Source organism: Nocardia sp. CDC519 (genome assembly GCF_059509835.1).
Window position 1 is genome coordinate 4,247,619 of the sequence record NZ_CM183377.1, and the last position, 115,343, is coordinate 4,362,961.

Consider the following 115,343-nt stretch of genomic DNA (forward strand, 5'->3'; position numbering starts at 1 on the left):
ACAATCCGCTACCTGAAGTTGCCCGGGGACACCTAGCTGTCGCTTTGTCTACGCTGCTAATTCATCCTCCGACCCAAGGTCGAAAACTCCTCGAGGACTTCACCAACTATATTTGCGATCCGTTCTTTGTCCCTGCCCTTCCGCATATACAGGCCGCGTTCTTCGATCGCGTTCGTTCAGCGACCAAACGCAACGTTGTCAGGCTCGCGGCCAAACACGCGGTGCTCCAACTTGATCCCGGTGGAAGAATGGATCCCGAGAAGCATGCAGATCGCATGGCGATAGCACTTAATGCCTTCGCGCAGCGGGACCGAGAATTGGTGACGTCGGCAGTGGCAGAACAACGCGAACGATTCGCATTGTCCGGAAGTACGGTGATGCTCGCGGCGCTTGACCGGCTGGGCGACCAAGAGTACTTCTGGAACTTGATCGACGATTCGCTTGCTGTGCGTTTGCAGGGACTTCTCGGGCATCAAGTCCCCGGTGCAGCTCCCCCTGGAACTCACGGGGCATTTTTTCACCTCGCAGTTGTGCGGTTCGCTCTCGCGCGGCAGCGTTTACCTGAGCTTGAGTCGCTATTCGATAGTTTGAATCTGAACGACCAGATAGCGATTTGCGGCGCGTGGCCCTGCCGCTACTTTGTTCCGACGGTAGTGGATGCGCTCCGCGTAGCAAGTGGCTGGAGGGTAGGTGAAAAGGTAGGTGCAACTCTGCTAAAGCACGCACCCTATCTCGATGCGAATGACTTGCGAACTGCGCTTTCACACTGGGCGGACAACTCTAATTGTCGCGAAGCTTCAGGGATGCCCGAGACCGCAGTAGCGCTATTTCATGAAACAAATCATCTGGGAGGGGCGAGAGTGGAAGCCTTCCGAGATTTTCTTCAGAATGTAAGGGCAAAGATGGCTGATGATGGAGGAGATCGGAGCTACCAAGAGTACTACAGCTATCCCGCCCTTGAAGCAGCGTTAACTGAACTTTGAAATGCCGTCGACCCGAGCTGCTGAGAACCTCTCTCCTTGCCCGACGATCGGATCTACAGCACTCGGGCGGCCAGCTCAGTGATCGTCTCGACCACTGCGCTGGCCCCACCCTTTTCGGCGAAGTAGGGCGACGCTGATCCTGATGAAGCAACTGCACCAGCAGCAGCCCGAGATGAGCCGGCGGGCGGTATGCATCGAGGTCGCGCGTCAGATGGACCCGGCGCCCGCGCTGGATACCCTGTTGTGGTTGGCGCGAGCTCACGCAGTTTTCCCAAGGCCACCCCGGCTGCAGGCAGCCCGCCATTCCGATCAAGCCGATGCCGCTGACGAACCTCGACGCTACAGCCAGCCGACGTCGACGCCCTAGCTGCCATTGCGGCGGCTCCGTCGGCGGCCGACAACAACGTCTCCTCCCTTCAGGAAATGACACTCAATCTGCGCATGGAGCTGCGGAACTTCCTCGAGCAGTTGTCCGCTGACGACGTTGATAGCCTTCGCTCCGCCGACGAGCACCTTCTCACGGTCGAGACCCTGCTCCGCTCATTCAAGGAACGGATTCCCGAAACGCCCCAGATCCCCGGGGCGGTCGGTCCCTAGCCCGCTGCCGCCGTACCCGCACCCACACGAGACATCGAAGCCTCTAGTGCTGGCGGTAATCCAGTGCGAAGAACGAGAGTGATTGTGCCAGTGATTTCCGACACCGTTTATCGACGGATTGTCACATCACCGAAGTCCACCTCCGCTTCCTCACCGGGGCGATGGGTCTGGCGGATGAACACCTCAGCCGACCCTCGCCCGGCCTCGGCCCTGGCCTGAGATTTGCGTTCGGCGACGTAGTCACGGGCCGTCTGATGCGAGACCCCGTCCATGCCGTGCTCGTCGCTCAACCGGCATCCAGGCGCTTGACCGTATGTTTCTGCTTCTTCGGTGCTGCCCAGGTCTTCCCGCAGCACCGCATCGATGAACGCCTTGAACGGATCCAGCTTCGACCCGCCCTTCGGATGCTGGCGGCGCTCGGCCGGCCACACCGACGACATGGCCGCCTGCACCGTGCGCCAACCCACCCCGTGCTTAGCCTGCAACGCCCGCCCCGACAACCCCGCCCGCGCGTCTCGCCGGATCGCGGCATACAGCTCGACCTTCGACTGACAGGGCAACGGTGACCTTCTTCCACGCGAGAAACGGGATGAAGCACACGCATCCTCGCACCGCAACCAAGATCACGGCGTCAAAATTCGCCGATACGAACATCTCCCACCCGCACCGACGCTAACATCCACCGACAGATGACGTCATAGATCACCGATAGAACCAGATACCGGATAGATCGAGCAGAAGTGGTCCTGCAGCATCACCCACCGCTTCTGGCCCCGGAGATGGCCCGCGCGCATCCGGCCGAGTACCAGATCCTGACCCCGCAAACCGGTTTCATCGCCTACCGGCTCACCGGCACTCTACGGCCGACGCCCGAACTGATAATGAGTGACCTGCCACAATGCCGTATGCCCACCTCCGCGCAGCACCCGGTGATCACCGTCGTGAGCGGCCCTCCCGGATCGGGGAAATCCACTCTCGCCCGCACTATCGCCGAGTTTGTTGGCTTTCCGCGATCCTGCGTGACGAGTTAAAACAGGGCATGGTCGCAGCCACCACACCCGCGCGGGACAGCGACTACGACGACCTCAACATCCCGGCCCTTTCGCACCTTCTTCGACGTACTGACCGTGCTCGCTCGCAACGGTGTCAGCGCCGTCGCCGAGGCCGCATTCCAGGACAAACTCTGGCGCCCGAACCTAGAGCGTGTGGCCGAATTCGCCGAAATCCGGATCATCCACTGCACTGCACCCCAACATGTCCTCCACGACCGCATCGCCCACCGCGCCGAGCACGACACCCACCGGCGCGCCCACAACGACACGGACCTGCTCGCCGAAATCGCCTCCGGAACCCGCACGGCCGCGTCCTTCGTACGGGTGACCATGGACGCCGCGCAAATGACCGTGGACACCACCGACGGCTACGAGCCTGGTCTCGACGCCGTCGCACGGTTCGTCACCGCGCCGGGCAAGCGACTCGGTCGGTGAGGTGATCGAGTGACCGTTCGCGCGCCGACCAGCGAATTCGAGTACAGATTGCTGCTATGGATCCACCTGCCAGGACGCCATCGACGGTGCCCGCTCGCCCGGGTGACCGCGACCGCGCGCACACAGCGGGTCCGGCCAAGATCACTACCTTGCGCGTATCGCACGACTGGTAGTCGATCACCATCTCGTGAAGCCACATAAACTTTCGGTGGGTCGGCTTCAGCCGGAACACCGGTTTCGGTCCCGCACGGCGGGATCGTCGATGATCTTGCTGGCCATTGATACAACGCACCGTGTCCACGCAGCCCCGGGGAAGGGTGTCGCAGGTGGTCATGCCGTCCACGGCTTTTGCGTGTCCCCTCGCTGCAGCAGCGGCTCGATTGCGCTCGCGACCCCCCCTGTAGGTCTCGGCCTGGCGGGCTACTACTTTGGGTCACCCCCGCTGCCTGACTCAGCACTCGCTCCCCCGGGCATCCGAGCCCAAGCGGCCACGAACTGAATTCAGGGCATTCTCAGCCAGGTCGATCTACCCCCATGACGCCGAACCTGAAACCGCACAATGCGCCCGGATTGCCGCGTCGCTCAAGGTCGGCACGTGTGACGGGTCTTGGGTGATGTATCGTGCCCTCTCCTGTCACCTGCGGCCACAGTGCGCGTGCGCGCCGATCGCATAAATGTCAGTGCATTGGCATTCCGTCACTCACCCAGCCATACGCGTCCGTCATGGACAGGGAGGTAGTATCGAAGATGTTGGCGATGGTCGTCTCCGAAATTGGAAACTCCAATTCCGCGCGTCTGGCCGCCCACAAGGATGCAAAAAGGTGCGCCTCACCGAGACTATTCTTCAGCTGGGTGCTGATCTTCGCGGAAACATCGGCAATCAACCGCTGTACCAGGTCCTGCCCATCTTCGTCGTAGAGGTCGATAACGGCATCCATATCGTTGAAATCCGCCTCGTCCCCTTCCCAGGTGAGCTGGCACTCGTTGGTGAGCCTTCTAAGCAGCCAGGAAGGATCGATCATCGGCTTGTCCCCGATGATAAGAGGTAGGGCATAGCGCCAGTCGTTCGCGCGGCCCTCATCGAACGCTTTGGCGAAGAATGTATTGGTGATAGCCCAAAGAGCTGCCGCGTAAATCGCTGCTTCGTAGTGCATCGAGTCGGCCTCCACGGCGACCTCCGTCTCGGCGGGGTTCAATAGGCTCCAGGCATACCGGTACCAACCACGCTCGCCACGATCATCAGCCCAGACCCATCCGAGCTCGTCGAGGACTGGTTCGATCTGCTCGTAAGGCACAATCTTGTTCACGGAACCCTCCCAATTGGATGACTCGTATCTGGCATGGTTGACAGCAGCCGCGTGCGCCCGGCCATGCACTCGGTGTTCGAAGGTGGCGAAGGGCAGGAACTGTGATGTGCTCGCATATCACAGTTGCCGTTCACCTAGGAAATCTTTGCACAAGCGGAAGCGATCGTCTCCATACGATTTTCCATCGGGCGAAAACCTGCTAATACTTCGCTGTAGTTCTCCCCCTGACGATTCCCCATTGACGCACCTACACTCATCGCGCCACCTCCTGCGGTTTTGGTTATTCGATGCATTTGAGGTACTCGTCCGCGAGGCGCGCAAGGTGGAGCGGCAGTGGCATTTGCGTAGTGATTGTGGTGTGCAGGTGGGCTCGTCGCAAGTGATTGACGTATGCAGCCAGTTCTGCGGGATCGTCGTGTTCCTGTGTAAACGCTGGGATGATCTCAAGCGGATTCGGATTCCACCCGAGCACTCGTGCTGCCCCCGGCCGGTCGGGGTCTAGTTTGGTGGCTGCAAGTGGAGTCTGCTGCTGGTCGGCTCGGGGTGCAATGCCGTAGTAGACGTTATCGTTGAGCGGGTAAAGCCCGCTTGCGCGTGCGTACTTTTCGGTTTCAGTGCCGGTGTCATCGAGCTCGGTGTACGAAACGAATGCGCGTGGAACTTCTCCGGCCGAGCTCCGTTCCCGCAGCCGCACCACTCGCAACCCTGGGAGGTCTGTGGGTTTGAGGGCAGTAGACTCTTCGTCGGCGGGATCGACGCCGGGTAGGTGAAGTCTCTGGGGCGTGATGTGCTGATCTTGCAGCCACGCCCAGCCACGATTTCGGAGGTTTCCAGCGCGGACCAGTAGTACGCGATCATGCGTCGCGCCAGGATCGATGGCGCCGACGAGGACGTCGATGAGTTGTTGTCTTGCTTCGGGGTGGGTACGCGATAGACGCCCTTCGCCCGCGACCAGTGCAGCGGGGAGCTCGGGGTAGGCCAGTGTGCGCAGGCTCCCCGAGCCGAAGAGTTGTGCCTGGACCTGGCCGTCCGTCGTGTGTCGGATGATGATCGGAATCTGTGTTCCGCCGTGTTTTTCTAGCCACACACCGATGATTTCGCACGACCCTGGGATGCCAGGTGGTTCAGGCAGCAAGGTGGTTCGTCCGGCTTGGCGGAGGCTGTCGAGGACGGCTGCCGCGGCACGTTTGATATCGCCAGCACGGAACAGCGTGCCATCCGCCCGTTGTGCTCGCTTCTTCGCCTTCACACTCTGGTTGGCGTTCGCAGCCTCCTCGTCGGCGTGCTGACGAGTCTCGATCGGGTTCAGGCAGTTCGGGGTTCGCCGGGCGGTGGCGAATCCGGCCTTGATCTGGTTCTTCGGGTCGAGTTTGTCGAGCCTGCTGAATAGGTCTGGGGTGTCGATCTCCACGACTGCTGCCGTGGGTATTGCCCGCGGAGGTAACGTTTCTACGATCTCGGTGATGCGTTGGTCTCGGGCGCGGCGTCGTTCGGCTTCTTTTGCTGTGGTCTCGGCATCGTCGGTCGCGGTGGGGACGTCGATCCCTGATGCCAGCCTGCCAATAGATTGCGTCGAAACTGTCAGTGTGTAGTGGCCTCCGAATTGGAAAGTTGCCGGGTCTGGGTTGTCGACCGGCGTCAGACCCAGTCCGGATTCATGCGAGATCGCTGTTAGGACTGCCTCGCGTGTATCGCTGTTCTGGGTCCAAAGCTCGAGTTCGTAATGTGCGTCCTGCGGTTGCCGCCGCGGTAGCCGTCGGTCGACGTGTTTGGCCTTGTAGGGGGTCAGCGACGGTACGGTCGTTAGGCCGGCCTGTACGACCAGGTGCTCGAGTTCCTGGTGTACCTGCACGTGATCGACCGGTTGGAAGCCTGTCGCGACAAGGTGGCGTATTGATTTGGATCGCTGCCGATTGTCATTCGGCTTGGTCGGCTCCTCAGGTCGTTGCATCATCATGCCGTTCTGATATACGGCGAGGGCGACGATTCCGTCGTCAGTGCTTCGCGAAGTGGCCATGCCGGGCTCCATGATCACCTGGTGAGGGTCAGGGACGCGGCGAGTGGTGAGTCTCGCAAGAGCGCGGGAGAGCCCGGCATCCCAATGCCAACGCCACTCGCCATCAATCTTGCGGCGTTTCGCAGTGGCCTCGACGATCGTCGGTCGTTCGGGCGAGCGCAGGAAACCTTTCGACGCATACATCCAAATACTGATCGATTTCCCTCGTCGTGGAGCTTTGGGGACGTACCGCATCGGCAGGTACGCGTATCGGACGACGCTGAGATCGGCGAGAACGACAGGGGTGGGTCGAGTGGGGATCGTCTCTAGTTGGAATGTGATCTGGTAAGACCACAAGGCGTCGCCGGTCGGACCAGCCATGCTTTCGGGTGGCCACGAAACCGCACTGCGCACTCCGTCCGAGCGCAGGGGACCGAGGATGAAGGTGCGCTTTTTGTCTTGGATGGTTATTCCGTGGCTGACGACGAGGCCGGCGAGGTATCCGGGGAGTACCTGGTAGCAGTGGCTGGCGACGTCAGAGGTTCCGTTAGGTCGAGTGCCCCACTCAGCGAGGTTCACCGTTTCGGGGTGCCACTCGAACTCGTCGCCCGCCAGCATCGCTTCCCAGTCGAGCTCGGGTTGCCGTGGTGTGATTTCCGTACTTGCCCACGCGGCGACGGCAACTTTGAGTACCTCGGAGTCGACCTCGCGGTGCGCACGCAGCCAGTGCGGATCGTCGAGGTCACGCGCGACTGCGACGATGTGCGCATCGAGACTGGCGATCAACTCGATGAGTGCGTAGGTCGGCAGATTCCTGCCCCTGTGTGCCGGATCGATGTACCACTGCTCGCGCAGGATACGAGCCCAGCGGGTGGGAAATGCCGCGGAGTGCAGGCTCAGGGTCAGGTCCGTGCTGGTGAACTCGAAGGCAGTGAAGGTGATCGTTTCCTTCGGAAGCGCGGGGCGCTGGATCGCGGTTGTGGTGGTCACGCGTCAGTTCCTGTCGTCGGTCCAACGGATACCGGTAAACAACTGGTGGGCAAGCTGATAGAGCGTGGTGTCGATGACATGATCGCGTCGAGTGTCGAGGTCTGCGTCCGCCGCGACAGGGCGCAACATCTTGTCCAGATGCTGCGCGATGGCGACAAGTAGGCTTGTATGCACCGTATCTCGTATGTCGTTGTCTCGCACGGCATTACGCGGTGCAAACGCGGCGTCGCACAGAAACACCTGCGTGGTAGTGCCTCCGCGGATGGTGCGGCCAATGGTCTGATACATCGGCACGAAGGCGTTCGCGACGAATGCAGCATGAGCCTCGCCGCGCAGCCATCGAAATATCACTAGCTCGCCGAGGAGTCGATGCCACAGCTTGCGCTCGACGTGGCGTAACACGGCCCCGGTGTCGGCGACCGAGTCGGCGGTGTGTGCGGGGTTGAGCAGCCTGGTCATTGCGTCACGGTTCACCAGCGACACTGGAAAAGACAGGTCCGAAGAGGGTGGGTGTGGTCGCGTCAGGTAGAACAGTGCCCCCAAAGCTGCGGCTGCGCGACGGTTGAGCACGTTGTGACCTCGTTGGATCGCGAGTTCAGCCGCTACAAGTACATCCTCGTCACGCGCTCCGAAGGTGGGCAGTTGGCGTTTGTGCAGACCATACTCACCGGGCTCGAGATCATCGGGTATGACATGGCACGCGGCGAAGGTGGTGTGCAGGTTGGCGTGTGTGGCGGCTGTTTCGGCGTCATCGCCGCTGAGGGTGACGAACAGTACCTGCTGACGATCGGAGTCGAGAGTGCGGCGGACTCGCTCGAGTAGTGGCGGACGCCCCGGCCTCTGGCGCAGTATGTGGGCGGTAACCGTTCGGAGTGCGTCGTCGCGCTCGGTTCCGGTGCGACCGGACACGAAGACTGGGACACCATGGGCCATCGCAGGTGTGTAGGTCATCTGCGACTTTGCCAGAGCTTGTTTGTCCTCGTCCGGCGACAGCAGGATGCTGCTGGGGCGAATGTCGATATGGTACAGGGACGAATTTTTCATCCAGCTTGTCGCGGAGGTCAACAGGACGTTTGGGCCCTCGATACCTTCGGGTTCGAGAAGATCGTGAAGGTGGTGGATCAGCCAGCGGCCGACGCCGCGAACCCACATCAGTCGCAGATCGCCTGTGCGGCCAGTTCCCTTGCGGGTCCACTGCAGTGCCATCAGGTTGCCCATCAACGCTTCCGGCACGAGGGGGTCGTAATCTGCGGGCGGCTTGTCGCGCCAGATACTGGCGCCGCGCCCGGGCTCTCCGAGCAACTCGTCGACCGCTGGGAACAAGTTGGACATCTGTAGAAATAGGGTGGTGATACGGCTTGACCACAGCGCCGCCTGAAACAACAGCCGGAGGTGGTCGAGATCGTGCTCAACGGCCTCGCGGCTACCGTCTGGAGCGTGACGGATCAGCCAGTCGTCGAGAATCTCCAGGTCGTCTTCCGTACGGTACCGGCCAAGGACGGATTCGGTGACGCCTCGCAGCTCCCCGATAGGTTCGTCGAGCGGGTTGAGCGCAAGGTCTTCCAGCTGATCCCGGAAGAAGTCCTCGGCCGGCTGCTCGCGAGCGATCTCGACGACCTCGCCGTACGGCAATCCGAACAATGCCCACGTGAGACGACGCAGCAACGAGTATCCGGTGAACGGGTTGCGGTGCAGGATCTTGCGTAAGCGTTCGTTTTCCGGCGTAACGAGGAGGATGTAGAGCTCGTCGACCGCTTCGAGCAATTCTCGGCCGAGCCGGGCAAACCGTTGCACCTTCTCGTGCTCCATCGGTATCCGATCGAGTCGGCTGACACCGCGCAGCCAGCGGATCAATGTCGTGTCCGCCCACCCGTCGTCACCGGCAACGAGGACCTCTGATTGAACGAAGGAGTCGTCGAATACTTTCTGCACACGATCGGCCTCGTCAACGATGATCAAGTCGCTGTGGTGTTGGACAGCCTCCAACCACCGCATGTTCTTTTCCGCCGGCATCGCCTTCGAACGAAGAAGACCTTGTGGTGTCGTCACCCATACTTGCGCCTTCGACGTGCGTTGCTCTGCCAGTTGGAAGGGGCAGACCGATAGCAGCGGACAGTCGAGCGCGCCACCTGATTCACCGGTGTGGGGTCGTAGCTGACCTCGGCAAGGGAAGTCGTTCGGAGTCAATGGCACGGAGTGTGGATCGACTCTACGTCGATGCGGGTCGAGCAGGCAGATCGCGCTGGCGAACGCGGCGGCGGGGTCCTGATGCGTCGGGAATGTCGATTCCGAGGTATCGAGAGTCGATTGCCAGTACGTGGCGGCATGTTGTTCGCGGCTCGACACTCCGACCAGCGGTACAGCGTCGATGTCGAGGTGGCGGAGGCGCGCGACCAGCTCAAGTGCTTTCATGACCGATTCCACGATCACCGTGACGTGCCACCCTGCGTGGACTCGATTAACGGTCAGCAGGAAAGCCTTCACCGATTTGCCGCTGTTCATCAAGCCGACTTCGTGCGTGACGCCATTCAATCGGATCTTGGATGGTTTACAGGTCAATTCGTCGCTGCCGTCTTTGAAGACACAGTCGGTTATGCGTTCTTCCCATATCCGTTGATAGTCCCCGGCCGGGACATCCGGGATTCCCGCAAGTTTCGCATCGATCCACTGGGCGGTGGCGCGCATCTCGCTGCGGTTTATCACATCGGTCTTGCGGGTGCGGGTCTCGAGCACGGGCATCATCGCCGGGGGCGGCGGAAGCTCGATGTCGGGGATGTCGACGATCTCGACGAATTCGTCGCGACCGTCCGCGCGAACGAACGTGTACGCGTGGCCTGGTTGTGCAGGTTCGCCCACAGGATTGGAGGCGTACGGCACCGGCGACGCCAGCGCTCGCTGATACTCCTCCCAGCGGTCCTCGAGGTGCGTGAGGTCGCGCCGGGCGAAGGTGCTGCGATCGGTGACGCGGCGATCAGTGGCGTCGGTGCGGCGGAAGCCGCGGATATTCTCGGGCGCCTTCATGTATTTGTCCATGCAGAGCGGAAAGTATTTGCTTCGGCCTACTTCTCCCATCAGGAGGCGCAGCCGGCGCAGCTCGGGCACCAAGCCTGGTTGGCATGCAACGTAGCCGGACATCAGCGGCCACAAGCCTCCGATAGGCTCGTCTGGATAGTGTTCGGACAGGAAAAACAACCCGAGCTCGGCGGAAAAGAACTCTTTCGGGCTCAAGTCTGCGGGCAGTGCTTCGGTAGCGGTCAGGTCCGGTGTTAGCTTGCCGTACCAACCGGATGCGTCCCTCATGCGAGTTCTATCTCCGCCGCTCGCGCCCGCACCATTGCCACGAACTTTTGCTCTTCGACTACCTCGATTCCGACGTCCCGACCTTCCAACTCAGTCGTCAAGGTCGGCACATACCCTGGCTGTTCGGCGCGGTGGGTCGGTAGCACGATGAATCTGCGATGGCACGGCACCGCGTACTTCCAATGGAACCCGATCGCGAGCAGGGTCGGACTCGCATGGTCCTTCCCGTCCACTCCCCATACCTCGACTGGTTGCCCAGGATCAGGATCACGAGGGTCGAGGAAAGCGATCAGCAGGTCGAACGCATCGCGTTCGGGCCATGGACGAAGAAATACCGCGGTCTCGGGCAGATCCGCGCGCAGGGTGTCGTGCAGTCGAACCTCGAGCAGACCGGCGTCGTGTATGTATCGCCGGACACCGCGGTGCTGGACGAAGTACGCCTCGAACACACTCAGTTGCTTCTCCGACGGCGCACCGACACAGCCCGGTGTACCACATTTGTTCGCCCTCTCGGCGAGGGGGTTGCCGCAGTCACTGCAACACGTCACTTGAACCGTCGGCGAGTCGGAGGTTCGGCGTTCGAAAGCAATCTCAATGAGCGTTTGAACCAACGGCTGGCCATTCGTCCCTGGCGAAGGAAACTCACGCATGACTGTGCGAACTTGCTTGTCGGAAAGCACGGTGTTGTCGATCAGAAATCGACGCAGCCGCTCGTAGTTGTGCTGGACACCTTCCGGCGTTGTGCCATTCAATTCGGCGACCGCCTTGATCATGGCGAACGTGCGCTCCTCAATGAAGTCAGCTTCAACGTCGGGCACCCCGACCCGGGCTGCCTCATGAGCCAGTTCTGTCAGCTCATCGCCGTCGAGAAGCGCCATTTCACTGTCGATCTCCGAGAGGTTCAAGTGGACATCCCAATCACAGAACGGGACACGGCACAACTGCATCAACGCCAGATCGTCCGCGGGTGGCGCCACACCTGCACCCTGGAAGCGCCACCATAGCCGCGCCGCTGCAGCGCGCCATGGCCCCGGAAGCAACTGCGGCTCGAAATTTCGCGGAATCCGACCATGGGCGAACCCGGCCTGCCGTCGCCTCCTCCGCTCGGCGATCTCAGCTAAGCCGGTAGCGAGGAGAGCAACGACCAGGTAGTCCGATGTCGCATCACCGAAGATCAGAGATCTCTTGGCCCCGCTTGGCACCCCCTGCGTTGTGCTCATCGGCACCTTGCCGGGGACTTCGATACCCTCGGGCCGATATAGCGGGTACAGCACCTGCACCTGGAACCACGCGGTACAAGCTCGGGACTAGTGTGCGCGATACTCGTCACAGAGGGCTCCTCACGGCTCTCAAAGGTTCGGGGTTGTGGCGGGCGCGACAGTACCGCGTGACACCGACATGTACGGCGCTTCGATTCCGGCTCCGCCGCATCCGGACGTCTCAGGGCACCATCACTCCACCCGAACAGCCGCCGATCACCGAATGCGCTCCGCCGCTGCGACATCGACAAGGCAGAGAGCAACCGTCGCACCAGCCCGCCTCATCGACGTCAGCGGATTCCGGGCCACTGCCGCCCAGCGCAGTCACCTCGCCAGACACATCGCGTTGTCCAGGGACAACTCGAATCGACCGTGAACTGGAGTCAGATTCTCACCGTCCGCGGATCGCAAACGATCCCACGGCTGCGGACCGCTCCCCCGCACACTGACCCACCGGCGTCGGCCCACCAGTTCTGGGTTGCACTTGCCGCAACCATCCAGGAAGTCACCTCTGAAAGGGCCAGCGAGCGTTACCCACAGGCGGCCCGCTTGTCGTTGCGCAGGGTACTCCAAGTGGCCACTGACAGCCCTCGATGACTTGTGTCGACGGCGCGCCCGTCAACGGGCGCGGACGCCCGATACAGGCTACAAAGCATGAATGTCTGAGGTCCGTCTGCCGCAATGGCTTCGAGCTGCGACTACCGCACACCGGGGGCCGGTGCTAGCAGCCGGCGCGGATTCGCGATCGTCATTTGTCCGATGTCGGCTTGCGTGATGCCTACCTTCGATAGCCATGGGAGTATCCGCGTGAACAGGTGGCGGTATCCGTGGCCGCCGCCGTGACGGGTCAGCATCGGCAGGAATACGTCGGTGCCCAGGACAATTTGTGAGGAGTAGCCTTCACCGACGAGTGCGGTGACGGCGGCGAGTCGCTGCCAGTCGTTCTCGATGACGATTCCGAGGTCTGGCTCTGCCCAGTTTTGTCCGAAGCAGTCGAACGAGAGGGTCACGCCGAGGTCGAGTAGTTCGTGGTGGTAGTCGAGAGTGATCACCCAGGATGCTGGGTCGGTGACCAGTCGGTGCAGGTTGCTCTCGACGATGTATGCGTCGGCGTGGGCGAGCACGATCCGCCCTGGGTCGAGTCCGGCGTCGAGCAGTATGCGTGCGATCTGTCGTCCGGTCCCGGAGCCGGGATGCACCGTCACGGGTGCACCGGTTTCGTGTGATGCTTCGACAGCGGCGAGGAGCATCCGGTGCTCGCGGTCGTCCAGTGATTTGACTCCGCATTTGATGTGGCCGGCGCGGATGTCGGTGTCTCCGATCCCTTCGGTGAGCTCGCGTACCAGTAACGCGGTGAGTTCATCGACGGTGGCGTCTCGGTATGGGGCTGGCCAGAAGTCTGTGCAGTAGAAACCGGTCGACATGATGACTTGGATGCCCGCCTCGGCTGCCACGGCTGCGATCCGGCGGGGGTCGGCGCGCATCCCGATACCACTGGCTTCGACCACCGTGTGACCGCCTGCTTGTGCCAGTTCGCGCAGCTCTTTGGCGGCGATTTCATCGTTGTCGAGGTTGAGGTTGGCGCGTTGGGCTGTGAATTCGTAGTGGAGCCGGCCTCGATCAGCGAGGGTGAGCGGCTCGTCCCAGATGTCGTCTGGTGTGTGCGGCAGCCTGTGGAGGTAGCGGTGGCGAAAGGTTTCACCGCCGACGGTCAAGATGTGCTCGTGCATCGTGGTTGGACCGAGCGCGCTCGGAGCCAGCGGGCCAGCGACCGTGTTTACGGCAGCGTTCAAGTTCGGCTCACGATTTCCGGTCACCATCTCGGGTGTTCTTGGTCTGGCGGCTGGCTTCGCTTGTGCATTTTTTGGAGTTCTATCGGCGTCAACGGACCGCCATCGGTAGGCATTCTCGCAGGTGGCTCCATCTCACAGCCCGAGTTGCATGTCGATCCTGCGTTGTCCAGCGTGGTACTTCTCGACTTCGAGGTAGTCGGCGATGAGGGGGTCGGTTTCGTCGCTGAGGACGTCGGAAATGACTTCGAGCCGGTGGTTGAGGCGGCGGTCGCGGACCAGGTCCCATTGGGAGCAGACGGCGCCGTGATAGGGGTCCCATGAGCCGATGACCAGGCGCTGGACTCGGGCGAGGACCAGTGCTCCCGCGGCCATCACGCCGGGCTCGAGGGTGGTGACGACGGTGCAGCCGTCCAGGCGCCATCCGCCGACGGCGTCGGCGGCTTGCCGGACGGCGATGAGTTCGGCGTAGGCGGTGGGGTCGCCGGTGCCGGGTCGGTCGTGATATCCGCGACCGAGCAGGCGGCCGTCGTGGTCGTAGACGAGGGCGCCGACGGGAGGGTCGTCACTGGGGGGTATTCGGGTTCTGGCGAGTTCGATGGCCTGGCGCATCCAGGGGTGGTACTGGTGGGTGGGAACTCGTCGCTGCACGCCGCTATTGTTCGGTCGGAGGGGTGGCCCGTCAAACCTCAACGACTGGTTGCGTACGCTGAGCGGCGGTCGTGTGTGCAGGTAGACGGGTGGAAGGTTCCAGGAGTGACTCAAGTGCAGGGTTCGGTGCGGTCCCTGGCGGTTGCGGTGGCTGATGCGGTATCGGAGGCGATGGCTGCCGCGTTGCCAGAGGCTGTCGCGGGGGCCGATCCGCTGGTCCGTCGTTCCGACCATGCCGATTTCCAGTCCAATGTGGCCTTGTCGTTGGCCAAGAGGCTGGGCCGGGCCCCGCGTGAGGTGGCTGCCACGATCACCGAGAAACTGCACGATGACGTGATCGCCGCTACCGAGCTGTCGGGCCCCGGCTTCGTGAACATCACGGTCCCCGATTCCTCGATCTGGTCGCAACTGGCCGCACGCCGGGAGGCAGACCGGCTTGGTGTTGGTCGCCCGCTCGAGGGTGAGCGGGTGGTAATCGACTACTCGTCGCCGAATATTGCCAAGCAGATGCATGTGGGCCACCTGCGGACCACCATCATCGGTGACGCGCTCGCGCGCTCGCTGTCGTTCTTGGGTGCGGAGGTGATCCGTCAGAACCACCTCGGGGACTGGGGCACCCAGTTCGGGATGCTGATCCAGTACATCGACGAACACCCGGAAGCGAAGTGGCATCACGACGATCTCGCCGATAATGCGGACGCCCCGATCGCGGCGTTGGACCGGTTGTATCGGCAGTCTCGGGAGAAGTTCGATGCCGATGCCGGGTTCGCCGATCGGGCGCGTGCCCGGGTGGTGGCCCTGCAGGCCGGTGACACGGACACCCTGCGGGTGTGGAGGGATCTGGTCGCCGAGTCGCAGCTGTCGTTTCAGGCATTGTATGACCGGCTGGGGGTATTGCTGACGCCGGAGGATTCGGCGGGCGAGTCCACCTACAACCAGTACCTGGACGAGGTAACCGACGAGCTGGTCCGGCTCGGGATCGCTGTCGAGAGCAACGGCGCGCTGTGCGTGTTCTTCGACGAGTTCACCGGACCGGACGGCAACCCGGTGCCGCTGATCGTGCGCAAGAGCGACGGCGGTTACGGCTATGCGGCCACCGACCTGGCGACGATCCGATATAGGGTTCGTAACCTCGAGGCGACCAAGATCCTCTATGTCGTCGATGCCCGGCAAGCCCAGCACTTCGAGATGGTGTTCGCCACCGCCCGTCGAGCGGGTTGGCTGACCGATGACGTGCAGGCCGTCCATGTGCCGTTCGGCACTGTCCTGGGCCCGGACGGCAAACCATTCAAGACCCGTTCCGGGTCCACGATCCCACTGACCGAGCTGCTGGATTCCGCTGTCGATCGCGCGCGAGAGATCGTGGCGGAGAAGGCGAACGACCTGGACACCCAAGCGCTGGATCAGGTGGCCGAGGCGGCCGGGATCGGGTCAGTGAAGTACGCGGACCTCTCCGGTTCGAGGATCAAGGACTACGTCTTCGACGTGGACCGCATGGTCAACTTCACCGGCAACACCGGCGTGTACCTGCAATACGCACACGCCCGGATACGGTCCATCCTGAGCAACGTCCCGGCCGCCGAAGCCCCGCCCGTGGTGGATCCCAGCTTGGCGCTCGCGCCGGCGGAGCGTGCGCTGGGGTTGCAGTTGGATGAGTTCGGCAAGGCCGTCGCCGATGTCGCCGACACCCTCGAGCCACACCGGCTGGCTGGGTACTTGTACGCTCTCGCGCAAACGTTCACCTCGTTTTATGAGGCGTGTCCGGTCCTAAAGGCTGAAGATCCCCGGGTGCGCGGCAACCGGATCGCGCTGTGCCAGCTGACTGGCGACACCCTGGCCAAGGGGCTCGGCTTGATGGGAATCGCTGCGCCAGAGCGTATTTGACGGCGCGTATTGGGCTGCGCCGACAAGGGGTGTGCTGCTAGCGTTTTCGAGCATGGACGCCCCGGTGCCGTTATCGACTGCCCCGCATGCCCGGATGACTCAGCTGGCCGAGGCGGTGCGGGCCCGGCGGCCGGAACTGACGACAGCGCTGCTGGAAGTAGAAACGCATGCAACTGCCGTCACCGAATTGGACTGGGTGCTGGAGGCATTGACTCCCCGCCCCGCGACCGGGTGGCTGTCGCAGCGACGAGGTATCGGCACAGTCTTCGCCGCCACTCCGGCCACGTTGCCTCTGTATTCGACGCTGCTGTTCGCGCTTGCCCCCGCGCTGGCCGGCAACCGCGTAGTCGCTCGTCCGGCAAGCTCCTCTCGTGGCTGTGCGCGCCTGCTGTATGAGCTGGCCACCGAGGCCGGACTGGCGGTGGAGCTGGTCGACCAGCCCTGGGCTGAGTTCGCAGCCTCAGCAGTAGACCATGCCGACGGCATGGTCTACTGCGGCAGCGCCGAGCACGCGACCCGGCTCGATCAGGTTCTCCCCGATCGGGTCCGCCTGATCTGCCAAGGTCCCGGTGTGTGCGCCGCGGTCATCACCGACACCGCCGATATCCATGCTGCGGCGGAATCGGTGATCGCGACCCGAATCTTCAACAGCTCCCAGGACTGCATGGCGACCGAGCGCGTCTACGTCCACCACACCGTCTATCCCGAATTCATCGACGCCCTCGTGACCGCGGCGGGGCGGGTGCGGATCGGCGCTAACACTGATCCGGCCACCCAGCTCGGACCGATGCTGCTCACCGGTCTCACCGATCGCTGGCTCACCGACCTGACCAGTCACGGCACCGTCCTGCGCGAACCCGAATACCATGAGCAGGTCGTTGGTCTGGCGATCGTCGAGGCGGCGGCCGATGCGTCGATCGTGCTGGAGGAGAAGTACTGCCCGATCCTGCCGGTGGTCAGCTACCGCACTGACGGCGACCTCGCCGAAATGCTGGCGCTGGGTGACTACGCGTTGGGGATGACCGTATTCGGGGCCGGATTGCCGGTTTTCGGGACACTCGACTTCGGTCATGTCGCGGTCAACAGCACCCTGTACGAGCACGAAGACGCCTGGTCGGCCTTCGGTGGGCACCGCCGCACCACCGTTGTCCGCGGTCCCGGGCGGCGCCGCACTGGGCCGGTCCTGGTCCCCTACGCCCTGACCGACCCGCTATGACCCGGCCGCACGTGCGCTTGCTCACCCGCGACCACCCTGGCCTCAACCCCTACCTGCATGGCCTCGACATCCCGAGAGGATCGCCGGTCTACTGGTACCCGGACGGTCGACTACTCCGGTTCACCGGATCCGGTTCCGCGCAACGCATTCCGGTCCGCACATCCTCGCTACTGGAGTGGATGGTCCAGCACGAACCGGAGCAGCTCTGGCACCGGTGGCGGACCCACCTGCGCGACCAGCGAGTCCTCGTGGAGCACACCAGTATCAATCCGGTGCACCCGCTACACGTGGGGTCGATGCGGGGAACCGTCATCGGATCGACACTGGCGGAGTTGTTCCGCAGCGGCGGCGCGGACGTGCAAACCCGCTATTTCGTCAACGATCTCGGCCGCCAGCTACACATCCTGCAACGCGCCCTCACCGCAGCGCGACAAGATAACATCCCAACCGAGCTGCGATTCGACGACACCATCGGTGTCCTATACGCCTACGCCAACATGGCCCTCGCCGCCCGGATCGCCGATCTGGACCGCCTCATCAGGGCACACCCGTGGCTGCCGACCGTGGTCGACGTCCACCGGCCACTCCCCGAAGCCACATCCGCATCCGACGTGGTCGAAGCGATGGTCGCCGCGGCGGTATCAGATATGGGGCTGCTCGGCGCGAAGATCGACATCTTCGACCGCGAAACCGACCTCTCCATCGACCCAGCCACCCTGGTAGCCGCCCTCACCGACCACTGCGATGTCGTCCGGATCAACGGCACCACCTGCCTGCGCCTACCAGGTGGACTGGTACCCGTCCAACGCCGTGACGGCACCCTGCTCTACCTCAGCCGCGACATCGCCAACACCCACCGACGACAGCCGCCCGCCTGGTCGGCGATGCTGCACGTCATCGGCGCCGAACAAACCCTCCTCCAAACCGCGCTCCGTACGGCGGTCCCGGACGCACCACTGGAACACATCGCCGTCGGCAAAGTGAGCCACGCAGGACGACACTACTCCGCAAGACAGAACCGACTCACCACGATGGGCGATCTCCTGCGCGACGGCGGACCCCGCCGAATCCACGAACTCGCCCTCGCAATGGCCTTGCGCCGCCGCACCCACCCCATCGATATCGCCCACCTCGACACAGCCAAGCCATTACAGGCTGTCCTCACCGCCGCCCACACTGTTCACCGGGCCGGCCAATCTCCCACCCAGAGACTGCTCCGCCACCTCATAATCGCGATCCTGGCCACCCCCGCAGTCCTCGCCCGCGACGTCGAGCACCGCACTATCCACCGCACGGCACAGCACCTCACGCGGTTGTCTCAGCGCTACACGATCGCCGTCCGTTCGGGGACCGTGCCCGACGACATATCCGAATGGTTCCACCACACCCAGACCAGACTCGCCACACTCCTCGGCATCCCACTCGACACCCTCGGGTGAACACCAAGACGATCAGTACACAGAAAGGGCATGGCCATGGCTGAGCCGTTCAACGTCGGCTACGCGGACGCCGACGTGTACGAGGCGATGCTGCCTCCCCACTACTACGCCGGACTCGAAGACACCGATCTCATCCGCGACCATCTCCGCTACCTCTACGGAGCTCCGGATCAACATGAGGGGTTACGCGTCCTCGACCTCGGTTGTGGCCCCGGCCGCGTCACCACCGTTCTGGCGCCCTACGCGGCCACCCTGATCGGCACCGACAAGAGCGCCGGAATGATCGACCAGTTCGCCGCACGGTTCCCCGATGCCGACGCAGTGTGCGCAGACACCGAAACGGTCCTCGCCCAGTTCGTCGAGCAACAACGCCGCCTCGACCTGATCGGCTCCTTCTGGTCGATGAGCTACCCGCTACTCGAATGCTTCGAAACCACCACCGCACAAGGCGTCGTCTCCAGCGGCACTCTCGATGAAGGTATCGCACGAGCACGCACACTCATCGACCACCTCGTCGAACTCCTCGCCCCCGATGGCCGACTGCTGATGCTGTTCTTCGATGCCGCCACCGCAGAACAGCGCCTAGTCACCCGCCTGTGGGAACGCGTCCAGCCCTTCCCCGGAACCGGCCGCGACTTCACTTGGAATCTCCTGCAGCGGGGACTCCAGGACTCCGAAGCCGCCGGCCGGGGCCAACTCACCACCCGCCGTCTCCCCGGCGTCGCAGTCGCCGAGAACCTCGAAGCCGCCATCCAATGGTTCCGCATCGGCCACCTCAATACCTACCCACCACTAGTCGACGACCCCGACGTCATCGCCGAGATCACCGACTTCGCGCGAACCCACCAGCGCCGTGACGGCCGCGTCCTGATCCCCAGCGGCGTCCACGTCCTCGACTTCCACGCCAACCCCGACCTGGCAACCCATCTACCCAGGGACCGGTAGCGCGCGTGCCCTCCACCGTCCTGATCGTCGCCGCCACCGCCGCCATCGACGACGCATTCGGCGACACACCCCTCTTTTCCTGCCTCGCTGGCAGCACCGCCACCGACTCCGATACCTCCGACAGCGACATCGATCTTCTCGTCGTCCTGCCGAACCAACTATCGGTAGCAGAGGCCAGGCAACAGCGAGCAAATTTCACTCGCAACTACATCCGTCTCCACACCGCGTTCGGGCGCGCCCCGGACCTGCAATGGCCCGGAGAAGTCTGCTACGCCTCAGACCTCGACGATGCCATCAGTGGTGGGGCTTTCGATCTGACAACGGTCCCGCAACTACGCCTAGGACCCGAGGACCAACCGTATCGATACTGGGCAAGCATGTGCGCGGCCGGAATTCCACTCACTGGCTCCGCGGCATTCACCGACTACTCGACCCGGTGCCTGGCTATGCTGATCAACCACATCGAATACAACAGGCGCTACACGAGCAAACCGACATCCGGGCAGCAGCCCGGTTTCGACCCGCCGGAATTCGCCGAATGGGCGATAAGCTCCGCCGCCGCTGATCACCGCGCCCGTACTGGTGCGCCTGAGAGCCTTCGTGCATGGCGTAGATCTCTGCGCGAACCAAAGATGCAACCCCGCCTCGACCGCTGGATCGAGCACTGGCGCGACATCGCCGCTGAGGGGTAACGATGCCGTACCGCGAACGGCAATCGGTCGGTTCCGGGTCGAAGATCGCCTGAAACAGGTTCGTTGACCACTCGGCGAACGTGTTGGTGTGAGGCACATTACGCCCGGACGACATCCCCAGCATAAGATCACCAACCTCCAGTCTCACCACCCGCAACCGGCTTGTCTGCATTGTCGCGGCCCGCGCCTACAGATCCGACCGGATGCAGTCGTTCCCATCCACTGGTCAGTGACCGTTGTTGGGTCACCCGTGGGTCCGGTGCCGAGGTCGTCTTAAGGTACTGATACGCCGACGCCAGTCATCCAGCTGAGCAGGCACGTCGATGTATGTACTGTTGTGGAGGGGATGGCGGGCGTGGCGTCGGCGGGTGCGGCCGGTTCGGCAAGCCGGTTTGGTCGGCTCCTCGCAGAGATACGTTCAACTCGATTCACGCGATCCGGGGTGCGCCGGGCATTCGATCTCGGTCATCGGGCAAGAATGCAGCGCGAACAGCGGCCCTCGCCACCATATTTCGCATTCAGCAGCCCCGCAAGGCCGCGCCAACAGAGTGACTGCTGATACGCCCGACGTTGTCGACCTCGTGTCACGCGAGGCACCGCGATACGCGATGATGGTTCGTGACGCGCCGGTCGCTGGGCCCCGCGCGCCGCGTACCCAGACGGCGCACAGGGCCCGAGGCGGGCGTTCCGACACCTCTTGGTCGAGTGAGCCTGTAAGGAGCCGTGTGAGCACCCTCGGTAGTTTCATCTGGTCGATAGCCGATCAGCTTCGGGGCCCCTACCGCCCCAACCAGTACGGCAACGTTATCCTCCCGCTCACCATCCTGCGTCGCCTCGACTGCATCCTCGAACCCGACCGGGAGACGGTGCGTACGCTGGCGGCGAAGTACGACAACCCCCACCGGCTGAAGGTCGAGGTCAGGAAGGCCACTGGCAGGCCGTTCTACAACACATCGAACTACTCTTTCGCCAACCTGCTCCAAGACGCCGACGGCCTGGCCGACAACCTGGCCGACTACATCGACCGGTTCTCCCCCGACGTCGACGTGTTCGAGTACTTCGACTTCAAGAAGGAGATCCTCGCGCTGGAGAAGGCGGGGCTCCTACGGGAAGTCGTCGCGTCCTTCAAAGCCGTCGACCTGCACCCGGATGTCGTCTCCAACTCCGACATGGGCGATGCGTTCGAGTACATCATCCGCAGGTTTAATGAGGCTGCGAACGAGACCTCCGGTGACCACTACACTCCACGAGACGCGATCCGGCTGCTGGTCGACCTACTCTTCGCCGACAAGGACGCCGACCTGACCGACGCCGGCATCGTCCGCACGCTGTACGACCCAACAGCAGGCACCGGTGGCATGCTCGCCCTGGCAGAGGAGCATCTGCTCGCGCAGAACCCCAATGCGAAGCTGAGTTTGTACGGCCAGGAGTACAACCCCCAGTCGTACGCGATCTGCAAGTCTGACCTGCTCGCCAAAGGCCACGACGCGACCAACATCGCCTTCGGCAACACCCTGACCGACGACGCATTCAAGGGCCGCCAGTTCGACTTCTGCATGTCCAATCCGCCCTACGGCGTCGACTGGAAACAGTACGCCAAGGCGGTGACGAAAGAGCGAGAGGAAGCGGGCCCCTACGGCCGGTTCGCTCCTGGTCTCCCGCCAACCACCGACGGACAAATGCTCTTCCTGCTTCACCTAGCCCACAAGATGCGCGCCCGCGAGGACGGCGGAGGCCGGGTCGGGATCGTCATGAACGGCTCGCCGCTATTCAGCGGCGCCGCCGAGTCCGGCCCCTCCAACATCCGTAAATGGCTGCTGGAGAACGACCTGGTCGAGGCCATCGTTGCCCTACCGACCAATATGTTCTTCAACACCGGCATCGCCACCTACATCTGGATCCTCGACAACACCAAGCACCCTGACCGCAAAGGCCTCGTCCAGCTCATCGACGGCACGTCGTTCTGGACCAAGATGCGCAAAAACCTCGGCTCGAAGGGCCGCGAGATCAGCGACACCGATCGCGCCGAGGTGGTGAGGCTGTACGCCGACTTCACCGACGCCGACCCCGACTACTCCAAGGTGCTGCGCAACGACGAGTTCGGCTACTGGACCGTCACCGTCGAGCGCCCGCTGCTCGACGAGTTCGGCAATCCAATCGTCGACCGTAAAGGCAAGCCCAAATCGGACCCAAGAAAGCGCGACACCGAGAACGTTCCTTTCACATACGGCGACTCCACTGCCGGTGCCGCAGGCAAGGCCGAAGTCATTCAGGCCTATTTCGATGCCGAAGTGCTGCCGCACGTCCCCGATGCCTGGATCGACTGGGCCAAGGTCAAGACCGGCTATGAGATCCCCTTCACCCGCCACTTCTACAAATACGTCCCGCCTCGCCCCCTCGCCGAGATCGACGCAGACTTGGAGAAGCAGGTCGCCAAGATTCTCGACCTGCTTCGTGAGGTTGAGGGATGAGCAAGACATACACCCAGTACGTCGACTCGGGCGTTTCATGGCTTGGCCGTATTCCAGCAAGCTGGACGACCAAGCCACTCTGGTCAATGTTCGAACGCATCAAGGATGTCGGGCACCCCGACGAACAAATGCTCTCGGTCTTCCGTGACTACGGTGTCGTTGCGAAGGACTCTCGGGACAACCTAAACAAGACTGCCGAGAACCGAAATATTTATCAGCTCGTCCACCCTGGGTGGCTAGTCACCAACCGGATGAAGGCATGGCAAGGATCAGTCGGCATCTCCGGCCTCCGAGGAATCGTTTCGGGACACTACATCTGCTTTGCACCTCGACACGATGCGGACTCGCGCTACCTGAACTGGCTCTTCCGAAGCGCTGCATATACTGCGGGCTACGCGTTGCAGTCTCGGGGCGTAAGGATCGGCCAAGCGGAGATCGACAACGATCTTTACCGAGCGATGCCGGTTCTCCTTCCGCCGATCGATGAGCAGCGCAATATTGCCGACTACCTCGACCGTGAAACCACCCGCGTCGACACGCTCATCGAAGAGCAGCAGCGGCTAATCGAGATGCTTCGTGAACGCCGTGACTCCGTATGGGCCGCATGTGTTGAGGAGGCCCGACACCTCGGGCGTCCGGCTGCTGTTCGTCGCGTCATCGAGTCGATCGTCGATGGTCCCTTTGGATCTTCACTTACGTCAGCCCATTACTCCGACGAGGGGGCCCGCGTGATCCGACTTGGCAATATCGGTGTGAACGAATTCAAGAACGGTGACGCCGCGTTTATCCCGCTTGACTACGCTAAGAAACTCGAAGCGCACACCGTCGCGCAGGGTGATGTAGTTGTCGCTGGGCTTGGCGATGACAAAATGCCGCTCGGTAGGGCGGCGGTGGTACCTGCTGCTCTGGGACCGGCAATTGTGAAAGCCGATTGCTATCGGCTCCGGCCGAACGAACGAGTGGGTGCGGCGTACCTTGCTTGGGTGATGTCTGCTCCACAGACGCGCTCACAGATCATGATGCTTGCACGCGGCTCGACCCGCGCACGTCTCAACACGAGGGTTGTGCAGCAGGTCGAGATTCCTCTTCCGGGCAGGGACACGCAAGATGCGCTTGTGGCCCGGTCGAACGCCGAGACCGCGAATATCGACAGACTGATTGCCGAGTCGGAGCGATTCGTGGAGCTCGCTCGTGAGCGGCGGGCTGCGTTGATCACGGCGGCGGTGACAGGGCAGATCGACGTACGGGATATCTCCTGATGGCCGACTTCCACGAGATCGTCTTCGAAACCGAGATCTGCGATTATCTGGCCGCGCACGGGTGGCTCGTCTCCGACGATGACACTGGGTACGACCGCGAGCGGGCGCTCTTTCCCAAGGACGTGTTCACATGGCTGGAACAGACCCAGAAGGTGGCCTACGAGAAAGCCTTGAAAGCGGCGGGGTCGCAAGCGAAGTTCCTCGACGTGCTGACCACGGCGCTCGACAAACCTCTCGAACACGGTGGCGGGACGCTAAACATCCTGCGCAACGGAGTGCAGTACATCGGCGGAGGGCGGCTGAAGATGGCACAGTTCCGCCCCGAGACCAGCCTGAACGCGACAACCAACAAGCAGTACGCGGCGATGCGGGTGCGGGTGATGCGGCAGGTGTACTTCTCCACCGCCGACACACGCAGCATAGACCTGGTCTTCTTCGTCAACGGGCTCCCGGTGGCCACTGCAGAGCTGAAGACCGAATTCGCTCAGTCGCTGAATGACGCGATCAACCAATACCGCAAGAATCGGCATCCGTTGACCAACGGTCGGCCGGAGCCGCTGCTGTCGTTCGGGCATCGGGCGCTGGTCCACTTCGCGGTATCCAATGACCTTGCCGCGATGACTACCCGGCTCGAGGGCGAGAAGACGCACTTTCTGCCATTCAACATGGGGTATCACGGCGGTGCAGGCAACCCCCCAGGCAGCAAGGAAATGTCGGCGACGGCCTACCTGTGGGAACGGGTCTGGGAGAAGCACGCCTGGCTCGACATCATCGGTCGGCTGATGATCGTGGAGACCAAGGAGGAGTGGGATGTCGCGACCGGTACGTCGGTGCGGCGTACGAGCATGCTCTTCCCTCGGTTTCACCAGTGGGAGGCAGTGACGAAGATCGTGACCGCGGTGAGCGAGGAAGGGGTGGGGCAGCGCTATCTGATCGAGCACTCGGCAGGGTCGGGTAAGACGAACACCATCGCCTGGACCGCGCACCGGTTGGCGCGGCTGCACGTGCATGACGAGAAGGTCTTCGACTCGGTGATCGTGGTCGTGGATCGCACAGTTCTCGACGGGCAGCTGCAGGATGCGATCCGTCAGATTGATGGATCGGGCAAGATTGTTGCCACGATCAGCCCGGAGGATGTCCGCAAGGCGGGGGCGAAGTCGAAATCCGGGCTGCTAGCTACCGCTTTGAAGAACGGGGAACTGATCATCGCGGTGACGGTGCAGACCTTCCCCTTCGCCCTCGACGAGATCCGTGCCGAGTCGTCATTGAAGGGGCGGCGATTCGCGGTGATTGCCGACGAGGCGCACTCCTCGCAGTCGGGCCAGATCTCCTCCAAGCTCAAGGCTGTGCTTACAGCGGAGGAAATCAAGGAGATCGAGGAGGGCGGGATGGTCGACATCGAGTCCATCCTGGCCTCGGAGATGACCGAGCGGGCCGAGTCGCAGAACATCTCCTACTTCGCGTTCACCGCCACGCCAAAAAACAAGACCTTGGAACTGTTCGGCCGCAAGGGTGTTGACGGGAAGCCGGTCGAGTTCCACCTCTACTCGATGCGGCAAGCGATCGACGAGGGCTACATCCTCGACGTGCTCAGAGGATACCAGACCTACGACACCGCGCTGAAGATCGCCGGCAAGGCCGAGAGCGGCGACGGCGGTGAGGTGGAAGAGGCCGCCGCGCGCAAAGGTCTGATGCGGTGGGTGACACTGCATCCGACCAACATCAGCCAGAAGGTCCAAATCATCGTCGAGCACTTCCACGCTAACGTCGCCCATCTGTTGGAGGGCAAGGCGAAAGCGATGGTCGTGACCGGCTCACGCAAGGCTGCGGTGAAATACAAGAAGGCGATTGACGCCTACATCGCCAAGCGGGCTGCCTTGGATGATTCCTACAGCTACCGCACCCTAGTCGCCTTCTCCGGCTCGGTGACCATGGCTGAGGACGAGGAGTGGATGACGGAGTGGGGGCCGCATCCGAGCACGGACGTCGAGTTCAGCGAAGCCCACCTGAATCCCGGTGCTGGGGCGGATCTGGCCGCCGCGTTCAAGGGCACGACATACTCGATCATGTTGGTCGCCAACAAGTTCCAGACAGGGTTCGACCAACCTCTGCTATCGGCGATGTACATCGACAAGAAGCTGTCCGGGGTCACGGCCGTGCAGACCCTGTCCCGGCTCAACCGCACCCACCGCACTGCAGGCGGAGAGCAGAAGCGCAAAACGTTCGTCATCGACTTCGTCAACAAGCCCGAGGACATTCGGGCTGCGTTCGAGCCATACTTCACCAACGCAACGCTGGAGAGCGAGACCGACCCTTACATTGTCATCCACCTCGCCACCAAACTCGACCAGGCCGGGATCTACACGCCGGAACAGGTTCGCAAGGTCGCCGAACTATGGGTCACTCGAAAAGGAAACAACGCGCTCTCGGCCGCAATCAGCCCGCCCAAGCACGAATTCGCCCGCCGCTACGCGGCCGCGATCGCAGCCGACGACAAGGTCACACTCAATAGCCTCGATCTGTTCCGTAAGGATGTTTCCACCTACGTTCGGCTCTACGATTTCATGAGCCAGATCGTCGACTACGGCGACCCATACATGGAGAAGTTGTCGATCTTCTTGCGTCTCCTAGAGAAGGTCATCGCAGACTCTTCCTGGACAGCCGAGGTCGACCTCTCCGATGTCGTTCTAGTCGGGGTCAAACACACCAAAAGCGCTACGGTTGACATCTCGCTGAGCGGTGCCGGCGAGCTCAAGGGCATCAACGCCGCGGGCACCGGCACCCGCAAAGAGCCGAAGTACGTCGCCCTCCAGGTCGTCATCGACAAGATGAACGATCTCTTCGGCGCCGAGTCATTCACCCAGGCCCAGATCCGTGAGTTCGTTCAGGGACTGGTGCAGCGGCTTCTCGAATACCCCGGTCTGGTCAACCAGACCAAGGTGAACTCGAAGAAGCAGTTCATGGAGTCGCAGGACTTCCAAGCAGCGGTCACTGAGGCGGTCCTCGACAACCAGCAGGCCCACAACACCATGGCCGACTACTTCTTCAGCGACGGACCCAGCATAGATGCTGTCATCATGGCGCTCGCAGACGCATTCTATGAGGCAGCGGTCGAACAGCCGATGGTGGAGTGAGCAACCGGCCCGACCCGACCGTGGCGTGTGCTGGGTCAACAGCGGCCAGCGTCAATTCGCTCGGAGACAACGCGGGCAGCACAACCGTTTAGGGGCGGCAGGTCGCCGCAGCACGTCGGCGACCAGAGGCGGGACCGTCGACGCCGCGGTCTGGGACCAAAGTCGGGTTCCACCCTGCGAGCTAGGACCTCGCAGGGACTTTCGACTTCAGCTACACCGCCGCCAATTCGTCGCCAGCTGCAATTCTTTGTGAACCCATCTCGACGAACAGCACGACGGGCAACTGTGACGGGAAAGCCGAAGCCACCGCGGACGATCGGCTTTCCCCGCCAGCGAGTCAGTAGATGGGGTAGCTCGGCTCCAGCCCGGCCAGGATGCGTCCGTATTGTTCTTCGGCGCTGGTGGCGAGCAGGAATGAGTGGACGGTCAGGGCGCGGATGTCGTCGAGGATGGTGGTTAGTCGGGTGCCGTGTTGGTGGGCGGTGGCGCCGGAGGCTTTGTCGATGATGTCGCAGACCTGCCGGCAGAGGGCGACGGCGCGGGCTGCGTCGTAGCGGCTGCGCACTCGGGTTGCGGTGTCCCAGGTCAGGTCACCGGCGATGTGTTCATCCACGGTGGAGGCGAGGCGGCGACCGAAGTAGTCGGCTGTGTCCAGCAGAGCTTGCGCTTCGGCGAGCTGGAATGCGGTGATCGGGGCTTCGGATTGTTTGGTGTGCGGTGAGTAGGTGATGCCGCGCCTGCTGATCAGGTCGGTGAAGTCGGTGAGAGCCGTGGTGGCCATGCCGATGGCCGGTCCGGCCGACAGCCCACTGATGATCGGCACCAGCGGCTGGCGCCAGTAGGGGTCGGGGATGTAGTCGCGGCCGATGCCGTCAAGGATGTAGTGGAACGGGATCGTATGCCGTTGCGGGATGAAAGTGTCGGTGAGTGAGAGGGCGTTCGACCCGGTGCCGACTAGTCCGCTCATCGTCCACTCGCCCGCGAGATCGAACGCGGTGCGCGGCACCAGCAGGGCCAGCGGGTAGCCGTCGTGGTCGGAGTGGGCGGGCACGATCATCCATCCGGAGTGGTGTTGGCCGGAGCAGAACGGCCACCGTCCGGTGACGGTGTAGCCGCCGATGGTTGGGGTGGCGGTGCCGGTGATCGAGAAGACCCCGCCGGCGCGGGTGTTGTCGCTGGTGAGGTATTCGTCGAATACCGCCTCGCCGAAAAGGCGGATCATCCATGGGGTGGCGGCCCAGACGGCGGTGAGCCAGGCGGTGGAACCGTCGTGGCGGCCGATTTCGGTGAGGATCGTGTGCTGGTCGAGCAGGCTCAGCTGGTCTCCTCCCCGCTCCCGCGGCCAGGTCATGCGGGTCACGCCGGTGGTCTCGAGGGCGTCGACGACCTGGTCGGTGGCTCGACGGAGGCGCAGGGCCTCGGGTTGGGAGCTGGTGATGCGTTCGCCGATGTTGTCGATGCGGTTCAGCAGGTTCGATGCGGGGGTTGTGTGGGTGTCGGTGGTGATGGTCATGGCTGTTCCGTTTCTGTGAAGGGGTTGTGCAGAGGTTGGTTGGTTCTGCTCGTGGTGCGGCTGATTGCGCGGTCGTGGGTGGTTAGGTGGGTTGCCAGGTTCTGGTGCCGGTGGGTGTGGTGGTGACGTGGCCGAGTTGGGTGTCGGCGAAGTGGGTTCCGAAGCCGAGGGTGCCGGGGGTGCTGAGGTCGTCGACGAGTCGGCGGGCGGTGGTGCGGGAGGCGTCGGGGTCGTCGTCGAGGGCGGCGGTGAGTTCGGGGTGGCGGATTTGCACCGGTGTTTGGAGTGCGTCGCCGAAGGCGATGAGTCGGTGTTTGGCGGTGGTGAGGGTGTAGGTGAGGTGGCCGAGGCTGTGGCCGGGGGTGGTGGTGGCGTGGATGCCGGGGGCGACCTGTTGGTGGTTGGTGATGGTGCGGACGCGGTCGGCGAAGGTGTCGAGGATTTCGCCGCTGACGCCGTCGGTGGCGGCGAGGTGGCGGTGGCGCCATTCGGTGTCGCCGACCAGGACCGGGGTGTCGGTGAACGGGCTGCTGGGTTGCCAGAGCCAGCCGATGTGGTCGAGGTGCAGGTGGGTCAGGGCGATCGCGTCGATGTCGTCGGGGTGTTTGCCGGCGGCGTCGAGGCTGCGCAGGAGTTCGCCGCCGCGGATCAGCCCGAACGGGGTAGGCAGGGCCAGGGGCCCGAATCCGGCGTCGATGAGCAGGGCGTGGCCGCGGTATTCGACCAGGAGGGCGCCGACGCTGGCGACGAGCCATCCATCGGGGTTGATCAGATGTGCGTGCGCGTCCCATATCTCGTCGGTGGCGTCGGGTAGCCAGGCGCGGGGGTCGAGGTAGGCGACGCCGTCGGGCAGGTAGGTGAGGCGATGTTCCCCGAACCGGTGCTGGTGCAGGGCAGCGGGGCGGGTGTAGCGGTCCAGGGCAAGGGTCATCGTCGAATCTCCAAGTCGGGTAGGCGGGTTGGGTCCGGTTGGCCGGTATGTGTCGGGGCGGTGTGCGTGCTCACGGGGACGGGCCGTGGTTGTGGTCGGCCGACGTGACCGCATGGGGTGTTTCCTCGCCCGGTGCCGTAGCCAGGTCGGGGTCCGGTGCTGTCGATGGGGCTTCGACGGTGCCGATGGCGGCGGTGATCGCGTTCTCCATGACCTGGCCGTCGGAGTCGTCTCCGGATGCCACCAGGAGGGTGTGGGCGCGGGCGATCAGCTGTGAGGGTCGATCGATCGCTGAGTCGTCGAGGCGCAGGTTGGGGTGGTGGCGGCGCAGGCTGCGTAGGGAGTTGCGGACGTCGGCGGCGATGGTGTCTCGGGTGTGGGTGTGCCAGAGGGCGTCGAGGTCGGTGTCGCTGGCGGCGAGCAGCTGGGTGCAGGTGTGGGCGAGCTGGGTGTCGGTGATGGTGAGGTGCTCGCGGTCCAGCCCGATCGCGGCGGCAGTGGCGAGAGCTCGCGTCCGGAGTGCGGACATGTTGCGGCGCAGTTGTTCCCCGTCCACGGTGGTCGCTTCGACGATGGCCTGTGTGGCGGGGGGCGGTGTTCGCGGACGGCGGCCAGGGCGGCCATCTCGTGTAGTCGTGTGAGGTCGTGGTTGACGCGTGCTCGGGTGCGGCGCTGTGGGCGTCGGTCTGGTGCCGGTGGTAGGTGGTGGTCGGGGCGCCAGGGTGTGCCGGTGGCGGCGAGGCGGCGGATGTGTTCGACCCAGATCTGGGGCAGCCCGGTGCTGCGGGCTGCGATCTCGGCCAGTGCCTGTTCGCGTTCGGCGGCCTCCAGCTGTGGATGAACGCCTACGGCGCGTGTGGGTGTGGTTGTGCGGAGCCGGGTCACGGTTGCCGTGTGGTCGTAGAGCACACGAAGGGCGTCTGTCTGGGCGGTGGGCAGGTCCCGCAGGCGCGGTCCGCGCCGGTGCGCGCTCACGGCGCCATCTCCTGACCTGCATCCGGGTGTGGTTTTGGGAGGTGTGTCGGGTCGTCGGCGTGGCTGAACCACAGCGCCGCCTCGGCGTCCGGGGCGGCTGCGGTGACCGCCGCGTCGATCGCCGTCCCCCGGTGAGCGCTGGGGGCGTCGCTGAACGGCGGAACACCCGCGGGGCCTGAGGAACTCGGCGAGGCGAGCTCGGTGGTGTCGCTGTGGATGGCGGCCCGGAAGATCGGCGACTCCGGCCGGCGTTCTGGCGGGCCGGCGGTGTTGCCGAGGTCGGCTGTCGGGGTGGTGTGTGGTGCGGGTTGTGGTGCGTCGGTGCCGAGGGCGGTGAGGATGTCGGTGCCGAGTTGGAGTGGTGGCGGCAGGCCGGGGGCGGTGTTGGTGGGGATGCGGGTGACCTCGAGGACTTGGGCTTGCAGCAGGTAGGTGCTGGTGTCCGAACTGGCGGCGACGTGGAGGCGGCGTTGCAGTTCGGTGGCGTCGATTCCGGTGAGTTGCCGGGCGCCGGTGTCGACGAGGTCGGCGTGGGTGCCCCACAAGTCCGCAGCGATGGTGTCGTCGATGCCGAGAAGGTTGACCACGCCCGCAGTCCTGGTAACCAGCGCGTTCAGGTTGCGGGCCAGGCGAGTACGCGGGTCCGCTTCGGCCGTGTCGGGTGTGTGGGGGTGCAGGGCGGCCAGTGCCGACCAGTCCCGGATGCGGGCGACATCTGCGACGAGGTCACCGAGGACGGTGTCCCAGTCGGGTTGTTCGGGTTCGCGCAGCGACAGATCGGCGCGCCAGCGCACGCCGCGGTCGCCGCGTTCGCGGACGTGGTCGAGCCATGCTTGCGGGATGCCGGCCGCGTGCGCGGCGCCTTCGAGCGCGTGCCGCAACAGCATCCGCTGTTCATGGTCGTCGAACCAGGCCTGTCCGGGTCGGGCGCCGGTGCGGCGGTAGTGCTCGTCGGCGGTCCGGAGCGCCTCGGTGGCGGCGACGGTTTCGTTTTGCAGCACCTGCAACAGCCGCGCCTGGATCCGGGTGGGTGCGATCGTCACGACTCCCCCTCGGCGTCGGCGGGTTGGCGCAGTTCGCGGTAGTCGGGGCCGAATCCCAGGTGTTCGATTGGTGTGGTGGCTCCGGGAACGCCGAACCAGTTGTCTGGCACCCTGGCGGTGGGTAGGCCGGGGGTGTCGAGGTGGTCGTCGGGGGTGCAGCGGTAGAGCGGGCCGTTGGCGGCGTCGAGGATGTATCGCATGTGTGGGTCGATGTGGCGGACGAACAGGGTGCTCATCGCGGTCTTGTCGTCGGCGCGCAGCGCGGCCTCGAAGACCCGGTGCACCGCCGCGAACCGCACCACCACCGCCTGATGCCGCCACCATTGCCGGCACCACGTGTATTGGCCCTCGCGCTGGTTGGCCGCGATCCGCACCGAGGTGACCGGCAGCAGCCACTTCTGTACGAACTGCGAATAGTGCGCGAACCGCGGCGGCGCCTTCTTCTTCGTCGCGCCGTCACCGCCGTCCCCCTCGGTCTGATCAGGTGGTGGGGGTTTGAGTGGGCCGAACCATCCGGGTGGGACCGGGTCGAAAGGTAGGGATGCGGTGCTGATGTGCTCGCGGCGGGTGCAGCGGTGCAGGGGCCCGTTTGCGGCGTCGAGGATCACCTTCATATGGGCGTCGACGTGGGAGAGCAGGAAGGTGCTCAGGCTGCTGCCGGTGCTGGAGCGGCGTTGGGCTTCGAACGCGGCGTGTAGGTGCGCGAACCGCACCGCGACCGCACGATGGGCCCACCACCGCTCACACCAGGTGTAGGTGTTCTCCCTATTGGCCTCGGCCAGACGCACATTGATCGTCGGCAACAACCACGTAGTGACAAAGTCGGTGAAATGCGCGTATTGCGGCGGTTTCGGCGCGGCCTTCGACTTCGCCCCGCCGGCACCCGAACCCGACACTGACGCGGCGGTCATGACAGCTCCCCCTGCCCGTCAGCCGGATCGCTGTCGTGGCCGGTGAGCGGTTGTGCGCCCTTCTCGAACCGCGCCAAGGATGCGCGAACCAAGGGTGCGTGCTCGGTGTCGGTCCACCACAGTTTTTCGACCACGACGGGGCCGTGGTTCGGAAGCCGTACCAGTGCACGGCTTTTCGGTAGTGCGGCGAGGATGGCGACGTCGAGGATGGGTTCGGTGCGCCAGGTCAGGGTGCGGTTGGTGCCGCCGGCGCCGCGGCTGCGGGAGCGGTCGGTGACCTCGTGCGCGCCGGCCATCGCCACCCAATGCTCGAGATAGCCGGTGGCGGCGATCCCGCCGCCGTACACCTCGATCGACTGCGCCCGCATGGTCGCCAAACCGTTGGCACCCCACAGGTCTTCGCCTTGCTCGAGGACCTGCAAGATCGTCATCAACACGATCCCGCAGCCGCCCGCGTAGGTGTAGTAGGAGGGCAGCTCCCCGATGCGGGCACAGTTGGCGGCCTCATCAAGCACCCCCAACAACGGCACCGCCAACCGGCCATCCGGCCGCGCCCGCGCCACCGCCAACCCCGCCTCCAAAATCTGGCCGACCAACGCGGAGGTGAGCGGGGTGGCGCCGTCCGGGCCAGCCATCGACAGCGCATACAGGGTGTCCGAGGAGGTGACGAACTCGCTGGGCACGAATTCCGGCAGCGAGTGCGTCTGCTCTTGTTCGGCGGTGTCGACGACGATCTTCTTCGCCCCCAGCGCGCGTTCGGCCTCGCTCGCCTCACGAACCTTGATCTGCACCCGGCGCGGCGGGGTGACCATCCGCGCGTATCCAGGGTCGGAGAGCACGTTGAGGAAACGCCGGGCCATGTCGTAGAGGCCGTCGCGTTGGCGGGCATACAAGCCCTGACATTCCAGGATCCGCTCGGCCGGACGGGTGTGCCCGTGCGCGCGCAGGATCAACGCCGGGGTTTCGTCCTGGTCGCGGCCGAGCCATTCGGCCACATGCAGCAAATCCCCACCCGCACACGCGGCCGCAAACACATACAACGCCAACAACTCTTGCGCGCCGCCATCGAAATACGAGTCAACCTTCGCATTTGCCGCCTGCGACGCCGAACCCGTCGACCCGGACACGAAGAAACCGGCCAGCTTGCGGGCTGCCGGTAAGCCGGTCACTTGTGTGAGGAGGTTGACCCAGAACCCGCACTCCGGTTGCCCGGTCACCGCCTGCAGATCACACAACCACACCCGGCCGCGGCGTTCGCGACCGTAGACGGTGTGCCGGTAGAGGTCGGGTTTGTTCGAGGTCGCCAGGCACGCCCCCCACGCGCCCAGCACCGCCGCAACCGCCCACGCCATCGTCTTGCCCGTGCGGGTGCCGGCCGCGATCGTCACCCCCAACTCCGCAGGCACGAACAACTCGATCCCCCCGATCACCGTGCGCCCCAACGGCGGCCCCGGCATCGCCCGCACCGCCGCGGGCGCATCGCGCAGCAACCGCTCGTTGGCGGCGAGGTTGTCGCGGGCCCGCGCCATGGTGATCAGGTGCGGGGGCTGCATGGTCCGTGCCGCCGCGTCGATCTCGCTGCCAGCCCGATACCGCTGCCACACCGCGACACTCGCGGCGCACCCGGTCGCGAGCAGGCCGGTGAACACGACGGTCGCCGCCGCCGGCCACGGATGCCGCCCGGCGGTGAGGGCCAGCAGCGCTCGCACCGGGTGCCCGATGACCGTTTGACCGCTGACCCAGTTCCCGACCGCCAGCGCCAGCCACGCCGCGCCGGCGATGAGCATCAGCATCAGCACGGCCGCCAGCAGCGCGGTCTCTTCCCCGAGCCCGCGACGGGTGCGTCGCCGCGACTCGCGCCCGGCCATCACGGCCGCTCTCCTGCTGCGCACGAATCCGGTTCCAGTGCTGGCTGGTTCATAGCGTCGCTCCCACCTCGCGGGTGGTCGAGGTCGTCTCGGGCGCGGTGCCGGGGCCATCATCACCCGCCCAGACCTCCGGCTCGGTGTCACTGCTTACAGCGGCGGTGACGAGGGCGTGGATCGTGGCGCCGTCCTCGACGGCGGCCGATGGCCCGGGTGGGGCGTCGGCACCGTGGGCGGCGGGCGCATGCTGGTCGGGCTGCCAGTAGTGGCCGTCGCGGCCGGTGTGGTAGGCGGCTTCGATGTCGGTGGCGCTGGCCCCGGCCTCGGCGGCGTCACGGCGGGCGGTGCGGGCGGCCTCCAGCAGCGAGTCCAGGCGGGTGACGAGGGTGTCGACCGCCTCCGCAGGCCCGTCCCACTCCCCTACCAGCCGCTGATGCTCGGCGGTGAAATTCTGCAATTGCCCCAGCGCCGCGCTCCTACGACCCTCGACGTCGACGGCCGGGGCGGCCTGCAGTTGCGGCGGCAGCAGTGAAGCGTGCTCGTCGGCGCCGGTGTCGCGGTCGCCGAGGTCGTGTTCGAGTTCCAGCAGACGATTCGTCTCGGCGATCACCGCATCGACCTCATCCAGGCTGACCGGTTCGGGTGCGCGTCCTCCGAGGGCTCGATCGAGCACACTGGCTCTGCTGCTGTCGAGTTCGGCGTTCGGTATTGGCTGCCAGCGGGCGCTGTCCTGGCCGGAGCCGGCGATAGTGGGGTCGTGGTGGCCGGTGAGTTCGGCCGCCTGGGCGAGGGTTCGCCACTGCCGGTCGTCGATCGGGAGGTCGCCGGCGGCGTGGGTTTGGGACAGGCGCCGGAATGCGATCCCGGTTGTTTCCGGGCGCGCTTCCCACGCGCCTACCGCGGCCTCCAGCTCGTGCCACAGCCCGCGGAATTCGGGATCGCCGGTCCAGTGCGCGGCCAGCGCGGCCGCTTGATCGAGGAACACGCGCGCCTGTTCGGGGCTTTCCGCGTGCGGGGCGATCATCCGCAGGTTGTGCGCCCGGGTGAAATCGTCCCGGAGCGCGGCCTCGGTCGCGGCGAGATCGGCCGCAGAAGTCGATGTGGTAGTGGACATCTTCGCCTCCAAAAAGGTGGGAGGGCGGCTGCCGCGACCGTCAAGAAACGGCTGCGGACGGTGGATGTCCCCGGCAGGTCAGGTTCGGCGGATCCGGTCAGTACCCGTGACCGACGCGCCGACAACAGAATGGCAACTATTGGTGCAGAGAATCTTTCGCTTCACGATGCGATGAGCTCACGGTCCGGGCCCGCTGTCGTGGTTGACCGGATCTGGATCGACGTCGGTGCTGGTGTCCCAGTTCTCGGCGCCCGCTTCGGGTGCGATCGCGGCATGGTCGTGCGTGGCGGCGGTGATGGCGTTGTCGATGAAGGTCGATCGCAGCGCTGCCGATGCTGCGGCGATCATCTCCTGCGGTGTCGGTGCGGTCGGAGTGCTCGCCTGCCCGCCCGCATCGTGGTCGGCGAGGACGTAGGGTGGGATCGCCAGGTCCGGTGTGCTGTGGGCGTAGTCGCCCCAGGATTGGGCCAGGGTGGCTTCGGTCGAGGTGTTCAGTGTGCTGGCGTGGAAGCGGCGTACGCCGTCTGCGCCCGCGCCCCACAAAGATTCGGCCTCGCTGTCGGTGAGCTCGGCGACGCGGGCCAGGACGTTTGCCCGTTCCCAGCGACGGGTCATCGCCTCGGCGAACCGGCCTTCGGCGTCCGGATCAGTGGTGATACTCCATCGGCCGGTGGCGATGCGGTCTGCGCGGGCGGCAGCCAAGCTGGCCATCCGCTCCAGATGCCACAGATCCACACTCAGCATCTCGACGTAGAACTGTTGGCTCACCGCGTCACGAACTGGCACCACGCTCACCGGCGTCTGCGAGCCAGGCTCCGGTGCCGGTGCGGGCCGGGCACCGCGGGCGCCGAGTTCACGCATGTCCGCGATCCACCATGCCGGGACTCCCGCCGACAACGCTGTCTGCTCGGTCTGCTCGAGCAATCCTTCCACCGCATTCACAGCATCGGTGTGTGCCCTCTGCTGCTCCACATCTGGTTCCTGATCACCGACCGGCCGCACGGATGTAGTGATGAGCCGCGTGTGCTGCGCCGACAGGATATGGATGTTCCGCAGGAGCTGCCCGTGCCAATCCTCGACCGACTGCCAGGGTTCCGACATCTGGTCTTCACCACCCCAGGTCGGGGTCGATCTGCTGCTCCGGCGGCGCCCCGGCGTCGAACTCTGCCGCGATCCCGGAATCCGTCTCGGTCCCCGAATCCGCGTCGATGACCGTTGCCGCGTCGGATGCGCTACCGTGCTCGACCGCAGTCCCGGTCGCGGTCCGGTCGTGGTAGCGGGCGACGGCGGCGCTGGCGCGGGCGCGGAGCGTGTCGGGATCGGGCGGCCACAATTGTGGCGGGGTCGTCAGCCCGTACATGTCGGTCAACGTGTGAATGTCGGCGGTCAGGGTGGCTTCGATGTGTCCCCAGGACGCGGCGCGCCATCCTTCGACGAAGGCGAAATCGTCGACGTGCTCCATCAAGGAGCCGATCAAGCGATCCCACGTCGGCTCATCGCGGTCCCAGATCGCGGCGGCCTCGACCTCACTGAGGTCAGCGATCTGGGCGAACACCGCTGCCCGGTGTGCGGTGGCGATCATGTTGCGCCGGGTTTGTTCGGGCAGCCCCGTCTCGCCCGGGTGGGGGCGCAGGGGGCCGTGCATCGTCGCGCGGCGGGCGTGCATGGCTGCCATCTGTTCGAGGCGGTAGGCGTCGAAGGTCAAGTGATCGATGATGTGGTCGAGTTCTGGATGTTCGGACGATGGTGGGGCGTGCGGGCTGTCGGCCCAGCGCATGCCGTAGGCGCCGGCCTCGGCCGCCGCGTCCACGGTCGCGCGCGGGATCCCGCCGTCGATGGCCCGCAGCCGTGCCTGCATGCGTTGGGAATGAACGTCGGTGAGCTGGCCCCGCCAAATCTGCATCGGCAGGTGCCCGGCCTCCGAACCAGGGAAATAGGTCGGGAACTCGTAATTCAGTACCCGCGCATGCTCACAGGACAGATCTTGCACACCTTGCAGCAGCCGCCGCTGCCACCCGGGTAACCGGTCCACACCGGCCAGCGGATCAGTCATCGCCAAGTACTCCCTTTCTGGTAGTCGAGATTTCGCGTGTATGGGGTGAGGGCCGCGTTACAGCTCGTGCCCCGGCGGCTCTGAGCGCGGTGTGGGATCGATGGGTTCGCCGACGAAACCTGGGTCGGCGGCCCAATGGGTGGCCAGGTCTTCCCCGACGGAGGCGGCGATGGCTTCGCCGAACAGTGGTGGTGGTGGTGCGTAGCTGGCGTTGGCGTCGGCGATCGCTTGGCTGGCGTGGATGATCAGCTGTTCGCGGGTCGGCGGCGGATGACCGAGGGTGGTAGCGGTGAGCGTGTCGAGGTCACGGCGGGCTTCGAAGGCCAGGCCGGGCCAGGCCATCGTGCGCCACCGCTCGTGCAATTCGGTGTCGCTGTAGATGAGCACGGTGGTCTCGGCCAGGCGCTGCCAACCGTCTCGGGTGCGGTTCCAGATCTCGGCGCGGTCGCGCTCGGGCAGCTCGACGGCGTCGGCGGTCACCGTCGCCCGTGCCCGCAGGGACTCCATGTTGACGTCGAAGCGGCCGATCTCCCGTGCGGTGACGCGGGCGTCGAGCCCGCGAGCGGTGTGCTCCACACGAAGGACCGCCATGTGTTCGAGCTGCCAGATATCGGAGGCGACACCGTCGACCATATGCGCCGAGACCACGCTCTCCCCGTGCCCCAACGCCGGTGGCGTATGCACCGAATCGCCCCACAACTCACCCCGCGCACCGGCCGCGAGAGCTTCACCGATGGCCCGGCTCGGGATATCTGCTGCGGCGGCGTGCGCCGTCATCTCGCCCAGGTCGGCAGCGATGGCACGCAGATGGGTGCGCCAGGTCTGGATCGGGATGTCACCGGCACCGTGGTGGCGCTGATATTCCGGGTATCCGCTGCGCAGCACCCGGGCATGATCGGCCGAGGTCTTCTGGATGCGCGCCAGCAGCCGCAGCTTCCACGTCGATAACCCGTCGTAAGGTGTCGGACTCGTCATCGTTTCTCTCACTTTCGGTGTGGGACAAGGTCTTGGTCGGGCATGGTCACGGCGCCGGATCGACGCCGTAATCGACTGCCGTGTTTGCGGGTTCGGGTAGATAGTCCGGTTCCGGCACCGGATGCTGCTGGTCACCGGTCAGGCCGGTGGCGGCGAGGGTGGCGGTGATGGCGTGGCCGGGCTGGGTTGCGCGGGTGGGGTCGGTGATCAATGCCGGTTCCGTCCTCTCCTGCTGGTCGAGGGCGGTGGCGGCGAGTTCGACCATCCGGTCCGGGGAGACCGGCATCTGGGCGCCGATGTCGTCGGCGGTGATTCCGGCGGCTTGCAGGACGATGGTGGGCATCGCGACGGCGGTGAAGTCGGCGCCGCTGACGTGGTCGAAGCGTGCCTCTAGCTGCGGCACGGTCATTTCGGCGGCCTCGGCGGCGGCTTCGGTGGCCCAATACCGGGAACCGCGCTGCCACAGCTGGTGGCGTTCGTCCTCAGACAACGCCAGTGCGTGTCCGATGGCGCCGAGGCGTTGCCAGGCCATGCCCATGATCCGGCGATGCCGCGCGGTGCGGTCGGTATCGACGTCGACGGTGCGGGTGTAGGCGGCCGCGACCGCGGCCATGTCCTGCAAGGACCGCACGTCCCGCGCCAACGCGCTGACCAGGGTCGAGCGCTCGATCGTGTTCGGGGCGAGCATCACCGTGCCCGGATCCCAGGCCGCGCCGCGGTCGCCGGCGGCTTGGACGTAATCGATCCACGCCTTCGGTACACCCACCGCCAGCGCGGTGCGTTCGATCTGCTCACGGGACCGCTCCCCGATCGCGACGTGGTCGGCCACCGCTGCTGGCGGGGTGGTGTGGCCGTCGCGGCGGGCGGCTTCGAGGCGAGTGTGGTTGTCGTAGCTGATGTTTTGGATCGCACGCAGCAGATGCGCCTGGATCCGGGTCGGCGTGTTCACCATGACCGGCCACCACCACGTTCGCGGTGCGCCGACAGGAAAGCTGATGCGGCCGGTTTCATGGTTCCGGCTCTAGCATCGAGACCGGGCTGGCGGCCGCCTCCGCCGCTAGATCCAGGTCGGGATCGGCGACCGGGTCGGGGTCGGGGTCGACGCTGTCCTGGTCGGCGCCAGCAGCAGCGATGACGGCATCGATGACCTGCCCCGGCGCGGTGGGGACTGGGTTGGTGGCGGCTGCGCCCTGGTCGAGGTGGGCGGCCATCGACAACTCCTCGGTGAGCCCGGTCAGGTTGTCGAGCAACTCCGCGCCCGCGGCATTGGGCTCCCAGTGCGGCGAGTCGCTGGCAGTGTCGTCGATGAGGGCACCGGGATCGAGGCCGGTGTCCTCGGCGAAGCGTTCGGTGAAGGCAGCGGCTGCGTCGCGGTGGGTGTCGGACAGGTCGCTGGCAGCTTGGGCGGTGGCGAACGCCGCCGCCGACGCCATCGCCTCCCCCGCTGGCCCTGCGGAGGTGAGGGTGTCGCTGAACCCGGCGGCGCGGCGCCGGATTTTGATCAACAGATTCTTGTGCTCGACATCGAGCTTGTGAAGCTCTGCCGCGCGTTCTTCACGGGCCTTGTAGCCAGCGATCTGTTTGTTGTGCACGGCGTTGCGGCGGCCGCGTTCGAGGAACGAGTCGGTGTTGCGGCGATCGAGATCCTCGCGGCCTCGCTCGATCTGGTCCTTCCTGTATTCCAGGTCCTTTTTGTGCAGTTCCCCGCCGCGCTTGATCCGCTCCCGGACCTCCTCAACCTTCGCAGAATGCAGTTCCCGGCCCTGGTAAGCCTTTTCGATGGCATCAAAGACCCGCATCTGATATTCGGTCAGTGAGCGCTTTTCGCGGGCGGCGTCGTTACTCATGCGCTGGTTGTGTTCGGCGAGGCTGCGTGTTTCCCCGCCACGCCGCTGCATCAACGCGGCGGTGGTGTGCGCGGTCTGCAGGGCCTGCACGAAACCCTGCCGGACGGCGACGCTGGATTCCTCGACCGGATCGCCGCTCACGACCGGACCCCCAGATCCGCCAGCAGCCAGCCTTTTTCGTGATCGGTGCGGGTGGCGTGGCCGTAGACGGCGAACCCGATCCCGGGTTGTCCAGCTGGCTGGAGTTCGACGGCCAGCACCCGCTGGACGCTGGTCGGGATGTCGGGAGGGTGGTCATCGCCGGTCAGGCGGACGGTGGTGGTGATCGGGGTGGCGTATGTGGCCCAGTGCTGCCAGTCGCTAGTGGTGATCGGCGCCCACGCCAGAGCGGCCTGTTCGGCCCGGGTGGCGAACTCTCCGGTCATCAGCGGGCGGGCACTGCGGAATGCCGCGCGCTGATCGCGTTGCTCGGACGGCCGGTAGTCGAAGATCGCCGTCACAGCGGCGACCAGCACCGCTTCCGCCGAACACGCCTCCACCGCATCGAACGGTGGATCGAACTTCACTGCGGCACAACTCGTTCCACCCGGTCCATTCGGGGGGCTGGTGGTGCAGGCGGTGCCGGTGAGTGCGGCGGCTAGGAGGGTGGCGGGCATGAGGAGTGCGGGGATTTTCATTGGGGTTCTCCAGTGGGGTCGATGAGGGAGGCCAGGTCGGCGGTCGACCAGAACACCGGTGCGCTGGTGCCGGGTTCGGTGGCGGGGTGGTCGACCGGTTGCACGGCCAGCTCCAGCACCAGCGCGCTGGTCATCGCTGTCGCGTGCAGTACGAGCCGGTTCACCCCACCGGCGTCGGCGAGTACGAGGCGTAGCCGTGCGGCGTCGGCGCCCCAGTGGGTGCGCGCCAGCCCAGCGAGCCAGATCGCGTGCCGTGCCGCAGCTTCCGCCGGCGCCGTGTCGGTGTCGGTGTCGGGTGTGTGGCGATCGCGCCAGATGATGTGGCCGTTGCCGGCGCAGATGGTGAACTGTTCGGTGGTGGCGGCCGAATACAGCAGCATCCGGGGCCCGCGATCGGCGGCCGACCCGAGCCGCCGGTGGGTGGTGGTGTTGAGGGCTTCGGCTTGGCGCATGCCTTCGTAGTCGATGCCGGCGATGTCGAGCAGCGCGGTCCAGAACCGCTCGGCGGTGCGGGGGTCGGTGAAACCGTGTTGGGCGGCGATGCGGTCCAGCTGCCGGGCGGTGGTGCAGCGGCGCAGCTCGACCGCGCGCACGCGCACGACCATCTCCGGGGTGACCTCGCCGCGGCCCTCGTTCTCGGAAGGTATTGGTGGGTTCATCGGGTTCTCCAGCAAGAGAAACAGTTGAGCGGTGTCTGTCAGGCGCGTGGGTCGCTGCGCCCGTCGGGGGTGGGTTTGGGGTAGCGGCGCACGTCCATGCGTTCGCCGTCGAAATCCGATAAGAAGCCGATGGTGACGGTTTGGCCGCTGGTGGGGGCGTGTAGCAGCAGGTCGCGTCCCTGTTCGTCGCGACCGGCGTAGATGCCGACATGATGGGAATCCGCCGCGCCCGGGGTGGTGAAGAAGATCAGATCGCCGGGCGAGCGGGCCGCGAACGGCACCACTTCGGCGGTTGGGTGGTCTTGTTGGGCTTGGGTGTAGTGCGGCAACCGGATCCGGCCCTGGGAGGCGTGGTAGATCGCATACAACGTCAGCCCGGAGCAGTCGAAACCGCCACCGGTCGGGCCGTGCACGTCGCCACCGCCCCACACATACGGGGTCCCGATCCACCGCGACGCCGCCTCGATCACCGCCGTACCAAAGTCGCTCGTCGGCGGCAGCTGCCCGGACGGTGTATTGCCGGTCGGACATCCCGAGGCGGGGGCGCCGGGTGGGGTGCGCGGCATCGACCCTGGGTCGAGGTCGGCGAACATCGCATACAACTGGCGGGCCAGCTCGATGTGGCGGCCGTAGGCATTGGGTGCCGAGCGTTCGATCTCCTGCGCCAGCTCGGCCGGCGTCAACGCCCCCGCCGCCGCACCGAGTGCTTCGGCTTTGTCGTAGAACCAGTTGATCTGATAGACGGGATCCATCAGGACGGCGATGCCGGGCTGGCCGAGCAGGCTGAACCGCAGCTGATGCGGGCCGACCGAGTCGTGGTCGGTGCCGATCCCGTCGTTGGGGTAGTTCAGTGATTCCGGCACGTTCGGGTTGGCGAGGTTGCGCAGCGACGATTCGGTGATCTGGGCTGCCAGCTCGGCGATGATCACCGCCTCCGGCATGCCGCGCTGCAACCCAATCGCCACACCTTGGCGGGCCAGCTGCAATTGGCGCTCGGAGAGCCCGGCCACCGTCTGCCCGGTCGGGCCCGCCACCCCCGGCGCATGCCCCGTGACCGGGTCCGCACACGACACCGGCCGCTGCGCGCCACCCACCACCAACAGCAACAGGGTCACCAGCAACACCACCGGCAGCAGCAACGCTGTCGCGGCAACGGTTTTCGGTGACGAGTTCATGGCACGGTTCCGGGTTGGCGGCAATGTGAGTTCGGTGCCCGCTTGGGGCGAACACGGTGAGGTGGTGCTTGGTTTCTCGGCGCGGTAGCGGCAGCAGACCGTCGAACGGCGCCGCGCCGGCGGCGCCGGCCGGCGCGGTCATGGCCCGCACTCCATGTGCAAGGGCGACGACGATGCCGACGAGGCGGGGTCGGACTCGGTTTCCGGGACCCATGTCGGTGTCTCGTCGGCTACGGCGTGCGCCACCGCGGACTCGATGCCAGCGTCCGGCGTGGAAGCGGGGTCGGGTTCTTGGCCCTGGCTGTCGGCCGACGGGGCGCCGACATGCTGTCCAAAGATGCGTGGGGCGTGGTAGGAAGCGTCGCGGGTCATGGTGGCGGGAGTGAGCCAGGTGCGGTGTCCAGTCAGCTCACCCGCCTGATACAGATTGCGTATCTCGGCCTCCGGCAGCAGGCTTTCGTGTCCGTGTCGGGCGTCATGTTCGAGGTTGTTCAGCAGCCGGGCCATGGTGGCGGGAGCGTGCCGCCACCCCAGCACCGCGTCGTCGAGGCCCTCCCACACCGCGGCGAGATCGTCGTCGCGGCTGCGCCAGCGGTCAGCGAGCCGGTCAGCATCGGCCAGCATCACCGCCATCTCGTCGTTATCGGCGCGGTAGGCGGCCTCGCGCACCCGGTGAGCGCGGGCGAAATCCGCACGTAACAACTGCTCGTCCCAGCAGGCGCCGGTGTTGGCGAAGTAGAACGGATCCGTGCTGTCGCTTGCTCCGGCCGCGGTCATGGCTCGTGCTCCATTTCCGGTTCCCCTGTCGGCAGCGTGGGCGGGTCGGCTTCGGATTCCGGCCGCCACGCCGGGTCATCGCCGGCTACGGCGGCCTCATCGATTCCGAACCTGTCGAGCCCAGCCGCCGGGGACACCGCATCGGAGATAACCGAGCCCACGCTGGGTTTGGTGTATTGCGGGACCGCGTCTGGGTGCGCGTTTATCCACGGTGTGTGGGTGTAGGCGAGGGTTGCGGTGGTTTCCCGGGTTGCGGTGTTGACCTTGATGACCGGGCGGCCAGGGCAGTACCGGCGCAGCGCGGATACCGTGCCGCCGGCCCGAATCCGCGGATCGTGCACGGCGATGATCGCGTCGGCATCGTCGATCATCAACGCGTTGCGTAGGTCGTAGTGTGCGACAGCGAACTCGTCTCCGGCGACGACGATCCGGTCGGCGTGCGCTCGCAGTCGCGCGTGCTCGTCCTGCTGGGCCGGTGTCCATCGGGCCGCTTGTTCAGGAAATGGCTGGTACGCCCACACGCTCAGGCCGGCATTCGTGGCGGCTTGCGCCCACCAGGTGTCGGCTCCAGTGGCCAGTCCGGTGAGGGCGACGCCGGTGCCATGTTCGGCGCGGAGTTTGTCGGCAAGGCGTTCCAGCTCGCCACGCACCCAGATGCGTGTGTCGGGGTCGAAGGCATGTTCGCGGTGGCCGGTGACGGCCACGCGATACCACCGAGTGCCTGGTTCTGCGCGCAGCTCGTGGCGCACCCGCATCAGCGTGCGGCCGAGCACATTACGCCCGACCAAGGTGCTCGCACCGCGACGACGGCTTCTGCCCCAGTAGTCATCACCCCAGGTGTTGCCCTCGACCAAGAGAGCGTCGCCGGTGGCCGTCAGTCGTGTGGCCGGGTCGCTCCCAGGACTGAATTTGCCCCGCACGATGTCGACCATGACCTGCTGTTTGATCTGTTCCCAGTCCTCGCGCAGCGGTGCGTGGCGGCCGAGCCGCTTGGCTTCGCCGGCCGTCGCCGCGCTGGCGATCCGGCGCACCCAGGCCGTGTCGGTGGTCTTGGTTGCTTGGAAGGCGTGCTCGGCGCTGGGGAACCACGCCCCGTGGTAAATAGCGGGGTCTGGGCTGAAGTTCGACAGGAACCGGTACTGGCCCTCGAAGGCGTCGATGACAAGGTCAGCCATCTCGTCCCCCCTCGGGCACGGCGACATACACGTGCGCTCCTCGTGCGCCGGGCAGGTTGGTGAAGCGGCGGTTGGTGTTGTGGATGTCGCTGCGCAGTTCGGTGGGAGTGAAAACCATGCGGAAGGGGATGCCCGGTTCGTGGGCTTCGCCGGTCTTGAGCAGGAAGCACCCGGTGCCGGGTGGCGTTTCGCGCCTACCGGGGTCGAGGTCGTCGTCGCTGGGTGGCCGGGGTGCGGCCCAGGAGGTGACGAGCAGTTTCTCGGTTTCGGTGACTCCAGCAGCGGCACGGATGCGTTCGATCTCCTCCGGCCCGACCGGGCCGATGAGTTTGGCGCGGGCGCGTTCGAAGAATCCCAACGCTTTTGCTTGGGCGGCGGGTGAGTCGAACGCCGACAGGTCTTTGATGGTGTGGCTGCACATGATCAACCCGGTCCCCAGCCCGCGGTTGAGGCGGGTCAGGGCGTCGACACGGTCGACCATGAAATCCCCGGCGCCGAGCACCCGCCAGATCTCATCCATCACGACCTCGAACGTCCGTTTCGGTGCCAGGCCGGCGTCGGCGAGGGTGTGGGCGGCCGCGACCGCGCCGAACCCGTTCGACCAACACACCATCAACACCGCGGCCAGCAGCTTGGTGTCGCCCTCGGGGATCCGGGAGACGTCGACGCAGACGGCGGGGCTGTTGATGTCGATGCCGGTGCTGGTGTGGCCGTTGAAGATCGCCCCGAACGGGCCCTCCACCAACGCCCGCAGCGACCGGCGCAACGCTTTGGTCGCGGCCCGGTAGGAGGATTCGTCGTCTTCTTCGGCGAACTCCCGCAGCCGATCCCCGCCGCCGGAGATGACCGTCAGCAGATCCGACAGCAACGGTGGGTGCGTGTGGTCGAAACCGCCGGTCGGCGAATACAGTTCGCGCAGCCCTGCGGCGAGGAGTACTTCTTCGTAGTCGGCCACGCGGGCACCGCGCACGAGTTCGATGAGTCCGGCGACGATGTTGACCTGTCCGGCTTCCACGCGGGCGGTGACCTGGCGGCGTTGGTCAGGGTCGGTGAGCCGGTCGACCACCGTGCCGAGGGCGCCGAGGTCGAGGGGGTTGAGGGTGCCGTGCCCGTAGCCGACGTCGACGACCTGCCCGCCGAGTGCGATGACGAGGTCGCGGTAGTCGGGTTTGGTGTCGCCCATGCACAGCACCGTTTCCCCGGCCGCGACCGCCCCGGTCACCATCCGCCGAATCAACGACGACTTCCCAAAACCATTGAGCGCTAATACGAAAGCGATCGGCGCGGTGATGAACCCTTTCAGGAACCAGGACATGGGGTCGAAATGCACGGGGGCGCCGGTGATGTAGTGGGTGCCCAGGGGTGTGCCCACGACGGGAGCGCTGGCCCCGACAGCGAACGGCCACAGCCCGGCGACCTGCACGGTGGTGGCGCGCCACTCCGGAGTCGCAGCCACCACAGCCGCGCGCCCGCCGCCGACACCGCGGTAGCCGCGGTCGGTCAGGGCCGGCGATCGGTCGAAGCCATCCACACCCACACCACCACTGCCGCTACGGCGGGCGGCGGTAGCGCGTCGATGATCATCGCTCGACATCGCCGCCCTGGCCCGCCACCCCCGCCACCCCGGACCCTGCGCCTCCGCCTCCACAGCGGCGCGGGCAGCCGGGGTGAGCACTCGCACGCCGGCCACCTGCTCGGTGCGCACCGACCTGCGACGACGTCGCTCCTTCGTGGATGGTGTCTTCATGCGGAGACTCGTTTCGAGATGGAGGTGTGTTCGGGCAGGATCAGTCCGATGCCGAGGGAGGCGGCGAAGGCGGCGGCTTGGGTGCCGTAACAGCGGCGCACCCCGAGCCGGGAGGCCGCGCTCATACCCTGGACCGAGGCTTCGATACCGGGGATGTCGGCGCCGAGGTGGTCGGTGACGGTCACCAGCAGCCCGAACCGGGTCAGACCCGCACCCCGGGCTTGCTCGATACGGGTGGCTTCGGTGTTACCGACCCGGATCCGCGCCCCCGCCGTCGCCACACCACGCTGGGTTTGCTCCGCCGCCAGGGCATCCTTGTAATCGGAATCGACCAAGCTGGTGGCCTCGGCCGCCGAATGCAGCCGGTACACGATCGCCACCCGCTTGCGCGGCACATCCGCACGCGGCCGCAACAACTCCTCCAGCACCGTCTCCGGCACCGCCCCCTGCGGGGCAAGGTTCATCTCCCAGGTAATCGAGCGGCCACCATCGTGCACGTAGTGGTCCCAGCGGTCACGATGCGCCAACGGCCCCACACTGTCCCACGACTGGGTGGAAAGCAGATCAGGGCCGGCGGCCTCGATATCACGTTGGGCAGCCAGGTCGTAGCGAGACCGCACCAACCCCATGACCTCCCACGCCTGCAACGGAGTCGCCGGGAGCCCGGCCCGGGCGAGTTGGGACAGCACGCCTTGCAGACGGCGCCCGATCTCACGGGCCTGCTCGCCGGTGTCACGCCGCAACCGGGTCTTGCCGATAGCGCGGTAGGTGATCGCGATCCGCGCCTCGATCCGCACCGCCACCCCACCAACATCAGCACCCGCCTCGGCCATCACCTGCTTCGCGAACACCGGGGCGTCCGGGCGCACCAAGCGCGTGACTTCGCGGGTTTGTTTGAGGCGGGTCTCGACCACGTTGTCCAGGACCGCGGTCACCGCGACGACTTCCCCGCCGCGGCTCTGAGTGGCCAGAAACCGGCCGTATTCCTCGACCCAGGAATCGATTTGGACCTGGTCGACGAGCTCCTTGCCGCGCGGGATCACCCGCATCACCACCGTGTAGTGATCGGTACGCGGGATATGGATCAACGCAAACCGCCGCCCGCCCGGAGTCTCATACTCCGACAACCGCGAATCCGCCAACAAACCCGGCAATTTCGCGATCCCGGGGATGCGGGAGAACCGGCCCTGCTGCAACACATGCTCACCCCGCGCCCGCGCCACCGCGAACTGCACACGCAACAGCACCAGCTCCCACCCAGTGCGCCCGTCCACGGTCACCGCCAACGGGGTGAACACCAAAGCCGACACCAGAAGCAACGCACCACTGACCTGGACGGAACGGGTGACCATGAACGACACCATCACCGCGATCACCAACCCGAGCCCGAGCATGGACACGCCCCAGGTGAGGCCGAAGAACCCTGCGCTGCGCGGTTTCTCCCACCGCCCATACATCCGCGAGGTCATCGCCGCACCTCCCCCGGACCCAACGCACCCGGCACCCCCGCACCCCCGGAATCAGCCGCCGATTCCAGCGCCTCAGCCCCCTGCTGCACCTTGGCCTTCACCGCCTCCCCCGCCGCCACCGCCGCCCCGACCGGGCCCGCCGCGCTGGCCCCGCTGGCCGTGGCGGCCTCGCCCCCACTCGATCCGGTACCGGCCTTCGCCGCCGACGACTTCGCCGCGTTCCCGCCGCCACTAGCACCGCTGGCGCCGGCACCGGCAGCTTCGCCGGTCGGACCTGCGCTGATGACCGCGCCCGAGCCCCCGCCGCCGGAACCACTGGAGGGCATCGCGCGCCCGCCCCCACCGGCAGCGGGCCCCGACGGGCCGCCCCCTCCGCCGCCACCAGCACCGCCACCGCCACCCCCGCCAGCGGCGTTGTCGCCCTCGCTGAGCTTGCGGCCACCACCAGAGCCGCCCTTCGAACCGCCCGCGGCGCCCATCGCGACACCGGCCAGCCCGCCCGCCAGCACCGAGGCCGCTCCCCCGCCGCCACCCAGCGTCGACACCGCCGGAGCGACCAACCGGATCAGCGCCGGTAGCACGACCACGCTCATCACCAGCAAGATCAGCCCGAGCAGCACCATGTGCGGGTCACGCGAGGCGACGTTGCCGATCACCGTGAACGCGACCGCATACACCAAGCTGCCGACCGGCTTCCACAACACGAACGCCAACGTCCACGCCAGCAACTTCTTGTACGACTGCGAACCCGGCCCCGTCCCCGACGCCGCCGCGGCTATCGGGAGCACCGCCACCACGAGAATCAGCAACGCCTGCCGCACCACCAGCATCACCAACTGCACCAGCATGCTGATCGCACCCAATAACCCGATCAGCAGCAGTACCCCGGACCCGAACTCCACGTTCGTCTGCTCGTCGAGTCTGACGAGGCGCGCGACAGTCCCGGCACGATCGGCGCCCGCGGTGTCATCGAGTACCCAGACTGCGAACGCATCTCCTGACCGGGTACCGGCCGTGACCACCGCGGCGAAAGCCATTGCCCCGAACACGGCTCGTGCCAGCATGAGAAAGCTCTCCTGGGCTTCCCCGGCAAGGCCGCCACGCTTGGCCAGGGCCAGTCGCGCCGCGGCAAACATGATGCCGGTGGTCAGCATGATCACCTGCAAGCCGCCGGTATAGGCGCGCACCTCATTCAACGCCGACCCAGGCTCACCGCCGGGCCCCACAAGTTCCGGCGATGGGACGGTCGTCCACCACGACATGACAATCAGCAGCAGGTTTGCGAAGCCGGGGAACAATTGGTCCACCAGCTCGTCGACGGCCGATCCAGCTGCGCCCTTGACAGTGGCACCTAACGCATCGCACGCCAACTGCGGGGCACCCGGGATGTCGCACAGGCCAGGCACCGAGGGAGGCGGTAGTTGCTCCCGCGCTGGCTGGACGAGCCTCTCGAGAGCTGCTGGGACGACTGTCATTTCACCGTCCGCCATGCTCCGAACCCAGCCAAAGTCGGCGTGGATGTGCCGCGCTGCCAGAGGGTTTCGATGTTGTCGGGGACTCGCACGCGCCAGTCGCCGTCGACCCAGACCATCGGCCACACCGACACGCCGTAACCGCCGTCGGAGCGCACGGCGAATTCGACGACAGCGAGGTCATCGCGGTAGCCGGGCTGAATCCGCACCCCATCCGGCACGACGACGTAGCGGGCGGCGTCCGGGGTTCGGGCGCGCGCCAGCGCGAACCGGGCAACCAACGCCTCGCCGCCGCCGTAGAAACGGGTGCGGACCGCGGATTGCCAGATACCCTCCGGCGCCGCGAGAGCCCTAGCGAGGGCGTCGTGGGCGGCCAGCGCCGCACCCTGCGGCGTCCGCGCGAACCCCGATGCCAGGCCGTTGCGGATCTGGGTGGGGCCATCGCTGGCCGAGACCGGCAAGGCGGCCCCTCCCCAGCCGCGTTGCCATTGCAGCCGAGCAGGTGCCGTGCGCAGATAGTCCGGCCCGGCCGGGTCGGGTCGCGCACCGGGGCCCTGCGCCAACGGAGTTCCGGCCTCGTCGGCGGGGATTTCGAGGCGGTTGCCGAACGCGTCAATGGTCGGGGGCCGCTGCTGTTCGCCGGAGGGTTCGCTCGGCGCCGTCTGGAGGGCCGACCCACGCTCCGCGCCGTCGCGTGAAGGGTCCGGTGTGTCGGATCGGTCGGTGCCGGTGATCGTCACGACGAATACCGCGGCCACGACGGCGGCGATGCTGACGAGCAGAATGATCAGCAAGCGATGGGTTTTCATCGAATTTCGGTGTCCTTCTTCAGCGGGGCGGCGTGAACGCGATCAAGTCCGCCGGCGGTACCGCGACGGCGGCAACGGGGTTGGTGCCCGCGGTGGCGGGTAGCTCGAGGCGCCAGTCGTCGTGGTGCCAGGTGAGCTGGGTGTGGTTGCGGGTGAGCGAGTTGTCCGGGTGCAGGCTGTAGATGTCGATCTCGGCGACATCCGGGCTGTAGCCGGCGACGGTGTAGCCGAGGATCTTCGGCGCGCCGTCGGTGACCGGGGCGGTGATCGAGATCTGCGCGCGGGCCAGCGCCCAGGCATCGCGACCGGCGCCGGGGGCGAGCATCTGGTGCCCGATCACCGCCCAGTCGCTGTCGGGCGCGACGGAGATCCGGACGGTGGCGTGGATCGCGGCCAGCGCCGCACCCGCCGGTGACCGGTCGAACCCACCTGCGACCGGTCCGTCCGTCCGCGCAGGCCCCTGGTCGGCGCTCGGCAGGGCGACCCCCTGATAGCTGGTCCATCTCAGGCCCGTGGGGGCGACCGCCACCGCGCTCACCGTGGCGTCCGGTGCTGACCCTCCCGTGTCGGGCGCACCGCAGCTGGCGCACACACCGGCAATGAGGGCAACAGACACTGTGGTGGCCAGCTGGTGGATGCGTTGTCTTGCAATGGCATTCATGAGATCGCCTCTAGGTCGTGGAGGTTCAGGTGGACAGGACGGCGGCGGCGATGCCGCTGGCGGATCCGAGGAGCGCGGCGCCCGACAGTGCGCCGATGAGGCCTTCGATGCTTTCCTCGCGGTAGATGCGGATGCCGAGGAGTCCGGCGACGAAGATGGCGCGGCCGACACACAGCAGCAGCACGAACCAGGCCAGATAGCCGAGCAGTTGCCCCAGCGGGGCGAACACTTGCGGCGGCAGATTCATGGCGCGCCTCCGGTGACGACGGCACCCATGATCATTCCGGCGGTGGTGGCGATGATTCCGCCGACGAGCGCGGCCAGGATGATCTTCGGCGACTCGACCGCACCGCCATGAAAGCGTTCCCACCCGAATTTCCCGCCCGCATAGATCAGGGCGGCGACGCCGGCGAGCATGACCAGCCAGGACAGGTAGTTGACCAGGTTGATCAACTTCTCCGACCCCGGTGGCGGTTTCGGGTTGACCGTGATGGTTTGGGCGAGGACGATCACCGCCTCACCGGCCGCGTACATGGTGGTCATGGCGTGGGCTCCGAATCAGACAGTGCCGCAGCGTGTTCACGGGTGGCGGCGAGGTGGGTGAGGATTTGGGTGCCGGTGTGGTGGACGTCGGCGGGGACGGCGTCCCGCAACCGGGCACGTCGCGGTGGTGGCGGGTCGGCCGGCTGGTATTGGGCGAGTTCGTCGAGCTCGCATGCGAGGAGTTCGTCGTGCCAGCCGATCTCGTAGACGTGCTCGACCAGGTCCGCGACTACACCCCGGTAGCGGCGCACCACGGCCGGGATCCTGCCGGGGCGGGTGGGGGTCAAAACCAGCCCGATCACCGTGACCCCGTCCGGGGCCAGCCCGGCGTGCCATTCCCGCAGCCGGTCCGCGGCGGCGGTCAGCCCGGGCATGCCCAACCTCGCTGCCACCAGCACGTATCGAGTCGTTGCCGGTGAGGCCGGCCATGCGAGCCCGGTGTCGGCGGCCGGTGCCCACCACCGCGCCAGCGTCGACGCACCCGCCCCGCCGTGGGCACCCATCACCGCGAATAACGGCGGGTAGCGGCCGGTGACCGGCAGCGGCGCGTCCCGCACCGGCGCCCGACGCGCCGGGGCGGCGACCGTCGCCGGATCCAAGCGTGCGCTCGCCGCGCTGTTGCGGCGGGCCAGGCGAAGGACAGGCGCGGACATGGTGGATCAGCTCCGCCTCTGGATGTTGGTGATCACGGTGTCGGGTTGGCTGGGGCGGACGTTGACCAGTTGCAGATAGTCGATACGGGACCCGTCGGGCCGCACCTCGACCACGTGTACCTCGGCGGCGGTCTCGGCGATCGGGGTGATCGCGACACAATGCCTGGTGCCCGGCGGGATCGACCCGATACCTGCCGCCAGCGCCTCGACCACGATTCCGGATTCGGGGCCGAGGAACCGCATCGCAGCATGGGCGCTCCGCTGCACGTAGTAGGCATGCTGGAAGCCCGCGATCACCCCGGCCAGGCTGTGGTTGTCCCCCGCCGCGTCGGTGACCGTGGTCCCGGTCAGGCCCTGGCACGCAATCGGTACGGTCGTCGAGGTCGGTGGCGCGGCAGTGATCGCCGGGACCGCGGCCGGTATCTCCTCCCGGCCGCTGAGGGAGACAACACCGAGACCGATGATCACGGCGGATACACACAGGGCGGCAGTCACGCCCGCCCATGCCCGGCCAGGCACACGCGTTTCCCGCGCGGCGGCGGGTCGTGGGTTGGGGGTGCGCCCGATCCAAGCCCATTCCTCACCGCCGTCGCTGGCGCCGGGCAGCTTTGCCACCGCCGGTCTGGAACTCGGGATAGGTTGCGGTGCAGCAGTTTCGGTGTTATCGAGCCATTGCCAGCCTGGCCCGGTCTGGGCGGGGTTATTGGTGTCGGTCATTGTGGTGGTCACCTCCCTGCACGGAGTCGCGGTGGTGGGATGGGTTGGGGCCCTTCGAGGGGCGAGTGCCGGGGAGAATCAGCAGACAGGTCGGGTACGTCTGCGGACTGTTGATCTCGCCCCGCGAAGGGGTCTAAGGGCCGCCGGTCGCCGGCCGGGTCGACGGCAGCCGCGACGGTGGCGCGGTCGCGTCAGGCGCTGGCGGCGTGGTCGGCAGCGTCGTTGGGGTGGTGTTCTGGGCCGTGGATGGCGTGGCTGGTGGTGGGTTGGTGGTGGCGAGGTCGCGAGCGGCAGCGGTGAGCCAGTCGGCGACGGTCGCGAGTATCGAGCGGCCGGTCGAGGTGGAGGGAATCGTCTGATATGCGCCGTGGCGGCCGCTGGTGTCGCTGTAGTGCGCGGCCGCCGAAACCTCATACAGTTCACCGGGATCGGTGATCAGACCGGTGACCACGTCGAAGGCGTCATTGATCCACCCGATCGCGGTCTGCGGCGGCACCAACTCGACCACCGCGCCGGCGAGTTTCGCGCCGAGTGAGGCGACCGCGCCCCAGGGGTTGGTCAGCCCGACGGTGGCCAATTCAGCGATCGTGGCAGGGGTGAAGACCTTCTGCGCCACCGTGATCGCCGCATTCAGTCCGATCGTGCCGACCTTGAACAACGCCGCCAGCGCCTCGTGCGGACCCGGCGCGACCGTGGCCGGGTCGGAGGCTTCGGCAAGACGTTGCGCCAGGGGTTTGGCCGGGTCGTAGGAGAGTTGGTCGAGGCTGGTGCCGGTGAGGTCCTCGTTCACGACTTCGATGGCGGTGGTGTAGATCGTGGCCGATAGCGCTTGGGCGACAGTGGAGATCGCCGCGACGGGGTCGCGCAGGTCGCTGCGTGCGGTGACGTTGGCGACCGCGGCCGCCAGGCCACTGCCCGGCGGGGTGTCGCAGGTGGCGTCACCGGCCACACACAGATCCGCGACCCGCCCAGCCAACGCACCGAACGACGCCACCGTGGACGGTCCGAGCGCGGTAGCGATGCCTGCCCCGGGCAGGCCAGGATTGTTCAACGTGATCGCTGCGGTGTGGGTGCCGGCTGTCCCTGATGGTGGTGCCGGAGTGCTGGCGTCGGGACGGCCCGGCAAGGCGGGCGTGTTTGCGGGCCGACTCGGGTTGGCCAGCAACGCGATTGCGGCGATCTTGCCGGCGGGCACCCGCGATTGACTGTGCCCGACGCGTTCGGCGAACCGTGCCACTGCGGCCGCGCCCTGGGTGTAGCCGACCACCGCGACTTGGGTGTGCGGGCAGCGGTCCACGACCTGCGCGGCGGTGGCCTCCAGGTCGGCGGCTGCGGCACTCACGGCGTCCTCGAACGCCAGCGGCGCCCCGTCGGATGTGTGGCCGAACCGCAGGTACACGCGCTGCACCAAATCACCGGCCGCAGCCGCAACTGGGGCGAAGACCTGCCCGAGCGCCCCGGTATCGACATTGCTCGGGGTGTCGATAGAGGTTTCCTCGCCACCCTGCACCCCGATCGCATACAGCACGGGGCATGAATCACCCAGCGGCGCAGTCGTATCCGCAGCGGCTGTTCCAGCGGCGAGGGCAGATCCGATCGCAGCCGATGCGAGAACCAGGGCGATTGCGCGGTGGCGTGTGGTTCGGGCTGTGTGCTGGCGAGGGTTCATGGCGAGTATCGCGATCTGGTCGAAGGTGTTGAGGGTGGCCTGCCCCGCCTCGTGGACGAGAGGTGGCGCGGGCGGGGCAGGCCGATTCAGGTGGTTTTCGGTGGTGGTGGGATGCGGCGGTGGGGCAGCAGCGCGGTCAGCCGCAGCAGCGCGTCTTCGCTGCCTTTGCTCGCGGTGCCGGCGTGGCCGGTGAGGAATTCGCGCCAGCTCACCTGCACGCCGCGGTCGCGGTAGGTGTGGTAGAGGTTGCGGCCCATCTCGATCGGGACGATGGCGTCATCGGCGCCGTGATACAGATGCGCCCGCGTCTGGGGGATGGCGCGGCCGGTGGTTTCGTTGGCCAGCAGATACCGCCACATCGGGTCATTCCACGGATCCGGCCGCTCGCACCACTGCCCTAACGACTGGTTGCGGTAGGTGGTGAGTAGGGCGGCGGTGTCCATGGTGGCGGCGGTCTCGGCCATCTGATAGCCGTCCTCGGTGAGGATGTGCGCGACTGGCAGATGCCGGTAGGCGCGGGCCAGCCCGATCAACGCCGCGACCGCCAACCCCGCCCACACGCCCCCATCGGCCGCGGCGATCAGCGCGCCCGGGTCCGCGGCGACCGCGCCGGCCACTACCCCCCGCAGATCGATATCCGGGGCATAGCGTGGCTGCTGTTCGGCCGCCCATACTGCGGCGCGGCCGCCGTCGCCGTATCCCCAGACCGCGACCGCCGGATCCGGGGCATCCAGCTCCGGCAACGCCCGGACCACACGCGCCATGTCGAGTAACGCCCGCGCCGCGTCGCCGCCGGCCAGGAAACGGTGTGGACCGATCCCGGTCACCCCGAGCCCGTGCCCGTCGGGGACCGCGACGGTCCAGCCGCGCTCGAGCAGGGCGGCGATGTGGTGGGCTTCGGCTTCGAACCCCGCCCCGGCCAGCAGCTGCGAGGGCGCGCACCGCCCGCCCAGCCCGTGGAACACGGGCGCGTAGATGACGACGGGCAGCGGATCGGCGAGATCGTCGATGTCGGGGGTGAGCACGATGCCCGACGCCGCCACGGGTGCGCCGAACCCGGTACGGGAGGCGTAGAGGATTTGCCAGGCCCGGGCGGCGTTCGGCAGCTGCGGGGTATCGACGGGGCGGCGGCGCACGATCTGGCCCGGCGCAGTATCGAAAGTCATCACCGGGCTTGCGTAGAAGGTGTCGTCGGCGTTTGCCGTCGTGAGCAGGTCTGTGGTCATCGTCATCGGCTTCCTGCGATGTCGTGGGCGGCGGCGATCAGCCACGCGGTGCCCGAGGTCAGTTGCCCGGTGGTGGCGTAGCCGTTGTGGCGGGCGACGGTGTCGCCGTAGCGGGCCCACACGGCAGGGTTGATCAGATCGGCGTTGTCGGTGACCAGCTGCCCCCACGCCGCGCCAAGCTGCCCGGCCAGCTTCGGCACCAACACCAGCGGGTTCGCCGCGACGGTTGCGGTGATCTCGGTCCAGCGGCCCGCCGCCGCACCCGCCTGCTCCGGCGTCGGTGCCGGTGTCCGGGGGTCGGCGGCCTCGATCAACCGCGCCGCCAATCCCTGCTGCGGCAGGTAGTCGACATTGCCGGCACCGACCTGGAAGTCGTTGAGAATGACGGTGGTCCACGCGTCCCCGAGCGCTGCATTGAATAGGCTGTGCATCGAGGCGACCGCAGCGAACGGGTCGCGCAGGTCGGCCTGGGCGGCGAGTTCGGCACCGACCCGCAGCAGGGCCGCCCGGTCGGGTGCCGAGCAGGCGAGGTCGCCGTCGGTGCAGATATCGGCCACCCGCCCGGTCAACGCGCCATAGCTGGCCTCACCACCCGCGATGCCGCTACCGGCGGCCGGTGGATGCGGTAACTGCACGCCGGCCACGGCGCCCCCGCTGGTGCCGGGAGCCGGGTCCGGAACCGACTGGCCCGGGCGTCCAGGAAAGACGGGAGCTCCCGGTGCCCGGTCGGGATTGGAGTACAAGGCGATCGCCGCGATGCGATCCGCGCTCACCGGGCCTAATCCGGAGCCGACATCGCGGGCGAACATCGACAAAGCTTGCGCGCCTTGGGAATAGCCAACGGCGGCGATCATGGTGCCAGGGCAGGTGTTGGCGACCTCGGCGGCAGCGGCGTCAAGGCGCTGGCGGGCGTCGGCCACCGACGCGGCATACGGGTCGGCGCTGCCGCCGGGCACCGCGCCGCCGAACCCGGCGCCGTAGCTGATGTAGGCGCGCTGCACCAGCTGAGGCACGGTGGCCACGACCGGGCCGAGCAAAGCGCCGATGACGCCGGTGTCGGCCAGTGGGTCGGCTGCGGGTGAGGATTGCCCGGTGCCCTGGATACCCAGCACGAACAACGCCGGGCAGCTCGGACCGATCGGCACGGCACCTGCCTGCCCGGCACCGGAGGCGCCAGCGATCGACGTGACGGCAGCGGTCACCGCGACGGCGGCAGCGACGCGGGATCGAGTGGTGGTTGTCACGGCTGTCCCACCCCCACGCCGGCGCCGAATCCGGCGCCGATGGTTCCGGCGGCGACCGCGGCCACGACGGCGACCGGGATTCCGATCACCGCGGCGCCGGCGGCCGCGCCCGCAGCCGCACCGAGTGCCGTCCCCGCCACACCCGAGGTGACGGTGCCCACGACCGGCACGGGGACCACGGTGCCGAGCGCGGCGCCAGCGATCCCGCCGATCGTGCCGCCGATCGCACCGCCCACCGCCGCACCCACGGCCGCCACCGGACCACCGACACCGACCGCCCCAGCAGCTCCCCCGATCCCGGCACCGGCCAACGTCGCACCGCTCACCCGGTCCGACCGCCCCGCCGGGATACCAACCGAGTCCAGCGCCGTCGCCACCTGCGCTTCAGCGCCGGCAGCTGCATCGTTGATGCCGTCGGCGAGGTGTGGTGGGAGCCATGCTGGGCGCGGGGCCTGCCACTGCCCGATCCGGATCGTGTTCTCCGGCGCCTCGATCGGCGCAACTGGCGGAACCGGTTCGGGCAGATGAAGTTCTTCGATCCGCACCGGTTCCACCGGAGCGTCCGGCGGCGGCACCGGCCGCGACGGAGCCTCGTTCCGGATCTCCGGAGGCTGCACGTAATACACCGGAGGTGAAGCAGGCTCCGGCGGCACCTCCTCCTGCGCTGGCGGTTCCGGAGGCGGCGGTGGCGGTGGCGCCGGGGGCGATGTCGTGCCGGGCTGGGCGGGGACGGTCACGCCGGGCTGATCGGCGATCACTGCCGCGGAATCGGTCAACGCCGCAGCATCGCCAGCGCCGGCCACAATCACCACCGGCACCGCGCCCATCAACAGCAGACGCGCACCACGCCCCTCGCCCGAACCGCGCGACCGAACCGCACCGGCACCCTGCCGGGCCATGAGATGGCGCGTCGAGTTGCTGTGAGATGCACAGGATTTGGGCATGACAAATAGACCCTTCGTCACAAAGGAAGAATGAAAAGAAGAGAATCGCGCGACGGTGCGCGGAAGATTGCTCGCCTCCCAGGCACCGAACCTGTTCTGGGAGGCGGTTTTCAGCTACCGCAGTGTCAGAGAAGCGGCAGGATCAGGGTCAGGCCGTTGATGATCACCGACAGCCCGTTGTTCAGTACAGACAGGCCGAGGTTGAGGTAGTCGAGAATCACGATGGGATCCACGGAGGATTTCCTTTCGCCGGAAGTGGACTTGCACCACCATCCAAACCGTGAAAAGGGCTCCCGCGCTAGGGTTTCGAGTGGACACGATTGTTGTAAACACTGCAGTGGCCAATCGCGATAGGCCGCTGACCAGGCAATTCCATCCAATTTGCTGCCGCCAGGGTAAAAGACCCTTTGGCGTCACGCGCGCCGCCAACAACGGCACGTCCGGGACTTGAGCACAGATTCAGCAATCCAGACGAGCGGGCGATTCGCGACATGCCTTGCCGGTCGGTACCCACTCTGGTAGAACCGGAAACATCTGTTCGGGGGAACTTTTCAGCATATCTGTGCCCCACCCTTCGATGGAAGACCCCAAGAAAGGGGGACTTCCGGCCATGACCCGGAACCCCACACGCCGACCCCACCCCACCGACCACGAGCGCCCGCACATCCCGACCCTTGGCAGCGCCTGCCTGCAGATCCGCAACACGCTCGGCATCTCCCGCGCCACCGCATACCTGCGCCACGGCGTCAGCACTACCTACCTCGCCAAGATCGAAAGCGACCGGGCCATGCCCTCACTGGAGGTACTCGAACAACTCATCGCCGGCTACCGCTGCGGACCTCACCAGGCGCGCTACCTGCGTGAACTCCGCGCACCAGCAGTCGACCTGGACGCTCCCGACAAACTGCGGCAGCTCGTCGCCAGCGATACAACCCTGATCGCCCAGCTGACCGACCTCACCAATCGCGGCATCCTCGCCGCCTACGTCGACCCGCTGTGGAACATCCTGGCCTGCAACGACAGCTTCCGCGCGGCCCTGCCCGGCATCGAGTCCACCGACTGTATCCCCACCTGGCTGTTCACACCCGAGGCCCGGGAGGTCCTCGTCGAATGGGAAGCCGAAACCGCCCGCGCCATCGCCACCACCAAACCCGTCCTCGCCCGCTACCGCGACTCGATCCAGGTCCGCGACATCATGCGCCGCCTCGGCCCCAACAGGGACTTCCAACGCCTCTGGGCACCCACCGTCGAGGTCATCTACGGCCGCCCCGTCACCGACCTCCTCCACATCCGCGACCCACACTCCGATGAACTCACCTCACTGCACCTGGTCATCGCCGAACCCGGCCACCCCTACAACATCCAATTGCTCATCGCCACACCCCAGCCATATTCCGGCCCCCCAGATCCCAAACGAGCCCCCGACACGCCGGACACGACACACCGATGACTACTAGAACGCCGCCGTCTCCTCGCGCGATCCGGGCCGATGGCGATTCGCGACAAGCCATCCGCCTCGTCCGCACGCAACACACCTACAGCAAACATTTGCATCCGCCGGTTGCTTGACGCCGAAACGCCGGATCCACGTTGCCACCCGCAGCCGAATCTGGCTGCCAGAATTCGCGCGAGTCTTCCAACGGGCGAGTACACCCTTCGGATTCAGTTGCCGATAAGCGAATAAAACAATTAGATCGAATCGGTCGATACGAAATGCGGCGCAGGTAATACCCTGGGTGGTGGGCACGGGGTTCACCTCGATCGGTGTCTTTCCATCGAAAACTCGTGCTGCAGAGGTGACTAGGGATCGTGACGAATCGGTCGTGCCGAACTCACTACATCTGCCACGGACCTGCCCGTGTCATATGCTTTGGACAGGCCACTGACCGGCTGCTCAATATGCGACACCAATGCTCGATTTGCGTCATCGCGGAGGGGGGGCTCGAATGAGCGATCCGACTTACCATCTCGACCAGCTCGACACCAGCGAGCACCCGCGAGCCGAACGGCTCGATAGCTGGATGGGCTACGTAACCGGACACCACGGTGCGTTGTCGTACTCGTTCTCCCGAGACAGCAACGGCTTCATCGGAAACAGCAGAACGGCACATGCCGGCGATCACAAGCTGGTCGAGTTCACCTCCCACGCCGCCAGTTACCGGCGCACCCCACGCCACCTCCGCGACAACGACTTCGGTGACCGCGTTTCTCTCATCATCCCGGTCACCGGCACCGCTGTGCTCGAGCAATCCGACACCCAGATCACCCTCACACCAGGACAACTGGGCGTCATCTCGATGGCCAGACCACTCACGCTGACCCACAACAGCAACGCCAGAATCCGGATGCTCACCTTCCCCCACGACGAAATCAACAACATCCTCCGGCGGACAGCACCGCTCACCGGCCACCAAGGTCGCACCGCCCACGCCGCCGTCTCCGCCCTGACCTCAACACTGGTGACCCATCGAGAGTCGGTCACCGGCACCGAATTCCTCGCCATCACCACCCGCCTTACCGACCTCCTCGCCGAAACCCTTCACGAACAACACGCCCCACTCGCCAGCCGCCTAGACCGCCTCGCGCACGACGCCCGCACCTACATAACCAACAACTCCGGCCACCAGTGGCTCACACCCGACGCCATCGCCGAACACCTAGGCTGCTCGAAGCGCACACTCGAACGAGCACTACACGACACGGGCACCACACCTGCCAAGCTGATCCGCGACACTCGTCTCGCCGCCGCATACCGGCTCCTGACCGACCACCGCAACCGGCAAACGATTCACGAAATCGCGACCACCAGTGGCTTCCCCTCCATCGCCGCATTCAACAAGGCCTTCCGCCATCAGTACCAGGCGCCGCCCAGCCGAATCCGGGCTACCACCGCGAACGCTGATGGAACGCACGCCAGACGATCCCCACAACAGGATTGAGCGACACTGGGCTGAAGATCAAATTCGCCGCTAGGCTACTCACCCATGCTGACTCGGTGTGCGCTTCTACCCAGCATTGAACGTCGATGGCAATGTTCCGGGTTGAACACCAACCTCGCGGAACAGCACAGATCGAACCGCTAGGTCAACACCTTTCCGGGCCACACCCTCGCCGTCAAGGACAAGGAATTTGAGCACCCGTGTCCACCGAAACAAACCGATGACGGACGCCGGACGATCACGCATCTCGGAGAGCACCAGGATCGCCGGCCGTCGCGCTCTCCACCGCACAGACTCCCCCAAAACTGCGACTTCAATCACCGATAACGCGCTATCAGCGCAGTTGTTCGATGACTGGAGCGAACGCATCCAGATACGGCTCCAGCACGGTGACATACGAAAGACCGAAACGATCCTGCCGTTCGCGCAGTTGCTGAGCCATCTCAAAGGGAGTGCCGAACAACAACATTGGCAGGTCGTCAGGCGCTTCGCTCGGCAGCATCGCGCCGAAGGCGTCAAGAACGGCGTTGCGCTCGGACGTCGCAGCGACTGCGTGCACGGGCATATTCAACTCAACACTGGGGGCCCGCTCCCCCAGCATGCTTCGGACGTAGTCAACGCGACTGTCAATTTCCGTTGCACCAGCAAACCGGGGGACCCCACCGGGCCCGATCGCGGCGCCAGTGAGCGCGACAATGTCACCATGCGTGGCAGCGAGCTTCAACATGCGGTCACCCCAACCGGCAATAAATAGAGGTGGACCACCAGGTTGGACTGGGCGCGGCTGGCTATCTGGGTCGGCGAAGAGCTTACGTAGGGTCTCGACGGTGCTCTCGACGTGACCGACGCGCTCACTGCCAGTGCCGAACGGCATCCCCGCCTTCTCGAACTCCGCCTGTACATAACCGGCACCAAGGCCTACCTCAAGGCGCCCGTCCGTGAGTTGATCGGTACCGGCAACGTCGCGGGCGAGTAGTACGGGGTTGTAGAGCGGCGCGTTGAGCACGAAGGTCGTGAGCCGTACACGTTCCGTAGACTCAGCTGCGAGAACCAATGCAGGGAATGGGGCGGGCATTCCGAGATGGTCGGCGACTCCGATCACATCGTAGCCGAGCGCCTCCGCTCGACGACATTTGTGTATCCACCCCGCCCGCGATTCCGGAACAACCATCGTCACTCCGAACCGGAATCCGCGTTGCTGCAACACGACTCTTGTTTACCATGTCGACGTGGAGGCCGCTAGGCGAGAACCGCTCCGACAGGGTCATCCCTGACTTGCCGATTTATGCCCTTCTAGGACCTCATGCCAGTCGGCTACCTGCCCTCGATAACAGACGTCTACCAGTAACAATCCCGTCAACCTGTTTGAACGGCGATGGGCCGCCAATCGGAGCAACCGTCGCGTCCCTGGCCAGCCATCGACAAGCCATCCCGCAGTAGTGCTGGCATCCCTGGGAGGTTGCGCGTTGACTGTTGGCGATATCAAAGGCGGCTTGCAATTCCGGCCGGCACGGAAGGTCGCGCACACCTGGACGCGCCGGATACGGTCTGCTCATTAGCGTTACGATCTGTGTGCCCGACCTGCGGAACGATGGTCTCACTCAGGCCGGGTGGCGAAATCTCTGAATCTGAGCGATGCACACCACCTTGCGGTGTCCCGCACGACGCGACTGGGATCAAGGACCACTCGTATCCGTGAGTGTGCGCGGGCCATTTCTGGCGAGTTCTGTCGAAGTACGCTTTCATTGAGTTGGGAGATTCAGCAGGCGGGCCAGGAAGGCCCCCATGCCGACACATACTCGCCGCTCCGCATCAAATGGTCGCTCCAATCGGGCCACCTGGCGCGCCCTCGTCTCCAGCGGCGTAAGGCCATTTTTCTGGTCATCCAACTGGATTATCGCCACCTGGGTATCAGATTCAGGTCACCTCGTAACCGCAACTGACAGGTTCGCGCTGGCGGTGGACTACTCGTTGTATTTGCAGGGAGCAGCGGCGAGCGCTGGTCCGCCGATAGGCGGGACATCCATCCCAGTAGGTGCACGCACTAGCTCGATCAAGGCGGTTCAGCAATCCGGTAGCGAACTTCAGCCCCTTGAGCAATCAGGACCTACCGATGTCTTCTGATCATGATCCTCGATCTCGGCCTATCCGCCGATGGGCAACTACAAGTGAGGCCGCCGCATACATCAAGGTCCATCCAGAAGTGCTTCGTCGCTGGAACCGCGAGCGTCACAAACACGCGTGGCTGCCCAAGCCCAAGCGGGTCGGGAAGGACCTTCGCTGGGACCTCAACGAGCTCGACACCGCCCTCGAGGGACAAGCGGATGACCAACCTCAACGATTAGCGAAGGAGTAGCTATGCTCTTTTCTCTTACCCTCGAGCACTTGATCATCGACTCAACGCCACGCTGGGAAGTTTCACAGCACAACTCAGCGAGAGGTCAGCCAGAGTGCGCGTCCTTCACACGCCTCACGAAGGTCGGAGGTTCAGGCAGCAGTGGCTAGAACTGGGCGGCCTCCGCGAGATCTAGGGGTCCCAGGGTCGGTCAGGTTGACTAGGCTCCGGCCGGGCCACTGGATGGCCGATACTTTGGTGCGTGACCGTAGTGGCCGACCCCGGCGGGTAAGCAGAGTCTCGCCAGATCGCTTCGACAGTCGAGGCAGGCGGGTGCCCGACAAGGACGGCAGTCGCGCTGCGGCCGCCGCGCGGGCAGCAGCGGCGGCGTTGGCGCCGGACACTAGCGGGCAACTGACCCTGCAAACGACTGTCGCCGAACTCTGGACCGTCTATCGTGCGCACTTGGTCAAGAAAGGCCGCGCGGAAAACACCCTGCGGCTGTATGATCGCTGGGCCGCGTTACTGGTGGATGAGTACGGCTACCGGCGCATCGGCCCCGCCGAATTCACTACTGGCACTGTCGAATCGTTCCTCGATGCCGTCGCGAATAACCACGGTCGAGGATCCATGCTTAATGCTCGATCGATGCTATCCGGCATGTTCCGGTACGCGGTACGCCGGGGCCCGCTCCATGTAAATCCGGTCCGTGAGGCGGAGATCCCAGAGAACGTCGCCCCGAAGGGTCGCGTCGGCGGAGCAGCGCACATTGGTGTCGATGAGCTCTGCTTCATCTTGGCATCGGTGTATTGGTCCACGGTGCCATGCCCACGGAAACTGACCAAAGCCGAGGAGAAGCGAGGGATCCGTTCCTATACCCCTCCGACGGTCGCACAATTCTGCGAGGGCGCAGACCTCGCCGACGTTATCGCGATCATGGGCGCAACCGGCCAACGCCCCAGCCAGGTGCTCGGCCTCGCATGGCCGTTCTACGACCGGGAACGCCGGACAATCCGGACTGTCGGCAAGGTCGTGCGCATCCCTGGAAAGGGACTGGTCCGCGTCGTCAACGACGACGACCCGAAGAATCCCCAAGGCACGATTGCGCTCCCCGATTTCGCCGTTGAGGTCCTCGACCGACGGTGGGAGCTGCTACGGAAGAGGAAGCGGGACTGCCCACCCCCTGGCAACTACGACGTTGACCTGATCTTCCCGACATCAAAATGGACACTGCGCGACCCGGTGAACGTCAACCATCAATGGCAACGTGTCCGCGAGGCCCTCGGGCTACCGGACGATGTCGTCCCCTACTCGTTCCGCAAACTCGTCGCAATGATCTTGGATGACGAAGGGTTGTCGGCGAGGGTCACCGCCGACGTCCTGCAGCACGCCGATCCGGCCATGACTCAGCGAAAGTACATGGCCCGAGGGCGGGTGCATCACACCGCGGCTGCGGTCGTCCACAGTGCGGTGATGGCCGGGCTCGGCAAGCCGGCGCAGGATGACGCCGCAATCGGACGTGACGCGACTTTCTTGAGACTTAGTTGCGAGTTCGGCGGCCGTGGTACGAAAATGGCCCCTGACCGTGCAGAGTGAACTGCCGGTCAGAGGCCTTTCCTGCTCCCCCATCTGGACTCGAACCAGAAACCTGCCGATTAACAGTCGGCTGCTCTGCCAATTGAGCTATAGGGGACTATCCTGTTGGCTCGTTTCGTTCCGGGCGAGCCGAGGTGAAACTTTAGCGTATCGGTGGGCGGGGGCCCAAATCGTGTCGTCAGAGGGGGTTGAGGGGGCGCTGAGCGGGGCATCTGGGGGGTGGGCGGATCGACAGGGGTGGTGGGCTTCGGGCAGGATGTAGGCCGCGGACAGGCGAACGGGAGGAGCTCGAACAGATGCTGCGGTTGATGATCGGCATCGCGGCCGGGTATGTGCTCGGCAGCAAGGCCGGGCGGGCGCGCTATGAGCAGATCAGCGCGGCTACTCGCGCGGTCACGGGGAGCCCGGTCACCCGCAAGCTCGTCCAGGTGAGCAGGCAGAAACTGTCGGACAAACTCAGCACTCGGCCGGCGCTGGAACCGATGGAGCCGATCGACGAGCGCACCACCGTGCTGGTGCCGCACGATCAGCTGCGGCGCTGAGACGACCCGTCAGAACAGGTACTGCCGATCCGCGGCGATCATGAAGCCGTGCCCGGCCTGATCGCAGCGGACGCCCGTCGGCATCGACGTGCAGGCGGTGCCGCGGACGATGATCGTCTCCCCGTACTCGAGCACGTTCCCGCCGCCCTTGCGCGAGCCGTCGGTGGGTGAACCGACGAAGAAGCCCTGATTCACGCACATGAACCGGGCCGCGCCGCCGAGGACCTGCGCTGCCACAGCGCGGTCGGCGCGGCTGGTATCGCAATCGGCCAGCTCCGGGGGCACCACTGCGGTCGTGCCGAGCTGGCAACCGGTACCGAGTTCACCTTCATTGATGAAGCCGCACATGATGTTTCCGGTCGGCGACTGGAAATAGTAGTAGTTGCCCTGCTGGAAGTCGCGCGCGTCGACGGTGGCGTCGTCGCGGGAGGGCAGGGTGGTCTCGGTGCCGGCCGGTTCGCCGGGCGGCGGGGCGGGTTCCGGTGTGCCGGCGGTGATCGGACGATCGGTAACCGAGGCACTCGATACCGATGACGTCGTGGGGCTGTCCGCACCACAACCCGACAGACCGATGGCCACACACACCGCCAGGCCCGCGAACAACGCTCGTCTCATGGCCACGCCTCCCACCGCTGCTGCCGAACCCGACTACCGGGTGGATCATGGGGCCGCCCGGATTCGTTACGGCGCCGGCGAGCCGGCTCAGTGCGGGGCGAAGTCGTCGGAATTGCCCATGGCCTGCTCGAGCAGACTCTTGCGGTACTGCTCCAGCGCCACCAGATCACCGAACAACGCCAGATAGGCCTCGGATTGTTCGGTGGACGACACCCGGTGCAGTTTCGATTTCAGTTCGGCGATCTGGCGGCCGACCAGACCTTCCTGGGCGCGGGCCAGAACACCGGTGACGAAGCGCGGGATGTCGTCGGCCGACTTCACCGGGAGCGGTTCGCTCGCCAGTTCCGAGATCAGTGCGCGCACGGTGAGGTCGTCGGTGCGGTCGGAGACCGCGCCGACCCACTCGGCACCGACGAGGCCGGCCGCGGTGCCGCCGGCCTCGGCGATCAGGGTGCGGATGTGCACGTAGGCGGGGTGGGTGAAGGCCTCGGTTTCCAATGCGTCGAACGACGGGCCGGCGATGGACGGGTATTGCAGCCCGGCTGCGAGCGCCTGGCGTTGCGGAAGCAGCGTCGGATCGGTCGGATTCGGCCGTGCCACCGGGGCATCCGTGCCGTTCTGCGCACGCGGACGACGCGCCGCACCGGTGGCCGTGCCCCCGGTGCGCAGCCGTTTGGCTTCTTCTTCGACGCGGCGGTAGACGGTCTGCACGTCCAGCCAGCCGGTGCGGTCGGCCAGGTCGGTGGCGTAGCGCTTGCGCCTGCCGTGGTCTTTGATCTGTGCCACCAGCGGCACGCCCCAGCGCAGCACCTCGACCTGGCCGTCGCGGGTGAGGTCGTTGATGCGTGGATCCTTGCGCTTCTCGATCTCGCTGTCGAGGGCGAATTCGAACAGCAGGCGGCGTTTGGCCACCACATCGCGCAGGGCGGCGTCGCCGGAATGCTGACGCAGCTCACACGGATCCTGGCCGTCGGGTGTGGTGGCGACGTAGATCTGGGCGGCCACCTTCTGATCGTTGAGGAAGGCCTTGAGCGCCGCCGCCTGGCCCGCCGCGTCACCGTCGAAGGTGAAGATGATCTCGCCGCGCCAGAAGTTGTCGTCCATCAGCAACCGACGCAGGATGGCCAGGTGATCGTCGCCGAAGGCCGTACCGCACGCCGCGACAGCGGTTTTCACACCGGCCAGGTGCATGGCCATGACGTCGGTGTAGCCCTCCACGACCACCGCCTGATGCCCCTTGGCGATCTCACGCTTGGCGTGATCGAGCCCGAACAGCACCTGAGATTTCTTGTACAGCACCGTTTCCGGCGTGTTGACGTACTTGCCCGGCATGGTGTCGTCGTCGAAGAGTTTGCGGGCGCCGAAGCCGATGACCTCGCCCGCCAGGTTGCGGATCGGCCACAGCAAGCGACGGTGGAACCGATCGATCGGACCGCGCCGCCCTTCCCTGGACAGGCCGGCCGCTTCGAGTTCTTTGAACTCGAAGCCTTTGCGCATCAGGTACTTGGTGAGGGTGTCCCAGCCCGCGGGAGCGTAACCGCAACCGAATTGGGCGGCCGCGGCCGCGTCGAAGTTGCGTTCGGTGAGGTAGGCGCGGGCCGCTTCGGCTTCGGGTTCGCGCAGCCTGGCCATGTAGAACTCGTGGGCCGCGGCGTTGGCGGCGACCAGCCGGGCGCGGGTGCCGCGGTCGCGCTGGACCGAGGTGCCGCCGCCTTCGTAATTGATCTGATAGCCGACCTTGTCGGCGAGCTGCTCGACGGCCTCGACGAAACCGACGTGCTCGATCTTCTGGATGAAGGCGTAGACGTCGCCGCCCTCACCGCAACCGAAGCAGTGGAACAGGCCGTGATTCGGCCGCACATGGAACGACGGTGATTTCTCGTCGTGGAACGGGCACAGGCCCTTCATGGAGTCGGCGCCGCCCCGCTTCAGCGCGACGTACTCCCCCACCACGTCCTCGATCCGGACGCGTTCGCGTATCGCAGCGATATCGCGATCTGGGATTCGTCCGGGCACTGTTGAAGTCTAGCGGGCGGCGCCGGACGCGGGCCGCGGAGCCGTCGCTGCCAGGAGCCGGCCTCGGGCGGACGTGATCGGTGCTACGCACCGGTCGAGCTGTGCGCGCGGACGCGCACCGAGCAGGGTACGACCGCGATCAGTGCGCGAGCCGCGCGGCGATCCGTTCCAACCGGCTCTCGGTATAGGACGCGATCTGGTCGACGATCACCCGCACCCGTGCGGTGTCGTCGGCGGCGGCGTCCCACCACGGCAGCAGCAGCGGGTCGAGACCGGTGGGCGCGGCCGCCAGCAGGCTCTCGGCGACGGCGGTGATGCGGTCGCGCTGGGCGGCCTGACGCAGTTTGTGATCCGGATCGGACATGACGTAGCGCAGCGCCACCGTTTTGAGGATGGCGACCTCGGCGGCCACGATCGGCGATATCTCCAGGTCAGCGGCATATCGGGTGAGCGGTCCCGGCCCGGCGACCCGGCGGGTGTCGACCACCGCCGCGGTGGCGAACCGCCCGACGAGTTCACTGGTCAACCGCTTCAAGGCGACCGAATCGGTGAGCGAGCCGTCATAGGTGAACACCCGGCGCACCACCGGCAGCTCCGACAACCGCTGGGCGGCGGCGACCAGATCGTCGACCGACAGCGACCGATGGTGCACATGGCCCATCTCCGCGAGTGCGCGTTGCTCGACACGATCGGCCAGGGCGCGCAGGTCGATGCGCCCGGCGATGATGCCGTCCTCGACGTCGTGCACCGAATAGGCGACGTCGTCGGACCAGTCCATGATCTGGCATTCCAGGGCCTGCCTGCGCGGCGGCGCACCCTTGCGCACCCAGGCCAGCCGGTCGGCGTCGATGTCGTAGGCGCCGAACTTGGTGCCGGAACCGGCGCGCTGCCACGGGTACTTGATGGCGGCGTCGAGAGCGGCTCGGGTCAGGTTGAGGCCAGCGCTGGTGCCGTCGGCCTCCAGCACCTTGGGTTCGAGCCGGGTGAGGATGCGCAGATTCTGGGCGTTGCCTTCGAAACCGCCGTATCGGTCGGCCCAGATGTCGAGAGCCTGCTCGCCGTTGTGGCCGTAGGGCGGATGGCCGATGTCGTGGGCGAGTCCGGCCAGATCGACCAGATCGGGATCGCAGCCGAGTCCGTCGGCGATGCCGCGGCCGATCTGGGCGACCTCGATCGAATGGGTGAGCCGAGTACGCGGGGTGTCGCCGTCGCGCGGGCCCATGACCTGGGTTTTGTCGGCCAGTCTGCGCAAGGCGGCCGAATGCAGCACGCGGGCGCGGTCGCGGGAGAAATCGCTGCGATGGCCGTTGCTGTCGCTGGTGAGCCCGGCGGTTTTCGGGCCCTCCAGGACCAGGCGTTCGCGGTCGTGCGCGCTGTAACCGTCGGCGCTCATCTCATTGCCCCGCGGTGTAGCTGAAGTCGGCGGAGAAGTGGGTGAGCTGATACCACAGCAGCGCGAATGTCTCCCGGAAGATGCCGTGCGCCTGCGATTCCCTGGTGTAGACGGCCGGACCGGTACGGGTGGGTGCGGTCCAGGCGTCCAGGCCCGCGTCCCGCGCCATGGTGCGGGTGCGCAGCGAATGCCACGGATCGCTGACGAGCACCGCCGAGGACATGTCGCGGGCGCGCATGGCCGTGGCGACGGCTTCGACGCTGCGCAGGGTGTCCGATCCGGTCTCCACGGCGAGGATCCGGTCGGCGGGTATGCCTCGGTCCATCAGATAGTTCTTCCCCGATGCGGCCTCGGTATACAGATCCCCCTCTTGTTTTCCGCCGACGGTGATCACTCGCGGCGCGACCCCGGCCTCGAACAGGTCGTAGGCCTGATCGAGCCTGGCCTCGAACACCGACGACGGCGTGCCGGAATACTGCGCGGCGCCGAGCACCACGATCGCGTCGGCCTTGCGGTAATCGTCGATCCGCGCCACCTGCCACACCCGGAACGCCGTGCCGAACACCAGCACCGTTCCCACCAGCACCACCCCCGCGACCAGCCGCCACCCCCATCGCAGCATGCCCGCTCCTACTCCCCGCGCCACCGCGGGTTCGGTGACAGTGCCCGTCCGTGTGCGCAGTGGTGCCGAATTCACTCCTCGAGTTTGCCAGCTGGGTTGTGCTGTTCCATCCGGGCGAAGGTTCTCCATCGAATCGTTACTGATCTCGGCTCAGGTGCGCTCGCCGGGTCGTGCCGTGGAGGTGCGGCCGAGTGCCGCGCTTTCGTTGTCGGCGGTCAGCCGGTAGATGGTGCGTTCGAGGGTGGGCAGGATGTCGGTGATCTCGATCGAGCCGATGGCGAACGCGCCGATCAGTGCCAGCGTCATATTGGTCATGATCAACGCCACGTCCTCGGCGTAGATCGGGTCCAGATCGCTGAGCAGGCCGAGCGCGACCGGGAGGACCGCGTTGAAGCCCTGGGTATCGAGACGCTGCCCGCCGGGGCCGAGGCGGGCGCGGTGGTAGGCCTCGAGCATTCTGGGATTGCGCTCCCATGGCTCGAAGACCGTGCGCAGCACCATCGTCAGGCCGTCGCGAACGGTGACGTCCGCGGGCAGCGGCGCCATGTCCGAATAGGTGTTGTCGGCCATCCACTGCTCGACCGCGGAGACGATCAACTCGTCACGGGTCGGGAAGAGCTTGTAGACGGTCGCGAGGGAAACATGCGCGCGACGGGCGATGAGCCTGAGTTGGACCGCGTCGTAGCCGTCGGACTCGAGCACGTCGAGCACGACCGCGATGATCTGTGCCGATATCTCGGATTCTCGCCCGCTACCCACCTTGGTGACAGTAACCCGGAGCGTCGGTAACGGGGTTACCAGCAGTGGGTAACCGTGTTACCCTCTCGTGAGCCGCTTCACATCCGAGCCCCGCCACATGGGCGGATGCGGGCGGCGACCGACCACGCGTCGCCGGGGGGACGGCCCACAACTCGCCGAAATCCGCGACGCCGCCCGCGATCCACCGGGCTATCGCACAGGCAGCCGAGGGCGCCTGGCCTCAGAAAGAAGATCCATGCAGCCACAGCACCACGGCCCGCACCCACGCAGACGGCACGGACGCATCCGGCGGGCACTCGCCGCCGGTACGATCGCCTGCCTGAGCGCTGCGGCGGGCCTCTACACCGCCGCAGCGGCCGGCGCCGTCCCCGAGTTCTACACGCCCCCGGCCGATCTGCCCGCCGAGCGTGGCGCGATCGTCAAGACCGAGCCCATGCCGCTGTTCATGATGGCTCCGGGCACCGAGGGCTGGCCGGTGCAGGCGCAGCGAGTGATGTTCAGCTCGCGCACCCAGCACGACGTCCCGGTAGCCGTCACCGGTACCTTCATCGACGCGACGCAGCCGTGGCGCGGCGCGGGCGAACGTCCGACCATCGTCATCGCACCGGGCACCGTCGGCCAGGGCGATCAATGCGCGCTGTCGCTGGCCTTCAGCACCGGCATGCATGTCAGCACCGAACCGCTGTCACTGTCGGCGAATCAGGAATCGCAGTCGGCCGCGGCGTGGAACGCACTCGGCGCGCGGGTGTTCGTCACCGATTACATCGGGCTCGGCACGCCGGGCGTGCACACCTACGCCAACCGGATCGAACAGGCGCACGCCGTGCTCGATGCCGCCCGTGCCGCCAACACCCTCGCTGGCAGTGGATCCCGTACACCCCTTGCCATCTGGGGCTACTCACAGGGCGGCGGAGCGGCAGCGGCCGCGGCGGAGATGCAGCCGAGCTATGCGCCCGAGCTGAACCTGAAGGGCACATGGGCCGGTGCTCCGACCGCCGACCTGATGCAGGTGGTCGGCCAGATCGACGGCAATCTGATCGGCGCCGCCATCGGATTCGCGATCAACGGTTTCACCGACCGCTACCCCGAACTGCGCAGGATCGTCGACGAACTCACCACCCCGAGCGGTCGCGCCCTGCTCGACAGCGTGCGCACCGAATGCATCGCCGACATCATCGCCAAGCACCCGTTCACGCGGACCAGCGATATGACCGTCGACGGCAGGCCGCTGTTCGACCATCTGCGCGAACTCCCCGCCGCGGCCCAGATCCTGCGCGAGCAGCGCATCGGCAGCCTCACCCCCACCAGCCCGGTGTTCATCACGCACGGCCGCAACGACGACACCGTGCCCTACGGGCAGGGCCGCCAACTGGCGCAGGACTGGTGCGACAAGGGCGCGACGGTGACCTTCCGCACCAACGAACTCCCGCCGATCGCCCCCGGCACCACATTCGGCAACCACTTCGGGCCCGAGATCATCGACGGCTTCGGCACCGATAACGCGATCACCTATCTGCTCGACCGCCTCGCCGGAAAACCGTTGTCCGGCTGCACGTTCGACTGAGCCGAGAGGCCCGGGGCGGCATGCCCCCGGGCCTCACCCGAGCCGGTCGACGCCGGAGTCAGCGGCGACGCCGCTCCTGCGGGTCGACCCCTTCGGTGTCGATGCGTTCCTTGCGGACGGTGTCGGAGACCGTCTGCTCCTCGGGAACCTCGTCCACCGCCAGCCGGACCTGCTCGACCGGTACCGATTCCTTGTGCGCCGTCACGCGGTCTTCGTGCAGCGTCACCTCGCGCTCGTCTTCGGCGATATCGCCGGTAACGGCGGACGGGTCGGTGATCGGTTCACGTTCGACCCTGACCTCCTCATGTGTCGTCGGCACGGTGATGGACTGCTCCTCGGTCACCACGTACTTGCGCAGCCGGGCCTTGCCGGTCGCCTGCCGCTCGGTGTCGACATCCAGGCGTTCCTCCGAACGCACCATGGCCTCGTCGCTGTCGGTACGGCCGGTGCGCCCGCCCATCTGCTGCTCGGTCCCCGTCATCCCGGCCGCGCCACCGGCGGGAGCGGCGTGCCTGCCGTACTCTTCCCATCCGGCATGGCCGGGGTCGATGCCGTAGTGGACGAACAGCTCCGATTCCGCTTCCGGGGTGATCAGTCCGTCACGCTCGAGGTGCGGCGCTGATTTCACCGCCTCTTTTCCGACGCTCACCTGCACCTCGTCGGAATCCTCCCGGACGCGAGCGCCGGCGAGGGGCACGAGTGAATCGTCTCGGAACAGGCCTGTGCTCACCGCTGCCCAGGTCGGCTGACCCGAGCTGTTGTCGACGTAGACGCGCTTGACTTTGCCGATCTTGTCGCCGCCGGGGTCGTAGACGACATCACCGATCAGATCTTCCACTTGTTGAGCCATGTCTTCCTCCTCGTTGTGCAGCGAAGGAGCGACGACGGGCCGGGTATGCGGCCTTACGCCGCGAGTCTGGTCCTATCGATCGAGCCGGTCGGTCCGACTCGATGCGTGAGACATCACCGAGTTCAGCGGTCTCCATCCGTAGCCGATGCCGTGAAGCCATCGATCAGCTACACCGTGGCTACTACCCGGCATCTGCGGACACAAACACCAGCGGCATCATTTTTCCGCGGGTGGGTGACGCGGGCGGACAGCCGGGGTAGCATAAGCTCAAACTTATACAAGGAGGTTGTTGCGATGCCATTGCTCACTGATCCGGTTGCCGTCGCCGGGCTCGTAGTACGCGAGGTTCGAAACGGCGAACGGGACGGCGAACCGACCAAGATCGCCATCGCGCGCCGGAGCTACCCCACCGACCGGGAGGATCTCTGGGACGCGCTGACCAACGCGGAGCGGATTCCACGGTGGTTTCTGCCGGTGACCGGGGAGTTGAAGGTCGGCGGCCGGTATCAGCTGGAGGGGCATGCCGGTGGCGTGGTCGAACGGTGCGACGAGCCGGAGTCCTTCACGCTGACCTGGGAGATGGGTCCGCAGGTGTCGTGGGTGCAGGTCAGCCTCGCCGCCACCGACGCAGGCACACTGCTGCAATTGACGCACGAGGCACCGGTCGATCCGGAGATGTGGAAGCAGTACGGGCCCGGCGCGGTCGGGGTGGGCTGGGATCTGCTGCTGATGGCGCTCGGCCTGCATCTGTCCACGGGAGCGGCGGTCGATCCGGCCGAAGGCCTGGCGTTTCCGACCACACCGGAGGGCACGGAATTCGTCCGCACCGCCGCCACCGGCTGGGCCGAGGCCGCCGTTGCCGGCGGTGACGATCCGGCCGAGGCGCGCGCGGCCGCCGAGCAGACCATCACCTTCTACACGGTGGAGCCCGAGGAGAACCCCGAATCCTGATGAGCTCGGCCGCGGAAAAGATCTTCGAGGCGCTCGGCGACCCGGTGCGGCGCCGGATCCTCGAACTCGTGGCGGGCGGTGAACAGCCGGCAGGCACGGTCGTCGCCGCCGTCCAGGAGCACACCGCCATCTCCCAGCCCGGCGTCTCCCAGCATCTGAAGGTGCTGCGCGATGCCGGGCTGGTCACCGTGCGAGCCGAGGGCAACCGCAGGCTGTACGCGGTGGATCCGGCGGGTGTTGAGGTGGCCAAGGCGTGGCTGGCCGGGCTGGCCGACCCACTGGCGCAGTTCGCCCAACCGCTCGATGCGCTGGCCACCGAGGTGGCGCGCGGGAAACGGGCACGGCGAAGCGGGACCGCTCGCGCGGACGATTCGGCCGGGCGCGCAACCCGGCCTGCGTGAGTCCGGCCGTCGCGCACGAAACGACGACGGTGGTCGGGCTATGCCGACCCGACCACCGTTCATCCGTTCAGCCCGGCCGCGGATCAGCGGCCGGCCGGATCAGCTCCCGAGGCGCGCCTCGATCGCCTCGATGATGCGCGGGCGCAGTTCGGCGGCACGGATCACCGCGTCCACCGAACCCACCTCGACGGCCCGGTGGATGTTGTGCACCTTGTCGAACTCCGCTGCCACATCGCCGAGTTTCTCCGCCCGCACCGAGGACCGGAGCTCATCGAGTTCGGCGGTCAGCTCGGCACGGTCGGTGCCCGCGGCGTTGGCGGCGCGCGTCTCCAGATCCTGGATCCGCGGGTCGGCCGCGGTGCGCGCGTTCACCTCACCGGAGAACACGGCCGCGGCGGCGGGTGCGCCACCGAGCACCGAGGCGAACGAGCCCTCCAGCGCCAGCACCGTCATATTCGGGTTGAGCGCCTTGGAGAACACCACGAATGCGCCGCCGTGATAGCGCGAGATCACGCAGAACACGATCGGCCCACGGAAGTTGACGATCGCGCGACCGATCTCGGCGCCGTACTCCAGCTGCAGTTTGCGCATCGACTCCGGTGAACCGTCGAAGCCGGACAGGTTCGCCAGCACCACCAGCGGGCGATTGCCGCTGGCCGCGTTGATCGCTCGGGCGGCCTTCTTCGACGACCGCGGGAACAGCGTGCCCGCGGTGTAGGTGTCGGGGCCGTCGGTGGACGGGAACCCGCGCCGCGGGATGCCGCGCGACTCGATGCCGAGCAGGCACACCGGGATTCCGCCCAGATGCGCGTCCTGCACGACCGCCGTCTCCGCGTCGGCCATGCCTGCCCAGCGCTCGAGCACCGGGTGGTCCTGGTCGGACAGGGCCCGCATGACCGTGCGGATATCGAAGGGCTTCTTGCGATCCGGGTTGGCGGTGGCGGAGAAGATCTCACCGACGGTGGTGAAATCGCTGTCGGCCATCCGGTGCGGGAAGCCGGAGACGTCGCGATCGAAGGGATCGCTGGTCTGCGCCCGCCGCGGCGCCTGCTCACCCGGTGCGATGTAGGTGTGGTCGTAGTGCGACATCAGGATCTCCTGTGCCGCGGCCAGGTTCGGCGCCCAGTACTGCGCCTGACCGTTGGGACCCATCACCCGGTCGTAACCGCCGATACCGAAGTTGTCCTCGGCCGACACACCGCCGGAGAAGTCCAGCGCCTGCTTGCCGGTGAGCACCATCGCCGAATCCGGCGTCATCACCAGGATGCCCTTGGTGTGCATGAGCATCGTCGCCTCGGCGTTCCAGTACGGCTGCGCACCGACATTGATGCCGGCGACGACGATATTGATCTCACCGCCGTCCTGGGTGAACTCGACGATGCGCTTGAGCGCCGCCGCCACCCAGTCCATGTTCTCGGTACCGGAGGTCATGGAGATCCGGGCACCGGAGGACAGCGCGTACCACTCCAGCGGCACCTGCATCTGTTCGGCCAGATCCAGGGCGGCGATCACCCGGCGGCATTCCGGCTCCGACAGCGCGCCCAGCGATTTGGTCGGATCGCCGAGCAGCACCACCCGGGTGACGCCCTGCGGATGCCGCTCGGTCGGCGCGGTGACCACACCGGCGACGATCGCGGCCTTGTTGCGGCCCTTGGGCCGGTCGACCGGAACCAGGGCGTGGTTGTCGTCGAGGTCGTATTCGACGAAGTCACCGAGCAGGCCGGTGAGCTCGTACGGGTAGACGGTGTTGCGGCTGGCGGCGCGCAGCACCTTCTGCCGGTACTCGTCGATCGGCTCCACCGGGTCGTCGGTGCGTTCGCCGACGGTCACCTTGGTCCAGCCGGGTGCATCGAAACCGATCCGCACGACGATCTTGACCAGCTCGCCGGTCTCCGGGTCGGGCTTGCGGGCGATGAGCAGGATCTCCTCCAGCCCGGCGCCGAAGGTCGTCGGTTCCACGCGCTCGACGATGGTCTGCAGCTCGGCCTGGGTGAGGTCCAGCGGCGGCCAGATGTACATCACGATGCGGTTGGTGTGCAGGCGATTGCCCGAGCCCCGCAGCGATTGCGCCCGCCGGATGCCGTCGACGCAGGCGGCGAGCGTGCTCTCGGCCGTCGGCAGGGCGAGCAGCCTGCCGTCGTGTTCGCGCAGCGCCGCCAGGTCACGGACCTGGGTGAAGGCGATGAGCCGCTCGTCGGAGGGGTTCTCCTTCGCCACGCAGCGGAACAGGTACACCTCTTCGTCGGAGGACGGCAGGCGGGTCAGGTCGAACTTGCGCAGCCGCTTCATCTGCATCCGCTCCGCGATGTACGGATGCAGGCCACGGATCAGCCGTTCCTCGGCCAGACCGGTCGCGGACGGCCGGAAGGTGAAGTGGTGGTGCATCACCGCGCCGCCACTGCCCGCGACGGTGGCCGTGATGCGGTGCACCTGGTTGGGCAGCGGATGCGCGCTGAGCACCTCCTGCAGCGCGGCGGCCATTTCGTCGAAGTCCTCGGGCTGCCGCTCCCAGGACAGGTAGATATCGGCCTCGATGGACGCGGCGCCGGTGGCGAGATCGGCGAGACCACGCAGCACACCGTCGAGGGCGCCGAAGCTCACCGCGGCCGAGACCAGCGTCAGCCCGCGACGCTCGGCGACGACGAAGGTGCAATCGCCCGACTCGTGGGTGCGGACGTCGAGCAGGTCCTTGTTGCCGTAGTAGCGCCGGGTCAGCACCTCGAGCATCACCGTGTTGTCGGCGCTGCCCCGCTCGAGCCGCTGTCCGAGCAGCCGCACGAGCGGTTCGGTGCTGCGCACCATCTCGGCCATCCGCTCGCCGCGGTCGGGCGCGGTGGGATGGGCGTCCAGGTAGCTCAGGTGCTTACGCACGTTGGCGTAGACGCGGGCGCGGTTGCGGCGCAACAGCGGCTGGCCGTACCAGGCGTAGACCAGGCCGCGAGTGAGGTCGGCGATCACCGGGAAACGCACCTGCGTCGCCGCCACCAGCCGCTCCAGAGCCAGGCCCACCGGCTCGCGCAGCGCCGCGTCCGGCACCGGCTCGCCGAGCCATTCGCGCAGCAGGGTGGTGATCACCATGACGGTGTCGGACGGACGCTGCTGGGCGAGGAAGATGCGGAACACCGCGGCCTCGAGTTCAGGCGTGCGGTCCAGCTCGGTGACGCCGTAGTGGCCGAGCGCGCGGGCCAGCTTGGCGCGGTAGGACTCCGGCAGCCCGGCCCGCTCCACGTCCAGGCTCTGCAGATAGGTGTGGAAGTACTCGCGGGCGCTGTGCACGTGCGCGTGGCCGCCGTCATCGCCCCAGGTGCGGTTGTGGCTCAGCTCGGCGAGGTCGGCGAACACCTCGATCAGCTCGAGCTCCTCGGCGAGCGGCCTGCGGTTGTCGGCGATGGCTTCCCGGCGCGCGGCCAGATAGTCCTGGACGACGCGGCGGTCGTCGTGCGGATCGACGTCGAAGCCGAGCAGCAGGCTGCGCATGTCCTGCTGGCCACGCACCAGCCGCTCGTGCGGCTGGGTGCCGGCCCGGCTGGCCGGCAGGTCCAGCTCCACCGGCTCGTTCGCGGTGGTGTCGGCGGCCTCGGCGTCGTCGGCCATCGGTTCCAGCCGCAACATGGGCGCACCGGCCTCCACCTGGGTGCCCACCGAGACCGAGCATTCCTTGAGCCGAGCCCGGAACGGCGCGCGCAGCACCGTTTCCATCTTCATGCTCTCCAGCACCAGCACCGGAGCACCGGCCTCGACCTCGTCGCCGACCTGCAGTGGCGTCGCGACGACGAGCGCCGGCGCGGGTGAACGGACGACGCCGCCCTCATCGCGGCTGACCCGGTGGGTCACCCCGTCGACGTCGACCAGGTGGACCGGGCCGTGGGTGCCGGTGACCAGGCGGTAGCGGATGCCGTTGACGACGATCTGCCCGGTGTGCTGGTCGAAGCGTTCGAGGTCGACGTCGGCGGTGCGGATCTCGCTGCCGGCCTCGATGCCGATGCGGAACCGGTGCGCACCGATGCGCGCCACCCGCACCCGGTAGCCGACGCCGCGCAGCTTGAGATCGAGCGGCCTGCCGCTCTCGTGCTGCACCTGCGGACGTCCACCGGAGGCGGTGGACAGCAGCCGGTGCCGCTCGGCGCGCTCTTCTTCCTCATAGGCCTCGATCGCGGCGGCCGCCAGCGCGACGGCGGAGTGCCGCTGCGAGACCAGCCTGCCCTCGCCGCGCACCCGGTCGATCCAGCCGGTGTCGGCGCTGGCGTCGATCACCTCGGGCTGATCGAGCAGGTCGAGCACGAAGCTCTTGTTGGTGGCGCCACCCTCGATGATGACGCGGGTCTGCGAGACCGCGCGACGCAGACGACCGAGCGCCTGCTCGCGGTCGCGGCCGTAGGCGATGATCTTGGCGATCATCGAGTCGAAGTCGGCCGGGATGGTGTCGCCCTCGCTGACGCCGGTGTCGACGCGGATGCCCGGGCCGGCCGGCAGATCGAGCAGCGCGATGCGGCCGGGGGCCGGCGCGAAATCGCGGTCCGGATCTTCGGCGTTGAGGCGGGCTTCGATGGCGTGGCCGCGTTCGGCCGGCGGCTCGCCTTCGAGCTTGCCGCCGGAGGCCACGTGCAGCTGCGCGTGCACGAGGTCGAAGCCGGTGGTGTATTCGGTGATCGGGTGCTCGACCTGGAGCCGGGTGTTGACCTCGAGGAAGGCGAACAGCTGGTCGCCGGGGTGGTAGAGGAACTCGACGGTGGCCGCGCCGCGGTAGCCGACGGCGACCGCGAGCCGCTCGGCCGAGGCCTTCAGGTCGGCGGCCTGCTCCGGGCTCAGCACCGGCGAGGCCGATTCCTCGATGATCTTCTGGTTACGCCGCTGCACCGAGCAGTCGCGCACGCCAAGCGCCCACGCGGTGCCCTGACCGTCGGCGATCACCTGGACCTCGACGTGGCGGGCGCCGGTGACCAGGCGTTCGAGGAAGACGACGCCGCTGCCGAAGGCGCGCGCGGCCTCCTGGCTGGTGCGTTCGTAGGCGTCGACGAGCTCGGCTTCGTCGTTGATCTTCCGGATGCCGCGTCCGCCGCCGCCGGCGGTGGCCTTCAGCATCAGCGGGTAGCCGATCTCGGCCGCGGCCGCCACGGCCGCCTCCACGGACTCGACCGCGCCGCGGCTCCACGGCGCGACCGGCACGCCGACCTCCTCGGCGATGAGCTTCGCGCCGATCTTGTCGCCGAGCTTGCGCATCGCGTCCGGGCTCGGGCCGATGAAGGTGACGCCGATCTGTTCGCACAGTTCGGCGAACGCCGGGTCTTCGGCGACGAAGCCCCAGCCCACCCAGGCGGCGTCGGCCTTGGTCGCCAGCAGGGCGCGTTCGAGGGCCTTCAGATCGAGGTAGGGACGCGCGGACGCGGGGCCGAGGTCGTAGGTGATATCCGCTTCGCGCACGAACGTGGCGTTGCGGTCGACGTCGGTGTAGAGCGCGACGGTTTCGATCGGCTGCGCGGTAGCCGCGGCCAGATCTCGGACGGCGTGGATGAGGCGCATGGCGGCCTCACCCCGGTTCACGATGGCGATGCGGCTGAACACTCTCGCCGACTCCTTTCCCTTCAGCACGGACCCGGCCGACGGACGGGGTTTCACAGTTGGCCCGTAGTGTGCACGCTCACCCCACGAAAGTGCACAGCGAGCGGAGGTTACCCGCCCGTTTTCTTTCCCGCCGACCGGCTTTTCCGGCCCGGACCGGCGCGCGTCCCCGAACGTTCGGGGGCGAACTACCAGCCCCGCTCCTTCCACTCCCCCAGATGCGGCCGTTCGGCGCCGAGGGTGGTGTCGTCGCCGTGGCCCGGATAGACGACGCTGTCGTCGGGGTAGCGGTCGAAGATTTTGGCGGTGACGTCGGCGTAGAGGGTGGCGAAATCCTGCGGGCTGCGGGTCTTGCCGACTCCACCTGGGAACAGCGAGTCGCCGGTGAACAGGTGGGTCCGCCCGGCGCCGTCGGTGAGGGCGAGCGCGATCGAGCCGGGCGTGTGGCCGGTGAGATGGATGATCTCGAAGTTCAGCCTGCCGATCGTCAGGGTGTCGCCGTCGGCGAGGGTGCCGGTCGGCGTGACCGGCAGCTCGGTCGCGTCGAGGGCGTGCGCGGCGGTCTCGGCCGTGGTGGCGGCGGCGACCTGCGCCAGTGCCTGCCAATGGTCCGGGTGCCGGTGGGTGGTGACGATGTGGCGGACCAGACCGGGCGTCTCCTGGTCGATCAGCTCGATGAGGCGGTCGGCGTCGTTGGCCGCGTCGATGAGCAGGGCGTGGCCGGTGGTGGCGCACTGCACCAGGTAGCTGTTGTTGTCCATCGGGCCGACCGACATCTTGATGATCCGCGCGCCGGGGACCTCGCGCTGCTGAGCGGCCGAGCCGGCGGAGACGTGACCGGTGTAGGTGCTGTCGATGGTGACCACGGTCTCGATGCTATCCCCGGCCGATCCCGATGGCCCGGGTAGTCGAGGAGCACCGAGCGACCCGCGCCCGACCGCGGCCGAAGCGGCGCTGGTGCGCGATAGATTCGACGCCATGGCGCTGCATCGGGTTGGTCGCTGGTCGCTGCTGGTCGTGCTCGGGGTGCTGGTGATATCCGGGCCCGCGGTGCCGGGGTCCGCGCGAGCGGAGGCGCCGACCCGGATGGACACCTATGTGGTCGATTCGGCGGATGCGCTCGGCGCGGCGGGCTCCGCCGAGGTGCGGGCCGCTGTCGATCGGCTCTACACCGACCACCAGGTGCGGCTGTGGGTGAATTACGTCGGCGATTTCGCCGGGCTGAGTCCGCAGAGCTGGGCCGCGCAGACCGCCGAGCGATCCGGGTTCGGCGACCGCGATCTGCTGCTCGCGGTGGCCGTCGACGATCGCGCCTACGCCTTCGATGGTGAACTGCCCGGCGGCGTCAGCGAATCCGAACTCGACCGCATCCTCACCTCCGACGTCGAAACGGCACTGCGTGACAGCCGCTGGGCCGACGCGGGGGTGGCCGCCGCCGACGGTCTCGGTTCGGCGATGTCCGGTGGCGGCGTCGGCCTGATGCCGGTGCTGATCATCGGGGCACTGATCGTGTGCGCCGTCGCGGCGCTGGTGGCGTTCACGCGGGTGCGGCGGCGCCGGCGCGAACGCGCCGAACTCGAACAGGCCCGAACCATCGATCCCACCGATACCGCCGCGCTGGCGCCGCTGCCGTTACCCGCCTTGCACGCCCGGTCGCGGGAGCTGCTGGTGGATATCGACAATGCGGTGCGCACGAGTTCGGAGGAGCTCGAGTTGGCGACCGGAGAGTTCGGCGAGACCGCCGCCCTCCCGTTCCGTACCGCCGTCGACCAGGCGACAACGGCGCTGGCCCAGGCGTTCGCGATTCGGCAACGACTCGACGACGCCATCCCGGAAACCCCCGACGAGCAGCGTGCCCTGCTGCTCGAGTTGATCGGCACCCTCGGCCGGGCCGATCGCGAACTCGATGAGCAGGTGGCCGCCTTCGACGCGATGCGCGATCTGCTCATCAACGCGGCCGAACGGCTGGACGGATTGACCCGTGATCTGGTCGAACTCACCGGGCGGGCGCCGGCCGCCGACGAGGAACTCAGCCGGCTCGTCGCCGCTCATCCACCGCAGGTGCTCACCTCGATCCGGGACAACGTCGCGATGGCACGCGAGCGCATCGCCTTCGCCGAGACCACTATCGATGCCGGTCGCGAAGCCCTGCGCCGGCCGGTCGGTCAGCAGGGCGGCGCGGTCGCGGCGATCCGGGCCGCGGAAGGCGCGATCGGGCAGGCCCGCACGCTGCTCGACGCCGTCCTGCACGCCGCGACGAATATCGAGCAGGCCCGCGCCGGGCTGCCCGCCGCGCTGGAGGAATTGCGCAACGATCTCGCCGCCGCGGCCGAACTCACCGCCCACGGCGGCCCCGAACTCGCCTCGGCGGCCGCGAACGCACGGACAATTCTCGATGAGGCGCAGAGCGCGGCCGCGAGCGATCCGCTGGGCGCCTTTCACCGCACGCTGTCCGCCGACGCCGAACTCGATCGCGCCCTGGCCCGAGCCGCCGACCGCAAACTCGCCGCCGAGGACCTGCGCCGCCGACTCGACCAAGCCCTGATCGACGCCGACGCCAGGGTGCGCGCGGCCGCCGACTACATCAGCACCCGTCGCGGCGGCGTCGACGCCACCGCCCGCACCCGCCTCGCCGAAGCGCAACGCCACCTCGACGGCGCCACCGGCCTGCGCGACAGCGACCCGGCCACCGCCCTCACCCATGCGCGAACGGCCGCCGACCTCGCCGGCCGCGCCCTGCACGAAGCCCAGAACAGCGTCCGGGCCTGGGAGGCCGGACGCGCACCCTCCGCGGGCTCCCAGGCCGGCGCGGTTCTCGGTGGCATCCTCGTCGAGGGCCTGCTCCGGGGTGCTGTCACCGGTGCGCGGCATCGGGGCGGGTACGGCGGCGGGTACCGTGCGCCCTCGTTCGGTGGGTCGTCGGGCTCGCGGCGGGTCAGCCGGGGCGGGCGCTTCTGAGTTGCCTTGCCCCTCACACCGTGTGAGCCACTACACCGGGACGCGTCATGTTGAGTATCGGAGACTTCGCCAGGCACGGACGGGTGTCGGTGCGCATGCTGCGCCATTACGACGCGCTCGGCTTGCTGCGTCCGGATCGCATCGACCCGGCCACCGGATACCGCTACTACCAGGCCGGTCAGCTGGCGCGATTGAATCGCATCGTCGCGCTGAAGGATCTGGGGTTCACGCTGGAACAGGTGGGCAGAATCCTCGACGGGCAGGTGGACGGCGCGCAACTGCGCGGCATGCTCATCCTGCGCCGGGCCGAACTGGAACAGCGGATCGCGGCCGACCGGGCGCGGCTCGTCCAGATCGAAGCGAGGCTCCGCGTCATCGAGAAGGAGGGCGTCATGCCTCGGGCGGTGGATCGCCGACAACGGATACCGCTCGTGCGGCCCCACCCGGGAGGTCACCCTGGTCTATGCCGAGAACACCGCCGAATGGGTCACCGAATTGCAGGAGCCCATAGCCCGCGTCTGATTCATCCGTTCGGGCCGCTCATCGCCGGTGTGCCGCCCGAACGGATCGGGGCGGTGAGTTCGGCTTGTACCCGGTCGTAGAGATGGGCCGGGTCGGGGCCGCCGAGGATGGCTACCGTGAGCCGAGCGGCGAAGGTGTAGGCGAGGAAGGTGACGGCCGCGGACGGGCCGAGGGAGCGGCGCGGGTGCGCCGACAGGTAGACGATCTCGTAGTCGGTGATCCGCACGTCCGCGGGGGTGCGGAAATGCGGGACGACACCGGTGTTGGTGATCGCGAGGTGGCCGGCGAGCGAGTGGATCCTGTTGTCGCCGAAGTAATCCGGGAAATGCAGCACCGACTGCTGCACCGTTCCGGTCTCCAGGTCGGCGCGCAGTCGCCTTGAGACCTGTTGCGCCAGTTCGACAATGCAGTCGGCGCGGTCGATCTCGGCGGTGAACGCGGCCAGCCCGGCCATGTTGGTTCCCGCCGCGGCGGGAACCGGCGGGTGGAGCCTGGCCCGCAGATCCACCGGGTAGAGGCAGCCGAGGGGTATCGCGACACCCGCGCCGACCGTGGCGGCGTAGGCCCGCAGCAGGGCTGCGGTCAGCAACGCGTTGACGGTCACCCGGTGCAGCTTGCTCAGTTCGACGATGCGGGCGGTGGCGGCCGGATCCAGCCGCAGCCGTCGCGGCCGGACCAGAACCGCCTCGCCCGGCCCGTCGTCATCGCCCACCGGGTTCGCCGGCGGCAGCGGCCGGGCCACGTCCTCGAAGCCCGAATGCGCGCACCGCGCGATGCCGTGTTGTTCGGCATACCACTCGAGCGGCATCGGATAGGCGAACGGTCCGCCGACGGTGCGGACGGCCATGATCCGGTCGGTGTAGCAATCCCAGAACCGGGCGAACAATTCGACGCAGTGACCGGCGTCGGCAACCCCGTGGTGTACATACATCGTCACGCGTGACCGATCGCCCGATCCGCGGACGACGTCGAGATAGGCCAACTGCTCGGCGGGGTCGAGCCGGTGCGCGGGCATGGTGAGCTCGGCAGGGTCGCCGGTGCGTATCCACGGCTGGACCGCGCCGGAACCGGCAGGCCGCAGTAGATATCCGCGGCCGTACTCGTCGACGCCGATCCGGCAGACCAGCACGGGATAGGCGCGCAGCAGCGTCGCGAACGCGGCACGGAGCGCCGGGATGTCGAGCCGACCGGCCACCGACACCGATCGCCCGGTATAGGTGCCGTGCCGGACGAAACGCTGTTCCGACGGCGCCAGCAACCGCACAACTTCACCCGCATCCCACAGCACGCCGCAAGCGTGCGGCAACAGGTGGTTCGCGCGCAAATCCACGGGGCCGGAAAACATTACGGTTCAGCAACGCGACGGGTTCCGGTCACCGAACGGCGTCGGCGCGGCCGCCGTGCGCCGCCGCGCCATCGCATGGGCGAGACTGTCGGCATGAGTCTCGCCGCATATCTGGAGCACATCGGCCGGCCGATGGTCGAGGAACAACTGGCGCACCCGACGGTCGCGGGAATCGCACGGGGCGATCTGCCGGATCCGGTGTTCCGGTCCTGGCTGGAGCAGGACTACCTCTACCTGCTCGACTACGTTCGCGTGTTCAGCCGCCTCGCCTGGCAGGCGCCCGCGGCGCATCTGGGCGATCTGGTCGATCTCGCCCATTCGACCTACCACGAAGAACTCGCACTGCACCGATCCCTGGCCGCGGAGTTCGGCGCCGACCTCGACGGCGCGGTCAAAGGCGAGCCCTGCGCCGCGTATACAACGTTCTTGCTGGACGCCGCCGCCTCCTACGGCGAAGGCCTGGCCGCGCTCTACCCGTGCATGTGGGGCTATTCCACGCTCGGCGCCATCCTCGCGCAGAACCCGCCCGCCGAGCCACGCTATCGCCGTTGGGTGGAGACCTACGCCGATCCCGAATTCGCGGCCCTCACCCGCCGCTGTGCCCGCATGCTCGACGAGACCGGCGTCGACCGATCCGCAGCCGAACACTTCTTCCGCGAGGGCATGCGTCACGAGCTGGCGTTCTGGGACGTCCCGGTCTGAGAGCGGAGCGGTAAGGAGCCTTGGCAGATCCGGCCGGGGCAATTTTTGAAAATGCGGCGTTTCGCTTCGCTCAGGCCGCTAATCTCCCTCACACTCCCGCGGGCGCCTGCCCACAACCGGGAGCGTCGAGCCCCGCTCGACTGCACGATGAGGAGAACACATGCACAAGCACCCCACCAGGACCGACGTCAACACCGGTAGCGCGGCCGGCGGCAACGCCGACGGCGGAGTCCTGGCCTTGCTGATGGGGCTGATCCAGTCCATGTCCACCGGCAGCGGCGCCAGCAGCGGAATCGGCTGACAGACAACGACAAGGGCCGGTTACCGCACCGCGGCAACCGGCCCTTCGGGTCGAATCAGGCGCCCAGCAGGTGCTTGGCCAGATAGCCCTCGACCTGGTCGAGCGCGATCCGCTCCTGCGCCATCGAGTCGCGCTCACGGATCGTCACGGCCTGGTCGTCGAGGGTGTCGAAATCGACGGTGATGCAGAACGGGGTGCCGATCTCGTCCTGACGACGGTAGCGCCGCCCGATCGCACCGGCATCGTCGAACTCGACGTTCCAGTACTTACGCAGCTGCGCGGCAAGATCTTTCGCCTTGGGCGTCAGGTCGGCGTTACGCGAGAGCGGCAGCACCGCGGCCTTCACCGGCGAGAGCCTGCGGTCCAGCCGCAGCACCGTGCGGGTATCCACCCCGCCCTTGGCGTTGGGCGCCTCGTCCTCGGCGTAGGCGTCGACCAGGAACGCCATCAGCGAACGGGTCAGACCGGCCGCGGGCTCGATGACGTAGGGGATGTAGCGCTCCTTGGTGTTCTGATCGAAGTAGACCAGATCCGTGCCGGAGTGCTCGGAGTGCGTCTTCAGGTCGTAATCGGTGCGGTTGGCGATGCCCTCGAGCTCGCCCCACTCGCCGCCCTGGAAGCGGAAGCGGTACTCGATATCGGTGGTGCCCGCCGAGTAGTGCGACAGCTTTTCCTTCGGGTGTTCGAACAGCCGCAGGTTGTCCGGGTCGATTCCGAGATCGGTGTACCAGGAGAAGCGGGTGTCGATCCAGTACTTGTGCCATTCGGCGTCTTCACCCGGCTTGACGAAGAACTCCATCTCCATCTGCTCGAACTCGCGGGTGCGGAAGATGAAGTTGCCGGGGGTGATCTCGTTGCGGAAGCTCTTGCCGATCTGGGCGATACCGAACGGCGGCTTCTTACGCGCGGTGGTCATCACGTTGGCGAAGTTGACGAAGATGCCCTGCGCGGTCTCCGGGCGCAGGTAGTGCAGGCCCTCTTCGTCGTCGACCGGGCCGAGGAAGGTCTTGAGCAGGCCGGAGAAATTGCGCGGCTCGGTCCACTTGCCGGGCTGGCCGGTCTCGGGGTCGTTGATGTCGGCGAGGCCGTTGGCCGGCGGGTGGCCGTGCTTTTCCTCGTACGCCTCGAGCAGATGGTCGGCCCGGTAGCGCTTGTGCGTGTGCAGCGATTCGACCAGCGGGTCGGTGAAGGTGGCGACGTGGCCGGAGGCTTCCCAGACCTGACGCGGCAGGATCACCGAGGAGTCGAGGCCGACGACGTCCTCGCGGCTGGTGACCATGGAACGCCACCATTGCTTCTTGATGTTCTCTTTCAGCTCGACGCCGAGCGGACCGTAATCCCAGGCCGACTTGGTGCCTCCGTAGATCTCACCGCACGGGTACACCAGACCCCGGCGCTTGGCGAGGTTGGCAACGGTGTCCACCTTCGACTTGGGTGCCACGCGAGAATTCTCCATCCAGTACGAGTCGGAATCGGGCGGCCGGATCGGGCCCACGCGGCGGATCCGCCTACATTGGATCTGCCGACTGGCTACAGCCTATCGACCCGCCACAACCGGGTTTGCACCACCACGGCATGCCTATTTGACATGCGCAACTATGCATATCAAAATGGGATCGCTTTCCAATAAGGAGATGGTTCCATGACTGCCGACGCGGCCACCGCTCACCCGCACAACCCGTATCGGTCCCCCGCTCCCGCGCCGGTCCCCACCCGGACCATCCTGGAGGATGCCGGAGAGCTGCTGCGCGCACTCGCCGCCCCCGTTCGCATCGCGATCGTGCTACAACTGCGGGAGTCGCCGCGTTGCGTGCACGAGTTGGTCGACGCGCTCGGCGTCACACAGCCGCTGGTCAGCCAGCACCTGCGCATTCTCAAGTCGGCAGGTGTGGTGCACGGCGAACGTTCGGGACGCGAGGTGCTCTACGAACTCGTCGACGACCATCTGGCCCATATCGTCGTCGATGCCGTCGCGCACGTGGAGGAAGGTTGATCGTGTCGGACAAGTTGGTCGTTTCGCAGAAGCCGGTGGGTATCCGCAGTACCCGCCAGCGCAGCGCGATCGCCGCGCTTCTGGGCGATATCGAGGAATTCCGCTCGGCCCAGGAGTTGCACGACGAACTGCGCCGTCGCGGCGAAGGCATCGGCCTGACCACGGTCTACCGCACGCTGCAGTCCCTGGCCGACGCGGGCATGGTGGATGTGCTGCGCACCGACTCCGGCGAATCCATCTACCGGCAGTGCTCGACCGGCCATCACCATCACCTGGTGTGCCGCCGCTGCGGCCGCACCATCGAGGTCGAGGGCCCCACGGTCGAGGCGTGGGCCGAATCGATCGCCGACAAGCACGGTTTCACCGAGATCAGCCACACCCTGGAGATCTTCGGCACCTGCCGATCCTGCGCGGACGAATCGCGCGGCTGAGAATTCCGGCCGACCCTTCGTGATCCAAGACGAGGCCGTCACCGGATGGTCCGGTGACGGCCTCTGACGTGAGTCCCGCTCAGCCCGCCATCGCCGGAACCGGCGCGGAGGCCTGCGCATCGGTGCCACGCCGTTCGCGGACCGCACCGATCCCCAGCAGCCCCACGGCCGCACCGGCCCACACCAGCAGCACCACCAGCGGGCCGGTGGCGCCGGCGCCATCGAAGAAGGCCACCGACCGCAGCAGCGAGGCGGCCGCACCCGGCGGCAACAGCTGGCCGATCGCACCCCACGGCTGCGGCAGCAGCTCGGGCGCCGAGGTCGCGGCGGAGAACGGGTTACCGATCAGCAGCATGGTCAGCGCGGCGATGCCGATGCCCGCGCGGCCGATCACCGTGGCGAGTCCGGCGACGGTGCCGGCCACCGCGAACGACACCAGCCCGGCCACCGCGGACAAGACGAGGTAGTTGCCAGGGATCAGCGACAGCCAGCCCTGCACGATCACCATGCTCAGCAGTCCGCCCGCCACCGCGAAGCTCAGCAGCCCGGCCAGCCGGCCCATCGCCGAGGGCACCAGCAGCGTCAGCAGTACGCCCGCGGCGATGCCCGACATCACCAGCGGCAGCGCCATGGCGCCGAAGCCGACGCCGCGCGGATCATCCGGATCGGCCACGACCAGATCTTCGACCGCGGCCGCCGGAGCACCCGACATCTGCTGGGCGATCTGGGTCAGCTGCTGGGCGACGGCCGGGCTGGCACCGGAGGCGATGAGCACCCGCGGCGCTCCCCCGCCGGTGACGATCGCGCCGTAGACATCGCGGTCGGTGATCGCGGCGCGCGCGGCGTTCTCATCGGCGGTCGTGGTGATGTCGAAGGCGTCGGGATCGTGCGCGGCCAGCCGGTCGGCGACCATCGCCGCCTGCGGGCCCGTCACCGCTACCGGTAGATCCCTCGGCGCCATATTCGCGGCGGGCCACGCGAAGGCGATCAACATCAGCGCTTGGATCAGGGCCGCGCCTGCACCGATGGCCACGGCCCGCTGGGTGACGTTCATGACGTTCTCCTGTAAATCGGAGGTTCGTTCTTTTAGATGGTTCTACGGTCGCAGCACCGCCCGAAGTTGTCAAGAACGGATATTCGTTTTACTTTTGAGGCATGCCTCGAGTCAGCGAAGAACACCTGGAACGCCGCAGGCAGCAGATCATCGCCGCCGCGCAGCGCTGCTTCTCCCGCAAGGGCTTCTACAACACCTCCATGCAGGATGTCTTCGCCGAATCCGGGCTCTCCGCCGGCGCGGTCTACCGCTACTTCAAGAGCAAGGACGAGCTGGTGGCGGCCCTGGCCTCGAATGCGACCGTCGACGTGCGGGCGTTGATGTCCGAGGTGGTGCACCGCGACCCGCTGCCGGTCCCCGCCGAGGTGGCCGAGCATCTACTCGACTGGCTCATGCCACAGACAGGCCCAGAAGGCAGGCTGCGGCTCGCCCCGCAGGCGTGGTCACTGGCGCTGGTCGATCCGGAGGCCGCCGTCTACGTGCGCGGGGCGATGGGCGGAATCCGGGATATGTGGGCGGAGTACATCGGCCGCATGGTCGAGGCCGGTTGGCTACCCGAGGACACCGACATCGAGGCGACCGCCGTCGCGCTGTTCGGCATCCTGCCCGGATTCCTGTTGCAACAGTTGATCATCGGCGATTTCGACCCGAAGGCAGCCGTGCGAGGCGTGGCGACGCTACTGCCGTTCGGCCCCCAGCCACGCTGAACTCGATGCAGGGCAGCAGGCCCGGTTCGGGCCAGCCGGCTCGGCTCAGGGCAGTAGCCCCTGCCGCGCCTGCCCCGCACCCGAGAGCACCAGCAGCAGCATGGTGGCCAGCGCGTGATCGTCGAGGCCTGCGGCGGGAAAGGTGTAGCGCAGCACGATATCGGCGAGCTTGCCGTGCCCGATCACCACGATCGAACCGAACTGCAAGGTGCTGTTGCGTTCGGCGACGCGCTTGTGCAGCTGCGGTTTGAGCGGCCGGTCCCAGGCCAGCACGCAGGTCAGCGTCAGCACATCCAGGCCGGTGGTGAGGTTCACCGCGCCCAGCGAGCACAGCGCGCCCTCGTAGTCGAATCGCAACGATCCGTCGTTGTCGACCCGCACATCGATGTCGTACATCGACAGGCAGGCGCCGGCCCGTGCCTGCAACTCCAGGTCGGGCTCGAGTGCGGAATCCATATCCCCTCCGGTCATTTGGTACCACCGAAGCGGCGATCGCGCTTGGCGTACTCCAGGCAGGCTTCCCACAGGTTGCGCCGGTCGAAATCGGGGAACAGCGTGTCCTGGTAGACGAATTCGGCGTACGCGGACTGCCAGAGCAGGAAGTTCGAACTGCGGAACTCGCCCGACGGACGCAAGAACAGATCCACATCGGGCATATCCGGTTCATCGAGGTAACGAGCGACCGTCGCCTCGTCGACCCGCTCCGGGTCGATCTCCCCCGCCGCCACCCGGCGCGCGATCTCCCGTGCGGCATCGGCGATTTCGGCGCGACCACCGTAGTTGACGCACATGGTGAGCGTCATCACGGTGTTGTCCTTGGTCAGCTCCTGCGCGGTCTCCAGCTCCTTGATCACGCTGCGCCACAGCCGCGGCCTGCGCCCGGCCCAGCGCACCCGGACACCCATCTCGTGCATCTCGTCGCGACGGCGGCGGATGACGTCACGGTTGAAGCCCATCAGGAACCGCACCTCGTCGGGGCTGCGCCGCCAGTTCTCGGTGGAGAACGCGTAGGCCGACAGCCACTTGACACCGATCTCGATACAGCCCTCGACGGTGTCCATGAGCACCGCCTCGCCGCGTTCGTGGCCGGCCGTGCGCGGCAGCCCACGTTCCTGCGCCCAGCGGCCGTTACCGTCCATGACCAGCGCGACGTGGTTGGGCACCAGCTCCGGCGGCAGCTGCGGCGGACGCGCACCGGACGGATGCGGCGACGGCGGGCGAACGGTGCGGGTCGCCCCCGGCCGGTCGGCGTTGCCCGAACCGGCGGAGGGGTCTCGGCGGAGGATCACGGCTCTATCCTGCCCGATGCCCGGATCGCGGTGTCATCGCGTTCGGCGTCTGCCTGAGGGGCGCCGCTACCTCGGCGGTCGCGGCAACCACCGCCGGGCTCGAAGCCGTCGGGCCGAGCCGGGTGAACCGTCCGGGCGCTGCCTTTCCGCCGCGGATCAGGGACCTCCCGAGCCGAGCTGCCGCCGCTCGGGCCGGGGAGAACGACGGCGGTGGCCTCAGCCGACCCGGTCTCCAGAGGCGGCGAATGCGGCACCACTCGTCGGGCGGGACCGCTCGATCAGCGGCAGCGTCCGCAACTGTCGTTCCAGATGCCATTGCAGGTGCGCGGCGATCAGGCCGCTGGCCTGGCGGCGAGTGGCATCGGGGACGGTGTCGACGAAGTCCCATTCGCCGCGGTGCAGGGCGACCATCAGGTCCAGCGCCCCGGGGCCGGGCGTCGCGGCGCCGGGCGGACGGCAGTGCACGCACACCGCGCCGCCCGCCGCCACATGGAAGGCGCGGTGCGGGCCGGGAGTCGCGCATCGGGCGCATTCGTCCAGTGCGGGCGCCCATCCGGCGAAACCCATGGCGCGCAACAGGAAAGCGTCGAGGACCAGTTCGTGCGGGCGCTGCCCGGCGGCGATCGCACGTAGCGCACCCGCGGTGAGAATGTGCAGGCGGGCCGCGGGGGCACGTTCCTCGCCGGCCAGCCGTTCGGCGGTTTCCAGGACCGCGCAGGCGGTGGTGTAGCGGCCGTAATCATCGATGATGCCCGCCGCGTTGGCCTCCACCGTGTGCACCTGGGTGATGGTGTCGAGGTTGCGGCCCGGATGCAGCTGCACGTCGATGTAGGCGAACGGTTCCAGCCGGGCACCGAAGCGCGATTTCGTGCGCCGCACCCCCTTGGCGACCGCACGGACCAGACCGTTCTGCCTGGTCAGCAATGTGACGATGCGATCGGCCTCGCCCAGCTTGTGCTGGCGGAGCACGACGGCATGGTCACGGTACAAACGCACGTGCTCAGTCTTTCACGAATGGGTGACAGGCGGTGTCAGGCATGCGGGTCGCGCCGGGCCGGACGATCGGGGCAACGGTGCGGCCACTGTGTCATCCGGTACGAAGGATGCCTGCGACCAGCAGCATCAGCGATTGCTGGGCCTCGGTCCGCGCGGCGTCCGGATCCTCGGCGTGCGCGACGATCAGACCCGACTCGGCCACCGCGCTCAGGATCAGCTGCGCCAGCACCCGCACCGGGACCTCGGGAATCAGGCCGGCGGCCCGCGCCCGCTCGAGCTGGTCGATGATCACTCCGAGACCGTGTTTGCTCTCGAATTCCCGCCATGCCTGCCAGCCGAGCACCGCGGGAGCGTCGGAGAGGGCGATGCGCGCCATGGCCGGACGGCGGCAGATCTCCAGGAACGTGCCCAGGCCGGTGGCCATGGCCATCAGCAGATCGTCCGGGTCGACCGCCGCGATCGCCCGCGTGATCTCGGCCGTCGCGTCGGTTTCCAGCTGCTCGAGCACCGCGAGGAACAGCCCGCGCTTGTCACCGTAGTGATGATGCAGCGCCCCGCGCGTCACTCCCGCGGCGTTCACCAGTTCCTCCGCCGACGTGCCCGCGAACCCCCGCTCGGTGAACAGCCGCAGTCCGGCCTCCTCCAGAGCCATCCTGGTGGCCCTGGACCGATCCTCCTGACTGCGTCGCGGCATGCTGCCGAGTGAACTCCAGATCAACCGCGATCGGCAACTCGCCCGCGATCGGATGGAACCGAAACCTGATTCGCCACGTCTATGTCTGTGTCGATAGGTTCTTGGCCGAAAACGAGACGGGAGGGCGCCGGGGTGGGAATCGAGATTCCCGAGGCGTTGCAGTGGGCCGCGAAGTATGTCGTGGGGGCCGGTGATTGGCCCGAGGGCGATGAGACCGCGATGCGGCGCATGGCCGACGCCTACAACAGCGCCGCCACCACCCTCGATGATCTCGGTGACGATGCTCAACGCCAGGTCAACCAACTGCTGTCCGCGCTGGACGGGCAGACCGCGGACGCGATCGAGGCGTTCTGGAAAAAACTCGGCAATGACAATGGCGCCCTCGCCGCCCTGACCGGGCTGTTGGAAGACCAGGCCGACCTGGTCGATGACGGCGCCAACGACATCGAACACACCAAACTGATGATCATCGCTCAACTGGTGATCTTCGCCGTCGAAATGGCCGCAGCGCTGGCCGCCATGGCCACCGGTGTCGGCGCCCCCGCCGGAGCCGCCGCCGGCGCCGCCGCCCGCGTCGCCACCCAAGCCGCGATCCGGCTCACCATGCGGCAACTGCTGCAACGCATCCTGACCCGCGTGGTCAAAGAAGCCGCCCTCGGCGCCCTCGAAGAAGGCGGACTCGACCTCGGTATCCGCCTGATCCAAGCCGCCAAAGGCGACCGCGAACTGTCCCGCGACGACTTCACCGCCGTCTGGCAATCCGCCGCCGGCGGCGCGATCGGCGGCGCGATCTCCGGCGGGCTGGGCCGCGAGGGCGGGCTCACCAACGGCGTCGGCGAAACCGCCGGCGAAGGCCTCGCCAACACCGTCGGCAACCGCGCCAAACAATTCGCCACCGACTACACCACCGAAGTCGCCTCCGACATCGGCTCCCAAGCCGCCATGGCCGCCATCACCGGCGAAGAATTCGAACTATCCGCCGACACCTTCACCAGCGCCGCCGCCGGCGCCGCCCAGAATCAGTTCGACCGCGGCGGAAACGACGGTGGCGACCGTGGCAGCAACGACGGCGATCGCGGCGGCAACCAGAACCCGGCCAACAATGCGGGCAATCACGGCGGGAACAACCCCAGCGGCAATAACAACCCCGAGGGCGAGAACTCCCCAGCCAACACTGGCGACCAGCCCGGCCAAACCTCGCCAGCCAACGCAAATACCAACGACGGCAACGGCAACGAGTCCGCCAACACCCAACCGGCATCCACCGGCGACCCCAACAACACCGGCGCCGACGACCCGAGCCAACAAACCTTACCCACGACCCCCGCGGGCAACGACAACAGCCAGCCAACGCCCGACGAAGGCAACGATCCACCCGCTCGGGAACAAACGCAGCCCACCAACAGCGACGCCAGCAGCGGGCACAACGACGGCACGCGGGCCGCAGAAAGCGGCAACGGGGACAACAACTCCAACAACAACCTGAACGACGGCGCACGCGATCCCGACAACAGCACCGACCCGGGCGCCAACACCCCACCCCCGAACGATCCACCCACCCACTCCTCTTCCACCGGAGCTGACGACGGCGACGGCGACGGCAGTGGAAACGAGCGCCCGAACGAGCCCGGCAACAACCAGCCGGACACCAACGCACCCACGAACCAGAACCCGGGCTCCCTGGACCGCCCCAGCCAGGACTCCCCACTGTCCCAGCAGGCCCAGGCGACCAACTCCCTCGACCTCCCCGCCCAGGACGTTCCGTCGTCCCAGGCCTCCCAGTCGCCGGCCCCGCTCGATCTTCCCGATCAGCACAACGCCCCCGGCACAGACAACACCCAGCCCCCGAGCTCCCTCGATCTCCCGGAGCAGCAGCCTTCCTCTGCTGCCCACGGAACCACCCCGCTCGATCTCCCGAACCAGGAGGACCCGCCGTCGGCACAGCCGGGCCAGGAACCGTCGCTCGATCTGCCCGCCCAGAGCGACAACCCGGCCGGCTCATCGACCGCCCCGCTGGATCTCCCTGCACAGGATCCCTCCCCGGGCAGCCCTAACCCCTCCTCCCAGGACAGCACCTTGACCGGCCAGACCAGCAACGCTGCGTCCTCCGGTCTGCCTTCGGCACCGAGCGCCACCAGCGCCTCCCAGTCGACAGCGCCGAACACCACGCCCCCGGCGGCGCACAACCCCAACCATGCCGAACCTGGTGACGCACAAACCGACACTTCGGACCCTACGGACACTTCCACCACAGCGGCGGCGGCCACAGCCACCGCCCCACCTCCCACGGCGTTCACCGCTTCGCCGTCGGCAACGGACTCACCCCGCGCAACCACACCCGCGGACCCGACGACCGGCCCCGCGCAATCCGCCCAGCCCATCCCTCAGGGCCGAACCCAGCGTCCGACGCAGTCCAATCCGTCGACGCATCGCCCGGACACGACACCCTCCGGAAACCCCGCCGACCCCCGCGACAACACCACGCCCACCGCGCCGAACCCGACAGCGACTACCCCAGGCAATCACGCCTCGCCCAGCCACAGCGGTCCTACCGCACCATCCGATCCATCGCCGAGCCGCTCTCGCCCCGCCACCACCCCCACCCAGTCGCCCCCACCGGCACACACGACCTCGCCGACGCGCCCGGTTGCTCCCCACCCTCCCGAAGCTCCCTCGACGAACCGAGAGACCAATGGCACTTCTGGTGTACTACAACAGGATCAGGGACGATCCGACCGAGGTGGAGTACCGGTTCGGAGCGACGAGGGACAACCTCAACCAAACCCTGACAATCGACAAGACGACCGAAACCCCCCGCCCGCCCCAACCGGAGGACGCGATCTTCCGGACCACAGCAGGCCGAATCATCCACCGAGCCCGCCGCGAGAAGGAGTGGCCCCCACACGGGATGATCGCGTCGTAGGCACCTCCCCAGCCCATTCCCCCTCCTCCCCCGACAACACCCGCACCCCGGCGACTACCCCACCCCTCTACGCCCACCAAGACCCCGACTTCCACCGCCGCAGGTCCCAACTGCCGGAGTGGTGGCCACGCAACAATCCGACGACGCCGTCGACAACACCGGTTCACAACTTGGGACCGACGCACAACACTGCACCGGCACACAACCCGGCACCGGCGCCGACACCGCCCCTGACCAATCCGATGCCACCGCGCGGCGATGAACACATCACCCGAGCACCGGAATCCAATCCGAATCCCCGTCCGGCTGGCCACGCGCCGATACGGCCGAACCCCGCCAGGCCATCGGCACCCCCACCGCGCAGCCCCGCGCGTCCGCATACGAATCCGGCGGCGCACTCCACCCCACCCCGATCCCCGAGCCCAGCCCCGCGGCCGACACCACCCGCCGCAGCCCACGCCCCAATTCCCGTAAACCCCGCTGGCACACGACCGCCGAGTGTTACACCGCCGCCGCGCCCGAGCCGGTGGAAGCGATGGTTCGGCGGTTGGAGAAATTCCGCAACGCCTTCTCCGAGCCACAGCCCTGCGGTGGCCTGGTCACATCCCACCCCGCCCGCGCGCCGCTTCAGCTCGGATGCTGAGGGACACTGGTATGGCGAGCAGGTCCTCGGACGAACCCGCGACGGGATGCCTGCGCCGGAATTCCGCGAGTTGTACCAATACACGGTTAATTCTTGGATCAATAATTTCCTGCGGCACCCGAATCCCTGGCAATGGCTGAACGATTTGCACCGAGACCAGCACTACTTCCAGAATCTGTCCGCACTGACCGATCCGAACAATCCACCGTCCAACGACCAGCTCCATGCCCTGGCGAATCGTCATGATTTGCAACCGGAACAGCGGAGGATTATTGAATCCATCCTGGCGTCTCCAAGCCCGAGCCGGCGGGCGAAAGAGATATGGGATAATTCCAAAGCGATCAGGCAGATGACTCACGACTTCGGTCGACCCATCACACCCGACCTTTTGAATGCACATTGTGCGGGACTCGACCGCGCGCTGACTCGGCCGCTACCCGAGCGCGTGGAGGTAGTACGCGGACTACGAGACATCAGTTTCATGACGATCGATAACCTCGGCACCGAACTGGGTAGCGGCGATGCTCGCCTCCTCATCGGGACCAGACAAACGGAGACCGGATTCATGTCGTCCAGTCTCGGAGCTAGACCTCCCGCTCACTTCGATGGCCCTATCCGCATGGAACTCGATGTCCCGGCCGGCACACACGCCGGATGGATGGGCGCGCGAAGTCGGTACCCCGATCAGCGGGAGTTGATTCTGCAACGCGGCATCCAGTATGAGATCACCGAGGTCATCGAGAACCCATCCGGCGATCGATACACGGGAGTGCGCTACTTGATCAGGGCACGGGTGATACCACCAGGGCAGTAGCGTTACCGATCGGACGACGTCGACACTCACTCAGAATCCGGTTAGGAGCATCGAATGGGCGACCACCACCAAGACCCCACACCCTTTCCACCTTCTCCACAATTCTCGAACTCATACGCGGGATGGACCCGGCAGCCAGTCGTCTATGTCCCTATCCTCCGGAGAGGTACATTGATCGGATACCTGTGGGCGGGTAAGGGAGTCGACGCCGCAGGCCATATGCGGAAAATTTCCGCCGATCCCGACAATTTCACTTGCGAGACGTTCTGGGAAGCGCGCCTGAACGAAAACTGCCGGAACAGACTCACCGCTGAACAGGCAATACAGCACTGGGTAGGGCATCCCGAAGATCCGCGATGCGGCGGCGTACCCGCGGGCACAACAGTCCTGCAGGCGAGTTCCATGCAGACCCTCTGGGGTCAGCTTAATCCTGAGGGACCACCCTTGGGAGAAGGCCCATTGATTCAGGACAACCTATTTCCTGACGGTACTTCAACAGGTCCGGACAGAATTTGGAGTGCACCACATGTCGCCAACCCTCCTACCTATGCAGGCGAGACATCGACACCCGTTCACTTTCTCGAGGTAACCAAGAACGGGGAGGTCGTAGGGTTCTTGTGGGCGTCTCCGACTGAGCAGGCAGCGGACTATCTACCCCTCCGGTACGCCGGTCTGGAAGGCATCAATGGGCGCGGTCTGTGGCTCGCCCGACTCAGCGACTGCTTCGCAGCAGGCCGCCACCCCGTCGACGCCATCCGCTACTGCCGCAGATTCCCCTACGACGAATACTCCGGCTGGATCGAACCAGACGCACCCGAAGGCGTCGCACCGTCGCTGGCTGAACTTCGTGAGGCTGCCAATGAATGAGCCATGTGCTCAACATCCACAGGTACAGCTGAAGGTGTGATGCAACCCTGGAACGAAGTCAGCTACGAGAGCTGGACCCGGAAACCAGTACGGTATCTACCCGTCACCTGCGGGGGCCGATTGATCGGCTACCTTTGGGCCGCCATCGGAAGCAATGCTGCCGGTTACGAGTGCTGCCTCGCCGCCGATTCCGACAATCTGACATGCCTCAGCTTCTGGTTCGACCGGTTGTCGAAGAGCTACCGACAAGGGCTCGACCCATTGGTCGCGATACGACAGTGGATCGGTGCGCCTGAGCACCCGCGGTGCCGCGGCATCGCGGCATCGGCCGTCGAGCGGAAGACACCCTCACTACAACACATGTGGGCGGAGCTCAATCCAGACGCGGAACCGATAGGCGACGGACCATTGATACAAGACGGCGAATTGCCCAGCGGCACACCGGTAGACCGTTCAAAGGGGTGGAGCATACCCGCCATGGCGACCCCACCGACCTATGCGAAACGAGCAACGTCGTCTGTCCAATATCTGCCGGTGATCAAGGACGGCGCCCTCATTGCCTACCTCTGGGCGTCGCCGACCGAGAACGCCGCCGACTACCTGCCGGTCGCCGGCGCCGGTCAACAGGCACGAGCTGGTGCAGGCCTCTGGCACCTACGCCTGTCCGACTTCTACGCCGCCGGACCCCCCACTGGACGCACTCCGCCAATGCCGCAACTACCCACCCGACTTCCTCTCCGGCGAAATCCCCAACGACGCCCGCGAACTCATCGCGCCGACGCTCGATGACCTGAAGGCCCTCGCGAACAGATGAATCGGAACGGCAAGAATCGGCAATGAACTCAGGACCCCAAATCACCTACGGGCCCGACGATCGTCAAGACGGCCCGCCGTTTCCACATTCTCCACATTTCGAGAATGCTTACGCGGCATGGACTCGGCGGCCGATCATCTATCTCCCTATTCTCCGGAGAGGGACATTGATGGGCCACCTGTGGGCGGGCATTGGCGTCGAGGCCGCTGGCTACATGCGCAAAATATCCGCCGACCCCGACAATCTCACCTGTGCATCGTTCTGGGAAAAGCGTCTCATCGAGAACTACCGGAACAAGCTCAGGGCCGAGCAGGCAATTCAACATTGGATCGGATGGCCGGAAGATCCGCGATGCGGTGGAATTCCAGCGGATGCCGTTGTAAAGCGATCCAACAGCAAGCAAGAACTATGGGACCAGCTCAATCCGGAAGGCCCGCCCATCGGCGAAGGACCGTGGGTTCAGGACGGCGAATTCCCTAGCGGCACACCAGTCGACCGATCCAAAGGATGGAGCACGCCATACATCGCGAACCCTCCCACATACGCTGGGGAGACATCTACGCCTGTTCACTTCATTCCGGTCACCAAGAATGGCGAAGTCGTCGCCTTCCTCTGGGCATCGACGACTGAACGGGCCGCCGGATACCTGCCGCTTCGATACGCCGGAAATCAGGGCATCGTCGGCCGCGGACGCTGGGTCATCCGGCTCAGCGAGTGCTACGCCGCAGGCCGCCACCCCGTCGACGCCATCCGCTACTGCCGCAGATTCCCACGACGAGTACTCCGGCTGGATCGAACCGGACGCGCCGGAAGGGGTGGCTCCCTCACTCGGAGAGCTGCGGAAGGTCGCCGAGGAATACTGACCGGCGTGTTCGGCCGTATCGAATACGCCGGCTCCCGGGCGCGGCACCATCATGCCCGGCCATGAGGGATCAGCACCGGACCAGCCGGCCGAACCAGCGACCTACTGATCGGTGACGGATTCAATCGATCAGTGCTGAGCAGCGACCTCCGGCGCGATCCCCAACCTCCACGCCAGCCCCCGCAGATTTCGCCCGCCGGCGTCACGCCGCGCAGTGCGTAGATGGTCGGCGACAGCTTCGCGGACGAAGACGTCGGCGCGAACCCGCTGCGGCGCAAGCTCTTCGGCCCTGAGCAACGTCGCCAACCCTTGCTCACGAGTCTTCGGTTCCGACAGCAGCGCGCGCCCGATTTCGCCGTAGTACTCGGCGCGGCGGACGGTGCTCGGTATGGCATCGACGTGGACATCTTTCGACTGTTCGGCGACCCGGGCGCCTTCGCCGAACTCCAGGCCGATCGTCGCACGCCAGATACCGACGTTCGCTCGGCCGAACCACATTCGGCCGAAGGTGCCGACCTCGTCGTCCATCCGGGCAGCGACTTCGCTCGCCTCGTCGAGATGGGTGTATGCGGTGTCTCGGTCTGCCTGAACCGCTGCCGCAAGGGCGGCAGACAAATGCAGCATTCCGTAGGCCTGGATCACGTTGTGGTCGTCGAGATCGCCGGTCAACCGGTCGGCCATATTGACTGCCCGGCGGTACTGCTCGGGCCGTGCGAGCGCACCGGTCGCATCGCCGCGCAGCCAGGTCGCGAATCCACACCAGGCCGGGGATTCCAAGAGTTCGGCGCACTGCTGTGCCGCCTTCGCGGCCAGCAGTGGCAGACCACGGCCGCCGGTACGCTTCGTCACCCACATGGCGGAGCTGTAGCTGGTGATCATTCCCCGCAGGACATCTTCGCGCGGAGCCGTGCCACGGCAATAGGTGATGTGCAACTCCGCCAATAGCTTTGGCACCAACGCTGCTTGTTGCGCGTAGTCACCTGCCTGAATCAGATCGTGCAGACGATCCAAGTCGGCAGCCACCAACGGCCAATCACGTGCGACTCCGCCTGGATCGTCACCGATTTCGTAGGCATCGAGCGCGGATTCGACCGCCATCAGCCCGGCATAGGCATCCGAGCCGCGCCCGTCCCCGCTCTCCCACGGCCGCCCCGTGAATTCCGACGGCGCTACCCGCAAAGCCCGCGCCAGCGCCTCCAGCGTCCCCCGATTCGACAGCGCCTGTTCCCCGCGTTCGAGCCGCCCGAGGTACCCGAAGCTGATCCCGGCCAGACCTGCCGTGACCTCGAGGCTCAAACCCCGCCAGACGCGGATTTCCCGCAACCTGCGGCCGACTTCATTGGGTGGCATCTCGTTCACGACCGTACTCCCTCCGGACGGCGACTACCTGCGACGATACGCGCCGGATCGCCCCGCGTCCGGGGAGTAGGCATTCGATCACGGCTCCGTGTACAGAATTTCGTTGGGCAGGCGCGGCAGGCCCGCGGCACTGCCGGGAACGATTGTTGCGGTGTCGGGGTGGTGGTGGCGCCGCCAGTCGCGCAGGAATTCCGCCGCGGCGGCGGGGCGGGCGGCGAAATCCATGCGGATGCCGTGCAGATGCACGGACAGGTGCACATCGGGTGGCTCGGCATCGGACGGCACGATGAGCATTCCGCTTCCTCCTTGCGCAAATCGGTCGCGGCGCCCGCCGCAGGGGAACTCACGTCACCAGCGGCAGCTCACTGTCGTCCGGTGTGCCGTGGAGGGATCCGGCATCGACCCCGCGGCGGGGCCGAATCGAAGCTAGGAGCAGCCTCGGATGGGGTTTGTCTTGAAAGGACAACGTGGCCGGAAGCAGTCCCCGGGTCCTGAATTCGGCCGATTGCTCGGTAGCGCGATGGATCCCAACAAACCCGACGGAACCAGATGCGGTGCCCAGATTTCCAGGTAGGTAGATTCTGGTCCGGTATCGGGTGGAGGGAACTGGGGTGGATATGCAGAACTGGGACAACGGGCGGGGTGGTCCGGAAGGCGCGCGCGGAGATGGGGCCCGGCCGGAACCGGCGGTCCGATGGCTGCCGGAGGATCGGTTCGAGGAGTTCGCGAACGGGCTCGCCATCGGGGTTTCGCATCGTCCGGTGTGGCGGCTCGAGCAGGTGCTCGGGCGGAAGTTTCAGCGGCGCGATGATTCTCGGCAGGCGTTTCTGCTGCTGCGGTTGCGGTCGGGGGCAGAGGTCGGGTTGGTCGCGTCGTATTGGCCGCAGTCCGAAGGCATTGCCATTCTCGTTCCGAGCGGTGAGCGGGGTGCGGCGCAGGTGCTGGGTGAGCTGATCGAATGCACCGATCTCGAGCAGCGGCAGGTGACGCCCCTGTTGGCGCGGGTGGACGAGCACGGGCGGTACCGCACCACTCCCATCCAACCGGAGTTCGTCGGTGAACATCTGCCGGGGAATCGGCGCTGGAACGGGACTCACGTCAGCTACCTCGACGAGCAGGAGCGTCAGCCGTACCGGCTGCACGTCCGGGACGGCCGCCTCTACGACAGCCGCGGTCAACTCTTCGACACCGCGGCCGCGCGCACCCTGTGGACCCCGCAGGGTGGGCGGGCGATCTTCGTCATGGACGCCGACGGCACCATCTACTCGTCCGCGCACCACATCCTCGGACGCTTCCACCACTCCAGCTTCCTGGCCGGCGCACCGTGCGCCGGGGCCGGTGAGCTGGCCGCGTCATTCGGCGTCATCCGGGTGATCTCCGATCACAGCACCCATTACCGGCCGCCGCGCCACATCACCGCGCAGGTGGTCGACAGCCTGCGGCGGCAGGGGGTTGCGGTCGACGATCAGCAGGTGGAATACCACTGGTAGCTGCCGGGGTACGCGTCCTCACCGCACCACATGCTCGCGGAGGAACGCGAGGATGTGCCCGGTCAAGGCTTCCGGCTGGTCCTCGGGAAGGAACGTGTAGGCATCGTCGACGAGCCGCAATGTCGCATTCGGAAGTTCGCGGGCCATGCGTTCGGCGAGCGGCACCGGGAACAGCTTGTCCTCGCGCGCCCAGACCAGCAGAACCGGAAGGCGCACGGACGGGAATCTGCTCGCGGCTTCCAGGGTGTGGCGCGAGGTGGCGGATTTCAAGAACCGGCGGACGTCGGCGCGAACTGCCTTCGATGTGCGGCTCGGAAGCAGATAGGAGTCGACGATGTCGGCGGCAACGGGATGTTTGGCCACCCAGCCGAAAGCGATCGGCAGCCGGTGCAGGGCGCGGATCCGCAGGAGTTCGGTGGCGGCGCGGATCGAACCGGGCAGATGGGCAAGGGTGGCGAGCAGGGTGAACGGCTGCGGCAGGAACTTGTCGTAGCAATCGACGGAGGCCAGCACCACGCGGCCGATGCGCTCGGGGTGGCGGGTCATCAGGATCTGGGTGATGGCGCCGCCGGTGTCGTTGGCGACGATGGTGACGTCGGTGAGGTCGAGGCGGTCCAGGAACGAGGCGATGACGGCCGCCACGCCCGTCGGCGTGAGGTCGGCGCCGGGCAACGCGATGGTGTGCGAACCGAGCGGCCAATCCGGGGTCAGGCAGCGGTGACCGGCCGCGGCGACCGCGGGCACGACCTTGCGCCACAGATCGGCGTTGACCAGCAGACCGTGCACGAAGACGACGGGCGGCCCGTCGCCCGTCTCGTGGTAGCGAATGCGCCCGGCGGGCAGATCGATGTCGTGGACCGGGCCGAGCGAAGGGCTGATTCCCATGATTTCTCCCCTGGTGTACGGATACCGCCACTGTTACATACATGCCGTATGTATGTCCACGGCTCGAAGCAATTAGCTCCCGCAAGCAATCTGGACGACTGACCAGATCCGCGCTACCGTGCACAACAGAGGAACGAGGAGACGGAGCTCACATGGCGGTGCCGGACGACACGATCAACCGCGCGGGCTCGCCTGTGCGCGACCTCGGCTTAGCCGAGCTGGCCGAGGCCATCGCGAATACGACGATCAGCTCGGTGACTGCCACCACCGAGGCGCTCGACCGCATCGAAGCCGCCCAGCCCTCGCTCAACGCGTTCCGGATCGTGCGCCGTCAGCGGGCCTTGGCCGAGGCCGCGGCGGCGGACCGGCGGATCGCGGCCGGTGAGCGGTTGCCGCTGCTCGGCGTGCCGATCGCGATCAAGGACGACACCGATATCGCGGGCGAACCGACGGCATTCGGCGTCAGGGGTGATTTCGAGCCAAAGGAAGTGGACGCCGAGTCGGTGCGCCGGCTGCGGGCCGCGGGCGCGGTGATCGTCGGCAAGACCAATACCTGCGAGTACGGCCAACTGCCCTTCACCAGCGGCGCCGCGTTCGGACACACCCGCAATCCGTGGGGCCGGCCGTATACGCCGGGCGGATCCTCGGGCGGGTCGGCGGCCGCGGTGGCGGCCGGGCTGGTTCCGGCCGCGCTGGGCTCCGATGGTGCGGGCTCGGTGCGTATCCCGGCCGCGTGGACGAACCTGGTCGGCATCAAACCGCAGCGCGGCCGGATCTCCACCTGGCCGCTCCCGGAGGCGTTCAACGGACTCACCGTGAACGGCCCGCTGGCGCGCACGGTCGGAGACGCGGCACTGCTGCTCGACGCGGCGGCAGGCCCGCACCCGGGCGATCTGCACACACCGCGGCCGCTCACCCTCACTGACGCGGTGGGCCGCGATCCGGGGCGGCTGCGCATCGCACTGTCGCTGAACATCCCGTTCACCGCGACCAGAACCGCACTGCATCCCGAGGTCGAGGCGGGCGTGCACCGGATCGCGAAAACCCTGCGCGGACTGGGCCATTCGGTCACCGTGCGCAACCTGCACTACGGACTACTGATGGGTGCGTCGTTCCTTCCGCGCTCGATGGCCGGTATCCGCGCGGTACACGATCGGATGCCCGGCGCCCGGGTCGATCCACGGACCATGGCCAATGTGCGCACTGGGATGCTGCTGAGCGGGCCCGCGTTGTTCGCGGCCAGGCAAGCGGAGGCCTTGCTGCACCGGCGGATCGGCGGATTCTTCGACGAATTCGATGTGGTGCTGGCCCCGACCACGGCCACTCCCCCGCCCCGGGCCGAAGAGATCGACGGCATCGGCGTGATCGCCACCAACAACCTCATCACCGCGGCCTGCCCGTACACCTGGCCGTGGAATGTGCTCGGCTGGCCGAGTGTCAACGTGCCCGCCGGGTTCACCGGCTCCGGGCTGCCGGTCGGAGCACAGTTGATGGGTACCGCCGACACCGAACCGATGCTGGTGTCGCTTGCCGCGCAACTGGAGTCGGAACTGCACTGGGAGCGGCATCGTCCCGAGCCCTGGTGGTGAACGGTTCATCGCGGTTGCCAGGCCTCGACCGGACTGTGCGTTCCGGCCGGGCACCCATCCGGTCCGCGGCCGGAGATATCGCCGATCGGGGTGCCGAAAATGAGCAGGCACTGCGGCGCCACCTCGTCACTGCTGAGATCCTCGGCCAGCAGCACGCCGATGGTGGCGTCCTCGGCGACCCGGGAATCGGTCAGGCGCAGTACACCAGTGATGCCGGTGTAGTCGGCGCCGCGTAGCTCGAGCGCGATGGCGGTGCGACTCAGGACGATCTTGCCCGAGGATTGCTCCGGCCGGGCCCGGTTGGCCCGCACCGCTTGCAGGAACGCGCCGGCCACGTCGTAGGACAGTCCGGTCCGGTCGCCCGGCCAGGGCGTGCGATACAGGTCCAGATCCTCGATCAGCTCCGCGAGGGAGGCGCAGAGGTCTTGGAATTCGAGCCCGACGCGCTCCTCTCCGAGCACTCCGCGCCCTCGGACGCAGCCTGGGCCGGCGAGCATCACCGGAACGCCCTTGGCCACATAGCGAATGGAGAGCCCGGCCGGGATCGCCTGCCTGCCCACCGGATCGGCGATGAACCGGGTGACCGCGTCGTTGCCGAGAATCGGGGGCGATTCGGTGGCGTGACACTCCCGAGTGACGGCGTTGACGAACGCACCGAAGTCGTTGTTGCGCCCGGCGAAGAACAGTAGTTCGCCCTCGTCGGGTTCGCTGCGCGCGCACGGCGGCGGGAAGCCGTAGAGCTCCTGCTGCCGCGACCAGCTGAAGGTGGCGGCGGGAATGCCGCGGGCGCGCAACTCCTCGAGCGCATCGGCCACCAGGGTGTGGACGTAGATGTCGTCGGGATTGTCCGGGTGGAACACGGTGACCTTGTCGTAGCGGGGCCGACCCGCGCGCGGCGTGCCTTCCGGAAACCTGGCTCCGGCCACGTAGTCGGCGACGAGCCTGGCTTGCACCCGGTTGCTCGGCGCCGCTTGGAAATATGTGGGCGATACCTCGTCCAGCCCGTCCGCCGACAGCGTGGTGGCGAATGTGGGCACGCCGAGATCACCCAGCCGCGCGATGGCGCGCCGCGTCTCGGCGTTGCTGCGGTCGAGCCCGATGACGCCCAGCACGTCGGAATCCTCGCGGATCAGCGCGCTGAGCAGGTTGTCCACCACCCAGGGTGCCTGCCGCATCCCGGATCCGCCGTTGGCGATGATGATGCGCAGCAGTGGCTCGGCCTCGCTGCTCTGCGCGTTCGCATTGCGTTGGCGCAGCACCAGCCCGGCCAGTTCTTCCACCTGGGCATGCGGATAACGCATGTTGCGGTCCGCGTAGGTGAGGCCGGCGAAGTAGACGAGCGCCACCACCGGGCGCTTCGGGTTGCCGCGCCGGATGCGGTCGGCGATCGCGTTCTGCCGGAACACCTCTCGCTGCATCTCCGATAGTTCGGGGTCGTCGGCGAAGACCTGGCGGGCGTTGTCGCTGTAGCCGACGCATTCGCCGTCGCGCACCGCCACACCGACCCCGGACCAGAACGGCCAGGCAGTACAGCCGACCGCCGCGCGCGGGTGCACGTACACCGCGGCCGCGGCCACCAACGCGACCACGGGGACCAGGGCGAATGCCGCCACCACCGAGCGGCGGGCCGCCCAGGGCGGGGCGGGCGGCCGAGCGAGATGATTCTCGCCCAGTCCAGCGGCGTCGTCATCGACGCCCCGGTCCGGCATCCGCAGCGGGAGATACCAGGCGGTGGCCTCACGGTTGCGGCGCCGGACTTCGATCGTGTCGCGCCAGCGTCGCAACGGGTCACGAGCCGGACCGGCGGTGCGGCCGAGATCGGCGAGGCTCGCGGGTTCCTCGTCCGACGGCGCCCGGTCGACCGAGGCGACCACCACGAGCGGGTCGAATCTGCCGGTCTCGTTGCGGATGTCGTTGATCCAACGCAGCAGATCCGCGCCTTGACCATGGGCGACACCATCGAGCAGCGCCACCGGATACGCGGTGCGCCGCCAGCTCGACGGCCGCAGCAACCTGCGGCGATAGGCATCACCGAGATCCGACAAGAAGGCGTGCACCAGGAGTTTGGCGATCTGCTCGTGGTTTTCCCGTTCGCGGCCTTGTTCGGTGAGGCGGAGCGCGAAACCCAAGAAGCTGTCGGACAGTTCCGGCGCCAGATAACGCTGACGCATGAACCACCGCGGCTCCCGCGAGACGCCGGGGACGATGCCGCTGACCCACAACCACAGCCGAACGATCGGCACGATCGCCCAGATCGCCAGCGCGATCCGTTCGATGGTGGCGCCGAGCGCGCCGAAGGGCGGCGGATCGCTTTCCGGATCGCGACGGCTGATCCGCAGCAGCCGGGGCAACCTGCCACGCAATTCGGCCGCGTCGATCGGAGCGCCCGCGGCACGCTGGCGGGTGAGCCAGTCCGCGGCGTGGTAGCGCGGAAATTCGATGGGGCCCATGGCCGTGTTGTCGGAGATGAACCGGCGGCTCAGCGCTTCGAGCACGGGCAGGCAGTTCGCGGCCGATTCCTCACCGTCGAAGCGGGTCGCCGACGCGGTGTCCGGGGTGAGCGCGGGGGCGGGCAGAGCCGCCACGTCGACATAGGCGCGCGGCGCGGCCCGGCGTGGGGAGCGGCCCAGCCATTCATAGGTCTGTTCGAGCAGCGCACCGGATTCGGCGGAGACGAGGCAGACCATCGGCGGCGGCAGCGGACGACGCCGGCGCAGCAGTGTGCGCAGGATCCGTGGCCGCTCGTCGGGCACCATCAGCCCACGCAGCAACCGGAGAAACGCGACGACCTCGTCCTGGTTCGCCATCGACCCTCCCCTGGTCCGGCAGCGCCACGCACGCTCTGCCCGCGGACCTGAACTGTACCGCGCGGCACCGACATCCGATCCGCCCCGAATTCTCGGGACAGGCAGACGAAGCCGCCGCGCCCCAGCCAGGGACTGCGCTCAGACCGGGACCGACGGCCACCAGGTGTCGTACAGCTCTTGTCCGTTCGACCCACCGAGGACCAATATCTGACAGTGCTCGCGACCAGGGCCCGCCAGGTCGAACCCGATCAGCAAGGTTCCCGCGGTACGGCCGTCGCTGACGACATCACCCCAGATCACCCGGCCGCTGCCGGAAACGCGACTCCACGGCTGATCGCCGGTGACGGTCATATCCGAGAACGGCGCCACCGGATTCGGCGAGCGGTTGCCCAGGCAATCCACCGTGAGTCTGCGCACGGGCGCGCCGTTTCCGCTACAGCTCAACCGCGCCACCCGGCCGACCGGCGCGGCCACATCCACCGGCCGCATGTCCTGGTCGACGGCGGTACAGCGCAGTCCCTGATATCCCTGCGCGTCAGGGGTGGCCGGCAGCAACTGCGGGAAGCTGCGCACCACGAAATCATGGCTACCCCACGTTGCCGCGCCGGCAGCCGCCGTGGCGGACGCGCGCACCGTGTTCGTGGACGGGGAAACCGCGGCGGCCGAGGACGTTTCATCGCCCTGCGAACCGACCGCCCAGATCGTGCCCGCGATGACGGCCAGGGCCAGCACCGAACCCAGCGCCGCGGCGACCATGCCGGCTCGGCCGATTCGCCGTCGTCGCTGGGCGGGCACGGTTGCGCCGGGCCGGGCAGGCGGAGCGCCCGATACGTCCACAGCCCCTGCCGTGGACCTCGATCCCGGTTCGAGCAAAGCAGCGAGACCGCCGCCGCCAGCGCACCGCAGGTCGGGAACCGCTGCCCGGGATCTTTCGCCAACGCCCGCGCGACCACCGCGTCGATCGCGGCGGGCAGGGCCGGATTCACCACCGTTGCTCGCGGCGGTGGATCCTGGAGGTGGGCGTGCAGCACCGCGGCGGCGGTCGGCCGGGGGAACGGTTTGGCGCCGGTCAGCAGTTCGAACAGGGTGCAGCCCAGCGCGTAGACGTCGGCGCGCTGATCCACCGGCCGCGCGGCGAGTTGCTCCGGCGCGGCATACGCCAAGGTCGCCACCACCACCCCGGACTCGGTGAGCGCCGTCGCCGATCCGGCCGCCCTCGCGATGCCGAAATCGGTGACGTACACCCGCTCGTCGCCGCCGGGGCGGGCCTCGATGAGCAGGTTCGCCGGTTTGACGTCGCGGTGCAGCATCCCGGCCCGATGGGCGGCATCCAGTCCGCGTGCCGCCTGCGTCACGATCCGCGCGACGCGCGATGGGGCGAGTCCGGCCGGGTGCCGCCGGATGAGTTCGGCCGCATCGGTCCCGTCGACGTACTGCATCGCGATCCACAGCAGATCCTCGGCCATCCCGCGATCGTGCACGGCGATGACGTTGGGATGGTCGAGGCGGGCAGCGAGCTCGGCCTCCCGCACGAACCTGGCGCGGAACTCGTCGTCGGAGCTGTGGTGCGGTGAGAGCACTTTCACCGCCTCCCGGCGCGGCAGCCGTGGATGCCGGGCCAGGTAGACCGTCCCCATCCCGCCGCTGCCGAGCACACCTTCGATGAGGTATCCCGCGAAAACGACGCCGGGAGTGAGTCGTCCGCTCATTCGGCGCTCACCAGCAGGGCGTACTGTGCGGCCACCCGCTGGTGGGTGCTTTCGACCGTGCGCCCCCGGAGGAAGGCCTGGTAGCGGCCGTGGAGGAGTCGGCAGGAGTAGCGGGGCCACTGCGGTCCGGCCGAAAGGTATTGCACGCAGCGGACATCGGGAATGCCCTCCGGCGTGGCGATCGGGCCGTAACCCGGTATCTCGGCCTCGCCGGCGAAGGCGTCGAAATCCCGTCGGGCCGTGGCCGCGTCGGCGAACCGGCCGAGCGAGTCGTTGCCGCCGTTGAAGCCGAGCAACTCCAGCGGCTCCCCGGCCGGTCCGTGCTCGCTGGCGCGCCCGATCCGAAGGTACGCGGCGCGTGGCCCGAAGACCACGCCCTTCGGGATGACCGCACTGTTCCAGCCCGCGGTCTCGACCGTGCTGACCGAGATCGCCGCCGGATACTGCCACTGCCCGGGCTTTTCGGGCACCATACGCGCCAGCATGCCGTCCCGGTCCAGTGGCAGACGCGCGATCTCGTCGCGCGGTGTCGGCTGAAAATCACGCAGCCGCGCCAGCTGTGCGTCGAAGGTGTCGGCGACCAGCGCGACCATGGCGTCTCGGTCGGGCGAGGTGTGCCCGATGAGCAGGCTGATGACGAAGGGCCCGTCTGCCATGGTGGCGGCAAGGGTTGGCACCGCGGGGCGCCAGTGCGCGTGGGCCGACGGGTGCCGGTCGATGTCCACGCCGACGTTGTCCGGGCTCACCGCGGCGTCGATCGCATCGATCTCCTGCGCGGCCTGCCGCGCCGCGTCGGCGTCCGGTAGACGCAGCAGCAGCAGCGTCATCATGCGGCCGGAGCCGACGACCGGAATCGAGCTGACGTCGCGATCGGCCCCGCCGACGACGAAGCCGGCCACCATGCCGTAGCGCTGGAGCACCGCGCGGGCAGGCGCGGCCAGCAGACCGTTGGTCTTCACCGGCGTCGGCAGGGGTGAGGCACGCACCGTGCCGAGCGCGTAACTCAGGTCGGGATCCACCTCGGCCGGGTCGATCACGGCCTCGCCCATCCGCACCGATTCGATCACCCGGCCGTAACGCTCGCTGCCCTCGGCCGGCTCGGCCAGGATATCGACGCCGTGGGTGCCGACGTCGAGCCCGCTGAGATCGGGCTGTTCCGGCTGTGGATGTCCGGCTACCGCACAACCGGTCGTCGCGGTCGCCACGATGACGGCGAGAGCACCAAGCGTGCGGAAGATCGCGGTGCGCAGCATCATTCGTAATCCCCTGTCACAGCGGCGCATCGAACCACCAGCGAGCCCGCAGCTCGGCGGCCGCGACCTCGCCGTTGACCTGGATGGCGCAGAAATTGCGGTCGGGAGCGTCGAAGAACACCTCGAGACGGCCGAACTTCTCGCCGTGCACCGTGGTGTAGCTGCCCCAGCGCAGATAGCCCGACCCGGACTCCCGTTTCCAGTGCTCTTCGCCTTCCATCCCGGGCCAGGGCAGCGGCCCGAGCCGGCCGCGGTCGGCGGTGCAGTGCAGGAACATCATCGCGACCGGGTCCTGATCGCCGGTGCAGCGAATCACGCTCAGCGGCAAGGCGGTATCCATCGGCACCAGATCGCGCTTATCGTCGATGGCCTGGCAGACGGAGAGTTCGCGGTAGCCGTAGCCATCCGGCGAATAGGGCAACAGCTCGGCGAACGGTTCGACCATGAACGAATACGCGGCCCAGTCCGGCGAAACCCGCGGCGCCGCACCGGAGGGAGTCGGCAGCCGCACGGCCGCGGCGGATTCGACCCGATCGGGCCAGGCGACGATGGCGAGCACGACCGCGAGCACGACGACCCCCGCTGCCCCCGCCCACAACAGCGCCCGCGTGCCCGCCGTGCGGGCCGAGCCTGCCCCACCGGGTCCGGTCGCGGCGGCAGTGGGCGCGGTGAGCCGGATGGTTTCGGCCTCCGCGTCGGTCAGTGCGCGGTGCGCCGCCTCGGCCAGCGCACCGCAGCTGGGATACCGGTGCGCCGGATCCTTGGCCAGCGCGGTCGCGATCACCTCGTCGAATGCCGCGGGCAACCGGGTATCGACTCGAGACGGCCGCGGCGGCGGATCGTTGAGATGGGCGAACATGACCGCGCCGGGAGTGTCACGTTGAAACGGCACCGACCCCGTCAACAGGTGAAAAAGCGTGCAGCCCAGCGCGTATACGTCCGCGCGCTGATCGAGCACCTCGCCACGGATCTGCTCGGGCGCAGCGTACGCCAGGCTCGCGGTGAGCCCACCCGGATCGCCGAGAGTGGTCGAATCATCGGCGGGGCGAGCGATACCGAAATCGGTGACCAGTACGCGATCCGGCTCCCCCGGCTGCTCGGCGATGAGTATGTTGGCCGGCTTCACATCCCGGTGCAACAAGCCCGCACGGTGGATCTCGTCGAGACCGCGCGCGGCCTCCCCGATGATGTACACCGCGCGCTGCGGCGGCAACGCCGCCGGACCACGCCGGATCAACTGCGCGCCGTCGACGCCGTCGACGTACTGCATCGTCAGCCACAGCCGGCCGTCGAACTCACCGCGATCGCGGACCGCGACCAGATTGGGATGCTGTAGCCGGGCGGCGATGTCGGCCTCGCGCAGGAAACGCGCGCGGAATTCGGCGTCGTCGTGATGGCTGTCGGAGAGTACCTTCAGCGCGTCCTTGCGTGGCAGCCTCGGATGCTGGACGAGATAGACGGCCCCCATACCGCCGGCACCGAGGCGGCGCTCGATCCGGTAACCGGCGACATCCATGCCTTCGGCGATCTCCACCCGGCACCGTCCTCCCACACCCGCGTCGACGCCGGGACCCTTCCGGCGCCGCGTGCGTCATCTGGGTGCAGGCCCGCGACCAGCCCCGTCGACGACAACGAACACGCCCGGGAATATAGCAGCCCGCACCGACGGCGACGGCTCAGAAACCGAGCTTGCCCAGCTGCTTCGGATCGCGCTGCCAGTCCTTGGCCACCTTCACGTGCAGGTTCAAGTAGATGCGGGTACCGAGGATGTGCTCGATCTGTTTGCGGGCATTGGTGCCGACCTCCTTGAGCCGGGCACCACCCTTGCCGATGACGATCGCCTTCTGGCTCGGCCGCTCCACGTACAGCAGCGCGTGCACGTCCAGCATGTCCTCACGGCCCTCGTACGGCAGGACCTCCTCGATCACGACGGCCAGCGAATGCGGCAGCTCATCGCGCACACCCTCGAGGGCCGCCTCGCGGATGAGCTCGGCCATCAGGGTTTCCTCGGGCTCGTCGGTCAGCTCACCGTCCGGATAGAACGCCGGACCCTCCGGCATCTTCGAGGCGATGACGTCCACCAGCACCTCGACCTGCTCGCCCTTGACCGCCGACACCGGCACCACATCGGCATCGGGTCCCAGCAGCTGCGACACCGCGAGCAGCTGCGCGGCGACCTGATCGCGGCTCACCTTGTCGATCTTGGTGACCACGCCGAGCACCGTCGTCTTCGGCGCCATCTGCTTGACCTGCTGCACGATCCAGCGGTCACCGGGGCCGATCTTCTCGTCGGCCGGGATACACAGCGCGATCACGTCGACCTCGGAATAGGTGTCGCGCACCAGATCGTTGAGCCGCTGGCCGAGCAGGGTACGCGGACGATGCAGCCCTGGCGTATCGACCAGGATCAGCTGGGTGTGCTCACGGTGCACGATCCCGCGAATAGTGTGGCGGGTGGTCTGCGGGCGCGAGGAGGTGATCGCGATCTTGGCGCCGACCAGCGCATTGGTCAGCGTCGATTTACCGGTGTTCGGCCTGCCGACGAAACAGACGAACCCGGAACGGAATTCGTCCTTGCCGGAACCGGATCGGTCAGCCACCCTGCACCTCGAAACCCTCGGCGATATCGAACACCGCGCCCGCCCGATCGGTGAACACGATCCGCGCCTGCGCCGACACCTCGCGCACCGCGGTCACCCCCGGATCGGAGAACTTGCCGCCGACCACCACGGCCGCTTCGAAACCCTCCGCGCCGCTGGAGAGCGCGGCGGCGACCGCGGCCTGCAATGCGGTGAGCCGCAACGCGTCCAGACCCACCTCGCCCGCGGCGTAGGTGCGCCCCTCGCTGTCGCGGACGGCGGCGCCGCTGGAGCCCTCGGTGCGTGCCATGGCGCCACGCGCCAGCACCAGCAGCTTGTTGTCCTCGGCATCCAGTTCAGTCATTCGGTGTCTCCTGTTCGTCTCGGCCACCCGGGATCACCCCGGCCGCGCCGTTACCGTTCGATGCCGTCTCGCCGTCGACCGCCCGGCTGACCACCACCGTGTGCACGCGCACCCGGCCGCGGGTATCGGGTCCGCCTTCGCCACGCAATTGCAGACCGTGGGCGGTGATCTCCGAACCGGGCAGCGGGACCCGGCCGAGCTCATGAGCGAGCAGCCCGCCGACGGTGTCGACATCCTCTTCGTCGATCTCGAGGCCGTACAGTTCGCCGAGGTCCTCGATCGACAACCGTGCCGATACCCGGTAGCGGTCGTCGTCGAGCTTCTCGATGGGCGGGGTCTCGTCGGTGTCGTACTCGTCGGCGATTTCGCCGACGATCTCCTCGAGTACGTCCTCGATGGTGACCAGCCCGGCGATACCGCCGTACTCGTCGACCAGCAGCGCCATATGGTTGCGGCGGCGCTGCATCTCGTCCAGCAGGGCGTCCAGCGGTTTGGAATCGGGCATGAAGACCGCGGGCCGCATCACCTCGCGCACCTGCACGCTGCGGCCGCGATCGCCGTACTGCACAAGATCTTTCAGGTAGACGACGCCGAGAATGTCGTCGACGTTGGCGCCGATCACCGGGATCCGGGAGTGCCCACTGCGCACCGCGAGAGAGGTGGCCTGCGCCGCGGTCTTGTCCTGCTCGATCCACACCATCTCGGTGCGCGGCACCATCACCGCCCTGGCGGCGGTGTCGCCGAGCTCGAACACCGACTGGATCATCCGGCGCTCGTCATCGGCGACGACACCGCGCTCACGCGCCATATCGACCACCTCGCGCAGTTCGATTTCCGAGGCGAACGGGCCGTTGCGGAAACCTTTACCCGGGGTGATCGCATTACCGATGAGGATCAGCAGCCTGCTGACCGGCCCGAGCAGCGCGCCGATGAACTGCAACGGCAAGGCGGCGGCCAGCGCGATCGAATAGGCGTGCTGGCGGCCGAGGGTGCGCGGCCCGACCCCG

The 115,343-nt window shown here is 66.9% G+C and carries 93 protein-coding genes, 1 tRNA gene and 2 pseudogenes (2 of these 96 cut by a window edge); 30 read left to right on the forward strand and 66 right to left on the reverse strand.

Features of this window, described 5'->3' with window-relative positions:
* Positions 1-983, forward strand: the 3' portion of a protein-coding gene (locus AC5W7N_RS19075; protein WP_130915508.1) for a hypothetical protein. Its footprint begins 394 nt before the window's first position; 983 of the gene's 1,377 nt are visible here — the last part of the coding sequence; the start codon falls outside the window, past its left edge; its stop codon occupies positions 981-983.
* Between the two features lie 423 nt (positions 984-1,406).
* A complete protein-coding gene (locus AC5W7N_RS19080; RefSeq protein ID WP_165448778.1) occupies positions 1,407-1,580 on the forward strand; it encodes a hypothetical protein in 174 nt (57 codons plus the stop codon).
* A gap of 107 nt (positions 1,581-1,687) precedes the next feature.
* Here AC5W7N_RS19080 and AC5W7N_RS19085 read toward each other — a convergent pair whose 3' ends face one another.
* Positions 1,688-2,032: a hypothetical protein gene (locus AC5W7N_RS19085; RefSeq protein ID WP_495921942.1), complete on the reverse strand. Its 345-nt coding sequence runs from the start codon at positions 2,030-2,032 to the stop codon at positions 1,688-1,690.
* Positions 2,033-2,707: 675 nt separating this feature from the next.
* Here AC5W7N_RS19085 and AC5W7N_RS19090 point away from each other — a divergent pair.
* On the forward strand, positions 2,708-3,067 hold the full coding sequence (locus AC5W7N_RS19090; protein WP_197731448.1) for a P-loop nucleotide/nucleoside kinase family protein: 360 nt from the start codon (positions 2,708-2,710) through the stop codon (positions 3,065-3,067).
* Positions 3,068-3,744: 677 nt separating this feature from the next.
* Here the strand turns inward: AC5W7N_RS19090 and AC5W7N_RS19095 are convergent.
* The 6 genes from AC5W7N_RS19095 to AC5W7N_RS19120 form a co-directional block, all read right to left on the reverse strand.
* Positions 3,745-4,374 carry a hypothetical protein gene (locus AC5W7N_RS19095; protein ID WP_130915506.1) on the reverse strand — a complete coding sequence of 210 codons (630 nt, stop codon included), beginning with the start codon at positions 4,372-4,374 and terminating at the stop codon, positions 3,745-3,747.
* A gap of 280 nt (positions 4,375-4,654) precedes the next feature.
* Positions 4,655-7,360 (reverse strand): pPIWI_RE module domain-containing protein, encoded by a 2,706-nt coding sequence (locus AC5W7N_RS19100; RefSeq protein WP_130915505.1) that lies wholly within the window; start codon positions 7,358-7,360, stop codon positions 4,655-4,657.
* A gap of 3 nt (positions 7,361-7,363) precedes the next feature.
* Entirely contained in the window at positions 7,364-10,660 is a 3,297-nt protein-coding gene (locus AC5W7N_RS19105; RefSeq protein ID WP_130915504.1) for a pPIWI_RE_Z domain-containing protein, read from the reverse strand.
* Entirely contained in the window at positions 10,657-11,940 is a 1,284-nt protein-coding gene (locus AC5W7N_RS19110) for a restriction endonuclease-related protein (RefSeq protein ID WP_165448777.1), read from the reverse strand. Before AC5W7N_RS19110 ends, AC5W7N_RS19105 begins: the two co-directional genes overlap by 4 nt.
* Before the next feature lie 677 nt (positions 11,941-12,617).
* Entirely contained in the window at positions 12,618-13,739 is a 1,122-nt protein-coding gene (locus AC5W7N_RS19115; protein ID WP_130915502.1) for a phosphotriesterase family protein, read from the reverse strand.
* 105 nt (positions 13,740-13,844) lie between these two features.
* Entirely contained in the window at positions 13,845-14,360 is a 516-nt protein-coding gene (locus AC5W7N_RS19120) for a nucleoside deaminase (protein ID WP_415175827.1), read from the reverse strand.
* Positions 14,361-14,465: 105 nt separating this feature from the next.
* Here AC5W7N_RS19120 and argS (AC5W7N_RS19125) point away from each other — a divergent pair, with 105 nt between their 5' ends.
* The 8 genes from argS (AC5W7N_RS19125) to AC5W7N_RS19160 all read left to right on the forward strand — a co-directional run bounded on the left by argS (AC5W7N_RS19125) (position 14,466) and on the right by AC5W7N_RS19160 (position 27,400).
* Positions 14,466-16,244, forward strand: coding sequence for an arginine--tRNA ligase (gene argS, locus AC5W7N_RS19125; protein WP_232051999.1), 1,779 nt, complete (start codon positions 14,466-14,468; stop codon positions 16,242-16,244).
* A 52-nt stretch (positions 16,245-16,296) separates the two neighbouring features.
* Positions 16,297-17,460, forward strand: a complete 1,164-nt coding sequence (locus tag AC5W7N_RS19130; protein WP_130915501.1) for an aldehyde dehydrogenase family protein — start codon at positions 16,297-16,299, stop codon at positions 17,458-17,460.
* Positions 17,457-18,899, forward strand: coding sequence for an arginine--tRNA ligase domain-containing protein (gene argS / locus AC5W7N_RS19135; protein ID WP_130915500.1), 1,443 nt, complete (start codon positions 17,457-17,459; stop codon positions 18,897-18,899). The genes AC5W7N_RS19130 and argS (AC5W7N_RS19135) overlap by 4 nt, the downstream gene beginning before the upstream one ends.
* Positions 18,900-18,929: 30 nt before the next feature.
* Entirely contained in the window at positions 18,930-19,844 is a 915-nt protein-coding gene (locus AC5W7N_RS19140) for a class I SAM-dependent methyltransferase (RefSeq protein ID WP_130915499.1), read from the forward strand.
* Positions 19,845-19,849: 5 nt separating this feature from the next.
* Entirely contained in the window at positions 19,850-20,536 is a 687-nt protein-coding gene (locus tag AC5W7N_RS19145; RefSeq protein WP_130915498.1) for a nucleotidyltransferase domain-containing protein, read from the forward strand.
* 725 nt (positions 20,537-21,261) lie between these two features.
* Positions 21,262-23,007 carry a type I restriction-modification system subunit M gene (locus AC5W7N_RS19150; protein WP_130915497.1) on the forward strand — a complete coding sequence of 582 codons (1,746 nt, stop codon included), beginning with the start codon at positions 21,262-21,264 and terminating at the stop codon, positions 23,005-23,007.
* Positions 23,004-24,266: a restriction endonuclease subunit S domain-containing protein gene (locus AC5W7N_RS19155; RefSeq protein ID WP_130915496.1), complete on the forward strand. Its 1,263-nt coding sequence runs from the start codon at positions 23,004-23,006 to the stop codon at positions 24,264-24,266. The genes AC5W7N_RS19150 and AC5W7N_RS19155 overlap by 4 nt, the downstream gene beginning before the upstream one ends.
* A complete protein-coding gene (locus AC5W7N_RS19160; protein ID WP_130915495.1) occupies positions 24,266-27,400 on the forward strand; it encodes a type I restriction endonuclease subunit R in 3,135 nt (1,044 codons plus the stop codon). The genes AC5W7N_RS19155 and AC5W7N_RS19160 overlap by 1 nt, the downstream gene beginning before the upstream one ends.
* Positions 27,401-27,737: 337 nt before the next feature.
* Here the strand turns inward: AC5W7N_RS19160 and AC5W7N_RS19165 are convergent, their stop codons facing one another.
* From AC5W7N_RS19165 to AC5W7N_RS19310, 30 genes are all read right to left on the reverse strand, one after another.
* On the reverse strand, positions 27,738-28,913 hold the full coding sequence (locus tag AC5W7N_RS19165; RefSeq protein ID WP_130915494.1) for an acyl-CoA dehydrogenase family protein: 1,176 nt from the start codon (positions 28,911-28,913) through the stop codon (positions 27,738-27,740).
* Positions 28,914-28,995: 82 nt separating this feature from the next.
* Positions 28,996-29,844 (reverse strand): MBL fold metallo-hydrolase, encoded by an 849-nt coding sequence (locus AC5W7N_RS19170; protein WP_165448776.1) that lies wholly within the window; start codon positions 29,842-29,844, stop codon positions 28,996-28,998.
* A 70-nt stretch (positions 29,845-29,914) separates the two neighbouring features.
* Complete coding sequence (locus AC5W7N_RS19175) at positions 29,915-30,373, reverse strand: hypothetical protein (RefSeq protein WP_130915492.1); 459 nt, start codon at positions 30,371-30,373, stop codon at positions 29,915-29,917.
* A 442-nt stretch (positions 30,374-30,815) separates the two neighbouring features.
* Positions 30,816-31,862, reverse strand: a complete 1,047-nt coding sequence (locus AC5W7N_RS19180) for a hypothetical protein (protein WP_130915491.1) — start codon at positions 31,860-31,862, stop codon at positions 30,816-30,818.
* Positions 31,859-32,773, reverse strand: a complete 915-nt coding sequence (locus AC5W7N_RS19185) for a DUF4913 domain-containing protein (RefSeq protein ID WP_130915490.1) — start codon at positions 32,771-32,773, stop codon at positions 31,859-31,861. Before AC5W7N_RS19185 ends, AC5W7N_RS19180 begins: the two co-directional genes overlap by 4 nt.
* The gene (locus AC5W7N_RS19190) at positions 32,770-34,641 is read right to left on the reverse strand and encodes a type IV secretory system conjugative DNA transfer family protein (protein ID WP_232051998.1); all 1,872 of its coding nucleotides are present in this window, start codon (positions 34,639-34,641) and stop codon (positions 32,770-32,772) included. The genes AC5W7N_RS19185 and AC5W7N_RS19190 overlap by 4 nt, the downstream gene beginning before the upstream one ends.
* A 49-nt stretch (positions 34,642-34,690) precedes the next feature.
* Positions 34,691-35,752, reverse strand: a complete 1,062-nt coding sequence (locus AC5W7N_RS19195) for a hypothetical protein (protein WP_130915488.1) — start codon at positions 35,750-35,752, stop codon at positions 34,691-34,693.
* A gap of 177 nt (positions 35,753-35,929) precedes the next feature.
* Positions 35,930-36,724, reverse strand: a complete 795-nt coding sequence (locus AC5W7N_RS19200; protein WP_130915487.1) for a hypothetical protein — start codon at positions 36,722-36,724, stop codon at positions 35,930-35,932.
* Positions 36,725-36,860: 136 nt separating this feature from the next.
* Complete coding sequence (locus AC5W7N_RS19205; RefSeq protein WP_130915486.1) at positions 36,861-37,805, reverse strand: hypothetical protein; 945 nt, start codon at positions 37,803-37,805, stop codon at positions 36,861-36,863.
* A 57-nt stretch (positions 37,806-37,862) separates the two neighbouring features.
* Positions 37,863-38,780 carry a hypothetical protein gene (locus tag AC5W7N_RS19210; protein ID WP_130915485.1) on the reverse strand — a complete coding sequence of 306 codons (918 nt, stop codon included), beginning with the start codon at positions 38,778-38,780 and terminating at the stop codon, positions 37,863-37,865.
* A gap of 46 nt (positions 38,781-38,826) precedes the next feature.
* The gene (locus AC5W7N_RS19215; protein ID WP_130915484.1) at positions 38,827-39,732 is read right to left on the reverse strand and encodes a hypothetical protein; all 906 of its coding nucleotides are present in this window, start codon (positions 39,730-39,732) and stop codon (positions 38,827-38,829) included.
* A 55-nt stretch (positions 39,733-39,787) separates the two neighbouring features.
* Complete coding sequence (locus tag AC5W7N_RS19220; protein WP_130915483.1) at positions 39,788-40,768, reverse strand: hypothetical protein; 981 nt, start codon at positions 40,766-40,768, stop codon at positions 39,788-39,790.
* Positions 40,765-41,193, reverse strand: coding sequence for a hypothetical protein (locus AC5W7N_RS19225; protein WP_130915482.1), 429 nt, complete (start codon positions 41,191-41,193; stop codon positions 40,765-40,767). Before AC5W7N_RS19225 ends, AC5W7N_RS19220 begins: the two co-directional genes overlap by 4 nt.
* A gap of 107 nt (positions 41,194-41,300) precedes the next feature.
* Positions 41,301-41,963, reverse strand: a complete 663-nt coding sequence (locus tag AC5W7N_RS19230; protein WP_130915481.1) for a hypothetical protein — start codon at positions 41,961-41,963, stop codon at positions 41,301-41,303.
* Positions 41,964-42,001: 38 nt separating this feature from the next.
* The gene (locus AC5W7N_RS19235) at positions 42,002-43,138 is read right to left on the reverse strand and encodes a C40 family peptidase (protein WP_232051997.1); all 1,137 of its coding nucleotides are present in this window, start codon (positions 43,136-43,138) and stop codon (positions 42,002-42,004) included.
* A 138-nt stretch (positions 43,139-43,276) separates the two neighbouring features.
* Positions 43,277-43,915, reverse strand: a complete 639-nt coding sequence (locus AC5W7N_RS19240; protein ID WP_130915480.1) for a hypothetical protein — start codon at positions 43,913-43,915, stop codon at positions 43,277-43,279.
* Positions 43,912-45,090: a riboflavin biosynthesis intermediates N-glycosidase gene (ybiA, locus tag AC5W7N_RS19245; RefSeq protein WP_165448774.1), complete on the reverse strand. Its 1,179-nt coding sequence runs from the start codon at positions 45,088-45,090 to the stop codon at positions 43,912-43,914. The genes AC5W7N_RS19240 and ybiA overlap by 4 nt, the downstream gene beginning before the upstream one ends.
* Complete coding sequence (locus tag AC5W7N_RS19250; RefSeq protein WP_130915478.1) at positions 45,083-46,837, reverse strand: putative type IV secretion/conjugal transfer ATPase; 1,755 nt, start codon at positions 46,835-46,837, stop codon at positions 45,083-45,085. Before AC5W7N_RS19250 ends, ybiA begins: the two co-directional genes overlap by 8 nt.
* Positions 46,834-48,306, reverse strand: a complete 1,473-nt coding sequence (locus AC5W7N_RS19255) for an SCO6880 family protein (protein ID WP_130915477.1) — start codon at positions 48,304-48,306, stop codon at positions 46,834-46,836. Before AC5W7N_RS19255 ends, AC5W7N_RS19250 begins: the two co-directional genes overlap by 4 nt.
* A complete protein-coding gene (locus AC5W7N_RS19260) occupies positions 48,303-49,796 on the reverse strand; it encodes a hypothetical protein (RefSeq protein ID WP_495921943.1) in 1,494 nt (497 codons plus the stop codon). Before AC5W7N_RS19260 ends, AC5W7N_RS19255 begins: the two co-directional genes overlap by 4 nt.
* The gene (locus tag AC5W7N_RS19265) at positions 49,778-50,587 is read right to left on the reverse strand and encodes a DUF8175 domain-containg protein (protein WP_130915475.1); all 810 of its coding nucleotides are present in this window, start codon (positions 50,585-50,587) and stop codon (positions 49,778-49,780) included. The genes AC5W7N_RS19260 and AC5W7N_RS19265 overlap by 19 nt, the downstream gene beginning before the upstream one ends.
* Positions 50,588-50,606: 19 nt before the next feature.
* Positions 50,607-51,248 (reverse strand): DUF8175 domain-containg protein, encoded by a 642-nt coding sequence (locus AC5W7N_RS19270; protein ID WP_130915474.1) that lies wholly within the window; start codon positions 51,246-51,248, stop codon positions 50,607-50,609.
* Between the two features lie 25 nt (positions 51,249-51,273).
* Positions 51,274-51,495 carry a hypothetical protein gene (locus tag AC5W7N_RS19275; protein ID WP_130915473.1) on the reverse strand — a complete coding sequence of 74 codons (222 nt, stop codon included), beginning with the start codon at positions 51,493-51,495 and terminating at the stop codon, positions 51,274-51,276.
* Complete coding sequence (locus tag AC5W7N_RS19280; protein WP_130915472.1) at positions 51,492-51,791, reverse strand: hypothetical protein; 300 nt, start codon at positions 51,789-51,791, stop codon at positions 51,492-51,494. The genes AC5W7N_RS19275 and AC5W7N_RS19280 overlap by 4 nt, the downstream gene beginning before the upstream one ends.
* Positions 51,788-52,444: a hypothetical protein gene (locus AC5W7N_RS19285; RefSeq protein WP_130915471.1), complete on the reverse strand. Its 657-nt coding sequence runs from the start codon at positions 52,442-52,444 to the stop codon at positions 51,788-51,790. The genes AC5W7N_RS19280 and AC5W7N_RS19285 overlap by 4 nt, the downstream gene beginning before the upstream one ends.
* 6 nt (positions 52,445-52,450) lie before the next feature.
* Positions 52,451-52,912, reverse strand: coding sequence for a DUF8176 domain-containing protein (locus AC5W7N_RS19290; RefSeq protein ID WP_462782722.1), 462 nt, complete (start codon positions 52,910-52,912; stop codon positions 52,451-52,453).
* 382 nt (positions 52,913-53,294) lie between these two features.
* Positions 53,295-54,689 (reverse strand): cutinase family protein, encoded by a 1,395-nt coding sequence (locus tag AC5W7N_RS19295; protein ID WP_165448773.1) that lies wholly within the window; start codon positions 54,687-54,689, stop codon positions 53,295-53,297.
* A 227-nt stretch (positions 54,690-54,916) separates the two neighbouring features.
* On the reverse strand, positions 54,917-56,062 hold the full coding sequence (locus AC5W7N_RS19300; protein ID WP_130915468.1) for a lipase family protein: 1,146 nt from the start codon (positions 56,060-56,062) through the stop codon (positions 54,917-54,919).
* Positions 56,059-57,300 carry a cutinase family protein gene (locus AC5W7N_RS19305; protein ID WP_232051996.1) on the reverse strand — a complete coding sequence of 414 codons (1,242 nt, stop codon included), beginning with the start codon at positions 57,298-57,300 and terminating at the stop codon, positions 56,059-56,061. Before AC5W7N_RS19305 ends, AC5W7N_RS19300 begins: the two co-directional genes overlap by 4 nt.
* Positions 57,297-58,076, reverse strand: a complete 780-nt coding sequence (locus tag AC5W7N_RS19310; protein WP_130915467.1) for a hypothetical protein — start codon at positions 58,074-58,076, stop codon at positions 57,297-57,299. Before AC5W7N_RS19310 ends, AC5W7N_RS19305 begins: the two co-directional genes overlap by 4 nt.
* Positions 58,077-58,854: 778 nt before the next feature.
* Here AC5W7N_RS19310 and AC5W7N_RS19315 point away from each other — a divergent pair.
* A complete protein-coding gene (locus tag AC5W7N_RS19315) occupies positions 58,855-59,694 on the forward strand; it encodes an MmyB family transcriptional regulator (protein WP_165448772.1) in 840 nt (279 codons plus the stop codon).
* Positions 59,695-60,190: 496 nt separating this feature from the next.
* Positions 60,191-61,183, forward strand: coding sequence for a helix-turn-helix domain-containing protein (locus AC5W7N_RS19320; protein WP_165448771.1), 993 nt, complete (start codon positions 60,191-60,193; stop codon positions 61,181-61,183).
* Positions 61,184-61,517: 334 nt separating this feature from the next.
* On the opposite strand, the gene AC5W7N_RS19325 is transcribed toward AC5W7N_RS19320, so the two are convergent.
* The gene (locus AC5W7N_RS19325) at positions 61,518-62,390 is read right to left on the reverse strand and encodes an LLM class F420-dependent oxidoreductase (protein ID WP_462782723.1); all 873 of its coding nucleotides are present in this window, start codon (positions 62,388-62,390) and stop codon (positions 61,518-61,520) included.
* A 1,461-nt stretch (positions 62,391-63,851) separates the two neighbouring features.
* Between AC5W7N_RS19325 and AC5W7N_RS19330 the strand changes: the two genes are divergently transcribed.
* A complete protein-coding gene (locus AC5W7N_RS19330; protein WP_232052364.1) occupies positions 63,852-65,114 on the forward strand; it encodes a site-specific integrase in 1,263 nt (420 codons plus the stop codon).
* Positions 65,115-65,138: 24 nt separating this feature from the next.
* Here AC5W7N_RS19330 and AC5W7N_RS19335 read toward each other — a convergent pair.
* Positions 65,139-65,211, reverse strand: a tRNA-Asn gene (locus AC5W7N_RS19335).
* 199 nt (positions 65,212-65,410) lie between these two features.
* On the opposite strand from AC5W7N_RS19335, the gene AC5W7N_RS19340 reads away from it, so the two are divergent.
* Positions 65,411-65,656 carry a hypothetical protein gene (locus tag AC5W7N_RS19340; RefSeq protein WP_014349793.1) on the forward strand — a complete coding sequence of 82 codons (246 nt, stop codon included), beginning with the start codon at positions 65,411-65,413 and terminating at the stop codon, positions 65,654-65,656.
* A 9-nt stretch (positions 65,657-65,665) separates the two neighbouring features.
* Here AC5W7N_RS19340 and AC5W7N_RS19345 read toward each other — a convergent pair whose 3' ends face one another.
* The 5 genes from AC5W7N_RS19345 to AC5W7N_RS19365 form a co-directional block, all read right to left on the reverse strand.
* Complete coding sequence (locus AC5W7N_RS19345) at positions 65,666-66,271, reverse strand: DUF6636 domain-containing protein (protein WP_495921944.1); 606 nt, start codon at positions 66,269-66,271, stop codon at positions 65,666-65,668.
* Positions 66,272-66,358: 87 nt separating this feature from the next.
* The gene (dnaG, locus tag AC5W7N_RS19350) at positions 66,359-68,287 is read right to left on the reverse strand and encodes a DNA primase (protein WP_163817285.1); all 1,929 of its coding nucleotides are present in this window, start codon (positions 68,285-68,287) and stop codon (positions 66,359-66,361) included.
* A 139-nt stretch (positions 68,288-68,426) separates the two neighbouring features.
* Positions 68,427-69,680 (reverse strand): deoxyguanosinetriphosphate triphosphohydrolase, encoded by a 1,254-nt coding sequence (locus AC5W7N_RS19355; protein WP_163817287.1) that lies wholly within the window; start codon positions 69,678-69,680, stop codon positions 68,427-68,429.
* Position 69,681: 1 nt separating this feature from the next.
* Positions 69,682-70,377: a YdcF family protein gene (locus AC5W7N_RS19360; protein ID WP_163817290.1), complete on the reverse strand. Its 696-nt coding sequence runs from the start codon at positions 70,375-70,377 to the stop codon at positions 69,682-69,684.
* Between the two features lie 75 nt (positions 70,378-70,452).
* Positions 70,453-71,061, reverse strand: coding sequence for a TetR/AcrR family transcriptional regulator (locus AC5W7N_RS19365; protein ID WP_280212788.1), 609 nt, complete (start codon positions 71,059-71,061; stop codon positions 70,453-70,455).
* Positions 71,062-71,296: 235 nt separating this feature from the next.
* On the opposite strand from AC5W7N_RS19365, the gene AC5W7N_RS19370 reads away from it, so the two are divergent.
* Positions 71,297-72,625 carry a lipase family protein gene (locus AC5W7N_RS19370; RefSeq protein ID WP_195007246.1) on the forward strand — a complete coding sequence of 443 codons (1,329 nt, stop codon included), beginning with the start codon at positions 71,297-71,299 and terminating at the stop codon, positions 72,623-72,625.
* 58 nt (positions 72,626-72,683) lie between these two features.
* Here AC5W7N_RS19370 and AC5W7N_RS19375 read toward each other — a convergent pair whose 3' ends face one another.
* On the reverse strand, positions 72,684-73,475 hold the full coding sequence (locus tag AC5W7N_RS19375) for a DUF2382 domain-containing protein (RefSeq protein ID WP_194991219.1): 792 nt from the start codon (positions 73,473-73,475) through the stop codon (positions 72,684-72,686).
* A gap of 294 nt (positions 73,476-73,769) precedes the next feature.
* Between AC5W7N_RS19375 and AC5W7N_RS19380 the strand changes: the two genes are divergently transcribed.
* Both AC5W7N_RS19380 and AC5W7N_RS19385 read left to right on the forward strand, forming a co-directional pair.
* Positions 73,770-74,426 (forward strand): SRPBCC family protein, encoded by a 657-nt coding sequence (locus AC5W7N_RS19380; protein ID WP_163817295.1) that lies wholly within the window; start codon positions 73,770-73,772, stop codon positions 74,424-74,426.
* Entirely contained in the window at positions 74,426-74,827 is a 402-nt protein-coding gene (locus AC5W7N_RS19385) for an ArsR/SmtB family transcription factor (protein WP_194991218.1), read from the forward strand. The genes AC5W7N_RS19380 and AC5W7N_RS19385 overlap by 1 nt, the downstream gene beginning before the upstream one ends.
* A 99-nt stretch (positions 74,828-74,926) precedes the next feature.
* Here the strand turns inward: AC5W7N_RS19385 and AC5W7N_RS19390 are convergent, their stop codons facing one another.
* Positions 74,927-80,389: an ATP-binding protein gene (locus AC5W7N_RS19390; RefSeq protein WP_495921945.1), complete on the reverse strand. Its 5,463-nt coding sequence runs from the start codon at positions 80,387-80,389 to the stop codon at positions 74,927-74,929.
* Positions 80,390-80,574: 185 nt separating this feature from the next.
* Complete coding sequence (locus AC5W7N_RS19395) at positions 80,575-81,252, reverse strand: MBL fold metallo-hydrolase (protein ID WP_490725595.1); 678 nt, start codon at positions 81,250-81,252, stop codon at positions 80,575-80,577.
* 112 nt (positions 81,253-81,364) lie between these two features.
* Here AC5W7N_RS19395 and AC5W7N_RS19400 point away from each other — a divergent pair, with 112 nt between their 5' ends.
* Both AC5W7N_RS19400 and AC5W7N_RS19405 read left to right on the forward strand, forming a co-directional pair.
* Positions 81,365-83,344 carry a TPM domain-containing protein gene (locus tag AC5W7N_RS19400; protein ID WP_495921946.1) on the forward strand — a complete coding sequence of 660 codons (1,980 nt, stop codon included), beginning with the start codon at positions 81,365-81,367 and terminating at the stop codon, positions 83,342-83,344.
* A 47-nt stretch (positions 83,345-83,391) separates the two neighbouring features.
* Positions 83,392-83,946: a MerR family transcriptional regulator gene (locus AC5W7N_RS19405; protein WP_495921947.1), complete on the forward strand. Its 555-nt coding sequence runs from the start codon at positions 83,392-83,394 to the stop codon at positions 83,944-83,946.
* On the opposite strand, the gene AC5W7N_RS19410 is transcribed toward AC5W7N_RS19405, so the two are convergent.
* Positions 83,868-85,154 (reverse strand): phthiocerol/phthiodiolone dimycocerosyl transferase family protein, encoded by a 1,287-nt coding sequence (locus AC5W7N_RS19410; RefSeq protein ID WP_495921948.1) that lies wholly within the window; start codon positions 85,152-85,154, stop codon positions 83,868-83,870. The genes AC5W7N_RS19405 and AC5W7N_RS19410 overlap by 79 nt on opposite strands.
* A gap of 150 nt (positions 85,155-85,304) precedes the next feature.
* Between AC5W7N_RS19410 and AC5W7N_RS19415 the strand changes: the two genes are divergently transcribed.
* Positions 85,305-85,913, forward strand: coding sequence for a TenA family protein (locus tag AC5W7N_RS19415; RefSeq protein WP_194992476.1), 609 nt, complete (start codon positions 85,305-85,307; stop codon positions 85,911-85,913).
* 160 nt (positions 85,914-86,073) lie between these two features.
* Entirely contained in the window at positions 86,074-86,214 is a 141-nt protein-coding gene (locus AC5W7N_RS19420; protein WP_163817306.1) for a hypothetical protein, read from the forward strand.
* Positions 86,215-86,269: 55 nt separating this feature from the next.
* Here the strand turns inward: AC5W7N_RS19420 and AC5W7N_RS19425 are convergent, their stop codons facing one another.
* Complete coding sequence (locus AC5W7N_RS19425; RefSeq protein ID WP_175586013.1) at positions 86,270-87,670, reverse strand: glycine--tRNA ligase; 1,401 nt, start codon at positions 87,668-87,670, stop codon at positions 86,270-86,272.
* A gap of 186 nt (positions 87,671-87,856) precedes the next feature.
* Here AC5W7N_RS19425 and AC5W7N_RS19430 point away from each other — a divergent pair, with 186 nt between their 5' ends.
* Entirely contained in the window at positions 87,857-88,207 is a 351-nt protein-coding gene (locus tag AC5W7N_RS19430) for an ArsR/SmtB family transcription factor (protein ID WP_163817310.1), read from the forward strand.
* 2 nt (positions 88,208-88,209) lie between these two features.
* Positions 88,210-88,638 carry a Fur family transcriptional regulator gene (locus AC5W7N_RS19435; protein ID WP_163817312.1) on the forward strand — a complete coding sequence of 143 codons (429 nt, stop codon included), beginning with the start codon at positions 88,210-88,212 and terminating at the stop codon, positions 88,636-88,638.
* Positions 88,639-88,717: 79 nt separating this feature from the next.
* Here the strand turns inward: AC5W7N_RS19435 and AC5W7N_RS19440 are convergent, their stop codons facing one another.
* Complete coding sequence (locus AC5W7N_RS19440; protein ID WP_163817314.1) at positions 88,718-89,692, reverse strand: YhgE/Pip domain-containing protein; 975 nt, start codon at positions 89,690-89,692, stop codon at positions 88,718-88,720.
* 101 nt (positions 89,693-89,793) lie between these two features.
* On the opposite strand from AC5W7N_RS19440, the gene AC5W7N_RS19445 reads away from it, so the two are divergent.
* Positions 89,794-90,399 carry a TetR/AcrR family transcriptional regulator gene (locus AC5W7N_RS19445; RefSeq protein WP_163817316.1) on the forward strand — a complete coding sequence of 202 codons (606 nt, stop codon included), beginning with the start codon at positions 89,794-89,796 and terminating at the stop codon, positions 90,397-90,399.
* Positions 90,400-90,444: 45 nt separating this feature from the next.
* On the opposite strand, the gene AC5W7N_RS19450 is transcribed toward AC5W7N_RS19445, so the two are convergent.
* From AC5W7N_RS19450 to AC5W7N_RS19465, 4 genes are all read right to left on the reverse strand, one after another.
* Entirely contained in the window at positions 90,445-90,870 is a 426-nt protein-coding gene (locus AC5W7N_RS19450) for a YbjN domain-containing protein (RefSeq protein WP_036534807.1), read from the reverse strand.
* Positions 90,867-91,688: an isoprenyl transferase gene (locus AC5W7N_RS19455; protein WP_163817334.1), complete on the reverse strand. Its 822-nt coding sequence runs from the start codon at positions 91,686-91,688 to the stop codon at positions 90,867-90,869. Before AC5W7N_RS19455 ends, AC5W7N_RS19450 begins: the two co-directional genes overlap by 4 nt.
* Before the next feature lie 216 nt (positions 91,689-91,904).
* Positions 91,905-92,684, reverse strand: a complete 780-nt coding sequence (recO, locus tag AC5W7N_RS19460; RefSeq protein ID WP_490725593.1) for a DNA repair protein RecO — start codon at positions 92,682-92,684, stop codon at positions 91,905-91,907.
* Positions 92,685-92,775: 91 nt separating this feature from the next.
* Positions 92,776-93,378, reverse strand: a complete 603-nt coding sequence (locus AC5W7N_RS19465; RefSeq protein ID WP_195021358.1) for a TetR/AcrR family transcriptional regulator — start codon at positions 93,376-93,378, stop codon at positions 92,776-92,778.
* A gap of 132 nt (positions 93,379-93,510) precedes the next feature.
* Here AC5W7N_RS19465 and AC5W7N_RS19470 point away from each other — a divergent pair, with 132 nt between their 5' ends.
* The 3 genes from AC5W7N_RS19470 (at position 93,511) to AC5W7N_RS19480 (ending at position 100,367) form a co-directional block, all read left to right on the forward strand.
* Complete coding sequence (locus AC5W7N_RS19470; protein WP_495921950.1) at positions 93,511-97,758, forward strand: WXG100-like domain-containing protein; 4,248 nt, start codon at positions 93,511-93,513, stop codon at positions 97,756-97,758.
* 171 nt (positions 97,759-97,929) lie between these two features.
* On the forward strand, positions 97,930-98,625 hold the full coding sequence (locus AC5W7N_RS19475) for a hypothetical protein (protein ID WP_163814057.1): 696 nt from the start codon (positions 97,930-97,932) through the stop codon (positions 98,623-98,625).
* An 836-nt stretch (positions 98,626-99,461) separates the two neighbouring features.
* The gene (locus AC5W7N_RS19480) at positions 99,462-100,367 is read left to right on the forward strand and encodes a hypothetical protein (protein WP_495921951.1); all 906 of its coding nucleotides are present in this window, start codon (positions 99,462-99,464) and stop codon (positions 100,365-100,367) included.
* A 63-nt stretch (positions 100,368-100,430) separates the two neighbouring features.
* Here the strand turns inward: AC5W7N_RS19480 and AC5W7N_RS19485 are convergent, their stop codons facing one another.
* From AC5W7N_RS19485 to AC5W7N_RS19495, 3 genes and pseudogenes are all read right to left on the reverse strand, one after another.
* Positions 100,431-101,327 carry a hypothetical protein gene (locus tag AC5W7N_RS19485; protein ID WP_495924262.1) on the reverse strand — a complete coding sequence of 299 codons (897 nt, stop codon included), beginning with the start codon at positions 101,325-101,327 and terminating at the stop codon, positions 100,431-100,433.
* Between the two features lie 189 nt (positions 101,328-101,516).
* Positions 101,517-101,651, reverse strand: a pseudogene (locus AC5W7N_RS19490) (helix-turn-helix domain-containing protein); the annotation flags it as partial.
* Between the two features lie 87 nt (positions 101,652-101,738).
* On the reverse strand, positions 101,739-101,954 hold the full coding sequence (locus tag AC5W7N_RS19495; protein WP_163814060.1) for a hypothetical protein: 216 nt from the start codon (positions 101,952-101,954) through the stop codon (positions 101,739-101,741).
* 323 nt (positions 101,955-102,277) lie between these two features.
* On the opposite strand from AC5W7N_RS19495, the gene AC5W7N_RS19500 reads away from it, so the two are divergent.
* Positions 102,278-103,150, forward strand: a complete 873-nt coding sequence (locus AC5W7N_RS19500; RefSeq protein ID WP_495924154.1) for an IQM protein middle domain-containing protein — start codon at positions 102,278-102,280, stop codon at positions 103,148-103,150.
* An 18-nt stretch (positions 103,151-103,168) separates the two neighbouring features.
* Here AC5W7N_RS19500 and AC5W7N_RS19505 read toward each other — a convergent pair whose 3' ends face one another.
* The gene (locus AC5W7N_RS19505) at positions 103,169-104,035 is read right to left on the reverse strand and encodes an alpha/beta fold hydrolase (RefSeq protein ID WP_495921952.1); all 867 of its coding nucleotides are present in this window, start codon (positions 104,033-104,035) and stop codon (positions 103,169-103,171) included.
* Between the two features lie 152 nt (positions 104,036-104,187).
* Here AC5W7N_RS19505 and AC5W7N_RS19510 point away from each other — a divergent pair, with 152 nt between their 5' ends.
* Positions 104,188-105,624 carry an amidase gene (locus tag AC5W7N_RS19510; RefSeq protein ID WP_195021361.1) on the forward strand — a complete coding sequence of 479 codons (1,437 nt, stop codon included), beginning with the start codon at positions 104,188-104,190 and terminating at the stop codon, positions 105,622-105,624.
* Positions 105,625-105,629: 5 nt separating this feature from the next.
* On the opposite strand, the gene AC5W7N_RS19515 is transcribed toward AC5W7N_RS19510, so the two are convergent.
* The 8 genes and pseudogenes from AC5W7N_RS19515 to AC5W7N_RS19550 form a co-directional block, all read right to left on the reverse strand.
* Complete coding sequence (locus tag AC5W7N_RS19515; RefSeq protein WP_194989772.1) at positions 105,630-108,431, reverse strand: type 1 periplasmic-binding domain-containing protein; 2,802 nt, start codon at positions 108,429-108,431, stop codon at positions 105,630-105,632.
* Positions 108,432-108,569: 138 nt separating this feature from the next.
* Positions 108,570-109,187, reverse strand: coding sequence for a hypothetical protein (locus tag AC5W7N_RS19520; protein WP_495924263.1), 618 nt, complete (start codon positions 109,185-109,187; stop codon positions 108,570-108,572).
* Positions 109,188-109,402: 215 nt separating this feature from the next.
* Positions 109,403-110,140, reverse strand: a pseudogene (locus tag AC5W7N_RS19525) (serine/threonine-protein kinase); the annotation flags it as partial.
* Positions 110,137-111,396 carry a DUF7373 family lipoprotein gene (locus AC5W7N_RS19530; RefSeq protein ID WP_194989774.1) on the reverse strand — a complete coding sequence of 420 codons (1,260 nt, stop codon included), beginning with the start codon at positions 111,394-111,396 and terminating at the stop codon, positions 110,137-110,139. The gene AC5W7N_RS19530 and the pseudogene AC5W7N_RS19525, both read right to left, overlap by 4 nt.
* Positions 111,397-111,409: 13 nt before the next feature.
* Complete coding sequence (locus AC5W7N_RS19535; RefSeq protein ID WP_495921953.1) at positions 111,410-112,927, reverse strand: serine/threonine-protein kinase; 1,518 nt, start codon at positions 112,925-112,927, stop codon at positions 111,410-111,412.
* 142 nt (positions 112,928-113,069) lie between these two features.
* The gene (gene era, locus AC5W7N_RS19540; protein ID WP_138451435.1) at positions 113,070-113,993 is read right to left on the reverse strand and encodes a GTPase Era; all 924 of its coding nucleotides are present in this window, start codon (positions 113,991-113,993) and stop codon (positions 113,070-113,072) included.
* Positions 113,986-114,336, reverse strand: coding sequence for a cytidine deaminase-like protein (locus AC5W7N_RS19545; RefSeq protein ID WP_163814067.1), 351 nt, complete (start codon positions 114,334-114,336; stop codon positions 113,986-113,988). Before AC5W7N_RS19545 ends, era begins: the two co-directional genes overlap by 8 nt.
* Positions 114,329-115,343, reverse strand: partial view of a hemolysin family protein gene (locus AC5W7N_RS19550; protein WP_163814068.1) — the 3' portion only. Its footprint extends 320 nt past the window's final position; only the last 1,015 of its 1,335 coding nucleotides appear in the window; the start codon falls outside the window, past its right edge; it ends in the stop codon at positions 114,329-114,331. Before AC5W7N_RS19550 ends, AC5W7N_RS19545 begins: the two co-directional genes overlap by 8 nt.

What these genes read in the sequence shown, in the direction of transcription:
- AC5W7N_RS19105 (WP_130915504.1), bottom strand. Translation starts at nt 10,660, where the DNA reads ATGAGGGACGCATCCGGTTGGTACGGCAAGCTAACACCGGACCTGACC.
- AC5W7N_RS19495 (WP_163814060.1), bottom strand. Translation starts at nt 101,954, where the DNA reads ATGCTCATCGTGCCGTCCGATGCCGAGCCACCCGATGTGCACCTGTCC.
- AC5W7N_RS19415 (WP_194992476.1), top strand. Translation starts at nt 85,305, where the DNA reads ATGAGTCTCGCCGCATATCTGGAGCACATCGGCCGGCCGATGGTCGAG.
- AC5W7N_RS19445 (WP_163817316.1), top strand. Translation starts at nt 89,794, where the DNA reads ATGCCTCGAGTCAGCGAAGAACACCTGGAACGCCGCAGGCAGCAGATC.
- AC5W7N_RS19165 (WP_130915494.1), bottom strand. Translation starts at nt 28,913, where the DNA reads ATGACCATCACCACCGACACCCACACAACCCCCGCATCGAACCTGCTG.
- AC5W7N_RS19270 (WP_130915474.1), bottom strand. Translation starts at nt 51,248, where the DNA reads ATGAATGCCATTGCAAGACAACGCATCCACCAGCTGGCCACCACAGTG.
- AC5W7N_RS19170 (WP_165448776.1), bottom strand. Translation starts at nt 29,844, where the DNA reads ATGACCCTTGCCCTGGACCGCTACACCCGCCCCGCTGCCCTGCACCAG.
- AC5W7N_RS19315 (WP_165448772.1), top strand. Translation starts at nt 58,855, where the DNA reads ATGACCCGGAACCCCACACGCCGACCCCACCCCACCGACCACGAGCGC.
- AC5W7N_RS19425 (WP_175586013.1), bottom strand. Translation starts at nt 87,670, where the DNA reads ATGGAGAATTCTCGCGTGGCACCCAAGTCGAAGGTGGACACCGTTGCC.
- AC5W7N_RS19160 (WP_130915495.1), top strand. Translation starts at nt 24,266, where the DNA reads ATGGCCGACTTCCACGAGATCGTCTTCGAAACCGAGATCTGCGATTAT.
- AC5W7N_RS19185 (WP_130915490.1), bottom strand. Translation starts at nt 32,773, where the DNA reads ATGACCGCCGCGTCAGTGTCGGGTTCGGGTGCCGGCGGGGCGAAGTCG.
- AC5W7N_RS19370 (WP_195007246.1), top strand. Translation starts at nt 71,297, where the DNA reads ATGCAGCCACAGCACCACGGCCCGCACCCACGCAGACGGCACGGACGC.
- AC5W7N_RS19355 (WP_163817287.1), bottom strand. Translation starts at nt 69,680, where the DNA reads ATGAGCGCCGACGGTTACAGCGCGCACGACCGCGAACGCCTGGTCCTG.
- AC5W7N_RS19265 (WP_130915475.1), bottom strand. Translation starts at nt 50,587, where the DNA reads ATGAAAACCCATCGCTTGCTGATCATTCTGCTCGTCAGCATCGCCGCC.
- AC5W7N_RS19275 (WP_130915473.1), bottom strand. Translation starts at nt 51,495, where the DNA reads ATGAATCTGCCGCCGCAAGTGTTCGCCCCGCTGGGGCAACTGCTCGGC.
- AC5W7N_RS19510 (WP_195021361.1), top strand. Translation starts at nt 104,188, where the DNA reads ATGGCGGTGCCGGACGACACGATCAACCGCGCGGGCTCGCCTGTGCGC.
- AC5W7N_RS19285 (WP_130915471.1), bottom strand. Translation starts at nt 52,444, where the DNA reads ATGTCCGCGCCTGTCCTTCGCCTGGCCCGCCGCAACAGCGCGGCGAGC.
- AC5W7N_RS19385 (WP_194991218.1), top strand. Translation starts at nt 74,426, where the DNA reads ATGAGCTCGGCCGCGGAAAAGATCTTCGAGGCGCTCGGCGACCCGGTG.
- AC5W7N_RS19530 (WP_194989774.1), bottom strand. Translation starts at nt 111,396, where the DNA reads ATGATGCTGCGCACCGCGATCTTCCGCACGCTTGGTGCTCTCGCCGTC.
- AC5W7N_RS19405 (WP_495921947.1), top strand. Translation starts at nt 83,392, where the DNA reads ATGTTGAGTATCGGAGACTTCGCCAGGCACGGACGGGTGTCGGTGCGC.
- AC5W7N_RS19505 (WP_495921952.1), bottom strand. Translation starts at nt 104,035, where the DNA reads ATGGGAATCAGCCCTTCGCTCGGCCCGGTCCACGACATCGATCTGCCC.
- AC5W7N_RS19380 (WP_163817295.1), top strand. Translation starts at nt 73,770, where the DNA reads ATGCCATTGCTCACTGATCCGGTTGCCGTCGCCGGGCTCGTAGTACGC.
- AC5W7N_RS19500 (WP_495924154.1), top strand. Translation starts at nt 102,278, where the DNA reads ATGCAGAACTGGGACAACGGGCGGGGTGGTCCGGAAGGCGCGCGCGGA.
- AC5W7N_RS19320 (WP_165448771.1), top strand. Translation starts at nt 60,191, where the DNA reads ATGAGCGATCCGACTTACCATCTCGACCAGCTCGACACCAGCGAGCAC.
- argS (WP_130915500.1), top strand. Translation starts at nt 17,457, where the DNA reads ATGACCCGGCCGCACGTGCGCTTGCTCACCCGCGACCACCCTGGCCTC.
- AC5W7N_RS19545 (WP_163814067.1), bottom strand. Translation starts at nt 114,336, where the DNA reads ATGACTGAACTGGATGCCGAGGACAACAAGCTGCTGGTGCTGGCGCGT.
- AC5W7N_RS19465 (WP_195021358.1), bottom strand. Translation starts at nt 93,378, where the DNA reads ATGCCGCGACGCAGTCAGGAGGATCGGTCCAGGGCCACCAGGATGGCT.
- AC5W7N_RS19400 (WP_495921946.1), top strand. Translation starts at nt 81,365, where the DNA reads ATGGCGCTGCATCGGGTTGGTCGCTGGTCGCTGCTGGTCGTGCTCGGG.
- AC5W7N_RS19240 (WP_130915480.1), bottom strand. Translation starts at nt 43,915, where the DNA reads ATGACCGCGGCCGGAGCAAGCGACAGCACGGATCCGTTCTACTTCGCC.
- AC5W7N_RS19260 (WP_495921943.1), bottom strand. Translation starts at nt 49,796, where the DNA reads ATGGCGGACGGTGAAATGACAGTCGTCCCAGCAGCTCTCGAGAGGCTC.
- AC5W7N_RS19140 (WP_130915499.1), top strand. Translation starts at nt 18,930, where the DNA reads ATGGCCATGGCTGAGCCGTTCAACGTCGGCTACGCGGACGCCGACGTG.
- AC5W7N_RS19130 (WP_130915501.1), top strand. Translation starts at nt 16,297, where the DNA reads ATGGACGCCCCGGTGCCGTTATCGACTGCCCCGCATGCCCGGATGACT.
- AC5W7N_RS19210 (WP_130915485.1), bottom strand. Translation starts at nt 38,780, where the DNA reads ATGACGAGTCCGACACCTTACGACGGGTTATCGACGTGGAAGCTGCGG.
- AC5W7N_RS19430 (WP_163817310.1), top strand. Translation starts at nt 87,857, where the DNA reads ATGACTGCCGACGCGGCCACCGCTCACCCGCACAACCCGTATCGGTCC.
- AC5W7N_RS19080 (WP_165448778.1), top strand. Translation starts at nt 1,407, where the DNA reads ATGACACTCAATCTGCGCATGGAGCTGCGGAACTTCCTCGAGCAGTTG.
- AC5W7N_RS19230 (WP_130915481.1), bottom strand. Translation starts at nt 41,963, where the DNA reads ATGAACCCACCAATACCTTCCGAGAACGAGGGCCGCGGCGAGGTCACC.
- AC5W7N_RS19280 (WP_130915472.1), bottom strand. Translation starts at nt 51,791, where the DNA reads ATGACCACCATGTACGCGGCCGGTGAGGCGGTGATCGTCCTCGCCCAA.
- AC5W7N_RS19440 (WP_163817314.1), bottom strand. Translation starts at nt 89,692, where the DNA reads ATGAACGTCACCCAGCGGGCCGTGGCCATCGGTGCAGGCGCGGCCCTG.
- AC5W7N_RS19520 (WP_495924263.1), bottom strand. Translation starts at nt 109,187, where the DNA reads ATGGTCGCCGCGGCGCTGGGTTCGGTGCTGGCCCTGGCCGTCATCGCG.
- AC5W7N_RS19190 (WP_232051998.1), bottom strand. Translation starts at nt 34,641, where the DNA reads ATGGCCGGGCGCGAGTCGCGGCGACGCACCCGTCGCGGGCTCGGGGAA.
- AC5W7N_RS19375 (WP_194991219.1), bottom strand. Translation starts at nt 73,475, where the DNA reads ATGGCTCAACAAGTGGAAGATCTGATCGGTGATGTCGTCTACGACCCC.
- AC5W7N_RS19515 (WP_194989772.1), bottom strand. Translation starts at nt 108,431, where the DNA reads ATGGCGAACCAGGACGAGGTCGTCGCGTTTCTCCGGTTGCTGCGTGGG.
- AC5W7N_RS19340 (WP_014349793.1), top strand. Translation starts at nt 65,411, where the DNA reads ATGCTGCGGTTGATGATCGGCATCGCGGCCGGGTATGTGCTCGGCAGC.
- AC5W7N_RS19235 (WP_232051997.1), bottom strand. Translation starts at nt 43,138, where the DNA reads ATGAACTCGTCACCGAAAACCGTTGCCGCGACAGCGTTGCTGCTGCCG.
- AC5W7N_RS19255 (WP_130915477.1), bottom strand. Translation starts at nt 48,306, where the DNA reads ATGACCTCGCGGATGTATGGGCGGTGGGAGAAACCGCGCAGCGCAGGG.
- AC5W7N_RS19450 (WP_036534807.1), bottom strand. Translation starts at nt 90,870, where the DNA reads ATGACCGGAGGGGATATGGATTCCGCACTCGAGCCCGACCTGGAGTTG.
- AC5W7N_RS19215 (WP_130915484.1), bottom strand. Translation starts at nt 39,732, where the DNA reads ATGGTGAACACGCCGACCCGGATCCAGGCGCATCTGCTGCGTGCGATC.
- AC5W7N_RS19250 (WP_130915478.1), bottom strand. Translation starts at nt 46,837, where the DNA reads ATGAAGACACCATCCACGAAGGAGCGACGTCGTCGCAGGTCGGTGCGC.
- AC5W7N_RS19345 (WP_495921944.1), bottom strand. Translation starts at nt 66,271, where the DNA reads ATGAGACGAGCGTTGTTCGCGGGCCTGGCGGTGTGTGTGGCCATCGGT.
- AC5W7N_RS19420 (WP_163817306.1), top strand. Translation starts at nt 86,074, where the DNA reads ATGCACAAGCACCCCACCAGGACCGACGTCAACACCGGTAGCGCGGCC.
- AC5W7N_RS19300 (WP_130915468.1), bottom strand. Translation starts at nt 56,062, where the DNA reads ATGACGATGACCACAGACCTGCTCACGACGGCAAACGCCGACGACACC.
- AC5W7N_RS19115 (WP_130915502.1), bottom strand. Translation starts at nt 13,739, where the DNA reads ATGGTGACCGGAAATCGTGAGCCGAACTTGAACGCTGCCGTAAACACG.
- AC5W7N_RS19195 (WP_130915488.1), bottom strand. Translation starts at nt 35,752, where the DNA reads ATGTCCACTACCACATCGACTTCTGCGGCCGATCTCGCCGCGACCGAG.
- AC5W7N_RS19480 (WP_495921951.1), top strand. Translation starts at nt 99,462, where the DNA reads ATGAACTCAGGACCCCAAATCACCTACGGGCCCGACGATCGTCAAGAC.
- AC5W7N_RS19175 (WP_130915492.1), bottom strand. Translation starts at nt 30,373, where the DNA reads ATGTCCGCACTCCGGACGCGAGCTCTCGCCACTGCCGCCGCGATCGGG.
- AC5W7N_RS19155 (WP_130915496.1), top strand. Translation starts at nt 23,004, where the DNA reads ATGAGCAAGACATACACCCAGTACGTCGACTCGGGCGTTTCATGGCTT.
- AC5W7N_RS19205 (WP_130915486.1), bottom strand. Translation starts at nt 37,805, where the DNA reads ATGACTGATCCGCTGGCCGGTGTGGACCGGTTACCCGGGTGGCAGCGG.
- ybiA (WP_165448774.1), bottom strand. Translation starts at nt 45,090, where the DNA reads ATGGCTGACCTTGTCATCGACGCCTTCGAGGGCCAGTACCGGTTCCTG.